The sequence below is a fragment of the Paraburkholderia phymatum genome (assembly GCF_040965635.1).
Taxonomy (GTDB): domain Bacteria; phylum Pseudomonadota; class Gammaproteobacteria; order Burkholderiales; family Burkholderiaceae; genus Paraburkholderia; species Paraburkholderia phymatum_B.
Genome location: NZ_JBFRCH010000016.1, coordinates 1 through 115,343, shown reverse-complemented (window position 1 = coordinate 115,343; position 115,343 = coordinate 1). Strand labels below are relative to the sequence as shown.

Here is a 115,343-nt window from a genome sequence, read left to right as displayed (position 1 = left end):
CGATCACGTGCGGCAAGCGGAAATCGGCTTGCGTGTCGAAGGTGAGGACGGCTTCGTGCTGGTCGGCACGAGTTCGATGAACCAGATCACGCGCGATCCGCTCGATCTCGTCGCGCAGACGATCGGCACGATCCATCAGTACCCCGACGGCGCGATGTTGTTCCTCGGCACGCTGTTCGCGCCCGTCGAAGACCGCGATGCACCCGGCGGCGGCTTCACCCACAAGGAAGGCGACATCGTGCGGATTGCCACGCCGTCGCTTGGCACGCTTGTGAACCGGGTCGGCCGCAGCGACCGTATCGCCCCGTGGCAGTTCGGCGCGCGCGCGCTGATCAACAACCTCGCGCAACGAGGACTGCTCGGCAAGCCGCTCTGAATTCAGCCTTCGCTACCGTTCGCTCGCGATCAAGCAGCGTTCGTCCGGGTCCGGGACGGCATGACGGCCTCGCTCTACAGATTTCACTTTCACGTTTTGATTCGATGATCCTTGGACACCACTACATCGCCGGAGAGCGTCACGCGGCCGGCACCCCGTTGCACAGCGTCGATGCGATCACGGGCGAGCGCTATCCCGTCAGCTTCTACGAGGCAACGCAAGCCGAAGTGACGGCAGCCGCGCAAGCGGCGCAGCAGGCGTTCCACACCTTTCGCACGACGAGCCCGGCCGTACGCGCCGCACTGCTCGAAGCGATCGCCGACGAAATCGACGCATTGGACGCGTCGTTCATCGCCGAGGCGAATCGGGAAACAGCGTTGCCCATCGCCCGTCTCGAAGGGGAGCGCAAGCGCACGAGCAACCAGCTGCGGATGTTCGCCGCCACTGTTCGTCGCGGCGACTTTCTCGACGTTCGCATCGATCGCGCACAGCCGGAGCGCACGCCGCTGCCGCGTCCCGATCTGCGGCAATATCGCGTCGCCTTGGGCCCCGTGGCCGTCTTCGGCGCCAGCAATTTCCCGATCGCCTTTTCCGTCGCGGGCGGCGATACGGCATCGGCGCTCGCGGCCGGTTGTCCCGTCGTCGTCAAGGCGCATCCCGGCCACATGGTGACCTCCGAACTCGTGGCCGACGCGATCGCGCGCGCCGTCGCGAAATCGGGCCTTCCGGCGGGCATCTTCAATATGGTCTACGGCACGGCCGCGACGGGCGCGGCGCTCGTGAAGGCTTCGCAGATCAAGGCCGTGGGCTTCACCGGCTCGCTTGGCGCGGGCCGCGCGCTCTTCGATCTCGCGCAGGCGCGGCCCGAGCCGATCCCCGTCTTCGCGGAGATGTCCAGCGTGAACCCCGTCTTCCTGCTGCCTTCGGCGCTCGCCGAGCGTGGCGCACAGATCGCGCGGGAACTGGCGGCATCCGTCACGTTCGGCTGCGGCCAGCTCTGCACGAATCCCGGCCTGGTGCTGGGCGTGCGCTCGCCGGCGTTCGATACGTTCAAGTCGGCGTTGCGCGACGCGCTCGAACAGGCCACGCCGCAACCAATGCTCGGCGCGGGCATTCGCGAGAACTTCAGGCGCGGTGTGGCGGGTTTGCGTGCGCTGCCGGGCGTCGAAGAACTGCTGGCAGCCGGGCACGATGACCGCGTGGGCGGACATCTGTTCATCGCAGACCGCGATGCATTGCTCGCCGGCGACGCGCTCGAAGAAGAAGTATTCGGTCCTTCGACGATACTGGTCGAGCTCGACGACGAGCGCGGTTTCGTCGCCTTCGCCGACAAGATGCGAGGCCAGCTGACCGCGACGGTGCTCGCGAACGCGACCGATCTCGCGCAGCAAGCCGGCTTGCTCGCGGCGCTGGAGACCAAGGTCGGACGACTGCTGTTCAACGGCTATCCGACGGGCGTCGAAGTGAGCGATGCGATCGTCCATGGCGGGCCTTATCCTGCTACGACGGATGCGCGCGGCACGTCGGTGGGCAGCGCGGCCATCGAGCGCTTCCTGCGCCCCGTGTGTTACCAGAACTATCCCGACGCCAGCCTTCCCCCCGCTTTGCGCGATGCGAATCCGTGGAAGCTGCCACGACTCGTAGACGGCATGGCGACAAGCGGCATCGCGTCCGTCGACACCTGCATGGAGGCCATCTGATGGCGACGACCACGGAACTTGCGGCGGGGGCGCCCGGCGCCTCTGCCGCATCGACGGACCCCGTGATCCGGCTGCATCTGAACGACGATGTCGTGATCGCGCGGCATCAGCTCGTTGCGGGCATGCGTCTCGGCGATGACGTCACGGTACGCGGCCTGATTCCCGCCGGACACAAGGTCGCGGTACGCGCCGTCGAAACGGGCGCGCCCTTGCGACGCTACGGACAGGTCATCGGATTCGCGACGCGCCCCATCGCGTCGGGCGAGCACGTGCACACGCATAACCTCGCGATCGGTTCGTTCGAGCGGGACTATGCGTTCGGCGCCGACATCCGGCCGACCGCGCACGTGCGGCCGACCGCGCAATTTCAGGGCATCGTACGCGGCAATGGCCGCGTGGCGACCCGCAACTACATCGGCATTTTGACGTCGGTGAACTGTTCGGCCACGGCCGCGCGCGCGATCGCCGATCACTTCCGGCACGACATCAACCCGCAGGCGCTAGCCGACTATCCGAACGTGGATGGCGTCGTGGCCCTCACGCATGGGCAAGGCTGTGCGATCGACGCGAACGGCGAAGCGCTCGACGTGCTTCGGCGCACGATCGGCGGCTACGCTCGGCATCCGAACTTTGCGGCGGTGCTGATCGTGGGGCTGGGCTGCGAGACGAACCAGATCGACGGACTGATGCAGGGGCAAGGACTGGAAGGAGGCGCGTCGCTGAAGACGCTGACGATCCAGAGCAGCGGCGGCACAGCGCGCACGGTGGCGGCGGGCATCGAACAGGTCAAGGCGATGCTCGCCGAGGCGAATCAAGTGAGGCGTCAACCCGTTGACGCGAGCCATCTGGTGGTGGGCCTGCAATGCGGCGGCTCCGATGGCTACTCGGGCATCAGCGCGAATCCCGCCTTGGGCGCAGCCGTGGACCGGCTCGTCGCGCACGGCGGCACGGCGATTCTCTCTGAAACGCCGGAGATCTATGGCGCCGAGCATCTGCTGACGCGCCGCGCCGTCTCGCAGACGGTGGGCGAAAAGCTGATCGCCCGCATCCGCTGGTGGGAAGCGTACTGCGCGCGGATGGACGCGAGTCTCGACAACAACCCGTCGGCGGGCAACAAGGCGGGCGGCCTCACGACGATCCTCGAAAAATCCCTCGGCGCGGTGGCCAAGGGCGGTACGACGAACCTCGTCGACGTCTATCGCTATGCCGAGCCGGTCGATGCGCGCGGCCTCGTGTTCATGGATACGCCCGGCTACGATCCCGTCTCCGCCACGGGACAGGTTGCAGGCGGCGCGAACCTGATCTGCTTTACGACGGGACGCGGATCGGCTTATGGATGCGCGCCGTCGCCATCGCTGAAGCTCGGGACCAACACGGCGCTCTGGCAACGGCAGCAGGAAGATATCGATCTCAACTGCGGCGCGGTCATCGACGGCACGCGCACCGTCGACGAGTTGGGCGAGGAGATTTTCCAGCTGATGCTGGCGACCGCTTCCGGCGAGAAGTCGAAAAGCGAACTGCATGGATACGGCCAGAACGAGTTCGTGCCGTGGCAACTGGGTGCCATCACCTGAGTCCCGCCGCCTTGTTTTCGCCGGCGTTCGGGATGCTGTCCGAATGCCAATCGAAACCCGGTTTCTGAAATAGCATGAGGTGAATCGAAAATGTTAAAGGGAATCTCGCCGCTATTGTCGCCGGATCTGCTCTTCATGCTTGCCTCGATGGGGCACGGCGACGAGATCGCGCTGGTCGATGCCAATTTCCCCGCCGCTTCCCACGCGCGTCAGTTGATCCGGTTGCCGTGCTGCACATCGGCGGAACTCGCGAACGAGGTGCTGCGCCTTTTTCCGTTAGACGAGGCAGTGCCTTGCGCCGCCTGGGTCATGACGCCGATCGACCCGTTGCCCGCGCCTCCGCCCGCAACGCTCGACCTTCAGCGCGTGCTGAAGCTCCATGGCGCCCCCGAAGCCGAGGGCCTCGCGCGCAATGAGTTCTACGCGCGGGCGAAAGCCGGCTTTGCCATCGTGCAGACGGGTGAAACGCGGCCCTACGGCAATCTGCTGCTCAAGAAAGGGGTCGTGCCGCCAGTCGCGGGTTAGGCGGGTTGAACCGGGTTGAACCTGTTGTGCGCACACAGAGTCTGCACTCGGTAAATGCGACGCCTTTCTCGCCGGTTCGCCGAGCCAGCCGCAGAACCCACGCCGACAGATGAACTTAACGGGCAGCCTGCCGCGACGCGTCAGGCGTGCCGGATATCACAGGGAGGGCGCGGCATCGGCTCTTCATCGACGAATGCAGTACCGCACTTCACGGCAAACGCGAACGCCGATTGCCGGTTCGCAAAATGCCCGAGATCGCCAAGCGAGGTGATCTCGCCATCCTCCTCGAGAATGGATACGCGCGCGACAAAAGTATTGCCGCTTCTTGCAATCAACGGTTGTATCGCTACACCGTGGTGATAGAAGTGCATAACGTCTCCCGGTTAGGCCGCCAGTCAATGACGAACCAATGAAGGACACATCAATCGAGCCTGTTCATGCAGATGGTCATCGGTTCCCGGCCACTATGGCTTCGCGCCCTGTGATCCGTGATCGATGGTGCGCCTCGCCCTTCGACGCCTGCGCGGCGATGTCGAGGTTGCGTACGACGATACGCCTGTCCCAAAGCCCTTGCGAAATGATTCCGCGGATACGGTGCCGCGTCTACGCAAGCTTAGTGTTTTCGGGTGATGGCCTGAAGGACGGAAACCCCATGGACTGTAAGGCGGGGACGCTGCACTCCGGATGCCAATCTTTCCAGCGCTACCAGTTGCCGCTCCAGAAGCGTATCCAGTTCTTCGCGATTAAAGTCGATCTGTTCGGGCGCGGCCTTGACCAGCATGAGAGTGGCGAATTCGTGAGGGCTCAGCATGTTTGTCTCGCTCCGTATTATCTGGATTAACGTTGCCTGCAAGCATTAATTACCCATTGATGCAAACGCCGTTTGATATTTCAGTAGATTGTTCCAGTCTTTTATAGTCCGGCTTGCGAATCCGGTAGCTCACGCCGGGACCCAAATGTTAAATCGAAATTCGGGACGGTACGGCATGAAAATAATCCATTAGAACCGCATCGACGATAGAACGTGTTTTGTCATACGAAGATCTGGCGCAACCGCCTTCTCCGACGCGGCTTTCAAGTTGACCGACCCGTAAGGCGATGGATCTTCGAGGGCTTGAACGCCCATTCCCGACAGATTAATTAATCCCGCATTCAAAAGGCGCCTATTGCTTTTGGGACGCTTTTTTTTGGCTGAATTAATCCTTTGTTTGCTAGAGCAATCGCGTGACGTTCTCCTAAACTTAGCGATCCGAATTTGCTCTGCATCGAGCCTCGATATATCGGTCTTTTCCAGATCAGTTCTGTCGCATCGCGTCTCTACGAAACGCTCGCTGAGTCAAATCCGCCCCGCGTGCGCGCAAACGGGTGCTGTTGGATCAGGCCAGACAGCGAACCAGGAAGTGTTGGCTGACAGCCGGACATCGGCGCGCCTCGGGTTCGCCGCAAGAGGTTGCGGTCGAGCCCGAACCTCTTGTTTTCCAAGGCTTGCGATGGTTCACGAGCCTTATCAATCCCGTTTGGCACAACCCGTGCATTTGCAGCGATGGGCGCGACAACGACCGGTTCCATGCTTTCGCCGCGGCGTCAGCAATATTGTCTGGATTCCAGCGATGGTCTTGTTCGTTCGAGCCTCTCTGTCTGCGCGCGGCGGGCCTTTGCATCATCCCATCAACGTTGAATAGCGCGCCCCAATGATCCTGATCCGGCTGCATTCGGGCATTCAATTATTAATATAGGACTACCTATGAACACGAAACTCATCGCCACCCTGTTGATTGCATGCTCCGCCTCGTTGGCTGCGCCCGCCTTCGCGAGCGGCTACGGCCCTGCGCCTTACTATCGCCCCGATGCCGGCGCACCTGCATCGCAACGCGGGCAAAGCGCTCAAACGTTGGCCGTGGAAGAAGACCAGGGACGCATGATGGACGAGCGACATAGTGGTGTCGGCGGGAACGAGCCCGTTAGCTACGAGTCGGGTGGCCCGTCCATGGCCGATAATGCCAACCCGATGTATCGCGGCAACTGATCAGACGGTCGCGGGGCGCAGGTCAGCCAGCGCCCCGTCGCACCACACCGCACCACACCGCACCGCGATCGTCACTTCGCGTCCGGGTACGGATCGTCGATGCCTGCGCGAAACGTGACTTCTTTCCCTGCAAGACGCTCGTCGAAACACCGGCCTGCCGTTCATTCAGCACGATGGGTCTCCTTCCCGCGCCTCGACTCCGACTGCGCAGTCCACCGTCGTTTGCAGTTCATCCGGGGTTTGCCGCAAACGAACGAGGAGCATAATCTTCAAATAATGGCGCTCGGCATGGGAAGGGAGTATGCGCTGCGCAAACTGCGGATTCGAAAACCTCACCGGGGCGCAATTCTGCGAAGCGTGCGGGGCCATGCTGTCGCGCACATGTCCGCGCTGCGGCCATGAGGCGAGTCCTTCGGCCAGATTCTGCAACGCATGCGGCGCGCCGCTGACCAATGCATCCGCAGCGCCTGCCCCGCGTCCGCAGTCTGTCTCGTCGCCGTCCCCGGCGCCTATCCATTACACGCCGCACCACCTCGCCGAACGCATCCTGGCCGAACAGGCGGCGATGGATGCGCGGGGCGAAACGGCCGGCGAGCGCAAGACCGTCACCGCGCTGTTCGCGGACATGGCCGGCTCCACCGCGTTGATCCACGACCTGGACCCGGAGGAGGCGCATCGCCTGATCGAGCCCGTCGTCGCACTGATGATGGAGGCCGTTCACTACTATGAAGGCTATGTGGCGAAGTCGCTCGGCGATGGCATCCTCGCGCTGTTCGGCGCGCCGATCGCCCACGAGGACCATCCGCAGCGCGCACTCTTCGCGGCGCTGCGCATGCAGGCAGCGATGCGCCGCCACGCCGACCGTATCCGTCTGGAGAAAGGCATTCCGCTGCAGATCCGCGTCGGCGTCCATACGGGCGAAGTCGTCGTGCGTTCGATCCGCACCGACGACCTGCACACCGATTACGATCCCGTCGGGCATACGATCCACATTGCGTCGCGGATGGAGGGGATCGCCGCCCCCACGTCGATTCTGGTCAGCGAGTCGACTCACAAGCTGGCCGAAGGTTATTTCGAGTTCAAGTCATTGGGGGCCACCCAGCTGAAGGGCATTCGCGCGCCGCTGTCGGTGTACGAAGTCCTCGGCCCCGGCGCGCTGCGCACGCGCCTGCAATTGGCAGCGCATCGCGGACTGGCCCGGTTCGTCGGCCGCGAGGTCGAGATGGAGCACCTGAACAAGGCGCTTGAGATGACCCAGACGGGGCGCGGGCAAGTCGTCGGCGTGGTCGGTGAAGCAGGTGTCGGAAAGTCGCGGCTGTTCCATGAATTCAAGGAGCGTTCGCGACACGGCTGTCTGGTGCTGGAGACGTTCTCGGTATCGCATGGCAAGGCTTTTGCCAATTTGCCGCTGATCGAACTGCTGAAGAACTATTTCCAGATCACCGCGCGGGACGACGAGCGTCGATGTCGCGAGAAGATGATGGGCAAGGCGCTCATACTCCAACGCAGCTTCGAGGATCTCGTGCCTTACCTGCTCTTTCTGCTGGGCATCGGCGAGCCCGGTTCGGCGCTGGAGGAGATGGACGCCAAGATCCGGCGGGACCGGACCTTCGACGCGATCACGCAACTTCTGGCGCGCGAGAGCCAGGACCAGCCGATCGAGCTGCTGTTCGAGGACCTGCAATGGCTGGACAGCGAAACGGAAGCCTTCCTCGCCTACCTGATCGAACGCGTGCCGAAAACGCGCATTCTGCTTCTCGTGAACTATCGGCCCGAGTACCGGCCCGGTTGGCAACACGAGAATCAATACACGCGGCTACGGCTCGAACCGCTTGGTCCCGCCGAAGCACAGGGACTGCTTGCCGCGCTGCTCGGCGATGATCCGGGCCTCGCGCCGCTCAAGCAGCTGATCCTGGAGAAGACGGAAGGCAATCCGTTCTTCATGGAGGAAGTGGTCCAGACGCTCGCGGAGGAAAAATCGCTGCTCGGCGAGCCCGGCCGCTACCGGATCGAGCGGCCCCCCGCGACGCTGCATATTCCGACGACCGTCGAAGGCGTGCTCGCGGGCCGTATCGACCGGCTCCCCGTCGCCGAGAAAGAACTGCTGCAGACGCTCGCTGTGATCGGCAAGGAATTTTCGTACAGCCTGGTGCGGCTCATCTGCGGCGACCAGATCGCGCGAACGGACGACGATCTGCGCCAGCTTCTCTCTCATCTGGAAGCCGCGGAGTTCATTTACGAGCGGCCCGCGTTTCCGGAAGTGGATTATTCGTTCAAGCACGCGCTGACGCAGGAAGTTGCCGGGCACTCGCTGCTCACCGATCGGCGCAGCGCGCTGCACGAGCGAACCGCGCAGGCGATCGAGGCGCTGTTTCCCGCCAGCATCGCCGATTACAGCAGCGAACTGGCGCACCACTACAGCTTGAGCGGAAACCTTCCGAAGGCCGTCGAGTATCTGCATCGCGCCGCGCAACTGGCGCTCCGGCATGCCGCGCATCTCGATGCGATGCATCACCTGGAAGCGGCGCTGACGTTGCTCGAGCGGCTGCCCGACACGCCGGAGCGCAGGCAAAGGGAACTGGCGCTGCGGCTCTCATTGGGGCCGGCGTTGATGTCCGTGCGGGGCTACGGCACGCCGGAGGTTGCTGCGGCCTATACCCGCGCGCTGGCGTTATGCGAGCAGACGGGCGACGCGTCGCAGCGCTTCGCGGCACAACTGGGCCTGCGAATCCATTTCATGACGCACGGAGAGTATGCGAAGGCGCGCGAACTGGGCAAGCAGATGCTCGACGTGGCGCGGCATGCAAAGGACCCCGCTCTGCTCGTCGAGGCGCATGGCGCACTCAGCGCATGCCTGTTCCTTCAGGGGGGCCTCGACGATGCACGCAACTATGCCGAACAGGCGCTCTCGATCTACGATCCGGAGCAGCATCAGGCTCATGCCTTCGCGCACGGCGTGGACCCCGGCATCCGGGCGCTGAACTTCCTCGCGCTGACCTTGTGGCTTCAGGGATACCCCGATCAGGCCCGCAAGCGCTGCCAGGAAGCGCTCGCCCTCGCACATAAGCTCGCCCACGGGCCGAATCTGGCATTCGCCCTCGCCTACGCGGCCGAGTTGCATCAGCTTCGGCGCGAATCGTCGCTGGCCCGCGAGCATGCCGAAGCCGCCATCACGCTCTCGACCGAACAGGGATTGCCGTATTGGCTCGCGTGGGGGACCATTTTCTGCGGCTGGGTGTCGAGCGAGCTGGGAAATATCGACGAGGGGATCGCCCAGATGCGGCGTGGCCTCGCAGCCGATCGGGCTGCCGGTGGCGAAGACCATCGCCCGTATTTTCTGGCGCTCCTTGCCGATAGCTACCGGCGCGCGGGTGACACAGCAAGCGGCCTCGGTGCACTCGAAGAGGCAATGGCGATCGTCGAAAAGTCAGGCGAGCACTGGTACGAGGCGGAACTGTACCGGATCAAGGGCAGCCTGTTGCTCGGGGCCGCGAGTGACGGCGATCGCGCATCGGCGCGCCGCGACGAAGCAGAACACTGTTTTCACAAGGCGTTCGACGTGTCTCGCCGTATGGGCGCGAGATCGCTCGAACTGCGCGCCGCGTCGAGCCTCGCCCGTCTGTGGCAAGACGAGGACAAGGCGGACGACGCGCGCCGGGTGTTGTCCGAGGTGTACGACGGCTTGTCGGAGGGATTCGACACCGCCGATATGCGAGAGGCCAAAGCATTGCTCGATGCACTGGCGTCGGGCACAGGATGACGGGTCTTGATCGGGCCTTGATCGGCCCTCAATCGGCCCTTGACCGGGCCGATAAGCGCCGGCTGTCGAGCGGCGCGTCGGCGTGAGACCGGCTGGCGCGCCGCGCCGGATGCGCAATACGTTCCGCAGCGATCGACGAGACAGAAAATGACGACGAAGAACACAAGAGCTCAAGGCGACGACGTGCATAAGCCGGTCGCGCTGGCGTTGCAGGGCGGCGGGATGCACGGCGCGTATACATGGGGCGTGCTCGACCGGCTGCTAGAGGACGACCGTCTGACGATCGAAGGTGTGAGTGCGACCAGCGCCGGCGCGATGAATGCCACCGTGCTCGCGTACGGGTTGTCGAAAGGCGGCGCGGACGGTGCGCGCCAGGCGCTGCACGACTTCTGGCGCGCCGTCTCGCATTCCGCCGACCGCTATAACCCGCTGCGCTGGATGCCCTGGCTGAAAGGGACGCACAGCTTCGGGCTCGATCATTCGCCGCTCTATGCGTTTGCCGACATGATGCTGCGCGTCTTCTCGCCCTACCAGTTCAATCCAAACAATCTGAATCCGCTGCGCGAGGTGCTCGAAAGCCAGGTCGACTTCGCCGCGTTGCGAAAGCACTGCCCTATTCGTCTCTTCCTGTGCGCGACCAACGTGGAGACCGGGAAGATCCGCCTCTTCACGGGCGACGACGTCTGTGTGGACGCCGTGCTTGCATCCGCGTGCGTGCCGACGCTGTTCCAGGCAATCAACATCGACGGCGAGCACTACTGGGACGGTGGCTACATGGGCAACCCCGCCATCTACCCGCTGATTTACAACTGCGATACGCGCGACATCGTGATCGTCCACATCAATCCGCTCGTTCGCCGGGGCGTGCCGACCTCGGCCGCCGAGATTCTCAATCGAATCAACGAAATCAGCTTCAACTCGTCGCTGATGCGCGAAATGCGAGCGGTCGCATTCGTGACCGAGCTGATCCAGCAAGGCAAGATCGAGCGCGGCGAGATGAAGGAAATGCTGCTCCATTCGATTCGATCCGACGACACGATGTGCACGCTGAGCGTGTCCAGCAAGTACAACGCCGATTGGGATTTCCTGTGCGGGCTGCACGACAAGGGAAGGCACGAGGCGGATATGTGGCTCATGCATCACTACCGGAACATCGGGCAACGATCGAGCATCGACATTCGCAGGGAGTTTCTTTGAACATCGCGACGCGTTCGCCGCCCGACGGCGACATCGCGTTGCGTGCCTCGCCGAAAGAGTGCGTATCGGCACATGACGGGAGTCGAACGGAATGACGCAGACGCGGGCGCGCTTCATCGCATTGTGGTCACGAAGCGGCGGCGCGCGTGCCGGGGACGTTTGCGCCGACCTCGCGCAGCGCTATGCGGAGCCCGCGCGTCATTACCACACGCTGCAGCATGTGCGCCGCTGCTTGCGCGATCTCGACCGGGCGCGCGACGAGATTCCGCATCCCGATGCCGTCGAGCTTGCATTGTGGTGCCACGACGTGATCTACACGCCCGGCGCGCGGGACAACGAGCAACGCAGCACGAACTGGTTCCGGCAGTGGGCGGACGGCCGCATCGCGGCGGGCGAGCGCATCTGCGAGATGATTCTCGCGACGCGGCATACGCGTGTGCCGGACGGACTGGACGAACGTTTCGCATGCGATATCGACCTTGCCGTGCTCGGCGCTTCGCGCAACCGCTTTCGTCGGGACGGAGAACGCCTGCGTGCCGAGCGGCCGGACCTCGACGACCGCGCGTACGACCTGCACGAACGGGACATCCTGGGCGGCCTGCTGGCGCGTCCGCGCATCTATCTCACGGACTTTTTTCACGCTCGCTGCGAAACGCGCGCGCGCCGCAATCTGACGTGGCGGCTGGACCTGCCGACGCCGCGATGAACCGGCAAGCGGCATTGCGGCACATGTACGGTGTTACGCATTCGACACGCAACCCGGTCAGCGATTCTCGTCATGGAGAACCTACGTCAGGCTCGCGCATGCGGCCGATACCACCGGGGAGCCTGGTTCGCCAGGCACCGTGCAAATGCGGGCCGGCGTACCGGAAAGCCGGTACGGCATCTTCAACACCGGCCAGAAGGTGCCATTGGCGTCGCGCGCGACGCTCAGCACATCCGCGAGAAAATCGCCGTCTGCGATGAGTTCGTGCACGCGCGCGATCGGCACAGCGCGTACGCCAGCACCAGCCAGCGCAGCAACGGCGGAGGTTCTTGTCAGCGAACCGCATCGCGCCCGCTTCGCACACTCGACGAGCGCATCCACCGCGAGACGCTCGTCGCTCTCGAGCCATATATGGCCGTCGACGCATGAGACGGCCAATCCCCCAGGCGCGGGATTGCCCGACGCAAACAGCGCGCACCACGCGGCGACGTCCTGCATCGAAATTTCAACGAACGTCCCCGCCTGTCGCGAAGGCCTGGCGAGACTCGCGACGATGGCGAACAGCGCCGCCTGTCCGCCGAGAATGTCCGCGCCCGATGCGCCCAGCTTGACCGGCTCGCCGTTGCTGCGCGTCAGGTCCATCAGACCGCTCATCGCCTGAATCACGGTATCGAAGGCAGGCCTTGCGGGATACGCGGACCGAATGCCGAAGCCGGAGATCGAGCAATAGATCAGACGCGGGTTGATCTCGCCGAGCGCCTCGCGTCCGAAGCCCAGCTTGGCGAGCGCGCCCGGCCGCAGGTTTTCGACGAGCACGTCCGCGCCGGCGAGCAGTGTGCGCAGATACGCGCAATCGGCTTCCTGCTTCAGATCGAGCGAAATGGTCTGCTTGTCCGTATTGTTGAGCGCAAAAAAATAGCTGGTGCCGGCCTGCCCCGGTGTCCACGATCGCGCGACTTCGCCATCGGGCGGCTCGACTTTCACGACTTGCGCGCCGAGTGCCGCCAGATGCTTGCCGACGAGCGGCGCTGTCGTGTACTGCCCGATCTCGACGACCTTGATTCCAGCAAGCGGGCCTGCATGGGGCGCGAGCGCGTAGCTATCGACGGCTGTCTGCGACATGGCATGCGCGTCGTCCGCGAGCGGCGACACGCCGAATACCGACACGTGCCCATACGTCGCGCGATCGATACCATCGGCGTCGATCCGTCGTGCCGCATCGGCGTGGCGCATGCGGAAATTCGGCTCGGCGCAAAGGCCCTTGACCGTCACGATGGGTCCCGCCGCGACGCCGATGCGCTCGCAGAGTGCCGAGCATTCGTCCGTGGTCAGCGTGGCCGTCCACGTTTCGATCAGCGCATCGAGTTCATCGACATTGCACACGCGATCGCGCAACGTGGCAAAGCGAGGCGCGTCGAGTTGCGGCACACCCGCCGCGCTCCTGATCTTTCGCCATTGCTCTTCCGTGCTGGTGCAGATGAGTATCCAGCCGTCGCGCGTCCTGTACGCGTTCCACGGCGCGCATGCGGGATGCCGGTTGCCGACACGGCCTGCCGCTCCCCCAGCAAAGGCCGCCGGCAGAAAGGTCGTGAGCGCGCTTGCCGCGCAGCCGAAGAGCGTGACGTCGATGTTCTGCACGATCCCGCGCAGTTGCTTCACGCGCAGCGCCGCTGCAATCGCCGCGGACGCATAGAGAGCCGCCGAAATCTCCGTGAACGGCACGCCGATCCGTACCGGCTCGCCGTTCGCGAAGCCCGTCGTATCCATCAGGCCGCTGATCGCCTGAACCTGCGCGTCGGACCAGGCCGCGCCCGCACGCGAGCCTTGTGGTCCCATCGCCGTGATGTCGCACACGATGTGCTTGCCCGCAGCCTTCGATTCCGCAATCGCACTTCTCTGCGAGACCGGGCACAGGTCCGACGAAACGACGATCACGTCGTGTGCAAGGTCATCGGGCGATGCTGCTTCGGTAGCGGAGATGCTGGCCCCGGCGCGTGCGAGGAGCGTTGCGCAGAGTCTCACTGCATGGCTCGCGCCCCAGGCCAGAACTCGTACATCATCCAACATGGTTGTCTCCGGGAGTCTCACAGATTGTCGTTGAAGCAACGATACGGCGCGAAGAAGCGACGGACAAACGACATTTCTTTCGCACTCGATTGACTATTGCTGAAGCGAACGCGTGCGCCCGTACCATGCGAATTCCCCAGGTCGCGCCACGCGGCGCGCGTGCTAACATTTTTCGATGCGAACCCTTCCATCACTCAACGCGCTGCGAGCCTTCGAGGTCTGCGGGCGCCTGCTCAGCGTGCAGTTCGCCGCGAACGAACTCAACGTCACGCCCGCTGCCGTCAGCCGGCAGATCAAGCTGCTCGAAGACCAGCTCGGCGTACAACTGTTCGAGCGCGGCCATCGCGCCATTGCGTTGACGCCGATGGGGGAACGCTATCTCGCCGATGTCGCGCGCGGTTTCGAAACCATGCGCACCGCGACGATCAATCTCACGGAAGCGCGCCGCCGCCGCACACTCAAGATTCGCGGCTACACGACGTTCTCGATGAACTGGCTATTGCCGCGCCTGTCGACGTTTCACCGCGAGCACCCCGACATCGAAGTCAGCCTCACGACGTCGCTGCAGCCCGTCGACTTCAATACCGAGGACGTCGATGCAGCAATCCGTCTTTCGCATGCGCCCTCGTCCGATATCGGCTCCGACCGGCTCGTGCCGAACGAACTGGTGCCCGTGTGCAGCCCCGAGTTCCTGCGCGCGCATCCCGACCTGAACGACGCAACGCCGGAAAGTCTGCGCGGCGTGCCGCTGCTGCATTCGATGGCGCGCCGCGAGGACTGGGCCAAATGGCTCGACGCCGCGGGCGTGCGCGGCGTCAATCCGTTGAGCGGGCTCAGCTACGAAAGCTCGATCCTTGCGTATTTCGCGGCAACGCAAGGACATGGCATCGCGATGGCGCAGCGCGTGCTCGTCGCCGATCAGCTGCGCGACGGCACGCTCGTGACGCCCTTTTCGTTCGTGCTCGATGAGGGCGCGTTCACGTATTACCTCGTCTACCCGCGCGAGCATCTGTCGAAACCCGAGCTGGCGGCATTCCGCAACTGGCTGCTGTCGATCGGCGACGCACGAGGCTGACCCGCTTGCGCGCCGTTCAACGCTCCACCCTTTAACGCCCTCTACCGCCCTTTGAATTGAGGCTTGCGCTTCTCGGCGAACGCCTTGCGGCCTTCGACGCGATCTTCCGAATCGCGCATCGCGCCCCATGCCAACTCCGTGAATTCGAGCGCTTGCGTGAGCGGCACGTTGCTGCTCGTCTGCGCCACCTTCTTGATCATCTGCACGGCGAGCGGGCCGTTCGCCGCGATCGTGCCCGCGAGTTCGAGCGCCTTGTCGATCAGCGCTTCGGGCTCGACGACGTCCGATATCAGACCCACCCGCTCCGCGTATAACGCATCGATCTTGCCGCCCGTCAGCAACATCTTCATTGCGATCGCCGAGGGCACCGCTTTTTGCAGTGCCTGAATGCCGCACACGGCCGGGATGCTCGCGACGACGGCTTCCGGCAAGCCGAACACCGCATTGTTCGAGGCGATCCGCAAATCGCACTGCAACGCCAGTTCGAGCCCGCCGCCAAGGCAATAGCCGTTGATCGCCGCGATCATCGGCTTGAACACACGCAGCGAACCCAGTTCCATCAACCGCACATAGATGCCCTCGGCGGCCGCGCGGTCGATCGAGCGGACGAACGACGAACCGAAGTTCGTCGAAGGCGGCAAGGTGTTCTTCAGATCGGCGCCGACGCAAAACGATTTGTGTCCCGCGCCCGTGAGCACGATCACGCGCACATCGTCGTCGTCGCGCGCAGTGCAAAGCGCTGTGCGAAGCGCCTCCAGGCTGTCGAGATCGAGCGCGTTGAGCGCCTCGGGGCGGTCCAGGATCACGACGGCCACATGGTCCGACACGCTGTAGTGAACGGTCATGGCATCCTCCGTCAAACGCTCGGCGACGACAGCGACCGGCCGCCGCATACATAGAGCGTCTGCCCCGTGATGTACGAGGCTTCCCGTTGCGCGAAGAACAGCACTGCTTGCGCGATGTCGTCCGGTGTGCCGATGCGCTGCACGGGCACGGACTTCTTGAGCCGCTCCTGAAGATCGGCATCGAACGTGCGAAAGAGCGGCGTATCGACGATTCCCGGCGCAACCGCGTTCACGGTGATGCCCGCACTGGCCCATTCGAGCGCGAGGCTGCGCGTGAGGCTCACCACGCCACCCTTTGCCGCCGAGTAGTTCGACTGTCCGACGCCGCCCAGCCAGGCGCGCGACGAGATGTTGACGATGCGTCCACAGCGCGCGGGAATCATATGCGCGAGCACCGCGCGGCAGCACAGGAACTGCGACTTCAGATTCACGTCGATGACGGCATCCCAGTCGTCATCGCTCATCTTCGTGATGCGCTTGTCGCGCACGATGCCCGCATTGTTCACCAGCACGTCGATCCGGCCGAAACGCTCGATCACGGCGTCCACCGCCTGGTTCACGGATGCACCATTGGTGACATCGACGGGCAACCCGATCACCTCCGCGCCGGAAGCGGCCAGCGTGCTTGCCGCGTGATCTAGCGCTGCGCGGTCGAGATCGAAAAGCGCAACGCGCCGGCCATCGCGGGCCAGCGCCGCCGCAATGCCAAGGCCTATGCCCTTCGCGCCGCCCGTGACGATGGCGACCTCCGTGGCGTGGTTGTGAGCTGAAGCAGTCATGTGATGTCTCCGTGAATTGGAAAGCCTGTGCATCTCATGCTAGGGCGCTTCACCACGCACGCTCAAACGACATTTTTCGCCGCTTCGATTGACTTTGCGTCAATCGAAAATGCTTCGCTGCGGACGTTCGCGGCCCGCGGCTTCGCTACAAAAAATGTCAATCGAGAGCGCAAAAAATGTCGTTTGCGCGGCACCGTTCGCAAAACTTACGATCGGTTCATGTGCCGGGCCGGATCACCGATCTGCACTGCTAAAGCGCAGAGCCAGGCACTCACTGCATGCGTCGCATAGCCGGCGCGTTCGTCACAAAGAGACACGGAGACAACATGGATACCACTCTTCCGGGCGTTGCCGAGGCAGCGGCGACACCGCTCACGCGTGCCCAGCGCAAGGCCATCGTAGCGGCGACGCTCGGCACGATCGTCGAGTTCACCGACTGGCTCATTTATGCAACCTTCGCGCCCCTCTTCTCCCGACACTTCTTTCCGGCGCACAACGATCGTGTCTCGCTGCTGTCCGCGTTTGCCGTGTTCGCGGTGGGTTTCGTGATGCGGCCGGTCGGCGGCGCGCTGCTCGGCGCATTCGCCGACCGGCGCGGCCGCAAGAACGGTCTCACGTTGTCGGTAGCGCTGATGGCCTGAAGCTCACTCGTGATCGCGCTATGTCCCGGCTACGAATCCATCGGCATGGCGGCGCCACTCGTGCTCGTTGTCGCGCGGCTCATCCAGGGATTCGCGGCGGGCGGCGAGTTCGGCTCCGCATCGACGTTTCTGATCGAATCGTCTGCTCCGTCGCGGCGTGGCTTCGCGGGCTCGTGGCAGCATTTCGCTGTCAACGCGGGCGTGCTCGTCGCCGCGTCGATCGGCTCCCTCCTGACGTCGATGATCGACCCCGTCGGCATGGCGAGCTGGGGCTGGCGAATCGCGTTCGCGATCGCCGGGATGCTGGGATTCGTCGCGCTGTGGGTTCGGCTCGCCGTCGCCGAAACCGACGCATTCAAGAGAACCACGCAAGCTCATCGACGCGAGCGCAATCCCATTCTCGTGATCGTCGGCGAACACCGCCGCGCGGCGCTGCGCGTGATCGGCATAGCGATGGCCGGCAATCTCTGCAACTATCTCTGGCTCGTGCTGTTCCCGACGCTCGCCCACCTGCGCACCGGGCTGCCTCTGCATGAAGCGTTCAGCGCAAGCGTGATTTCGATTGTGGTTTCGCTCGTCGCGATTCCGTTTATCGGCATGTTGTCGGATCGCATCGGCCGCAAGCCCGTATTGCTCGCTTTCGCGGGCGGCTCCGCGCTGTTCGCATGGCCAGCCCTTCACTTTTTGACCCATGACTTCTGGAGCGCGACGGTGATCGCGACGATCGGCATGCTGCTTTCGTCGGGCTTCGCCGCAACCTGCGCTTCCGTGATGGCCGAGCAGTTCCCCGTACAGGTGCGCGCTACGGGCGTGGCGCTGCCTTACGCCGTATCGGCAGCGCTGTTTGGCGGCACGCTGCCCTATATCGTGACCGCGATGTCGAATTCCCGTCTTTCGCAATACCTGTGGGTCTACGTGGCGGTCGTATGCGCGATCGGCTTCGTCGTCTACGCGCGCATGCCGGAGACGCGCGGAAAGACTCTCGATTGAGCGCGACGTGCGGGACACCGTCATCGCAAGACATTCAGATGTTGATCATTGGAGGCAGCAATGCGCAAGGTAGTAATTGGTGGCGTCGGCATGACGCCCTTTGGCAAGTTTCTCGAACGCAATCTCAAGTCGCTCGCTGAGGAAGCGGTGTCGCTCGCACTGAAGGATGCGGGCGTCGCCGTGAATGACGTCGAGCGCGTGTTTTTCGGCAACGCGGCGGCAGGCGTCGTGACGGGACAGGAGATGATTCGCGCTCAATCGTCGTTGCGCAATACGGGGCTCGACGGCAAGCCGATGTATAACGTCGAGAACGCATGCGCGTCCGGCAGTTCGGCGCTGAATCTCGCGTGGCTCTCGGTTGCGTCGGGGCAATGCGAAACGGCGCTCGTCGTCGGCGTCGAGAAACTCACGCACGAGGACAAGGCGGTCTCGTTCGGGGCGTTCGCGAAGGCCGTCGATCTCGAAGAGCCGCTGCCCGAAGGCATGACGACGGGCACAGGTTCGCTCTTTATGGATCTCTATGCCGCAAAAGCGCGCAAATGGATGGATGAGACGGGCGCCGATGCAAGCGACTTCGCTCGCGTGGTCGTCAAGAGCCGCCACGCGGGATCGTTGAACCCGCACGCACAGTTCCGCAACGAAACGAGCGTTGAAGAAGTGCTGGCGAGCCGGATGGTCAGCGACCCGCTGACACTGTTCATGTGCTCGTCGATCGGCGACGGCGGCGCAGCCGTGTTCATCTGCTCGGAGCGCTATGCAGCAACGCGTGACATCCGGCCTGTGTTCATTCGCGCGAGCTCCATCGTATCCGCGAAGGCCGACGGGTCGGGCGAACTCGTCGCGGTCCGCGCGGCGAATGCCGCTTACGAAGAAGCGGGCATCGGTCCATCGGATGTGCATGTCGTCGAATTGCACGATGCGTCCGCGCCCGCTGAACTCATCCATTACGAAAACCTTCGCCTGTGCGCGCCCGGCGATGCGCTAGCGCTGATCCGCTCCGGCGATACGGGTATCGGCGGCCGCGTGTCGGTCAATCCCAGCGGAGGTCTGCTGTCGCGTGGTCATCCCGTAGGCGCGACGGGCGTTGCGCAGATCGTCGAGCTCACACAGCAGTTGCGCGGCACAGCCGGCGCGCGGCAACGCCCCGGCGCGAAGGTGGCGCTTGCCGAAAACAACGGCGGTCAACTGGCCGGCGATTCCGCTGTGGCACTCGTCACGATTCTGTCCACCTGAACGCGAAGGCTCGCACGCACGAGTGAGCCGTAAGCTGGCTCCCGTGCGTTCTTTGCGGTGAGATGCTCGATCTACGGGCGGCTGCCGTCGAGCAGTTCGGCCACATCGCGTTACGTCCGCCCCTGCCGAGTTCATTTCCGTCTTGCACAGATTTCACCGCGATCGATGCATTCGATATGTCATCATCGCTTTGAACCTGGCAAGCACGATCTACTCATGGAACTTGACCGCCACTCTCATCCGAAAGCATCCATCGTCGATGCAGTGATCAAATCGCGTCGCGCCGTCAGATGCTTCAGGCCGGATGCCATCTCACGTCACGTTATCGAACAGATTCTCGATGTCGCACGATCCGCGCCGAGTAACTCGAATACACAGCCCTGGCGGGTCTATGTATTGGCGGGAGAAGACAAGTTGTCGCTTGGCGATGCATTGAGGCGAGCCCAAATCGAAGATCGCCATCCGCCATTGCGGCACTTGCCCGACCCGTTGCCCGAAGCCATGCGAACGAGGCAGGAAGCGTTTGGTGCGACGTATTACGGCGCGCTAGGGATTTCGAAGACGGACATCCAGGAGCGTGCTCGTGCAACGGCAAGGAACTTCGATTTTTTCGGCGCACCCGTCGGTCTGATATTCGCCGCCGATTCTTCTCTCAGCAAGTACAGCTGGCTCGACTGCGGCATCTTTATTCAAACCGTGATGATTGCAGCGGGCGCCGTCGGTTTGAATACGTGTCCGCAGGTCTCATTCGCGCGCTATCAGGACATCGTATCGGCGCACCTGGGATTTCCTGCGGGCTTCGACGTTGTCTGCGGCATGAGTCTTGGGTTCGCGGACGAGAATTCGGCGCTAAATAGTCTCGATATGGCGCGTGAGCCTGTTCAAGGCTTTTCCAGTTTCCTCGGATTCGATTCCTGACCGGTCGAATACGGCAGACCGGCACGGCGGGTCACGGAGTGCCCCGTCGTCAACCGCCGCGATACGTCGAGTCGATGGTATCCGACGTATCGCGGCGTTCTGCACGTCGCGCCAGATCAGAAGGAATGCCGCACGCCCACGATCGCGCCGAGTTGCCCCACGCCCGCCGCGGGCGTCGTGCCACCGCCGCCCGCGCTGACGGAATAGCGAGCGTGCGCGCTATTCCACAGGTACGCGACATTGCCATAGACGGCAGTCCGCTTCGACAGGAAGTAAGTCGCGCGCAAACTCGCCATGGTTGCACGCGCATCCTGCTGCTGGACGATGACGCGATACGCTTCTCCATCGACTGCGAACGTCGGCGTCACATAGTACTGCGCGCCGACGTAGAACAGATTGGAGCGGACGTCGCCTCCGCTTCCGCCCGACTCCACTCGACGGCCCAGCCATCCCCCGCCGATCTTCACGCCCGCCACGTTCACATAGCCGTTCGCCTGAAGGCGCGCATCCTTGTCACCGCTGGATCTAATCGGAAAAGGGGCGGCCCCGTCGAAAAAGTTCGCGGCCGCATTCGTGCCGCCGCGCTGTTCGTCGTAGGCGGTGGCAACGCCGAAATACGTGCCGTCGTACTTGAGCATCGCGCTCCATTCGCGGCACTGGTTCGAATCGCCGGGCACCTGCCCCGCACAGGTGCCTTGCCCCGGCGAATTGCCCGTGCCCGCGCTATCGCGTCCAAAGGACCACGATGCGCCGATCGTCATGCCGTAGAACTTGCCTTTATAGACGACCGTGTTGTCGCTTCGTGCATTCGGCACGAAAGCATCCAGTGACCCGATGCCGTAGATGTCCGGTCCGAGAATATCGGAGTCCGCCATCGCCCAATACGTCATCGTGTACTGGCGTCCGAAAGTCAGTGCGCCCCACGGCCCCTCGAGCCCGACCCACGCCTGTCGTCCAAACAGGCGGCCGCCCTGCCCGGAATCGCCGCCGCGAGGATTGAACCCGCTTTCGAGCACGAAGGTCGCCTTGAGTCCGCCGCCAAGATCTTCCGCGCCTCGCATGCCCCAACGGGAAGGCACTTCGCCCGTGATGCCCGGCATCCGGATGACATGATCCCCGGCCGCATTGGCGTGGGAAACGTACTCGATGCCCGTGTCCATGACGCCATACAGCGTGACACTGCCTTGTGCAAAAGCCGAAGTGCTGAACAACCCCGCTGCCACTGCCGCAATCGTGCCGTGTTTCATGAAGTCTCCTTAGATCGCCATTGGTTAGTTCGGATGCCAAATCTGGTCATTGATACAAGCATCGCGGCGAGCTTAGGGTTGGACAATAAAAGCAACAACGGGGAAAACCTTGAGGCGGCGACGGCATTCAAAGCGGCGAAGAAATTGCGCAAGAATCTTGCTGCTCGGGTTTGCGTGTTGAAGGCGGCAATCTTTTCGACGATCGAATGAGGGAAGAGAAATTCGCTAGAAGCGAGTCAATTTCCGGTTCGAAGATCGGCTGAAAATAGCCGGTGAAATGTATTCAATCCGATATTGAACGAAGCGATAAAACAGGTTTCATTCCCGGCGTGCAAGACCGGCATCCGCGATATGAATCGCGTGCATTCTGCTGTTGAAATGAATTCGCTTCTCTAGCCGGAATCGCTATGGCATCTTGACATTGCCGTAAAAGCGATCAGGACAATTCGATTCAAGGAGAACGTGAATGTCTCAATCCGATGTCACCAGCACCAAAGATCAACTCGTCGCGCGCTGCCTGCCTTTTCTGAAAGAGGTCAAGGACATGACGACAGGTACTGACGTCGAGCAGTGGCTGAACTCGAAATACGGCGTCGACAGCGAACTATACAAGGATCTTTCCAGGCTCATTGCCCAAGGCGTGGAAGAAGGCTGGGCCGCCGACGTCGAAATTGCCGGGCCGGGATATCGGCGCGCGCGGCTCGTTGCGCCCTGCGCGGAGACGTTCTACTTCAGCATCACAGCCGTGCTGATGGACAGTTCCGGCAACACGCAAAAGAATCCCGAAGGCAGCTTCCGTGGTGACTATCACGCTCACCCGTACGGGGAATTCAATCTGGTCGTGCCGCTCGACGAAGGGGCCGCGCTCGCGGGACCGAATGGCTGGTGCCACGGCGGCTGGACGGCGCCCGCGCCGGGCAGCCATCATTTTCCGGAGGCCAAGGGCGGCGCGGTAATTGCGCTCTTCTTCCTGCCGGCGGGTCGCATCGCTTACGACATCGCGCCGCCCATGCATTGAGACGCAATGGCGGCATGCGAACAGGCATCGACAAAGCGAGCCTCGTCGGAGGCTCGCTTTTTAGTGCGCGATTTTCTAGTGCACGAGCGATTCGCCGTCGGGCACTTCGGACGCTACGGTGCTGATGCTCGTCGCCTGTTTGATCAGCAGCGCCACGCACGACACTGCACCTGAGATCGCCACGACAGTGAAGATGCCTGGCAGGCTGACCTGCTGCTTCGACAGTTCAGCGACGAGAAACGAACCCGCAATCCCGCCGAATCGTCCCACCCCCAGCATCCACGCGACACCCGTTCCGCGTCCCGCCGTTGGATAGAACGCTGCCGCGAGAGCGGGCATCGACGCCTGCGCCGTATTCACCAGCACGCCGGCAACGAACACCGCGCATACCAGCAAGCCGATATTGCCGATCGCCTGGCCAATCGCGTACACACTGATCGCACCCAACGCATACGCCGCGGCGACCACACGATTCGGATTGAAGCGATCCATCAGCATCCCGCACAACACCGTGCCGGCGCCGCCTAGCGGAAACAGCGCGGAAACCATCGCGGCGCGCTGCGAACTCATTCCCGCTTCCTTGAGGAGGACGGGCATCCAGTTGACGAGTCCATAGAAGATGACGAGACCCATGAAGTAGCAAAGCCACAGCATCACGGAGCCGACGATGAACGAACGCGAAAGCACGATGCGTATGCCGCCGCTCCCATGCGCGTGCTTCACGCTTTCCTGCAAGATGAACGCCTGCGCGGAACCGGCGCGTGCGCTGATCCGAACCAGTACCTTGCGAATCCGCTGGACGGCGTGCCCTTTGGCCACCATGTAACGGACCGACTCGGGCAACATGAACACGAGCATCACCGTCAGCAGCAAGGGCACCGTTCCGCCGAACAGCAGAACGCTGCGCCAGCCGAACTGCGGAATCATCCATGCCGCGAGAAATCCGCCGAACGCGGCGCCCAATGGAAATCCGCAGAACATCAGATTGACGATGGTCGCGCGTCGGGCGTCCGGGCAGAACTCGCTCATCAACGTGACGGCGTTAGGCATCGCCGCGCCCAGGCCGACGCCTGTGATAAAGCGCAGCGCAGTCAGTTCCGTCAAGTCCCTCGCATACGCCGAACCCAAACACGAAACACCGAATAGCAGCACAGCCGATATCAATACGAGTCGCCGCCCCATTCGGTCCGACAGCGGACCCGAGAGCAGCGCGCCGCAAGCAAGTCCAAAGAGTGCTGCACTCAGCACGGGCGCAAGCGCCGCTTTGCCGATATGCCATTCCGACAGTAACGAAGGCGCGATAAAACCGATTGCCGCCGTATCGAAGCCGTCCATCAGCACGATGACGAAGCACATCGCAAACACCAGCCACTGAAAGCGGGAGAATGGGTGCTCATTGATGAGCGCCTGTACATCGACGGTCCTTGTCTCTTCCATTGCATCCTCATCGAAAGGAGTTGAATTGTCGGCGCGGCCGATGCAAGCCCGGTCCCTGCCCCGCCCGCCTATGTCGAAAGCGATTCGTTCGCGCCGTTCGCAATGAACGCCGCTACGCGCAACAACGCGATTTACAGCGAGCGCCAAGCTTAGGATCGCCAACTCGTCCCAACAACCCGGGCGATTACGAAAGCGCGGCGCACGATGAAATGAGAAATATCGAAGCGTTCTCGCGATGCAACCGCATTGAATAGAAAACGCGCGCATTTCTCGCCGATTCGGCGACGTTCGCGCGTGTCAGCGCACAAGCTGCCGCGCAGTGAATTGTTTGCATATCGATCTTGAACGGACCGAATCAACCGCTGCGGACCTGGCGCGCGACATCGGCAAGTTGATGCCTCAGCCATTGCAGCGCGGGATCGATGTCGTTGCGCTCATGCCAGACGGCGCACACGGTGACGTTGGGGCAATCGTAGGGCGTCGCGCACATCTTCAGTTCGCCATGGCGCGCCAGTTCGCGGCCCAATGACGACGGCACCAATGCGAGCATGTCGCTATGACGAAGCAATGCCGGAATCGCAAGCGAATGCGCGACGGACATGCGCATCCGCGGCGCTCCGACGGCGTTTGCAAAGGCGCGGTTGAACGCTTCGCGATTGAACATTTCAGATTGCCGTGCCAGTCCTCGCTCGACGATAAAGCCGCCCACGGCACCCTCCTCCTCGCCGCCCTGTGAAATCGCAACGAGCGGATACGACAGCAGATCGTCGCGCGTGATCGGCCGGTCCGCGATCGGATGGTCGCGATGAAGCAGAACGACGTCCGTCTGCTCCCAGAGCTTCGTCGAGCGAAAGCGTGACGGGACATCGGCGAATATGCCGACCGCGATATCGATCTTGCCGACATCGATCTGTCCCGCGAGATCGAGCCGTGTCGACGGCCGCACGACCAGGTCCACCAGCGGCGCATCGGCGTGCAGGCGTTGACTGAGCCTTCCCAGCACGAGCGACGTGATGTAGTCGTTCGCGGCCACCACGAACTTGCGCCGCGCCACACTCGCGTCGAACGCATCCACGCCCAGCGCGGCCCTGATTTGCGCAAGCGCCCCGCGCACCTGCACCGCCATGCCGATTGCGCGCACGGTCGGCTCCATGCCCCTTCCCGTGCGCACGAACAGGTCATCGCCGAGCGCGTCGCGCATTCGGGCCAACGCATGGCTGATCGCGGACTGACTGAGGTTCAGACGCTTGCCCGCGAGCGCGAGATTGCGGTCTTCGAATATCGCGTCGAACACGCGCAACAGGTTGAGGTCGATGCGCTCTGCTGACATGATCTAACTCTCGTGACGAACGGCTGCGTATGACGCGGCGTAACGGCGGCAGCTTGCGCCGAATGCTTCGAAGAGCGCGCGTGATAGCGCATCGCTTTCCATCATCGCTTCCGGATGCCACTGCACACCCAGCGCGAAGTCGTGGCCGTTCAAGCGATACGCCTCGATCAGCCCGTCGGGGGCGCGCGCCTCGACGCTCAGCGAAGGCGCGAGCGCCGCCACGCCCTGACGATGCAGCGAATTCACGCGTACGCATTGCCCTCCCGCGAGCGCAGACAACGCACCCTTCGCGACGAGTTCGACGTCGTGCCGGTATCGGTAGCGAATGTGAAGGTCTTCATCGAGGTCTTCGAGATGGTCTGCCGAGTGCCCCGACGCATGGATGTCGGCGAGCAACGTGCCGCCAAAGGCCACGTTCATTTCCTGGAAGCCTCTGCATATCGCGAGAAAAGGCATGCCGCGCGCGGCTGCGCCGCGCATCAGTTCCAGCGCGACGTGATCGCGGTCGGGATCGACGAGCCTGTCGGCATCGACAGGCCCGCCGTAGCGCCTCGCCTCGACATTCGACGCGCCGCCCGGAAACAGCAAACCGCTCACGCCGTCGAGATACCCTTCGATCGAATCGATGTCTTGAGAAGCGGGGATCAGAACGGGGCTCACGCGCGAGCCTGCCATCAACGCGCGGACATAGCTGTGCTTCGCGCTATGCAGATCGTGCTCGCCGACGAAAAAGCGGTCGCACACGACGCCCACCAGCGGCCGGCTCAGATTGGCGTCGTGCATCATGCCGCTCCTTGCGCGATGCGTGGTTCGCCGCTTGCAAGGGTCTTCAGATCGAATTGCGGATCGCCGGCCTGCGTCAGTGAGATCTGCGCGCCGTTTGCGAGCAGCTTGCGAGCCAGCATATGATCCTGCGGCCGGTTGATGCTATCGACTGCGATGAGTGCTTCGCCGCGAAAATAAAAGAGCGAGAATCGATTGTCTTCGACAGAGCCGCGCATGGCGAAGTCCGTGAAGCCTGCGTTCACGCCCGCCATTTGCAGCTTCAGATCGTATTGATCCGACCAGAACCACGGCAGCGCGCGATACGGCTCGGCGCGGCCGACGACGCAAGCGGCTGCCGTTCTGGCCATATCGTTTGCGTTCTGCACCGACTCGATGCGGCACGCCGGCGAACCGGCGGGAGCCCAGTGAGGCACGAACGACACGCAATCGCCTGCGGCCACGATCGCCGGGTCGTTGGTGCACGCATACGCATCCACGACGATGCCGCCCGCGACCTTCAGTCCGCATTCCGCCGCAAGCTCCGTGTTCGGGATCACGCCGATGCCCACGACAACGAGATCGCAAAGCAGACGCGTTCCATCGTCGAGTTCGACGGAAACCACATCGTAGGTGTCGTGCAGCTTGACCACCTTGCGTCCGAAGACGAACGAGACGCCATGCGCGGCGTGCGCGCGCTGCACGAAGTCGGACATCCTCGGCGACGCGACTCGCGCGAGCAGACGCGGCTCCGTCTCGACAACAGTGACTTCCAGCCCGCGCTGACGCAACGACGCCGCCGCCTCGAGCCCGATGTAGCCGCCGCCGATCACGACGGCACGTCGTGCCGTACGCGCGGACCCGGCGAGCCGCCTTGCATCGCGCAGATCGCGAAGATAGTGAACGGCATCGTGCGAAGCGCCCGGGCAATCGAGCTTGCGCACGCGCGCGCCCGTCGCCAGCGCGAGATGATCGTACGCGATGCGCGTGCCGTCGTTCAATTCGACTGCTTTTCTCTCGCGATCAATGCGCGTCGCGCGCGTCGACGGCCTCCATTGAATGTGCTCTTCTTCGAAGAACGCCTGCGAACGCAGCGGAAGACGCTCCTCCGCGAAGCTGCCCGTGAGAAAGCCCTTCGACAGCGGCGGGCGTTGATACGGCGCGTCGGGCTCATCGCCGAGCAGCACGATATCGCCGTCGAATCCGAGTTCCCGCGCAGACGCCGCGAGCTGCACGCCCGCATACGACGCGCCGACGATGGCCAGCGTACGTTTCATGATGTCAACCCTGCTTCGGCGGAATCTGCACGACGAGACCGTGCATCGCGGGCATGACGACAAGCTGGCAACTCAGCCGGCTCTCGGGACGACGTTCGGCGGCCACGCCATCGAGCAATTCCAGCTCGGAGTCGTCGGCCGATGGAATCTCCGCAGTGGACGACGCATCGACATAAACATGGCACGTCGCGCACGACAGGCAACCGCCGCACTCGGCGTCGATGCCACGGACGTTGTTGTGTATCGCGGCTTCCATCACGCTGGTGCCGGCGGGCACATCGATTTCTCTGCGCTCACCGTCGCGCAGGATGTAGGTGACGATAGGCATGACTTCTCTCCTTCGATGGAAACACCATCAGAACGTTTCGAAATACTCCCGGTGTTCCCACTCGGTGACTTCCAGGTTGAAGCGGTCGATCTCCGCTTCCTTGAGCTTGCAGAAGTAGTCGATAAACGCGCTGCCGAAGCCTTCGCGCAGACATTCGTCGGTGCGCAGCGCGGCGATTGCGTCGCCGAGCGTGCGAGGCAGTGCATCGGCTTGCGTTTCGTACGGCGTGTCGGCCGATGGAGGAAGCGCGAGCTTGCGCCGCAGACCGTCGAGTCCCGACAGCACCTGCGAGCCGAAATACAGATACGGATTTGCCGTCGGTTCGCCGATGCGGTTCTCGATGCGCGTCGCCGGGTCGTCCGCGCCACCCAGCACGCGCAGCATCACGCCGCGGTTGTCGCGTCCCCAGTTCGCGCGGTCCGGCGCGTTCGAGTACGGCCGGTAGCGCCGGTAGCCGTTGATAGTCGGCGTCGACAAGGCAGTCGCGCCCTGCGCATGAGCAAGCAGGCCCGCGAGATAGTGCTGGCCGCTTTCCGAAAGCGGCGCGGCGTCGTCGGCGGGCATGAACGCATTCTTTCCGTCGGCCACGCGCACGAGCGATTGATGCAGATGCCACCCGCTTGACACCACATTCGGAATTCGCGGACGACACATGAAAGTCGCGTGATAGCCGTTGCGCTGGCAGATCTGCTTGACGGCGCTGCGGAACAGAATCATGTCGTCGGCGCTGCGAACACCCTTCGTCGGCGCGAACGTAAACTCGAACTGGCTCGGCCCGTATTCGACTTCGAGCGAGCGCACGGGCAACCCGAGCCCTTCGACTCCACGTCGCAGCATCTCCATCACTTCGTCGACGGCGTCGTAGCGCAGTTCCGTCAAATATTGATAGCCGTGCGACAGCAGTTCGATGTCGGGCGGCACGCCGGGTTGTCCCGCGTGCTCGGGCTTCATGTTCGGACTGGCGACCTTGAAGACGTGAAACTCGACTTCGAGTCCGGAGCAGAACTCGAAGCCATGATTGCCGAGTTGCGCCAGCGCGCGACGAAACAGATGCCGCGTGCCGAACGGCACCGGCCTGCCATTGTTGAAGTAGACATCGCACAGTACCCAGCCGGTATGCGGCGCCCATGGCAATACGCGGAAGGTTTCGGGGTCCGCGATCATCATCGTGTCGCAGGCCCCTTGCATTTCGGGCATGTCGAAGCCGCCGCCCATCGTGTACACAGGAAATACGGTGCGATGCGACGTATCTTTGGCAAGCAGTGTGGTAGTGAGCGTGACGCCGCTCTTGAACGCCTTGATCGCTTCATCGACGACGAGCGTCTTGCCACGCAGCAGTCCATGCTGATCGGGAAACGAAAAACGAACGATCTGAACGTCGCGCTTTTTGAGGCGTTCCAGCAACTCGGCGTAGGCAGCATGCTGGTCGCCCGTCCACAAGCCGTGGGTTTCTACAAAGGACATGTCGATTCGCGCGGCGCCCAGGCGCCCGCGCGCTCCATTCTGGTTTGCGGGATGCTGATTCAAGCCTTGGGCGCGGGCCAACGAGCAGCGTTGCGGCGCTTCAGGTCGGACTCCTTCCAGTACTCGTCCCAACCTTGCGCCGGTCCAATGCCGTCGATCGACGCGGGTCCCGTCAGGTGCGCGGCCTCCTGTTCGTCGAGCATCATCAGCGTCTTCTCGCCGGCTTGCGTCTTTTCGATCGCGTCCACCAGCAGACGGCGGTACGCGATGATCCCCTTATCGGTCGTGCCCAGATGCTCGCGCGTGCGGTCCTGAATCGGGCCTTGCGATTCGACGGCCCACTGGTCGTGCACGTTGATGTCAAAACCCATTCCCGTGTAAGTCTGGGTCAACTGCTCCTTCAAATCGAAGCCGTAGTGGTTGCGCTTGTTCTTTCGTGATGTGTAGTCCGGCAGCTCGTACAGTTCCAGACGTTGCGCGCGCATCTGCTCCGTGTTGGTCGGCGCGCCGAAGCTCGTAAAAATCGCGTACCAGTAGCAGTTCTCGTCGTCGATGGGCACGTGCCACTGCGTGATCGTCATCTCAGAGCTCATCGGAATCACGAAGGCCTGCGGGAATACGACGTTGGTCACACGCACATGCGTCTGCGTGTCGTCGAGCGGGCGCTTCGCGATGAGACGCAATCCATAGTCGGCGGGACTCACGAGAATTTCCGGCGATTCGTATTCGCGCAGCACCTTCGTGATCGGCATATCCGAGTCCGCCGACGCGCCGCGAAACTGCTTGCCATAGCTTTCGCTCACGTCTTCGTCTTCAAAGAAGCGATGCAGAAACGACGCGTGCGCGGGATCGATACCGACTTCGAGCGCCTGCAGCCAGTTGCATTCGAACAGGCCCTTGAACGCGAACGTGTATTCGCCCGGTGCAGCGAAGCAGTCGAAGTTCGGGAAGGCGGGCGGCTCGCCGTTGCCGATATAGGCGAACAGGATGCCGCTGCGCTCCACGACCGGGTACGCGCTCTGACGAACCTTCTTGCACAACGTGCTGCCGACGGGCTCGCCGGGTGTCGACAGGCAAGCTCCGTTGACGTCGAAGAGCCAGCCGTGGAATGCGCAGCGCAGACCGCCTGCTTCGAGCCGTCCTGCCGCGAGGTCGGCGCCACGGTGTGGGCAGTCGCGGTCCAGCATGCCGTAGCGGCCCTGTTCGTCCTTGAACACGACGAAGTCTTGTCCCATCAGCCGCACGGCTTTCACGGGACGCGTGGCGGGCAATTCCTCGACCAGCGCAACGGGCTGCCAGTAATTGCGCAGCAACCGGCCGGCTGGCGTGCCTTGGCCGACGCGCGTGATCGTCTCGTTTTGCTGGGAACTCATCATGGCTTGTCTCCGGTTGTGTTGAATGCATCAACCGGTTCTGTGTATGCAAACCGGCTGCTGTTGAGCATGGAGAATAGGCACAAGAATTCAAATGTTCAAGCGATGTATGCAATCAATCTGACATTTAACTCGGTGGAAGGCTCTGATAACGATCTGATATATCGTGTATGTTACTGATTTTCATACACATTCAGTAACTTACCAGGGCTTTCCCTAGCGCGAGATATTGGGGGCAACTTGGCCATCTATCCACTTTCTGCATGCAATAAAAAACATACAAGCAAAGTCACTTAAAACCGACGCGTGACACCGGCTCGCTTGATCTACAATCAGCGACACGTAGAGCGCCCGGCATCGGCCCTGCCGCCACTGGAGAGAAGAAATGGAATCCCAGCAAGAACGCGTATTGGTGTACTTGCGCGACCTGATACTGAAGGGTGAATTTGCGCCAGGCGAACGCTTGGGCGAGGTGGCGCTCGCCGAGCGACTCAAGGCATCGCGCACGCCCGTTCGGCTGGCACTCACGACGCTCGAACAGGAAGGGCTCGTCGAGCCGTCTCCGGCAGGCGGCTACGTCATGCGGCGCATCACGTCCGCGGAAATCGCCGACGCGATCGCGGTGCGTGGACACCTCGAAGGCATGGCTGCGCGTCTGGTTGCAGAACATGGCGTGCCGCGACAGCTATCCAACGCGCTGAGCGAATGCCTGCGCGCGGGCGACCGGCTGCTCGCAAAATCAGAACTCGATCTCGACGACTACGCCGCATATACGGACATGAACAACCGTTTTCACAAGCTGATCGTCGAGGGCTCTGGCAACGCGGCGCTGATTCGTGCAATCGAAATGAACAATCGCCTGCCGTTCGCCGCAGCCAGCGCGATGCTGCCGATGCAGTCTGCCATCGAAGAAGGGCGTCAATGGCTCTTCATGGCCCATCAGCAGCATCACGGCCTCGTGCAGGCGATGGAGCACGGCGAAGGCACGCGCGCACAGGCACTTGCGACCGAACACGTACAGATCGCGCAAAGGAATCTGACTTACGCGCTCGAGCGTCCCGAGGTGTATATGAAGCTCGCCCCGGCATTGCAGCTGGTCGCCGAGGCTGTTCTGTAAGCGGCGCAACCGTCCATCGCCGGATGCGGCCGTTGCGCATCGTGTCGTTTTGCGTGATGACGAATTTCCTTTGCGACGATAGTCAGGATTCGACTTCAGCAGACTTTCGACCTTTCACGACACGCCACTCGTGCGCACGCTCGCCGCCTGATGCAACGCAAGCGGCGCCGCGATGAACGCTGCAAGCAGCAAGCCAATCTCTTCATGCGCCTGCGTGTACCAGCCTGCGACGTGCGTCATGTTCATCGTGCCGACGCATCGTCCGTTGTACGCGACCGGTATGTTGAGAATCGATCCGAGCCCCATGCCCGTCAACACCATGTGATCGTCGAATGCGACGCGGATGCCATCGGGCGTCGTCGCGCGAAATGGCTTCAGGTCGCGCAGCGTGTGCTCGCCCCACACGCTGCCGTGCTTCTTCTTGCGACCGCTCAGCGGATACACGTCGAGCATGTTCGAGTGCAGCCGCTCGACTTCGAATCGCTCGGCATCGAAGCACATGATCGTGAAGAGCCTGAAGCCGATGGCATTCTGCGCAACCTGTTCGACCGCTTCGAAGATTGCCTTCGGCTGCTCGGTCTGACGGATCGCGTGCGCAAGGAGCGAGACATCGGCGATCGAGAGCGCGCGGTGCTGCGTGAAATCATGCTGCATGATGCGGTTCATCCCTCTGCGTTCGCGTGATCAAAACTGTTTGGCGGCCGCGCCGGCACGTCCGCTGGAACCGCCTGCTGTTCCGATGCCGCGACGGATGCCGCATCGCGCGAAAGTGGCGAAGGCGCGGTGCGCGCGCCGAGTTCTTGCGCTTCGATCTCTTCGAGCGAGCGACCACGCGTTTCAATGCCGAACACCAGCACTACGCATGCGCCCGCGACAAGCACCGCCGTCGTCATACCGAAGACGCCGAGAAAACCCGCTGCCGGATACACGAAGCCGACGAGAATCGGCGCGCTCACCGAACCGATGCGGCCGAACGAAGACGAACTGCCCGTGCCCGTCGTGCGCACCGCCGTCGGGAAGATCTCCGGCGTGTACGCATAGACACCCGCGAACGCGCCGTTCATGAAGAACGACAGGCAGATGCCCGCCGCCATGATCTGCGTCGCCGTGTGCGAGAAGGCGAGCGCAATCGCAGCGACGCCGCCGAGCAGCATATAGCTCGCGACCACGCGTTTGCGGCCGATCTTCTCATTGAGCCACGCAGCCGTGAAATACCCCGGAATCTGCGCGCCGTAGATCGCAATCGAGTAGCCGAAGCTCTTCGTGATCGTCAGCCCTTCCTTGACGAGCAGGCTCGGAATCCACGAAAAGAACGAGTAGTACGCGAACGCGACCGAGAACCACATCAGCCAGCTGACCGCCGTCGTTTTCGCGAGCTTGCGCGACCAGATCGCTGCAACGTTGCCCAATGCCCCGCGCGGCTTCGTTGGAACAGCCAGCGGAGTTTCGCTGAGCGAAGGCTCGGCCAGTGCGATGCCTTGCTTTGCGAACCACGCCTCGACCGTCTCGACGATGGAAAGCGCCTCGCGAACACGCCCCTGCGCTTCGAGCCAGCGCGGCGATTCAGGAAGCGTCTTGCGCCACCACAGCAGCATGACCACCGGCAGCGAGGTGATGACGGCCATATAGCGCCATCCATCGGGGAACTTGCCGATCACCGTGTAGCCGAGGATCGACGAAGTCACATAGCCGAACGACATGAACCCGACGAGCGCGCCACAAAACATGCCGCGATAGCGCCGCGGAATGAACTCGGCGAGGAACGGCGCGATGACGACGGCTTCGGCGCCCGAGCCGAAGCCGGCCAGGATGCGCAGCGCAAAGAACGTGTGCCAGTCGTTGACCATGCCGCTTGCGAACGACGCTACGCAATAGATCGAAAGCGCGGACATCATGATGCGGCGCCGGCCGATGATGTCGGCGAGCACGCCCGACAGGAACGCGCCGAAGAAGTACCTCATATACGTGCTGCTCGCGACGAGCCCGCTTTGCACGCTCGACAGATGCCACAGCTTGCTCACCACGGGCAGCAGAAACGCCAGCGACGACGAATCGAGTCCGTCGAACATGTAGCCGAGTCCGCCGATCACGAGCAGCTTGCGGTGAAAGCCCGACAGGGGCAGCCGCTCGAGGCGGGCAGCAATGGATGACATGAGAGCGCTCCAGAAGATCTGCTACGACATGTGAACGTTTAACGGCCGATCGCATACGCCTGCATTTGACGCGGCGTCGCGGCGCCACGCATCAGGCCGTCTCGGATGCCGACGGCGCAAACGCGGCCAAGCGCCCACGGCTCCGCGACCGTCAGATCGTGCCCACGGCGGCGCAACTCGGCGAGCGTCGCCTCGGGGATGCGCGCTTCGGCGGACATCTTTCCAAGCTGCATCGCGCGCGGATAGAAGGAGCCCGGAAAGTGCGCGGTCTGGAACGTCGGCGAATCGACGGCGGCCTGCAGGTTCATGCCGGCGTGCACGTGCTTGAGGAAAAGCTGCAGCGACCACTGGTCCTGCTGGTCGCCGCCGGGCGAACCGAACGCGGCATACGGCTTGCCGTCACGCGTGACGAGCGTCGGCGAAAGCGTCGTGCGAGGCCGGCGGCCAGGACCGAGCGACGACGGCAGTCCCGGTTCGAGCCAGAACATCTGCGCGCGCGTCGTGATGTTGAAACCAAGGCCCGGCACGGCGGGCGATGCCTGTAGCCAGCCGCCCGATGGCGTCGCGGACACCATGTTGCCCCAGCCGTCGACGACATCGAGATGCACTGTATCGCCGCGCAGTTCCGGCAAGGGCGCGAAGGTCGGCTCGCCCTGCCCGAATCCGCCCGGCTGCTCGCGTCCCGCATTCGCGACGATGATCGCGGCGCGCGCGGCGCTGTCGCCGATCGCGCCCGGACGGAACGCGAGCGACGCGCGCTTGCCGTCGACGAGCTTGCGGCGTTCGTCGTTATAGGCTTCGCCAAGCAGAGTCGGCAGCGGCACGTCGGAGAAGTTCGGATCGCCGTAGAACACTTCGCGGTCGGCGAACGCGAGCTTCGCGCATTCGATCACGGTATGGATGAACTCCGGACCCGTCGGGTCCATCGACGCGAGATCGAAGCCCTTCAGCAACGCAAGCTGTTGCAGGAAGACGGGACCCTGGCCCCACGGCCCAGTCTTGTGCACCATCAGCCCTTCGTACTCGAACGACGTCGGGTCCTCGTATGAAGGCTGCCAGCGCGCGAGATCGTCGCCCGTCAAAAGACCGCAATTCCGCTTGCCGGACGTATCGAGCACGGGCGTGCTGCGGAAATACTGATCGACCGCATCCGCGACGAAGCCCTGATAGAACGCATGGCGAGCGGCTTCGCATTGCTCGGCGCGATCCTGTTTCGACGACGCGAGTTTCAGAATGCGCTCGTACGTGGCCGCGATGGCCGGATTCGCGAACAGCGCATTGGGACGCGGTGCTTCGCCGTCCTTCAGCCACTCGGCGGCAGACGTCTTCCATTCCGATTTGAAGAACTCCTGTATCGCGAGAATGGACGCGGACATGCGCGGAATCACCGGATAGCCATTTCTTGCGTAGCCAATCGCGTAGCCCAGCACGTCGGCGAGCGGCAGTTGCCCGTAGTCGCGCAGCAGCGCCATCCAGCCGCCGAACGCGCCGGGTACGACGGCCGGCAGCAGGCCCGTGCCGGGCACGACATCGAGGCCCATCTGCTTCATGCGTTCGATGGACATCGCGGCCGGCGTGACACCTTGACCGCACAACACGCGCACCCGCTCTTCCCGCGATGAATAGAACACGACAGGCAGTTCGCCGCCCGGACCGTTCAGATGCGGCTCGACGATCTGCAGCACGAAGCCGGCGGCAGCCGCGGCATCGAACGCATTGCCTCCTTTCTCGAGAACCGCCATCGCCGACGCGCTGGCAAGCCAATGCGTACTCGCGACCATGCCGAATGTGCCGATCAGTTCCGGGCGCGTGGTGAATCCCATATCGAACTCCTCCTGTTCGAACCAATCGATATTTGGTTCGCCAAAAATGGCTCGCTGCTTTTCTTTCCAGACCAGCGCGTTAGCTTAATGTTTACGTACAAAAATACGGTGTCAAGTTCGGATTCGATTGGCATTGCAAATCCCGCGAACGCTTTCTATACTTCGAACCAATAGATATTGGTTCAGATGACAAAGGGAAACATGCGATGAGCGTAGAAGCATTGAATGCCTTCATCAGCAAGCACGGGTTGCGCGATGGCGACGCGCTGCCGCCCGAACGTCAACTGGCGGAAATGCTCGGCTTGTCGCGACGCGAACTGCGCGCCGCGCTGTCGACGCTTGAAGCGTCGGGGCGTGTGTGGCGCGGGGTAGGACGCGGCACGTATCTGGGCAGCCGCCCGATCAGGTTCGCGCCGACGGTTGCGGGACTCGGCGCGCGCACGAGTCCCGCGGATATCGCCGAGATGCGGCTCGCCATCGAACCGGCCTTTGTCGCGCTGGCCGCGATCAAAGCGTCACCCGAGGACCTCGCCGAACTGGAGAACTGCGCGCGCAAGAACGCCACTGCGCGCGACGACGACGAGTGGCAGAAGTGGGATCACCGTTTCCATCTGCTGGTCGCGCAGGCGACGCGCAATCCCGCCATCATCGCGCTGATGGAAGCGATCAACGGCGTGCGCGCACGGCCGACGTTGCGCGAAAAAACAGTCGACGATCGCAATCGGCAACGCTTCGCGGCAGAGCACAAGGCGATCGTCGATTGCATGCTGGAACGCGATGCGGATGCCGCCTATGCACGCATGCGCGATCATCTCGCCAACGTCGCGGCGAGATTGCACACGCGGTAGGCGTCGACGGAAGTCGGTCGAATAGCAGGCCTGCATCGCTCCTTGATTTCGCTTCACGATGGCCGTGGTAGAGTCGAGCATCTCTTTCTTCATCGCGTCGCCTTATGTCGCCACGCATTGAACCCGGACCCGTCGATTCGACAGTTAGTGAACCGCGCATGAAAAGCGCCGCCGAAGCGCATGGCATGAAGATGCCGATACCGGCAATCGTTCCGGCGCAAACTGCACTGGTGGTCATGCACTATCAGACTGACATCCTGGCGTTGTTTCCATCCGTCGCGCCCACTTTGCTCGCCAATACGCGCAAGCTGTGTGACGCTGCGCGGGCCAAATGCGTCAGCATCTATTTCGCCAAGATCCACTTTAGTCCGGGCTATCCTGAAGTCAGTCCGTTGAACAGGAACGGCCAGGGAATCAAGCAACTTGGTCTTTTCATCGACGACCGGATTGCGCCCGAACTCGGCCAGCAGGCTACTGAACCGCTCATCGTCGCGCATCGTGCCAGCGTGTTCTTCGGGACCGACCTGCAGGTGCGGCTTCGCGCACAAGGTATCGATACACTGCTCATGGTGGGCATTGCGTCGACGGGTGTCGTGCTGTCGTCGGTTGCGTACGCGAGCGATGCGGACTTCCGCCTGTTCACCGTCAAGGATTGCTGCTACGACCCGGACCAGGTCGTGCACGATCATCTTTTTTCGACGGCGTTCGATTCACGCACAACGGTGCTCTCGCTCGCCGATGCCTTGTTGCTGCTCGCATAGCGTTCGCTGGCATTGTTTGCTGGCATTTTGATTGCCTTGGGAGCCGAGCAACCACTTCACTGTGCGACGTGCGGCTTGATCGATGGCGGCTCCAGGCACGATCTCCAATATCTGCTTCACGCTGCATCGTGAAGTCCGCACTGCGTCTATCCGGCTACCCATTTGGGTGGTGTGCATCCCCTCTTCTTCTGTCATTGTGAACCCGTCGTCACAACGGTAACCGCATGGATAGCCGGGCAATCGATGACGCGAGGCACAAGCAAGTCGCATCGCAACCGGCAGGAGACTTGAAATGGAAACCACATCCTCAAGCAGAAATCCTTTGATGGATTTCTCGGACGATCTTGCAGACATTGTCGGGCGAGTCGGGCGAAGTGTCGTGGCGGTACACGGCCGGCATCGCATGCCGTCAAGTGGGGTAATCTGGCGACATGGCGTCGTTGTCACGGCTGCGCATACGATCAGGCGTGAAGACGGAATCGAAGTCACATTGACGGACGGACGTACCGTCGCCGCAGTCCTTGCGGGCCTGGATTCGGGCACCGACCTCGGCGTGCTGAAACTGGACGGCGTGGACCTGGACCCAATCGATTCCGGCGATGCCCGCTCGCTGAAGCCGGGTCATCTTGCGCTCGCCGTCGCGCGTGCGGACGAACTCGGCATCAGCGCTGATTTTGGCGTGATCGGCAGCACAGGTGGCCCCTGGCGCACGTGGAGAGGTGGACAGCTCGATGCGTTCGTACGACTGGACGGCGGTCTGCGCCCAGGATTCTCCGGTGCGGCGCTCGCGGATATGCGCGGGCAGGTCGTGGGCATCTGCACGTCGGCACTGATGCGCGGCGCCGGCATGGTGATTCCCGGGATGACCGTGGAACGCGTGACCGATGAACTGCTGGCTAAAGGGCGCGTCTCGCGCGGCTATCTTGGCGTCGGCACGCAGCAGGTCAACCTGCACGACACGTGGGTCGACAAAATGAGCCTGCCGTTCAGCAGCGGATTGCTGGTCAATTCGCTGGCGCCGGGCGGTCCAGCGGAACAGGCGGGCGTGCTGATAGGCGATGTGCTGATCGAACTGGACGGCAAGCCTTGCCGCGACATGGGCGACGTGCATGCCGCGCTGGGCTCTGCAAGCATTGGACAGCCGTTGCAAATTGCGTTGATCCGAGGCGGCGAACGTCACGCCTGTTCGGTCACAGTGGGCGAACGCCCTCAACGGAATTCATGCAGATGAGGTCCAGGAAGCGGCGAAATGTCGGATGGACAGAGGGTACACATGGCACCCGTGCGGGTCGCGCTGATTGCGGCATCGTCGCAGGTGCGCGCAAGCCTGCAAACGCTTGTCGAAGCGAACCCGGCGCTTGAGTTCGTGAGCAGCGCAGCGGACGCCGAAACGCTCGTCGATTGCCTTGCCGGTTCGGTGCCGGATGTGGTCGTGACCGACATCGAGCCCGAGGCGGGCGACGCGCTCAAGACGTTATTCGAACTCGGACACGCGCCACCGGCGCTCGTCCTGTTGAGCGACGACCCGGACAGCGAATCGATCCTCGATGCACTGCCCGCCGATGCCGTCGCGATCCTGCCGCGCAACGCGATGCCAGCCGAAATTGTCGTGTCCATTGAAGCCGTCGCCGCGGGCCTTTGCGTGCTGTCGCCCGACAGCCTTGCAAAGCTGTTGACCGGACGAAAGGCGCGGCACGCGACGGCATCCGGCGAATCGTTCGAAGCCTTGACGTCACGGGAGATCGAAGTGCTGGCGATGCTCGCCGACGGACTCGGCAACAAGGAGATCGCGCGGCAACTCGACATCTCGGACAACACGGTGAAATTCCACCTCTCCTCCATCTTCGGCAAACTCGGCGCGACCAACCGCACCGAAGCGGTGATGCTCGGAATGCGGCACGGATTCATCATGGTGTAGATAGACACGCAGCCATTGCAGAAGCGGCGACTTCATTGAGTATCTGTAGAAGCCACGGTTCTCAAGAGTCTGCCCCACTCGAAATCGATATGGTCGGGGAACATGGGCACAACCCCCGCACCAGGCGTGAACGTCAATTCACCAAAGTAAATTGCATCATCGAAGGCATATAGGTCGACCCGCACATAGTCGAAACCCTCAGCTAACGTCTCAGCGGCTTGAAGCACCATGGCCAGGTTATCGGGAGGCGGCTCCGGCATGGCACTACGCGCATACCCGCCGACCGATACGTCGAGATGATTCCAGTTCGCGTCATAGATATTGCCACGCGGGTCTTGTCCAAAGCGATCGCTGATGTGCAGGATGAACATCTCGGGTCGTCCCGCTTTTCCACCGAAACAGTGCACCTTATAGTCGGCAGGAATCTTTCCTCTTTTGTCGAGCAAAAGCGTTTCGAAGAACAATCGCGGCTCGATGTCCCTGTAGTGACGCTCGCGAGCGTTTCTATAGAAATTCGTCGACAGCCATCGAGCAGCCAGATGTTGCAGTTCCTCAAAACTGGCCTTCGATTTGTCGTGCACGACTTCTACGAACGAACTTCCGTGATTCGCCTTCATGACAAAGGAATCCGGAAGAGAATCGAAAACGGATGGCGTAAATCCGGCAGGTTCGGAAATCAAAGGAATGAGAAACTGCTCACCAAGCGCTCTGCCTACGTATTCGCGTACGCCAAGCTTGTCCGTCAGAGGAGCGTATCGAGGATCAGGTTTCAGGCTTCTCCTCAGGATCTGTTCGTTGAATGTGCGCGGCCGGATCAGATTTGGAAATCGCCCTACTTCTTTTCGATGCAGAAGTGAAAGGAAAAGCAAGTCTGGCAGTAGAGCTTTTGCTTTCTCTTTTAACCGTGATTTGAAAGGTCGTCGCACAGTACACGTGAAGTCTGCGCATCCGGTGGATGAGCGTCTCCATGAATCGAGCCGCTCTCCCGTGCGCGTTGCGGGCATAGACATGTTTTCTCGAAGCCGATGAGTCCTGGTGTTCCGAATACATATCGAACCTGATGCTGGTTCGACCGAGGTTCCATGCTTGAGACAACCAGCACTGTAGCGAGCTTAGCAGCTATCGCGGCGCTGCAACAATTTCGGCCCGAAGTGGCGTGTTATTGGCCGGAAACGTTGAACATCACCGACCGGAAACGCGCAAGCTTTCGACACGGTCCGTAGTGAGATCTTGCTGGAGTGTGAATAGAGTGTGAATACGGACACACAAGGAATGTTTCAGCGCTTGTGCTTCTTTGCCTCCTGCATGGGACCTGTTTGACCATACTGTTCCTCCATATCTATCCCGGCGTCGAAGCCGGAGAAAAAGGCGAGGAAAGAAAGCGGCGAAGCACGAGAGACGGTTGGAAGTCGACGAGCCCGCTACTAGCTTGCCCGCCCTGGAGTCTGGCCTTGTCTCCTCTTCGGCCCGCGGATCGTCGCCGCAGCGCACGCTGCGCCGAGCAACGCGCATGCTGCGGACGTCAGCGCGACAGCCCGCAATCCCGCATCAATCGCTTCCGCCTGCGCCTCGATGATCCGAGCAGGCACGGCGTGTGCGCCCGCCAGCGTCGACGTATCGGGTTCGAGCAGTTGCCCCGCGCGATGCAGGTCGGGCGGAATGTTCAGCCGTTCGAGGCGCGTCGCGAGCGCCGCGCCATGCGACCACATGAACACGATGCCGAGCACGGCGATCGCCAGCAGGCTCGCGATGCGCGCAACAGCATTGTTGATGCCCGACGCGACGCCCGTGCGCGCGGTGGGAACGGCCGTCATCACGGTCGTCGTCAGCGGGGCGACCGTGATCGTCATGCCGAGACCGAGCACCACGAGCCCGGGGAAAAAGCTCGTCCAGTAGGTTTCGCGATCCGTCTCGAACAGCGCAGGCAGCGCGAGCAGAGTGAAGCCGACAGCCGCGATCAATGGGCCGACCGTCAATAACGCGCGTGGCCCGAGGCGCGTCGCGAGCCCGCCTGTGAAGCGCGACAGACCGCCCATCACGACAGGCAGGGGCAGCAGCGCCGCGCCAGCTTCCGTCGCCGAGTACCCGTGTGCGCGGATCAGCGTGAACGGAAGAAAGAACAGCGCGCCGCCGAGACCGAAATACAGCAGCAACGTGACGAGGTTCGCGCCGCTGAAATCTCGCGAATGAAACACGTCAAGCGGCATCATCGGGTCTTCGCTGCGCGCTTCGATCGCGATGAAAACCGCGCAGACGAGGATTCCGGCAGCGATCGCGCCGATCACGACTTCATCGTTGAAACCATGTGAAGAGGCACGCGTGAGGCCATACGTGAGCGCGCCGAGACCGACGGCCGCCGTGAGCGCGCCTGCCCAGTCAAGACGGCGCGCGGAGCCCTCGTTGCGGCTCTCCGGCACCGACGACAGCGCGAGCGCGATCGTCGCGGCCGCGAGCGGCACGTTGAGATAGAAGATCGCGCGCCAAGAGAACGCATCGACCAGCCAGCCGCCCGCGACGGGACCCACCGCCGACGTGATCGCGCCAACGCCGGCCCATGTGCCGATCGCGCGGCCGCGCTCGCGCTCGTCGAAGACCGTGCCGATGATCGCAAGACTGCTCGGCACTAGCAGCGCCGCGCCGACGCCCTGCACTGCGCGCGCCGCGATCAGCGCGCCGGAACTGGGTGCGAGTCCGCACGCCGCCGATGCCGCTGTGAACAACCCGATGCCCGCCATGAATACCGTGCGCCGCCCAAGCTTGTCGCCCATCGCTCCACCCACCAGCACCAGTGAGCCGAGCAGCAACAGGTACGCATTGACGACCCATTGCATCGCCGCGAGGTTCGCGCCGAGTTCGCTCTGGATGGAGGACAGCGCGACGTTGACGACCGAGCCGTCGATGAAGGCCATGCTGGTGCCGAGAATCGTCGCCGCAAGAGCGAGCCGCTTGCGGCGGCACGGGCGATCACCAGCGCGCTGCGCGAGGATCGCCAGATCGTCGCAAGGGGCGGCCTGAGCGGCGAACGCATGCGGGTCGTCGCGAGTTTTGTGGAGAGGCTGGGCGGCGTGATCGGCCATCGGACGTGTCCACTCGGTGCAGTACTGTCAACCATCTAATGGACAAGCGAAGCGGTCGTCCGTTCAGTGGGCTGACGTTCGTCCACGCGACAAGAATGGGCAAACGAAAATGGTGCGAACATTTTGCCGAAGCCAGATACCGCGATAAAACGCAAGGCTTTGACCATGCGCCGATGGTATCCGCCGCTCCCGGTTTGCCGCGCTAATCGAAAGACGAGATTGCAAATAACCACGCCAATGCTTTTTGCTTTAGAACGTGGATGTCAAGCGAGCTACCGGCCACTGGCCGATTGAACCACCAGCTCTCCTCTTCGAGCTGGCGTAGCCATCACGCTTCATCTATGTCTGGAAAGAGAAAACGATGCGCACCTAACGCCGCACGCGCATTCGCGCGCATATCGAAGCAAAAGCGCGCGTGGAACGAAACAGACATTTCAGAACTGCAACATTTTCGGCGCGAGACTTCACGCCGCGCCGCATCGCGCGCTGGACCTCCCGGGCGCGACGGCACGTGGCTCGTGACGTGCGGCTTCGGACATTCGACGGCTAAGGCAGGTTTCAGTTGTGAAACAAAATCGTCTGCATTTTCCGTCGGCGCGCGATTCATGGGATGTACGCAGCGCGCCGCGCTGCAGCCTGGCACGCATGGCGCGCTACTTGCTGTTAGCCCTTCCCAAGACCAGTAGCTGAAAACGCAGCTATAAGAACGACCATAAACAACCATAAACGGGGTTCATCATGTACAGGGCCGGAGACTTCCCGACAAGGATTCCAGCATCGTCGAGATTGCTGGGACAAGCAGACCATTGCGTGCCTGCCGGCGTGCTGTAGATGCATTCCGCCACTACAGGAACCGCGGCCGGGTCAGCGGGGCAACGCGCTGCCCGAGGGTGGGACGTTCCGCCGACGTCCGGTGTCGAAGACGATCCTTTGCTGGGTTGCCTTCTCGTCCTGGCCCGGCTCTTCGACCGGCCAACACAAGCCGACACGCTCATCGCCGGGTTGCCGTTAAACGGCCATCATCTGACGCCCGACCTCTTTGTTCGCGCCGCTGCTCGTGTGGGAATTTCCGCGAGACTCGCGAGGCGCTCGCTGGAGAGCATCTCCGATCTCGTTCTGCCCGCCGTTCTGCTGCTCAACGACGGGCAGGCATGCGTGCTGGTGCGCAGGAGCGCGGACGGCAGCCTGCGCGTCATACTGCCTGAGACGGGCACGGGCGAACAGGAGATCAGCACAGACGATTTGCGGCAACGCTATGCGGGCCACGTGCTGTTTGCGCGACCCGCTCACCGTTTTGACGAGCGCAGCGACGAGAGCGCCGTGCCTCGCGTTCGACACTGGTTCTGGGGCGTGGTCGCAACGGCCTGGCCGATCTACGCCGAAGTGATGCTCGCATCGCTGCTCGTCAACATGTTCGCGCTGGCGATGCCGCTCTTCACCATGAACGTCTACGACCGGGTGGTGCCGAACCACACGTTCGAAACACTGTGGGCACTGGCGGCGGGCATCATCCTCGTGATCGTGTTCGATCTGCTGATGCGAACGTTGCGCGGTTACTTCATCGACATTGCCGGCAAGAAGATCGACGTGATCCTCTCCGCCAACATGTTCGAGAAGGTGCTGGGCATTCAGATGTCCGCGCGTCCGCCATCCGTCGGCGGGTTTGCTTCGGGCATTCAGGAATTCGAGGCGGTAAGAGAGTTCCTCACCTCCGCGACGGCGGTCGCCGTAATCGATCTTCCGTTTTCGGTCGTGTTCATGCTGGCGATGTTCTGGGTGGGCGGCGCACTCGCCTGGCTGCCGCTTGTCGCGCTGCCGCTCGTGGTCGGCGTCGGTATCGCCGTGCAGGGTCCGCTTGCAAAAGCTGTCGAATCCACCCAGCGCCACGCAGCCCAGCGCCAGTCGCTCCTCATTGAAACGCTGGTGGGCCTCGAGGCGATCAAGATCACGGGCGCCGAAGGGCCGATGCAAGCGAGGTGGGAGCAGTCGATCGGTGAACTCGCGAGGCTCGGCCTGCGCTCGCGCTTTCTTTCCGGATGCGCGGTCAACTTTGCCAGCTTTGCGCAGCAGATCGCCTACCTCGCCGTCGTTCTTTGCGGCGTTTACATGATCGCCGACGGCAAGCTCACGACGGGCGGCCTGATCGCCTGCACGATCTTCACGGGCCGCGCACTGTCTCCGATGGGCCAGGTCGCGACGCTCCTGACCCGCTACCACCAGTCGCGCAGCGCGCTCGCATCGATCGGCCAGTTGATGAACCTGCCAGGCGAGCGCCCCGCCGACCGACGCTTCGTGCATCGTCCGACGATGCGTGGCGACGTCGAATTCAGGAACGTCAGCTTCGCCTACCCTCGCCAAAGCGGCACGGCGCTCGATGGCGTTTCGTTTCGCATTTCCGCCGGAGAGCGCGTGGCCATCATCGGACGCGTCGGTTCCGGCAAGACGACGATCGAAAAACTCATCCTGGGCCTCTATCCGCCGACTTCGGGCAACGTGCTGATCGACGGCGTCGAACATCGTCAATGGGACCCTGCCGCCCTTCGGCGCGGGATCGGACACGTACCGCAGGACGTCATGCTCTTCAGCGGCAGCGTCAAGGACAACATCGTGCTCGGCGCGCCCGGCGCGGACGATGCCGCCGTGCTCCGCGCCGCGCAGATCGCCGGCGTGACGGATTTCGTCAACCGCTTGCCGAACGGCTTCGATCTGCCTGTGGGCGAACGCGGCGAAGCGTTGTCGGGAGGCCAGCGGCAAGCCATCGCCATCGCGCGCGCGGAACTGCTGATGCCGCCCGTGCTGGTGCTCGACGAGCCAAGCAGCGCAATGGACAACCGCTCCGAAGAGATGTTCAAGGCCAGACTCGCTGCCGAACTGGAAAGCCGCACGCTGATCGTCATCACGCATCGCGCCTCGCTGCTCTCGCTGGTCAACCGTGTGATTGTGATGGATCAGGGCCGGGTCATCGCAGATGGCCCCAAGGACCAGGTCCTCGCCGCTCTTGCAGGGAGGAAGCTCCATGTCGCTGCTGGCTGAGTCCAATGCGGATTCGTTACGGCGGGGCCGCATCGCGCTCGCCGCACTGGCCCGCCGGATCATCGCGGCGCTGCGGCCGCGTGCGGACGACACCGCGTTCATGCGGGAGACCAGCGCAGCCGTGATGGAAGGGCCGCGGTACTTCACTCACTGGATACTCTGGTCGACGCTGGCTTTCTTCATTGCCGCGCTGACGTGGGCGGCTCTCGCGCAGATAGACGAAGTCACCGTCGGAGAGGGAAAGGTCATTCCGACCAGCCGCGTGCAGGTGGTGCAGAACCTCGAGGGCGGCATCGTATCGGAGATCATGGTGCACGTCGGACAGACGGTGCAGAAGGACCAGCCGCTGATGCGCATCGACGATACGCGTTTCACCTCGTCGTACAAGGAAGGACAGGCAAAGGACGCCGCACTGATTGCGAGGATCGCGCGCCTCACGGCCGAGGCAAACGACACGCCGTTCGTCGCGTCCGCCCGACTGGAAGCGACGAACCCGGCGCTGCTGCATGAAGAACGATCGCTCTTCGAGTCGCGGCAGCGCGAGTTGCACACGAACCTCGCGGTGCTCAGGCAGCAGGCCGAGCAGCACCGGCAGGAGCTGTCCGAGAAACGCGCGAGAGAGGCACAACTTCAGCACAGCTACAGCCTTGTCGCGAAGGAACTCGAGTTGACGAGCCCGCTCGTGCAGAAGGGCGCGGTATCCGACGTCGAAGTGCTCCGGCTCGAGCGCGAAGCCAACGACATGAAAGGCGATCTCAACGCAACGCGGCTCGCGATGCCGCGCCTCGAAGCCGCCTATAGCGAGGCTCGCCAGAAGATGGATGAGCTGACCGCACACTTTCGCGCCGAAGCAATGAAGGACCTGAACGAGGCGCGCGCCGAACAGGCCGCCTTGAGCGCAGCCAATGTCGCGCTGGAAGACCGCGTTACGCGCACGCTGGTGCGGGCGCCCGTGAAGGGGATGATCAAGCAGATCAAGATCAATACCGTCGGCGGCGTGGTTCAGCCTGGCATGGATCTGCTGGAAATCGTGCCGCTCGACGAGACGCTGCTGATCGAGGCACGCGTGCGCCCGTCGGACATCGCGTTCCTGCATCCGGGGCAGGATGCCATGGTCAAGCTATCCGCGTATGACTTCTCCATCTACGGCGGCTTTCCTGCGACCGTCGAGGACATCAGCGCCGACACGCTGATGCCCGAACATCCTGCCGAGAAACCTGACAGCTACTACCGGGTTCTGGTACGCACGAAGACGAACAAGCCGGACGGCCAGAGCCAGCCGGTGAGGATCGTGCCGGGCATGATCGCGACCGTCGACATCAAGACGGGGCGCAGATCAGTGCTGCACTACCTCCTCAAGCCCGTGACGAAGACCAGGGAAGCGGCGCTGCGCGAGCATTGAGACATGATCAGCCGCTTGCGGCGGGCGTCGGCTTCATCGTCGCCCGAACGTAAGGCGATCCAGTTTGCAAATCAGTAGTTGTCCGCCGCGACAACAGGCACGGCGGGATGCGTTTCAGTTGACACATATCGACAATAACGGGGAGCAACATGGCGACGATCTCGAACGGAACCGCGGTTTCCATCAGCAACACGCCGCAGGCTAACAACGATCTTTTTACATCGGCGCAAACGGGGCTGAGCGACAGCTCGCTCTGCGTTGTCTATCTGAACGTGATGGCAAACGACCAGGGTGGCGCGGCAAAGACGCTCTACTCGCTCGACTCCGGAACGGAAACCACTGTATCGCTCGAGCAGAAAGCTCTGCTCATTCAGGATACGGCGCGAGCCGAAGCCATCAGCGCGGACTACAGCGCACACGGCGCGCACATCTGGATCACGGCGGACGGCAAGGTCGGATACGACGCGAGCCATCTGGATGCGTCGTGGCTCTCGCAGAGTTTCAGTACCACCGGCTGCGCGCAGGACAGCTTCACCTATGCAATCCGGCTCGGCAACGGCACGCTGAGCTGGGCGACCGCGTATGTCGATATCGCACCGCCGCCACCCTCGGTCACGCTTGCGCATGACACGGGGATTTCGAATGCGGACGGCATTTCGTGCGACGGCACGCTGGCTGTCAGCGGAATTGCGCATGGCGCGAACGTCGAATACAGCGTCGATAATGGCGCACACTGGAGCAGCAGCTTCAGCGCAGTCGAGGGGCTGAATACCGTGCAGGTCCGGCAAACGGATGTTGCGGGGAATACTTCGGCTGCATGCTCGTATAGTTTTACGCTCGATACGTCGGCTGGTGCTGCGCCGGGTGTCGCGCTCGCGACCGACTCGGGCAGCAGTGCCACTGACCACATCACCAATACCGGCATGCTCAGCGTCACCGGGGTCGAGAGCGGCGCCACGGTCCAGTATTCGGTTGATGGCGGGCAGACGTGGAGTTCCACCTTCAGCGCCACCGAAGGTCTCAACGACGTCCAGGTCCGCCAGACCGACGTCGCCGGCAATGTCTCCAGCGCGACCAGCTTCAGCTTCACGCTCGACACGTCGGCCGCTGCGCCGGGCGTTGCGCTCGCGACCGACTCGGGCAGCAGTGCCACCGACCACATCACCAATGCCGGCACGCTGAACCTCACCGGGGTCGAGAGCGGCGCCACGGTCCAGTATTCGGTTGATGGCGGGCAGACCTGGAGTTCCGCCTTCAGTGCTACCGAAGGCGTCAACGACGTCCAGGTGCGCCAGACCGACGTCGCGGGCAATGTCTCCAGCGCGACCAGCTTCAGCTTCACGCTCGACACCTCGGCCGCTGCGCCGGGCGTTGCCCTCACAACCGACTCGGGTAGCAGCGCCACCGATCACATCACCAATACCGGCGCGCTCAGCGTCACCGGGGTCGAGGGCGGCGCCACGGTCGAATATTCCACTGATGGCGGCCACACGTGGAGCGGCAGCTTCAGCGCCACCGAAGGCCTCAACAACCTCCAGGTCCGCCAGACCGATGTCGCCGGCAATGTCTCCAGCGCGACCAGCTTCAGCTTCACGCTCGACACCTCGGCCGCTGCGCCGGGCGTTGCCCTCACGACCGACTCGGGTAGCAGCGCCACCGATCACATCACCAATACCGGCGCGCTCAGCGTCACCGGGGTCGAGGGCGGCGCCACGGTCGAATATTCCACTGATGGCGGCCACACGTGGAGCGGCACCTTCAGTGCTACCGAAGGTCTCAACAATGTCCAGGTCCGCCAGACCGATGTCGCCGGCAATGTCTCCAGCGCGACCAGCTTCAGCTTCACGCTCGACACCTCAGCGGCGGCGCCGGGTGTCGCGCTCGCGACCGACTCGGGCAGCAGTGCCACCGACCACATCACCAGTGCCGGCACGCTGAACCTCACCGGGGTCGAGAGCGGCGCCACGGTCGAATATTCCACCGATGGCGGCCACACGTGGAGCGGGAGTTTCAGTGCCACCGAAGGTGTGAACGACGTCCAGGTGCGCCAGACCGATATCGCCGGCAATGTCTCCAGCGCGACGAGCTTCAGCTTCACGCTCGACACGTCGGCCGCCGCGCCCGGCGTTGCGCTCGCGACCGATTCGGGCAGCAGCGCCACCGACCACATCACCAGTACCGGCACGCTGAACCTCACCGGGGTCGAGGGCGGCGCCACGGTCGAATATTCCACCGATGGCGGCCACACGTGGAGCGGCACCTTCAGTGCTACCGAAGGTGTGAACGACGTGCAGGTGCGCCAGACCGATATCGCCGGCAATGTCTCCAGCGCGACGAGCTTCAGCTTCACGCTCGACACGTCGGCGGCGGCGCCGGGTGTCGCGCTCGCGACCGACTCGGGCAGCAGTGCCACCGACCACATCACCAATGCCGGCATGCTCAGCGTCACCGGGGTCGAGAGCGGCGCCACGGTCGAATATTCCACCGATGGCGGGCAGAGCTGGAATTCCACCTTCAGCGCCACCGAAGGCGTCAACGACGTCCAGGTCCGCCAGACCGATGTCGCCGGCAATGTCTCGAGCGCGACGAGCTTCAGCTTCACGCTCGACACGTCGGCCGCCGCGCCCGGCGTTGCGCTCGCGACCGACTCGGGCAGCAGTGCCACTGACCACATCACCAGTACCGGCACGCTGAACCTCACCGGGGTCGAGAGCGGCGCCACGGTCCAGTATTCGGTTGATGGCGGCCACACGTGGAGCGGCAGCTTCAGCGCGAGCGAAGGTCTCAACAATGTCCAGGTCCGCCAGACCGACGTCGCCGGCAATGTCTCCAGCGCCACCAGCTTCAGCTTCACGCTCGACACCTCGGCCGCTGCGCCGGGCGTTGCGCTCGCGACCGACTCGGGCAGCAGCGCCACCGACCACATCACCAATACCGGCACCCTGAACCTCACCAGTGTCGAGAGCGGCGCCACGGTCCAGTATTCGGTTGATGGCGGCCACACGTGGACCGGCAGCTTCAGCGCGAGCGAAGGTCTCAACAATGTCCAGGTCCGCCAGACCGATGTCGCCGGCAATGTCTCCGGCGCGACGAGCTTCAGCTTCACGCTCGACACCTCGGCCGCCGCGCCCGGCGTTGCGCTCGCGACCGATTCGGGCAGCAGTGCTACCGACCACATCACCAATACCGGCACCCTGAACCTCACCAGTGTCGAGAGCGGCGCCACGATCCAGTATTCGGTTGATGGCGGTCACACGTGGACCGGCAGCTTCAGCGCGAGCGAAGGTCTCAACAATGTCCAGGTCCGCCAGACCGATGTCGCCGGCAATGTCTCGAGCGCGACGAGCTTCAGCTTCACACTCGACACCTCGGCCGCCGCGCCGGGCGTTGCGCTCACCACCGACTCGGGCAGCAGCGCCACCGACCACATCACCAGTACCGGCACCCTGAACGTCACCGGGATCGAAAGCGGCGCCACCGTCCAGTATTCGGTTGATGGCGGCCACACGTGGAGCGGCAGCTTCAGCGCCACCGAAGGCCTCAACAACCTCCAGGTCCGCCAGACCGACGTCGCCGGCAATGTCTCGAGCGCGACGAACTTCAGCTTTACGCTCGACACGACGCCGCCGTCCACCCTCTCGTGGCAATACAAGGGAAACACTCTGACCGCCAACACCGATGCGTCCAACGTCTGGAAAGTCACAGTCCACGACAACACGACGGCGGCCGACTACAGCGCAGTGCAGCAATCCGCCGGAACATGGACCCTCTCTCAGCAAGGACTCAATAACCACTCGCTGAGCGTCACCGAGTGGGACCTCGCAGGCAACACGCAATCCTCCACCAGCAAGGCCCCCGCTGGTACAGCCGGCTCCGAAATCAATCTCGCGCTGATGGACCCGTCCAGCCATGCGGCCGATCTGACGGTGACGATCGCGGGCATCCCGTCCGGCTGGCAGCTGAATGCCGGAACCGACCTCGGCAACGGCACGTGGTCCGTCCCGGCAGACGGTCTGAGCGCGCTCACTGTCACTCCACCGGCGTCGTTCACGGGCGCTACCGTCCTCACGGTGACCGAGAACTGGACCAACGCCGACGGCAGCCACGCGACGCTCACAGTCGCCGACAATGTGGAAGCGTATGCCGCCAATGCACCGATCTTCGCCTGGTCCGGCGACGATCACCTGACGGGTTCCGGCGGCAGCGATCTGTTCGTCTTCGCGCAGCCGATCGGCAACGATACGGTGCATGACATGAACGTCGCGGCCGACAAGATCGATCTCGTCGGCTTCACGGGCATCACGAGCTTCACCGACCTGCAAGCCCACATGACCGACGATGCCCACGGCAACGCACTGATCACGCTCGGCGCCAACGAAACCATCACCGTGCTCGGCGTCCATTCCGCCGACCTCACGGCAGGCAACTTCGTCTTCGATCAGACGCCCGTCATGTCGAACGCGGGCGTCATGACACTGAACGATGGCGCGATGCTTCCGCTCGGCGGCACGATCGACAACACGGGGACAATCGCGCTGGCTTCGACGGGCCACGAGACGGACCTCGAAGTCCTCGTCAGGGATGCAACGCTGAAAGGCGGCGGAACCGTCACGCTATCCGACGATAGTCATAACGTGATCTTCGGCGGCACCGCGGATGCGACGCTCATCAACGTCGACAATACGATCTCCGGCGCGGGTCAGATTGGTGCGGGCCAACTCAGCCTCGTCAATGGCGGCACGATCGTCGCGAACGGCACCCATGCGCTGCTGATCGATACTGGAACCAACGCCGTCGTCAACACAGGCACGCTCGAAGCAACAGGCGCCGGAGGCCTCGAAATCAACGGCGCCGTAGCCAACTCGGGCAACCTGTGGGCCAACGGCGGCAATCTGATGGTTCATGGTGACGTCACGGGCAGCGGAAACGCGATCATCAGCGGCGCAGCGACGCTCGAGTTCGGCGAGGCCTCGGCTGTCAACGCGACCTTCGCCGATGGTGCGGCAGGCACGCTCAAGCTCGACCAGGCCGCCGGCTTTACGGGCACCGTGTCGGGATTCGCAGCTGGCGACACCCTCGATCTGGCAGACGTGCTGAACAGCGATCACACGACGCTCAGCTTCGCGGCCAATGCCACGGGAACGGGCGGCACGCTGACCGTCAGCGATGGCGTGCATACGGCAAACATCTCGATGCAAGGCAACCTGTCTGGTGCCGGATTCCATCTGGCGCACGACCAGGGCAGCGGGACGATCGTCACTTATGTCGCCCCTCCGCATATCCAGGAGTATTGAACGCAGGTACACCGCAAGCGAGCCCTTTCGCCGGCCGTCGACCGGCTCGGGCATCGCTTGCGGATGCCTCGATTCTCAACGTCTTGCTCTCGAAATCTGAAGAAGTCGATGTTCCGTTATCGGGCATCCCGTCAACGGTATTTGCGCTTCTTGAAACCGCAATGTGTGTCAAGTAACATGAGTCGCCATGCGGTTCCGGGCGTCGGGGAGATGTCAATTTGTGCTTGTGCACCCCGGAAGGCAAGCCGCCCATGCGTTACAGGAAACGCGCAATGAAGAACAACAAGCTGTTGCCGGCCCTGCTCTTGCTGGCGTCGGGCATCGCGCTCTCGACGTCACATGCGAACGCGCAAACCCTTCAGGAAGCCGTCGAGCTGGCTGTCAGGACCAACCCCGAGGTGCTTGCCACCACGCATAACCGGGAAGCGTCAGATGAAGGGCTGAAAGGTGCGCAGGCCGGATACTGGCCGCGCCTCGACCTCGACGCCGCCATTGGGCGCGAACGGCGAGACGACGCGGAGACCCGTCTGCTCGGCGTGAGTCAAACAACGTTCACACATCGCACGACCAGCGTGACGCTGACTCAAATGTTGTTCGACGGCTTCGGCGTCAAGAGCGAGGTCGCGCGTCAGAAAGCACGCATCGATTCCTCAGCCTATGCTGTCGCCACCACGTCGGAAGACGTGGCGCTGCGCGTCGTGGGCGCGTATCTCGAAGTCTTGCGCCGCCAGGAAACGACGGCCGCCGCCGAGGACAATATCGAAGCGCACCGGCGCATCTATGAGCAGATCAGGCTGCGCAGCGAGCGTGGCGTAGGACGCCGCGCCGATCTTTATCAGGCCGAGACCCGGCTGGCTCTCGCCAGCGACAATTTGCGTTCCGAACAGAGCAGCCTGAAAGATGCCCAGATCGCCTATGTCCGTCTGGTCGGCATGCCGCCCGACGCACTCGTCAAGCCAGTCGCACCGGAAAGCGGGATGCCCCCAAACGTGCAACTGGCCGTCGATGCAGCGCTGGCCTATCATCCGGCGCTCGCGGGTGCTGATGCGGACGTCGAACAGGCGCGCGCCCAACACGATGTCGCAAAATCCGCACTGTGGCCACGACTCGATCTCGAAGTCAGCACGTTGAACGATCGCGAGGGCATTCTCGGGCCGACCAACGACCGCCGCGTCATGCTTCGGCTTCGCTACAACATTTTTCAGGGCGGTGCCGACAAGGCAAGAATCGGCGAGACGCATGCCCAGGTCCGCGAAGCCGAAGAGACTCGCAACCGCACCCGCCGCCAGATCGAGGAAAGCGTGTCGCTCGCGTTCAATGCGTACCTCACGGCACGCGACCGGGTTGTCGTGCTCAAGCAATACGTCGATTCCAGCGCGGCGACCCGCGAGGCGTATTCATTGCAGTTCGGCATCGGACAACGCTCGCTGCTCGACCTGCTCAACGCGGAGAACGAGTACTACAACGCGCGCACCGACTATATCGGCGGTCAATATGCCCAGGCGGCGAGCGCATACCGCGTGTTCGAAGGCATGGGGCAACTGCTCGACACGCTGCATGTCGCGATGCCGCCTGAGGCTGTCGCGTTGCACAGTACGCGAGTGCCGTGACGATCGCGTCACCCGCCTCGATCATCGGCTCACTCTGCGACGCTATCCAGCGCGGCGGCGCGAATGAGCCGTGTCTCCTGTGCCGTGATCAGATGGCCCGATGCCTTTAGATAGGCCGGGAAATCCAGATGCGTATCGCGTGCAAGGCACCGTCGTTCGTAGTCTGCCAGATCGTCATACCCCCACAGGTGGGTGAACTGGTTCTGCGGCCCGACCAGACTTGTCCAAAAGCCGAGCGGATGTCCAAGCGTTTCGAGCAGGATTGGCATGGCGAGCCTGTCAAATACCTCGAGAAACTCGGGCATCTTGCGCAGCTCGATCGTGTAGACCCGGAAATCCACAAGGGGCTTTGCGGGAAACATTGGGTGGGTCCTCATGCGTGCACCTTCTCTTTGCAGGTCATGGCTTTGGTGGCGATGGCGTTACCGGTGACATAGCCGAAAGTCATATTGGGCCCATGGGTGATACCGGCGCCCGGATAGTTGCCGCCCATCACGCTGCGCCGGTCATTGCCGACCGCATAAAGGCCCTCGATCTGGCTGCCGTCGGCGCGCAACACCTCGCCCGTCACGCTAGTCCTGAGGCCGTCGAACGTGCCCAGATCGCCCATCACCACCTTCACCGCATAGAAGGGGCCCGTCGCGATCGGCGCAACGCAAGGATTGGGCTTGTTGTCCGGATCGGCGAGATAACGGTTGAACGATGTGCGACCGCGATGGAACGCCGGGTCCTCTCCGCGCCCGGCGTCGAGGTTGTACGCACAGACCGTCATCTCAAGCGCATCAGGAACAATTCCGCAGTTGCGCGCCAGCTCGCCGATCGTCTCGCCCTTGATGAGGTAGCCTTTACGCAGCAACGGCCCCACCGGCATCGGCGCGGGCTTGGCATAGCCCAGTCCATACTTGCCCAGCGCCACCTTATCGCAGATCAGCCACATCGCCGTCTCCCGCTCACCCTCGCAGGCGCGGATCAGCGCCGCGCCAACATCGTGGTAGGAGTTAGATTCATTGGTGAAGCGCTGACCGCTGCGCAACACGCCGATCACGCCGGGCTTATAGCGGTCGAGCAAATGCGGGAATACGCCTGTGCGACCCTTGCCGAAGGGCACCTTTGAGACAGGCATCCAGGCCGACGCATCGGCAAAGCCGAGCTTCACGGCACCACCCACCTTCTCCGCCATGGTCACCCCGTCGCCCGTATTGCCGACAGGCGTGGGCGAGAGATGCTCACCCCCACGCTTCACATGCGGATAGACCTGCGCGATGCGCTTGAGATCGTGCGGGAAGCCGCCACACGCCAGCACGACGCCGTGCCGGGCGGTGACGCGAAGCTCACCGTCCGCTGCGCTCGCGCGCACACCGACCACCTTGCCGTGCTCGCTCAGCAGTTCCTTCACGGGCGTCGAAGTGAGGATCGGAATGTCGATCGCCAGCGCCGACTTCGCAAGCCTCGCGGCGAGCGCGTTGCCGCTCGTTACGTTGATCCCCCGCCGGTAAAGCGCCAGCTCCTTGATGTGCGTAGCCAGACGCCGGACCACATAGAGGAACGAAACAATGGACTTGGTCGCGCGGAAGAAGTGCTTGAGGTCCGCGTTCGAGGAATTGAACATCATTCCCATGAAGGTGATCGTCTCGAGCGGCGGCTTGAGGCGTTGCATGTCCTTGCCCAGCCCGCGAATGTCATAAGGCGCGGCGAGAATCGAGCGACCGATGTCGACGCCGCCGGGCGCATCCGGATGATAGTCCGGATAAAGCGTGGGAACGAACTTCATCTCGGTCTCGCGCTCGAAGAACTCGACCATTCCCGGCCCGTTCTCGATAAAGCACTGGACCGCGGCGGCATCGTAGTTGTTGCCCGTCTCGCTCATCATGTATTCGCGCACGCGCTCGACGGTGTCAGCCGGGTTCTGCTGCCGGCCATATTTGCTCAGCGGAATCCACAAGACTCCGCCCGACAGCGCGGTGGTACCACCGAACACGGGCTCCTTTTCGAGCACGATGACATCGAGGCCGCGCTTGCGTGCAGTGATCGCGGTAGCGAGGCCCGCAGCACCCGATCCGACCACGACCAGATCGCAAGTGATCTCCTTGGCCATATCTACTCTCCTTGTCGTTATGGTGTGGTGGCGCTCACGCGGCCAGCGTAGCGTTGAAGCCGGGGCGCGGGACCATGTCCATCAGCATGCAATCGAGCCCGCCGTCGACAAGCACCTCCGCGCCGTTGACGTAGGCAGCGAGATCAGAGGCGAGGAACAGGGCCGGGCCGGCGAGGTCCTCCGGCTCGCCGATGCGGCGGCTCGCGGTGGCGGCGGCGCGGCGAGCCTCGAAGCCGGGCTCCTCGTAGAACTTCGCGGACAGTGCGGTGCGGATCATGCCGGGCAGCACGCAGTTGCTGCGCACCCCGCGTGGGCCCCACTCCGCCGCCAACTGCCGCGAAAGCAGCAGCACGCCCGCCTTGCTCGGGCTATAGGAACCGCTATTGGTCTGCGGACTGAGCGCCGCAATCGAGGCAACGTGGACGATACTGCCCTTGCCCGCCGCCAGCATGTCGCGTCCAAAAGCTCGAGCACACAGAAGATAGCCAGTCAGATTCACGGCGATGGCCTGGTTCCAGTCCTCGATCGAGACCGTCTCGAGAGGTCCGGCGCGCAGAAGCCCCGCATTGTTGACGAGCACGCTGGCCGGACCGAGCGCTGAGCGAACCTCGCCGGCAGCTGCCGCAACCGACGCTTCGTCCGACACGTCACAGCCGATCGCCTGCGCCACGGCACCGGCCTTCCGAAGTTCGGCGGCGACAGCTTCAGCGCCTGCAAGATTCCGATCCACGAGCGCCACATGTGCTCCGACATCGGCGAAGGCGCGCGCGATGCCGGCACCAATGCCACTGCCCGCACCCGTGACCACGCAGACCTTGTCGTTCAGGTTCAGCCGGTATGGGGTCGAGGCAGCTGCGCGATTTTCAAGTTCCTGTCCCATGTAGTTAACTCTCCTAAAATTGCTCATGCGATTGCGCTGAAATCTGCATCGCCATTGAACGCCTCAAGCGCCTATGGAACAATGGACAGAGATCACATATAGCAGGACATAACGTGCATCATGGCCAATGACCAACAGCGCAGCCGGACCGTTCTTCATTTCGCGCTCTATGGCGCGGAAGCCGACCAATCCTGGGTCGACATGGTGCATTACGAACGCATTCCCCTGCGTGCCGGCCGCTTCGACTTCGACATCAAGCCGCACGTCCACGATGCGCTGATCCAGGTGCTCTACGTCACCGCCGGGGGCGGCGAGACCTTCATCGACGGCAAGAATTGGGCAGTCGAAGCGCCATGCCTGATCGTCGTGCCAGCGCGCTCGGTCCACGGCTTTCACTTCCGCAGCGACATCGACGGACACGTCATCACCGCCGCGCAGTCCGCGCTGGAATCGCTGGCGATGACGGCCGCACCCGAGCTGCTGGAATTCATCCGCACGCCGACGGTGCTGTCGATCGATCCCGACGTCGAACGCGGCACACCTCTGGAAACCCTGTTTCAGTCGATCGGGCACGAGGCGGAGAGCCACGAGCGCTGGCAGTTCACGGCAGGCGCAGCACTGACGATCACCCTGTTCGTCAAGATCGGGCGCCTCAGCGAGAGCGCCCGGCTTTCAGCCAGTTCGGAGCGGCGGACAATGGCCGCGCGGATCGAGCGGTTCCGCGCCCTGCTCGACCGCCATTGCCGTGAGCGGCGGCCGGTCGCCAGCTATGCCGACGAGATGGGCGTGACCACCGGCCAGCTCTCCCGCATCTGCCGTGCCACTTTCGGCGTCTCGGCAATCGAGGCAATCGATGCACGCTCGATCCACGAGGCCAAGCGGCTGCTCGGCTATTCGACGCTCAGCGTGAAGCAGATCGCCAGTGAACTGGGCTTTCAGGACGAGGCCTATTTCGGCCGTTTCTTCCGCAAGCAGACGGGACTCCGGCCTACCGAATACCGCTCTGCGGCCCATGATCGATCGTTGTTGCCTGAAAAGGGGGGAGCGGGCTGACTCGACCTCGCCCGCTCATCCGGTTTAGGCCGATACCCCACCCAGCTTCACGAACAGGTGCTCAGGCCCGGAGTTGGTCAGATTGTTGCCGCGCACATACTTGATCGGCCTTGCCGGATCGAGCGCGATATCGCCGACCTTGCGGGCCAGGGCCTTCGTCGCGATCAGCGTCTCCAGCTTGGCGAGCGGCGCGCCGAGGCATTTGTGCATGCCGTTGCCGAAACCCAGGTGGCCGCTGGAATCGCGGTCGATGTCGAACGTCTCACCCTCGGCAAACTTGCGGCTGTCGCGGTTCGCCGCCGACAGCAGCAATCGCACCACCGCGCCCTTAGGCAGATCAACGCCCGCGACAGTGGTCGCCTCGGTGGTGATGCGGCTCACGCGCTGGACGGTGCCACGATAGCGCGCGACCTCCTCGACGAAACGCTCGGCATCGGCGGGATTTTCGCGGATACGTCCCAGCAGATCCGGCTGCTCGGCGAACATGCGAAAAGCGTTGGCGACGAGGATAGTCGTCGTGTCGTGCCCGGCGATGAAGACGAAGGCACACAGCTCCTTCGCTTCCTTTTCCGAAAGCAGCCCGTCTTTCCACATGCGCGCGATATGTCCGCCGATCGACTGGCTGTCGGTGAGAGCGAGCCGCTCCAGCGCTTGCTTCAGATAAGCGAAGAAAGCCTTCGCGCTCTGTTCGTCGGTGCCCGTCCCCGGCGCATTGCGGGCGAGGCGGCCAAAGTAGCTAAAGGTCTCGTCCGACCAGAACTTCATCTTCTCCTCATCCTCGTTCGGCACTTCGATCATCGTAGAGATGGTCGAGATGCTGAGCGGGATGGCGAAATCGTTGACGACATCGCCGCCGCCTTTGGCGATCATCGCGTCGAGCAGGTCCTCCGCCCTTCGCGCGATCTGCTCGATAAAGGGATCGAGCGCCAGCGGCAGGAAGGACGGCTGGACGACCTTGCGTAACCGCGAATGATCGGGCGCATCGAACAGCGTCAGGAACGTCAGCGGTGGCGGGCTGACGACCTCGGAGGAAAACAGCTTCGGATTGCGGATCGCCTGGTAGACATCGTCATAACGCGAGAGGAACCACACGTCCGACGTCGCCGACTGGCAACGCAGCACGGGCGCGTGCTCACGCATCCAGCGGTAGTGCTCGTATGGGTCGCCTTGCGAGCCGTCATCGACCACCTTGAATGGCTCCAGCCCCTCGGGCCAGTCCAGTTCGTGCGAATAGGGCGGAAGGGTCTTGGCCGCGAATGGGCAGATCTGCGGCGCGCTTTCCGGCACAGCAGACGGGAGAGAGGGCGGCGCAACGGCCTTGAGTGCCGTCATGGGTGCCGTCTTGCCCATCGCCATACGTTCCAGCGCCCGGCTCATGGTGGCCTTGGAATGGAGCGCATGCAGCGCAATCACATCCCGCGCCGCGTTCAGGTCGCCCAGTTCGAAGGCGGCGACGATGTCCCGATGCTGCTGGACAATATCGCCGACGATCTCGATCTGGTCGGTCAGCGCGCGAGCGATGTAGTCCTGCACGGCCAGTTGCCCGTAGAGCGCGATCAGCTGGGCGTTCCCGGTAGCTTCGATAGAGAACATGTGGAAGGCGTGATTTGCCTCGATGTAGCGCGGAACATCGGTAAAGCGCCGCCCGCACACGAACTGCGCCGTCGCCTCGGCGAGCTGGCGGAAGATGATCAATTGCTCGCTGGATAGCCGGCCCATGGTCAGCTGAGCCGCCCCCAGTTCGAGAGCCATGCGCAGGTCGAAAGCCGCATCGACGTCAACAGGCGCGATGTGCTCCTCGCCGGTCTGGACCACCAGGCCGGTGCCGGCGAACTTCTCATAATAGAAGTTGCGCGGCGTCAGCCCTTCGGACGAGAGAAAATCGCGCACCGCATCAACCATCGGCGGCGGGCCGCAGAGATAGACATCCGCATCGCCATCGTTGAGCTGGGAGGCGACAATGTGATGGGTGACATAGCCCTTGTTGGGATGGGCACTGTCGGGGCTGGAGACGGTGCAGGCATAAGTGAAGTTCGGCAGGCGCTGCGCATAGGTTTCGAGCCGGTCGATGCCGACCAGATCCTCATCGTTGTTCACACCCAGGATCATGTGGATCGGATACGGACTGGCGCCGTCCTCGACGATCTTGTCCAGCATCGAGAGGAACGGCGCGAGGCCCGTGCCACCCGCCAGAAACAGCACTGGCCGCTCAATGGGTCGCAGGTAGAAGCTTCCCATCGGGCCGCGAAACTCGATTGGGTCCCCTACTTTGGCGGTTTCGCAGAGCCAGGTCGACATCACCCCTTGACGCACATTGCGCACAAGGAAGGACACGTGCGGCTCGGACGGCCCCGAGCTGAAGGAGTAGGACCGTGTCTGATCGGTGCCGGGCACCCGGACGTTGACATACTGCCCAGGAAGGAAGCTGAGATCCGCGCGGTTCTCGAGTTCGACCGAGAAGGCAATCGTGGTGTCTGACGCTCGTTGGCAGGCGACGATCCGTCCGCTGTGGGACGACGGGCCGGTACCCGAGACATCGGAGTTCGTGGCGATCTGGATCACGCAGTCGGAACGTGGGCTCATCTGGCAGGTGAGAACCTTGCGGGCGCCCGCCTCCTCGGGGCTAAGCGCGTCTTCCACGCAGTCGCCCAGAACGTACTCGCCGGACTCGCAGACCGCCTTGCAGGTGCCACACACACCATCACGGCAATCGAGTGGAATATTGATCTTGGCGCGAATGGCGGCATCGGTGACGCGCTCGCCCTCCTCGCACTCGATGAAGCGGGTCACTCCGTCCTCAAAACGGAGGGTTATCTGATGGGCCATGGCGGTGTCTCCTCTAGAGCCGCCCGAACACACTGCTCCGCTCGCGATATGCTCGGGCTGGGTGGCGCGCGAAGTAACCGTGTTTCTCGCGAGCGCCGGGTGGGTTTAATGACGCCAATTTAGAGCCTGAGCCGCGTTCCCCTCAATGGACAGAGTCGACGTTAACCCGGACAAAACGTGCATCGTGATGGATGCCGGATGACGGTAGCAATCTGGACCTCACCCGCCGTCCGCATCCAGCAGATACACGTTGACCACAATGAATTCGCCGCGCTTCGGAGCGGGTTGATCGCCACTGCTCTGTTCGCCGCGCGCGCCTGGTGGCCGGGTCGGGCTACGTCACAGCGTGATGCATTTCGAAGGTGCGCGGATCGATGGCGAGACGCCAACGTGAGCCACAACATAGCCAGGGCGGATTCGCCGAACCGGTCTGGCTGCGACTGGCAGAACCGTCGCAGCCGAAAAATCCATCATTCAATGGCAGGCGCCAATTTCGCCTCTTCTGTCTCCAATCCTCGCGGATGCTTCGCGACGGCATAAACACCAAACGCCGAAATCAAGGCGGGAACGGCAAGCAAACTGAACACCGAGCCGAACTGCCAGCCCAACTCCATCAACGCCGCGCCGACCAGCGCACCAGCAACACCACCGATGCGCCCGACACCCAGCATCCAGGCCACACCCGTCGCGCGTCCCTGAGTCGGGTAAAAGCTCGCGGCAAGGGCGGACATCGACGTCACAGCCGAGGTCACCATCGTCCCCGTCAGGAAGATCAGCGTGCCAAGCCACACCCGGTGGCCAACGCCCTGCCCGACGAGCATCACGAGTACAGCCGATACGACATACGTGCAGGCGATTACGCGATTGGCCTTGAAGCGATCCATCAGCCAGCCGACACTCAGATTGCCGAGCACGCCGCCAAGCGGAAACAGCGACGTCATCAGCGCGGCGCTCTCGCCAGAAAAGCCGGTGTCCTTGAAGAGCGTTGGCAGCCAGTTAGTGAGCAGATAGTAGATCAACAGACCCATGAAATACGCGAGCCATAGCATCAGCGTGCCGAAGCGCAAGCGCGACGACAGAACCACGCGCAATGCCGACGAACGGTTGTCCGACGCTACTTCCGCCGTGATGAACCGCGCTTCGGTGAGGCTCGCGTCCCGTGCAATGCGCGAAAGAACGCGGGCGATGCGCGCGTCGCCACGCGTTCTCGTCACCATGAATTGCGCGGACTCCGGCAACAGCAGCATAAGCATCAGCGTCAACCCGATCGGTCCCACGCCGCCTGCTACAAGCACGCTTTGCCAGCCGAAGTGCGGTATCAGCCATGCCGATGCGACTCCGCCAATCACAAGGCCGCACGAAAAACCGCAGAACATTGCATTCACGGCAACGGCACGTATGCGTGCGGGAGCGTATTCGGACATCAACGTCACCGCGTTCGGCATCGCGGCACCGAGACCCAGCCCCGTCATGAAGCGCAATACGGTGAGCGATTCGATCGAACCCGCGTGCGCCGCTGCGAAACTCCACAACCCAAAGAAAAACACCGATAAAACCAGTACCGTCTTGCGTCCCACGCGATCGGCCATCGGCCCTGCGCCCAGTGCGCCAACGCCGAGACCGGCGAGCGCAGCGCTCATCACAGGTCCAAGCGCCGCGCGCGCGATGCCCCAGTCCTGCACCAGTGAAGGTGCGATGAAACCGACTGCGGCAGTGTCAAAGCCATCGGCCGCGACAACCAGGAAGCACAGGACGAGTATCGTCCATTGAAAAGGCGAAAAGCGTTGGCTGTCGATGAAGTGCTGTACATCGACGGTATGTTTCGGGTGATTCATTGTGCGTCTCCTTACCATGTCTCCGTGTCTTTTGTCGTGTGCTGCTGTGCATGTGTGTTCTAACGCAGCGCAGTGAAGCTTCTCAATCGACGCGCCAGATGATCCTGCTCTCCTGCGCGACGATCCGATGCGCGGATGCCTGCGGATAACATAGCTGGGCCACGTGATGCATATTTCTCATTCCAGATCGAGCCAGCCGTTTTTGTTAGTCATCCGAATTTATATGTATTTATCGATCGACCCATGATTGGGCCGCTCGATTCATGGGAAAAAGTATAGCCACGCAGTGCGCGACGGCATTGGACAAACGGCACGCATAGCAGGACAATCCGCACAGGTCAGAAGGAGACCGCATGAGGAAAATCCCTAACTACGATTTATACGGCGAATCCGCGCGGCCGCTCTGGTACGACGCATTCAATTTCGAATGGATTCCTGAGCGCAGCCGTCCGAACGACTGGCGTATCGCCGCGCATCGGCACGACGCGCTGCTGCAGGTTCTGTACATTCGCAGCGGCAGCGGGCATGTCGTGATCGAAAGCGAGAAGCACGCGTTCTCGCCGCCGTGCATCGTGGTACTGCCCGCGCAAACCGTGCATGGCTTTGAGTTTTCGCCCGAAATCGACGGGCTGGTGATCACGGCCGCGCAACGCGCGCTGGAGTCGCTTTCGAAAGCGCTATCGCCCGGGCTGCTGCCCGTGATCCAGCGCCCCGCTGTAATCCCCGTGAAGACGTCAGCGGGCAACGACACGCTGATGCCGCTCTTCGCACTGCTCGAACAGGAATACCGCGGCAACGCGCGCGGTCATATTGCGGCGGGCATGTCGCTGATGATTGCACTTTTCGTGCAAGTAGCAAGGTTGGGCGATGCGGCGGCGATGCCGGCGACGAGCGCTGTCGCCGATCGCCGCAGCGGCCAGATCAGGCGTTTTCGCGAACTGGTCGCCGCGCATTTCCGCGAGCATCGGCCTGTCGAGTTCTATGCCGAGAAACTTGGCATCACGGCCGCGCAATTGAGCCGCATTTGCCGAGACGAACTCGGCCATTCGCCGATGTCGCTCGTCAACGAACATCTGATACGCGAGGCACAGCGCGATCTGGTCTATTCAGGTTTGACGATCAAACAGATCGCGCACGCGCTCGGCTTCGAAGATGCGGCGTATTTCAGCCGCTATTTCCGCAAGCAGACGGGCGCGACGCCCAAAGAATTCCAGGCCGCGGCGCACGCCGATCTGTCATTGAGCTGAACGCACGTACCGCTTATACCGCGACGGCGCCCACATAGTTCTCCGCCATCGAAACCGCCGCGCTGCGTGACGTCGTCACATGTTCGAGTTCCGCGACTTGCAATTGCTGCTCGAATGGCGATGCATCGTCGAGACGGTGCATCATGCGCGTCATCCAGTACGAGAAATGCTCGGCGCGCCAGATACGCTTGAGCGCCGTTTCGCTATAGCTGTCGAGCAGATCCGAGCGGTCTTCCTGATAGAACGCGCGCAGTGCGTCCGATAGAACACGCACGTCGGAGACTGCCAGGTTCAGGCCTTTTGCGCCCGTCGGCGGCACGATGTGCGCGGCGTCGCCGGCAAGGAACAGGCAGCCGTGCTGCATCGTCGTCGATACGAAACTGCGCATGCCGACGATGTTCTTCTGGAAGATCTTGCCTTCCACCACCTTGTGCCCATCGTCCGAATCGACACGTGCGTGCATTTCGGCCCAGATGCGGTCGTCGGACCAGTTGTCGACGGTGTCTTTCGGATCGCATTGAAAGTACATGCGCTGCACGTTCGGCGATCGCGTGCTGACCAGTGCAAAGCCGCGTTCGTGGCGCGCATAGATCAATTCATCCGCCGATGGCGGCGCTTCGGCGAGAATGCCGAACCAGCCGAACGGATACACACGCTGATAATCGCGGCGCAGCGTTTCAGGAATGGCATTGCGCGAAATGCCCTGCGAGCCGTCGCATCCGATGATGAAGTCGCATTGCAGTTCGCGTGCTTCGCCCTGATGCCGATAACGAATGCTCGGCGTGCCGCTTTCGATATCGTGCAGCGATACGTCCGACACTTCGAAATGCAGTGCGGCATGCGCGGCCACGCGCGCCGCAACCAGATCCTTGATGATTTCGTGCTGCGCATAGACGGTAATCGACTTGCCCGTCAGGTCCGTGAGATCGACGCGGCGGCGCTTGCCTTCGAAAGCGAGTTCGAAGCCATGATGCAGCGCGCCTTCCGCTTTCATGCGCTCGCCGACGCCTGTTTCCGTGAGCAGATCCATCGTGCCCTGTTCAAGCACGCCTGCACGTATCGTCGATTCGATCTGCTCGCGGCTGCGCGATTCGAGCACGACCGAGTCGATGCCCTGCAAATGGAGAAGATGAGAAAGAAGCAGTCCAGCAGGACCAGCGCCGACGATGCCGACTTGAGTACGCATGTGTGTGTCTCCTGAATGCGTGTTTGATCTGGATCAAAGTGTGCCGGCCAACCTTTTATCGGGCAACGCAATGACGCGAATAAGCGATATCTAGATTCGCGATAATGGATGGTGAGGGTTTTAATCGTGAGGGTAGCCTCGTCAGACGCGGAATGCGTCAGCTACTGTTGACTCGCGATCTGCCAGCCGTCAATGCGGGTGCGGTTTAGCCGCTTGAAGCGCGAGCAGTTCAAGCGCCGCCTGCAGCGCGAACCGGCGTCTGGGCGGCATATAGTACGGAGCGTCCGGTCCGTGGGAAGTTAACCCGTCAGCCGCCCGCGGTTAGCCATCGTCAAGTGCCACAGCGAGATACAGAAACCCCTCACCGGCCGGGATGTCGGCAGCATCTGCGGTTGTGGTGCAATTCGGATGCGTCTGACTGCCACGAGCAAATGCGTAAGCCGACCGCCAATGACACCGACGGAAATGGGTCTGTGAACTCAGGCGCACGGTATTGCAAGCACCACTCGTCGAGTGCAGATCTCGTTTACTTGCTCAGTTTGCGGTACAACTCGTTGGCGCGGGAAAGATGGGCATGCATGGCGGCGGCGGCAGCATCACCATCGCGCTTCGCGATTGCATCGACGATCCGCTGATGTTCGGACAACGTGAGTTTCTCGGCACCCGGAGCACGAACCATTGGACGATAGTATTCGCCCGCCCAACGAAACAGCGATTCGACGATCGACGGAAAAATCGGATTGCCGCTGATCCTGGCGATCTCGCGGTGAAATGCCATGTCGCGCTCGATGAACTCTTCGAGGTTGACCATCGACGCCCGATGCTGCGCCACGCTCAATTGCAGCCGCGCGACGTCTTCTTCCGTCGCGCGCTCGGCGGCCATGCGCGCGGTGCCCGTTTCGAGGAACAGGCGCGCGTGCTTCAGATGCTCGAGCATCTCGGGGTCCGTGCGCAGCAGATGCATCGCGCCGCTCGCGATCTGGCCGATCAGGCGATCGGCCGTCGGCACGACGACGCGCGCGCGCTCGCCATGCACGATCTCGACGATGCCGGATCGCTCGAGCGTCTGCAGCGCTTCGCGCACGGCAGGCCGCCCGACGCCGTACATTTCCATCAGTTCGCGCTCGGACGGCAACTGCGCGCCGGGCGCGATTTCGCCCGAGCGTATACGCTCCATCAGCCGGTCCACGACTTCCTGGTACAGCTTCCGACGCGGGATGATCTCGCCCATTACATTTTCGCTTCAAGCTCCTGGTGTAATGACAATACCATACACCGATCGATCGTTGCGAGAAGCCGCAAGCTGAACCGGATGCGGCCCGCAGCGCCAGACGTGCCAAATCCGCATCGTTCTTCAGCCTGCCTCGCGTCCCTGCCTCACCGCGCCAAAGAACGATGCACCGCCGATCTGCCCGCCCTTCAACACAATTTCCAACCCATCGCGTTGCGCCGACTTCGACCATGCGCGGCACAGCGGCGCCCCCGGCGAAAGCCCCGCGGCAACACTCAGCGCATCGATGCCGAGCGTGCTCGCGACGTCCCCCGAGCTGTCGCCGCCAGCAACGACCACGCGCCTGAGATGAATCTGATCCAGCAGACGCCGCATGACTTCCGCGAGCGCGCCGCCGACATGGCGCGCGGCATCGTGGCGCGTCAGACCCGCATCGCGTGCGATCGCATCAAAGCCGATCACGTCGGGATCGTCCGGGCCTTCCGCGCTGTGCACGATCGCGCTGACGCCACGGCGTAGCGCATCGGCGGCAGCGGCAACCGCGCGTCCGATCTCCGCGCCGCCTGATTGCGAATCGAGCGCGCGGCGCAAATCGAGCCGCTCGACATGAAAGCCATGCGCGCGCGCCCACGCGATCTGCGAAGCCGTGACGGGCGAACAGCTGCCGCTCACGGCGGCAATCGCATCGACGGGATTCGCGACGGGCAGCGAAGGCGTCGCGGGCAGCCAGCCGCGCGAACGCCAGTATGCAGCCAGCGCGTATTGCAGCCCCGACGACGACGCGCTGAACACGCCCTCGCCGCGCCGCTCCCACACGACTCGCCCCGCTTCGGCGAGCGTTTCCTCGTCGAGCACGTCGATCAGCACGACGGGCTGGTCCTCGGATGCAAGCGCATCGACGCGCGCGAGACCTTCGCCGCCGCGCAATTGCAGCATGTCGATCAGTTCGATCCGGCGCGACGTCTGCCGTGCGAGGTGCACGCGCAGGTCCGCTTCGTCCATTGGCGTGACGGGATGACGCGACATCGTCGGATGACGGTCGAGGCGATAGCCGGTGCCGTTCACGGCCGCGAACAGATTGCCGAACATCTGATAGCGCTTCAGACGCGGCGCGCCGATCACCATTGGCGACCAGCGCGCGCGCATCACGCTCACGCCGATGTCGATGGCCGCGCCGATCGAGCCGACTTCCGGCGACGAATCGAACGTCGAGCAAACCTTGTATTGCAGGATCGGCGCGCCGAACGCCGCGAGACTCGCGAACGCGGACGGCAGCACGTCGCGCATCCAGCCAGGATTGCGTCCGCGCGACGAGCCGGCCAGTCCGATGCAGCGCGCTTGCGGAAAGCGCGCGAGCAGGTCGGGCGCCGGCGTGTCGAGACACAGGACCGTCGGCACGCCGGCCGCCGTCATCGCTTCCATCGCGTCCGTCGATCCCGTGAAGTCGTCGCCGTAGTAGGCGAGCAGCGGCCCCGCCGCGAAATCCGCTTGCGCTGAATCCCTCATACGCGTGCTCATTTCCAGAAACCGAGCGCCGCGCGCAGCGCCGGATTGCGCTCGGCGTGCGTGTCGAGCGGCACGCCTTCGATGGCCGCGACCCACGCTTCGCGCAGCGCTTCCACGCCCGCCGCGACGCCCTGCGGATGGCCAAAAATGCCGCCGCCCGCCGTGTGGATCAGATCGGCGCGACCGAGCGCGGCATAGGTATCGGCCGCCTGCAAACCGGTTTGCCCCGAGCTGAACACGGGCATCGCCGTCATCGGCGCTTCGGGCATCACGGGCGCGAGCACCGCGCGCGCCGCTGCGATCACGCTTTCGTCGGCTTCGCTGAACTTGTTGCGCAAGCCGTTCACGTGCAAATGATCCGCGCCCGCAAGCCGCCAGATCATCTGCCACGGCGCGTAATCCCAACCCAGTTCGGGACTGCGCGACAGATAACCCCAGCCCGCGCGATGCGCGTGAATCGGAAGTTGCGCATGCTTGCGCAATTCGTGCAGACCCACGAGCCCCACCGAATTGAGCACCGCCATCACGCATGTACCGCCGTGCGCGAGCACGAGATCGTGACGTCGGCGCATCTGGTCGAGATCGCCCGTCAGGTTGAACGCGACCATCGCCTTCTTGCCCGTGCGATCGGCGTGCTCGTTGACGACACGCATCACCGCCTTCACGCGTTCGTCGAATGGACAATGCGGACCGTCGGCCTGCAACTCGTCGTCCTTGATGAAGTCGATGCCGCCTTCGACCAGTTCGCGCACCTGCTGCGCGGTCTCTTCCGGCGACAAACCGACGCTCGGCTTGATGATCGTGCCGATCAGCGGACCATGCGCGACGCCGGCGAGCTTGCGCGTACCGTCGATGCCGAACGCCGGACCGGCGTACGCCGTCGCGAACGAAGGCGGCAGCGTCAGGCCGGTGAGCCGCAAGCCCGACACCTGACGCAGCTCGAACAGATTGCCCGCGATCGTCGACATCAGGTTCGGCAGCGAAGCGCCGAAGTTTTCGATAGGCCAGGAAAGTTCGAGCGTGCAGCGCGTGTACACGTCCGACTTCATGCCGCCCGGCAGGCTCGGCGTATCGACGGTGTCGAGAATCTCGAGCCGCTCGACGCGCGCGCCCGAACGCGCCTTTAGTTCGGGCGTCTCGCCGGGCAGCGCGACGAAGGTGCCGCTCGACTGTTCACCGGCGATGACATCGGCGGCCCGGCGCGGATCGTCGCCCGTTTCGAGCCAGTAAGTAGCGTGAATGCGTTCGCTCACGGTGCAGTCCTGTTCAAGGTCAAAAGAAGAGAGCCGTGCATCACGTAATGCGGCGAATGCTTTCCGCGATTTCTTCGCGCTCGAATACGCCCTTCCAGTCGTCGCGCATCAGACGCGGCTTGCCGAACTCGATTGCCTTGTTGCACGCATCGGAGAACGCGCCGGGAATTTCGTTGAAGATCACCGCGCTCAGGATGTTCATGTGGCCGAGCAGGAAATCGCGCGCGGCCTGTTCGGGCACGCCGCGCTTGACGGTTTCGTCCATCGCTTCGCGCATCACATACAGCAGCGTCGCGCAGATCGTCTCGGACAGGCCCGGCTCCAGCAGCGCCATCTGTTCGACGGTCAAACGGTAGGAACGCAGGATTGGCTGATAGATCGTCTTCGCGACGTCTTCGCCGAGATCGAATGCGGACTCTGGGCCTTGCATCAGCGCACTCGTGATCGACTGCTTCGCATACGCGCCGCCGAAGAAATCGCGGCGCGCTTTCGGATCATCGTCGTTGTTGAAGATGATCGGATGGCACGGGTGTGCGACGAAGTACGTCAGGTCAGGGCGGTCGGGCAGATGGCCTGCGAACGGCGCGGCGGCGTCGAGCGTCATCACCATCGTGCCCGCCGGCAGCTTCGGCGCGATTTCGTGGCTGAGCTTGCCGATCAGGGTATCGGGCACGGCGAGGATCACGACCTGCGCGCCGTCGATCGCGGCATCCACGGATACGCAATCGATGTTCAATTCGTCCTTCAGGCGCTTGCGGCCCACGTCGCTCACTTCGACATGCGCGACGCGATAGTCCGACTTCAGCAGGTTGCTCGACAGACGGAAGCCCATCTTTCCGCCGGCACCGATCAGTGCGATTTTCTCTTTCATCGTCCTCTCTCCTTGCAGGGGTACGTCATGTTCATGAATATCGGTTGAGGGTCAGCTCGCGCGCGGGTCGAGCGCGACGGCTGCGTGTTCGTCCTGTGCCCGCGTGCGGCGCTCGCTGCAGAAGGCAAACGCGAGCACCGCGCTCATCAGCATGAAGGCGCCGACGACGAACATCGGCGCGTGATATGAGCCCGTCGCGTCCTTCAGCGCGCCCGTCACATACGGCGCGACGAAGCCGGCGAGATTGCCGACCGTGTTGATGAGCGCAATGCCCGCGGCGGCCGCAGCGCCCGACAGGAAGCGCGCGGGCAGCGCCCAGAAGTTCGGCAGCGCGGAGAAGATCGCGCAGGCTGTGATCGTGATGACGGCGATGCTCGTCGACGGTGATTTCATGTAGAGCGCGAGCGGAATGCTGAGCGCGCCGAGCAAGGCCGGAATGCCGATGTGCCATGCGCGCACGCCATGCTTCGTCGCATTGCGGCTCCACAGGAACAGCACGATCACGGCGGGCAGATAGGGAATCGCCGTAATCAGGCCTTTCTGGAACACGTTGAAGTGCGAGCCAAACTGCGTCTCGAAGCCGCCGATGATGGTCGGCAGAAAGAACGCGAGCGCATACAGGCCGTAGATCAGGCCGAAGTACATCAGCGAGAACATCCAGACGCGACCGCTCGTCAGCGCGGCGCCCGCGTGATGGCGATGCCGCGTGCCGTTCGTTTCGCGCTGATGCTGCTCGGCTTCGAGTTCCGCCGTGAGCCACGCCTGTTCGGCGGACGTGAGCCAGCGTGCCTGTGAGGGCCGGTCGCTCAGATAGAACCACGCGACGATGCCAACGACGATCGCGGGCACGGCGACGCCGAGGAACATCACGCGCCAGCCGGCGAGGCCGAAGAGCCCATGCGCTTCGATCAACAGCGCGGCGAACGGCGCGCCGATCACGATCGTCAGCGGCTGCGCGAGATAGAACAGCGCGAGGATGTGGCTGCGATGGCGCTGCGGCACCCACATGCTCAGAAACAGGATCGCGCCGGGAAAGAAGCCCGCTTCGGCGACGCCCAGCGCAAAGCGCAGTCCATACAGTCCCGGCACGCTGCTCACCCATGTGAAGAGCAGCGCAACGATGCCCCACGTCACCATGATGCGCGCGAGCCATCGGCGCGCGCCGAACTTATGCAGCGCGAGGTTGCTCGGCACTTCGAGAAAGATGTAGCCGATGAAGAACACGCCCGCCGCGAAACCGAACTGCGCGGCGTCGAGCCCGAGATCCTTCGTCATGCCGTTCGGGCCGGCGAATGAGATCGCCGTGCGATCGAGGAAATTGATGAAGAACATCAGCGCGACGAACGGCACGAGGCGCAGCGAAACCTTGCGGATGGTCGAGCGCTCCAGCGCGCTCGGGCGTGCCTTTTGGGCGTGCGTGGCAACTTGCATTGCGTCTCCTTCGATAGGTCTCGCGACTTCGCGCGACTCTGTGTTCTCGCACAGATCACTCATGTTCTGCGCTGGTGTGATGAGTAGACCATCATGCGCGAAAAACAGTCACTGGGTTTACTACCGAGATGGTTTTAGCCCTTCGTCGATGCGATATTTGCTTACGTACGCCCTGACGCCGCCATCAGGCACGCGAACGGGCGAAGCTCGATGCGCTCGCCGTACGCAATGCGCTTTTCCCGACCGTGCAGCGATACTTCGTCGATCACGATGGCGTCCAAGGAACCGCGAATCATGTCGCGCAAATCAAGTCGCACCGCACGCGCCGCGTCGGTCAGATTCGCGATCACCAGGTGAATTTGCCCGTGCGCGTCGCGCGCGGCCACACACGCGATCTCGCGCGGATTCACGCCCGTGCACATGAGTCGCGTTGCGCCGGCCATGCGCGCCAGCGCCTTCGCCACCTCAAACATCGGATAGCGTCGCACGACGTCGCTCACATCGGCGAGGCCGCGCGCGCCCGTGAGCGCGCCGAGCGTCAGCGTGTCGATGCGTGCCCCTGCCAGTGCCGCCGCATAGCCCGCCAGCCACGCGCCCCCGAACAGCGCGCGCTGGCGCGGATCGCAAGCGGCCATCGCGATGCGCTCGCCATGCGGATTGGGCATCACGCGCGAGCCATACGGGTTCTGCCGCATGCCGATCGACACCGGGCCGATCGAATACGGCTGCGCGCCGATCAGCGCGCGGCATGATCGCGTGATGTGAGCAATGGCCTCGAGCGTTTGCATCACGCTGCGATCGTCGGCGGCGTGGACGATCGGACACGTTGCGTGCGTCGTCCAGTCGACGAGTTCGAGCGGCGGGCGCTTACGATTGAGTTCGGTGAAATAGCTGAGCATGCCGCCGCCGATCCGCAAGTGCGCAAACGCGTGGCGCGCTTCACGGTACACCTCGTCGAGCGCGGGACAAGGCGGACTGACACTGCCTGGCGGATTCGACTGCCGATGCACCGAGGGACTGACGACAATGCCCGTCAGTGTCAGTCGCGACGCTTCGATCAGCGACGCAAGCGCATCGAGTTCCACACGCGGCGCGTCGACGCCCGGCAGCGCGCATTCGAGCACGCAGGGTATGCCGCTGTGCCGCTGCAATGCGGCGAAGCGTTCGAGTTCGTGCAAGCCATCGCCCGCCGTCGGATCGAAGCTGAGCGTCAGTTGATGCGGCGATAGTTCGGCCAGCAGCGGCAGGTGATCGAGCGCCATGTCGATCTCGTCTGTCGCGATGGCAATGCCGAGCGCGGGCATCGGTTCATGCGCGCCTTCGATCGTATCGACTGTGACGACGCGGTCTTCGGATTCATGCGGGGCACGCGGCGCAAGCGCCGCGTGTGTCCGCCCTTCGACGCCGAGCGTCACGGTTTGCGTGAACATCGCGCCCGCATCGAGCGTGAAAGGCCACGGCAAAGCCAGCGGCCGCGAATAGGTCTTGAACGATGCATCCGACCAGTTGCGCTGATCTTCCATCTCGAACACGTCCCCGGTGAACGCGCAGCGCACGGTAAGTCCGCACGGCATGTCGTGCTCGATCGAGCGGATATCCTTGAACGGTTGCCATGGATCGATCAGCGCGGGAAACGCCGCGCTTTCGCGCGTGCCGTCGCCGTGTTCGACGCGCACGGGCGCGCCCGCCACGCCGTCGAGCGGATGCAGCACGCAGAAGCCGCAGCGCGCCGTCAGGAAAGCGTCGTGTGCGGTCACGGTCGCGCTGAAAGACAGCGCACGGTCGCTCGCGCAATCCATCGACAACGCGTAGCTCAACGCATGTCCATCCGGATTCACGCATTGCGCGCGATAAGCGATGCGAAACCCGCTCTCCGTCTCATCGATCTCGACGGCGCTCAACACCGGACGGCACGTCCCCCAATCCTTGTCGCGCACCAGAAACGCCACCGCGCGAATCACCTCGACATCGCGATAGCGAATGTCGTGCAGCGCGCCGTCGATCAGCAGCGCGGACCACGGCCCCGCTTTCATACGCCGCGCTTGCGCAACAGACTGGCTCGTGCCGTAATAAAGCTTTGCGAGATCCTCATTCATCGCACAGCCCGCCGGCGCTCGAAGTCGCGCAAATCCACGCTGCGCCCTTCGCGCGCGGAAAGATACGTTGCTTCGACGAGCGCGAGCGTGCGCAGATTGTCGCGACCGCTCGTCGCCGGTTCGCACCCGCTGCGCAAGCACTCGATCCAGTGCGACTGGATATTGAGCACGCTGCCCTGAATCGCTTCCCAGGGCGCACTCGCCCACGACAATGCAGGCGGCGTCGCATCGCGCACCTCGGTGCCCGCAGTCGTGTGAATCTGCAACTGGTAATCCGCCATCAGCCGCAACGTGCCCGCCGAGCCGTCCACTTCGATGAGCGTCTGCGGAAACATTTCATGCGGCAAAAGCGTCGCGTAGCTGCAATCGACGATGCTGTTCGCGCCGCTTTCATGGCACAGCATGATCGTCGCGACGTCTTCGCCCTTGATTGCAGGATTCACGCGCGAGGTGCTGGCCGTCACGTGCGTCGCGTCGCCGAACAGAAAGCGCGCGATATCGAGAATATGAATGCCGAGGTCTTCGACGATGAAGCGCTCGCCTTCGGCCAGATACGGCTGCCCACTGAATACATCGAATGCCGAGCGAAACGACACGCGGCCCCAGAACGGCTTGCCGATCTCGCCCGCCTGCAACGCCGCGCCGACGGCCTGAATCGCGCTCTGCCAGCGGAAGTTCTCGTGCACCATCAGCGGCACGTTTGCGTCGTCGCAGGCCGACACCATCGCGCACGCATCGTCGAGCGTGCGCGCGAACGGCTTCTGGCAAATCGTCGCGACGCCCGCCGCCGCAGCCATTTCCACCAGCGCGCGATGGCTCGCGACCGTCGTCGCGATATCGACGAAATCGAGCCGCTCTTCGCGCAGCATCGCGGCGGCATCGGTGTAAAGACGCTCGATGCCGAATTCGCGGCCGGCGGCATGCAGGCGCGATTCGTCGGCGTCGCACAGCGCGACGAGGTTTGCGCCCGGAATGTCGCGCCATGCATGCAGATGATTACGCGCGAAGAACCCGCAGCCGATCAACGCGCCTTTGAGGGTATCGCGATCGTGAAGCGTCGATGCGCTCATCGTCATGCTCCCGTCGCGGCCTGCTTCTGCAGCGCGAAACGCTGCTGCACGCGGCGCTGGATCTGGTCGACGACCACGGCCGCGACGATAACGACGCCCTTGATGACCGTCTGCCAGAACGCACTGACGCCCATCATCACGAGCCCATCGGACAGAATGCCGATCACGAAGGCACCGATGATCGTGCCGCCGATCTTGCCGCGCCCGCCCGACATCGACGTGCCGCCAAGCACGGCCGCCGCAATCGCGTTGAGTTCGAATGTCTCGCCGCTCATCGGATGCGATGCGACCAGTTCCGACGAAATGATCAGCCCGACAATCGCCGCGCACAGCCCCGAGAACATATAGACGAACATCTTCACGCGGTTCACGCGCACGCCGGACAGTTGCGCCGCGCGCTCGTTGCTGCCGATCGCGTAGATCTGCCGCCCGAGCGGCGTGCGTCCCGCGATATACGCGGCGATCACGCCGACCACGACGAGCAGCCAGATCGTCAATGGAATGCCGAGTATCGTCGCGCTGCCGAGAATCGGGAAACCCGTCGTGCCGTAATCGGGATTGCCCGTGAGGTTCGGAAACGTCTCGCCGCCCGATGACAGCAACGCCGCACCGCGCGCGATATACAGCGTGCCGAGTGTTGCGATGAACGGCGCGACATTCAGACGTGTGATCAGCAGCCCGTTGATCGCGCCGACTGCGACGCCCGTCAGCAGCGCGACGACGATCGTTTCGGGCACGCTCAGATACAACGTGTATTCGTCGCCGATCGGAATGCCATGCAGGATCAGCCCGCCCGCCACCATGCCCGACAGCCCGACAATCGAGCCGACGGAAAGATCGATGCCGCCCGCGACGATCACGAACGTCATGCCGATCGCGAGAAACGCGTTCAGCGCGACGTGCCGCGACATGATCAGCAGGTTTTCGATGCTCAGAAAGTTGTGCGCCGCGAACGAGAAAAAGATCCCAACGGCAAACAGCGCGATGAACGTGCGCAGCTTGAGCAGCAGCAGAAGCGGTGCTTCGCCGATGCTCGCGCCCGGTGCCTCGCCCTTGATAGCCATCGTCATGAATAGTCTCCAGTGTATTGCTGGATCAGCTTTGATTCGTGCCGCGTCAGGCTGCGGCGCGTTGTTCGGGTGCAGCCGTGCGATGTCCAACGGCAGAGGCCGCGACAAGCGCATCCTGCGTCGCTTCTGAGGCGTCGAACTCGGCCGTCACGCGCCCGTTCGACATCACCAGAATGCGGTCGGACAGCGCCATCACTTCTTCGAGATCGGACGTCACGAACAGAATGCCGAGCCCCTTCACGGCGAGATCGCGCATCACCTTGAAGATGTCGGCCTTCGCGCCGACGTCGATGCCGCGACTCGGTTCGTCCATCAACAGCACCTTCGGCGTCGTCATCAGCGCGCGCGCGATGATCACCTTCTGCTGATTGCCGCCCGACAGCGAACTGACGGGCAGCCGCCAGTCAGCGACCTTGATCGCGAGATCGCGGATGTATTGCGTGATCGAACGCTGCTCGCGCTGCGTGCTGATATGAAATGCGCGCGCGAAATCGGTGAGGCTGGAGATCGTCATGTTGTCGCCGATGGAGAGAATCGGCAGCAGCGCATCGGCCTTGCGGTCTTCGGGAATCAGCGCGAGACCTTCCGCGACGCGGCGCGCAATCGGCTTGCCGGCGAGCGGCTTGCCGTCGAGCACGATATCGCCCGTCGCATGCGGATGGCAGCCGAGAATGCACTCGAACAGCTCGGAGCGCCCCGCGCCCATCAGCCCGTAAATGCCGACGATTTCGCCCGCATGAAGCGACAGCGACACGTGATCGACGAGCAGTCCGCTGCCCTTGCGCGGCAGCGACACGTCGCGCACCGTCAGCACTTCGGCGCCGCGCTCGTGACCGATGGGGCGCGAGAAATCCTTCGTGTCGCGGCCGACCATCTGACGCACGATCCACGGCACGTCCACCTGCGCCATCGGCTGGTTGCCGGTGATGCGTCCGTCGCGCAGCACGGTGATGTAATCGCCGATACGGATCAGCTCTTCGAGCCGGTGCGAGATATAGACAATCGCGACGCCATGTGACTTCAGGTCCGCGATCACCTGAAACAGCACTTCGACCTCTGCCGCGCTCAACGCCGACGTGGGCTCGTCGAGAATCAGCACGCGCGCATCGTGAGCGAGTGCCTTCGCAATTTCGACGAGTTGCTGCTGGCCGATACGCAAATCTTCGACGAGCGTATCGGGGCTCACGTCCAGTTCGAGACGCTTGAGCAGTTCGCGCACCTTGCGCCGCTGCGCGTGGGCATCGATGTCGATACCCGCGCGCGTGATCTCGTGCGCGATGAACACGTTCTCGGCGATCGTCAGGTTCGGGAACAGATTCAGCTCCTGAAACACGATGCCGATGCCCTGTCGCAACGCATCCGCGCTGCTCGTCAATTCGATCGGCTTGCCGTCGAGCAGCAGCCGCCCGGTGCTCGGCTGTTCCGCGCCGGCGATGATCTTCATCAGCGTCGACTTGCCCGCGCCGTTCTCTCCGACCAGCACATTGACGGCCGCGCGCCGCACCGCGAAGTTGACCTTTTTCAGCGCGACCGTACCGGGATAAACCTTCGTCACGCCTTCGACGTGCAGGATCACGTCGTCGCCTTCCACTGCGCTCGCCTTGCTCATGACTGGCCTCCCAGCGCGACGGCGAGCGGCACGATTTCGGGCTGATCGGCTGACGAATCGTACGAGAACGCACCCGTCACCGTGACGGGCTTGCCCTTGAGCGCATCGCGCGGCAGCGGCTTCATCACATGCGTGGCCGCGTAGCTGTTCAGCGCGGTGCCGAACTGCGCGTATTCGATCTGATTGCGAAAGCTCGTGAACGAGATGAAATCGAGCGTGTCGCGCAATGTCGTGCCGAGCACGGTCGGACCGATATCGACGATCACATCGGCCTTGCCGTCGCCGTCGATATCGATGCCTACGGTGCCCTGGCTCGATTGCGTGTCGACGTCGACGATAGTGCCGTGCAGCTTCGTCGGGAAATTCCACGGCGCGCCGTCGTCCTTGCCGCGATAGCCGTATTTCTTGCCCGCCGCGTCCGGGTCCGCCTTGATCGCATCGCGTAGCGTCGCGTAGTCGGTCGCGCGCTTCTCGACGTCGGGCACGATCTTCGTGCTCCACATCGACGCGACCATCGCGTTCGGATCGTAGCCCGCCGACGCATACGCATCGCGTGGATTCTTCGACGCCTGCGCGTCGTGTTTGACCAGCTTGCAGCCTTGCAACGCCCCGCTCGCGGCAATGACGACGATCGCCGCGTACATGCAACTTCTCATGGATGACCTCACGGTACGCCGGATGAGAAAAACTGAAGTCTGCTGACGATTGCGGATTCAACCGGTGATGCGAACCGGGATAAAGCACGGGGATGCGCGCGGCATCCCCATCAGGCGAAGCGATGAATCAGCGCAGCGCGAACATGTCGAGCTTGCCGGCGTTCGCCTTCGTGATCAGCGAGCAGTTGATCAGCTGCTTTTCGGGTTTGCCCGTCGAACCCGTCTTCATGTACTTGTCCGCCTGGTCGACGGCTTCCGTCGCGGCCTGCGCGGCGGGTTGCAGCACGGTCGCGCGAATGTCGTTGCGCATGATCGCATCGCGCACGTCGTTGCTGCCGTCGAAGCCGACGACGATAACGTCGGAGCGCTTCGCCGCCTTCAGCGCGGCGGATGCGCCCATCGCCATCGTGTCGTTGCCCGCAATCACGCCCTTGATGTCGGGATGGCTCTGCAGGATCGTTTCCATCACGCGATACGCTTCCGTCTGACTCCAGTTCGCCGATTGCCGCTCGACCATCTTCATGCCCGAGAACTGGTCGATCACGTCGTGATAGCCCTTCGAGCGGATGCCGGCATTGATGTCCGCCTCACGTCCGACGAGTTCCACATAGTTGCCCTTCTCGCCCAGCGCCTTGACGAACGCGCGCCCGCCGAGTTGCGCGCCCTGATAGTTGTTCGACACGATCTGCGACACGGCGATGCCCGTCGCGTTGATTTCACGATCGATCAGAAACGATGGAATGCCCGCGGCTTTCGCTTTTTTGACGGCGGCAATCGACGCTTCCGAACCGGCGTTGTCGAGAATGATCGCCTTCGCGCCACGCGCGATCGCGGTATCGACGAGATTGGACTGCTTGTTCGCGTCGTCGTCGTGAACGAGGACGATCGTGTCGTAACCGAGCGCCTTCGCGCGCGCGTTCGCGGTATCGGCTTCGGCCTTGAAGAACGGATTGTCATGCGAGGGGGTAATGATGGCGATCAGGTTCGCCGCCTGCGCGGCGCCGCTTGTGCCGACGACCGCCAAGGTGGTCAACGCGAGCGCGAGCCACCGCTTCGATGCTTTCATCGTTTTGTCTCCAGTCTGGTTAAACGCCTGTGCACTGCCTAAAACCAGTCGACGGTCTCTTTGCCGCTAACTTCTACTCATCACATGTGCCGTCATGAGGTCATCATACCAGCTATCGTTCAGTCGACAAGGAGAATCACGTCAGGGTTTTCGCCTACGTTCACCTATCACCCCCATTGAACGTAGGGCCTTGCGAGCATATCGAGAAAATACGATATAAGATTCGTCCCATAGCGATGCAGATGCCGACTTCCCGGCGAGAGACTCTGCCCGCCGTTTGTCGTCTCGTTTGCCATACGATTCATGAGCACGAAGCCTAACCCGAAGACCATCGATATCGACGCAATCCACAAGGCGCTGGCGAACCCGGCGCGCCGCGCGATTCTTGCGAAGCTGCGCGAACCGGAGAAGTACTTTCCGGACCAGGAGCTTTCGTACGAACACGGCGTTTGCGCAGGCCAGTTCGACGCGTGCTGCGCGTTGTCGCAGTCGACCACGTCGGCGCACCTCGCCGCGTTGCAGCGCGCCGGGCTGATCACGTCGAAGCGCGTGGGCCAATGGGTTTTCTTCAAGCGCAACGAAGCCGTCATTGCGGCGTTTCTCGCGCACATGAACGCGGATCTCTGACGGGCGCTCATGCGTGTTCGCGCATCTTCGCTTATCTCCGATGCAGTTTTGACACATACACACGGGCCTGTTGCCCGCAAGGATTGGACGTTATGCCGACTCTTTTCGACCCGCTGCAGATTGGCGATCTAACACTGAAGAACCGCATCGTGATGGCGCCGCTCACGCGCCAGCGCGCCGGCAAGGTGCGCGTTCCGAATGCGCTGATGGCGAAGTACTATGCCGAGCGCGCGAACGCCGGACTGATCCTCTCCGAGGCGACGTCCGTGACGCCGCAAGGCCTCGGATACGCAGACACGCCCGGCATCTGGTCGGACGCACAGGTGGAAGGCTGGAAGCTCGTGACGGACGCCGTCCACAAAGCGGGCGGCAAGATCTTCCTGCAGCTGTGGCACGTGGGCCGCGTGTCGGACCCGATCTTCCTCGATGGCGAACTGCCCGTCGCGCCGAGCGCGATCGCACCGCAAGGACACGTGAGCCTCGTGCGTCCGCAGCGTCCATTCGTGACGCCGCGTGCGCTCGACATCTCGGAGATTCCTGGCATCGTCGCCGCGTATCGCAAGGGCGCGGAGAATGCGAAGAAGGCGGGCTTCGACGGCGTCGAAGTGCACGGCGCGAACGGCTATCTGCTCGACCAGTTCCTGCAGGACAGCACCAACAAGCGCACCGATGCATACGGCGGCCCGATTGAAAACCGCGCGCGCCTGCTACTCGAAGTGACGGACGCGTGCATCGACGTATGGGGCGCGGATCGTGTCGGCGTGCACCTCGCGCCGCGCGGCGACGCGCACACGATGGGCGACTCCGATCCGGCCGCGACGTTCGGCTATGTCGCGCGCGAACTCGGCAAGCGCAAGATCGCGTTTATCGCCGCACGTGAAGCGGTCAGCGACGATCGACTCGGCCCGCAACTGAAGAAGGCATTCGGCGGCGTCTATATCGCGAACGAAAGCTTCACGAAGGACAGCGCGCAGAAGTTGCTGGACGCGGGCGACGCGGATGCCGTCGCGTGGGGCAAGCTGTACATCGCTAATCCCGATCTCGTGCGCCGCTTCGAACTGGACGCGCCGCTCAACGAGCCGGTCCCCGCGACGTTCTACGCGGAAGGCGAAACGGGCTACACCGACTATCCGGCATTGGAAGCAGTGAACTGATGCTTCAGTTGCACGCGCAAGCGCAATAGCGGGTAGCAGCGAAAACGCGGCCGGAACAGTTCCGGCCGCGTTTTTTCATCTCGGGCGCTCTGCTACTGGCAGCATCAGTCGACGGGCTTCACAGCGCGACGCATGAACACGCGCTTCGTTTCATCGACGCCACGCGCAATCCGCAGCGCGCGAATACGCTTCAACGCCGCATCGAGCTCGTGGTCTTCCAGTACGCTGAAACCGAGCCGCCCATAGTACGGCGCATTCCAGGGCACATCGCGGAACGTCGAAAGCACAAGGTGCGTCGCACCCCGCTCGCGTGCGCGTGCGTCGACGCGATCGAGCAAGCCCGCGCCGATGCGTCGCCCCGCATGCTCCGGCAGCACGTCGAGTGCTTCGACGTAAATGCACGCGCGCAGCATCGCGAACATCACGAAGCCGACGCATGCGCCGTCGCACTCCGCGACGATCACCTCGGCGGCGCGCACCTTCTTCAGCACGAACGGCGCATCCATCGGGCGCGCAGCCGCAATGCCCGTCAGGCCGACGCTCACGAAACGCTGCGCGGCCTCGTACTCGACGAAGCGAATCGACGCGACATCGTCGGGCACGGCGGGGCGGTAACGGACAGCGGACGCTTGCATCGGGCTATGGGGTTGCATACGACTGTTGCAGGTGAACGGTTGCGTACGAACGGACATATTGACATCACCGGCCCTCGCAAAACAACACGCCCGTCTCGCCGATATAATGCCCAGCACGACAGCACGCTTGTCAGGAGTCGCTCGATGGCACTTTCAGGTCTTCTCGTCTTTGCGCTCGCGCTGATCGTCGCGGCGGGCTCTCCCGGCCCGAGCATCGCGGCGCTCGTCGCGCGCGTGCTCACCAACGGCTTGCGCGACGTGCTGCCCTTTCTCGCCGCGATGTGGCTCGGCGAAGCGCTATGGCTCACCTGCGCGGTGGCCGGGCTTGCCGTCGTCGCGCGTACTTTCGCGCTCGTCTTCATCGTGCTGAAGTTCGCGGGCGTCGCCTATCTGCTGTTCCTTGCGTGGAAGATGTGGCTCGCGCCCACCGACGTCCACGAAAGCACGCTGCCGAGCGGCCAGTCGCCGTGGCGCATGTTCGTCGCGGGCATGATGGTCACGCTCGGCAACCCCAAAATCATGGTGTTCTACCTCGCGCTCCTGCCGACCATCATCGACCTGTCGCGCGTCGGCACGCTCGCCTGGCTCGAACTCACGCTGACGATGCTCGCCGTGCTGATGACCGTCGACTTCGTCTGGGCGCTGCTCGCCGTCAAGGCGCGCACGCTGCTGACGAGCCGCCGCGCCGTGAAGGTCGCGAACCGCGCCAGCGCGACGATGATGGCGGGCGCAGCGGCCGCGATCGCGACGCGCTGATTTTCTTTCTTCCGCACAGAGCCTGCGCATGCGCGCCCACATGTTCAAGCAAACGGGCCGCGACGCGCTGCTCGCACTCGGCCGCGAGCTCAAGGCCTGGAAACCCTCGGCCGAGCGCGCACTGTTCGGCATCGAGGCGATGATCTCAGTCGTGCTGTCGGTGGCACTCGCACATCTGCTGGATCTGCCGAACACGTGGTGGGCCGCGATCAGCGGATTCGCCGTCATGCAGACGCGCTTCTCCGCGTCGGCCGAACGCGCGCTGCATCGCGTGCTCGGCACGATACTCGGCGCCCTGCTCGCCGTGCTCGCCGGGCCCGTCATCGGCGATCGTCCGTGGCTCTTCGTTCCCGTGCTGGGCGTGATCGGCGGCGTGTGCGTGTATCGCGCGAACGGCTCGTCGGCGTCGTATGCGTGGGTGCTCGGCGGCGTCACGTCCGTGATGGTCCTGTATCAGGCGCACGAACTGCTCAGCTTCGGCGCGACGACGTCTTTCGCGTTGCTGCGCGTCGCCGAAGTGTGCGTCGGCACTTTCGCGTGCCTCGTCGTGTCGGGCGCGTTTCATCTCGGCATCCGCTGGTACGAGCGACGCCGCCCCACATCCAATGTCGTGGCGGCGGCCGCCGCATCCGCCGACGCGGAGCGCCCCACGTTCGAAACGCTGCGCCACGCGCGCATCGTGCTCGCCGTGCAGGCGGGTATCACCGTATCGATCGTCGCCGCGCTCACCTATGCGCTCGCGCTGCCGGGCTTCGCGCAGGCGCTCGTGACGGCCATTGCGGTGCTGATCCTGCCGCCCTCTTCGCTCGTCGTGCGCTCGCAAAAGCCCATCGCCGACAAGATGGTGCAACGCGTGGTCGGCTGCCTGATCGCGGGCGCTGTCGGCATTGCGTTGCTGCCGCTGATGCACGGCCAGATCGTGCCGTGCCTGATCGCGCTGGCGGCTGGCGTGTGGGCGGGCTGTCACGTGCAGACGGGCAAAGAGGGCGCAAGCTACATCGGCCGGCAATTCACGATCGCGTTCATCATGGTCTTCGTGCAGGATCGCGCGTGGTCCGCCGATCCGCATCCCGCGCTGCTGCGGCTATCGGGCATCCTGATCGGCATCGCGATCCTCACTTGCGTGATGCTCGCCGCCAGCCGCTTCTCTTTTCTGCCGCAGTCAGAAGAGGCCACGCCCTGAGCGCGACGCTTTATGCGTTCACCGCTCGCATTCACGACTAGCATTCACGGCTCGCCGAACAGCGCCTCGCAAAGCTCTAGCCCTTCGGCCGTCAGCGCCGCAGAGCCGCGCCCTTCCTCGTCCATCTGCGCGTCCACGACGCCCGCCGACTGCAACTGCGTCAGATAGCGCCGCAGCGCGCTCACTGGCAGATCGGCACGCTTGCTGAGCTTCGCGAGCGACCATGATTTGCCGGACGATTCGCGCGCCGCTTCCCGCAGCAGCATCAGCAGCTGCTCGACCATGGGATCGAGTTCGCCGTCCTCGTCGGTGTCGTCGCAGTGCTTGTCGTGTGCCGGGTCATTCGGGTTCAAATCGAATCTCCTCTGGTCCATCTGTGGTCCATTATTCACTGATCCATTACTCATTGCCGCAAGCTCGCGGCCGCCAGCTTGCCGATCGTCGCCAGCGCGCGTTCGATTTCCGGCGACCATGCGTAACTGTAATTCAAACGGATGCAATGACTGTACCCGTTGGTCGTCGAGAACATATAGCCCGGACCGACCGTGATGCCGTGCTCCAGCGCTAGCTTGTACAGCTGCATCGAATCGACGCCGCGCGGCAGCTCGACCCACAGCACGTAGCCGCCCATCGGATGCGACACGCGCGTGCCTTCGGGAAAGAAGCGCGTGACCATCGCCGTCATCAGCCGCGCGCGCTGCGCAAAGCCCTTGCGCAGCCTGCGCAGATGATGCTCGTAGCCATCCTGTTTCAGATATTCGGCGATCGCGAGCTGCGGAATCGACGGCGTCGTCAGCGTATTGAGGAACTTGAGCTTCTCGACCTGCTCGCGATAACGCCCCGGCAGCGCCCAGCCGATGCGGTACGCGGACGTCAGCGTCTTCGAAAACGACGCGCAATGCAGCACGAGCCCTTTGCGGTCATAGTTCTTCAGCGCGCCGGGATGCACGTCGCCGAAATACAGTTCGTGATAGACGTCGTTCTCGATCATGGGCACATCGTGCCGCGCGAGCAGCTTGACGAGTTCGCGCTTTTTCTCGTCGGGCATCTGGAAGCCGAGCGGATTCTGGAAGTTCGGCATCACCATGCACGCGGCGATGCGGCGCTTGTCGAGTATCTGCGCGAGCGCGCCGAGATCGATGCCCTCGCGCGGATGCGTCGCCACTTCGATCGCGCGCATGCCCATGCGCTCGATCGCGTGCAGCATCGCGTAGAACGTCGGCGACTCGACGGCCACCGTGTCGCCCGGCTTCGCGACCGCTTGCAGACACAGATTGATCGCCTCGGTTGCGCCGACCGTGACGACGATCTCGTTCGGATCGACGGCGATGCCGTTCTCCAGATAACGCCGCGCGATCTGGCGGATCAGGTCGGGATTGCCCGGCGGCAACTCGTCGGTGACGCCCCATTGCGTCTTGCGCCGGCCGACCGCGTGCGCGTAGCGGTTGATCTTCTGGAACGGAAACAGCGCGGGATCGGGATATGGCGAACCGAGCGGCACGGCCTCGTCGCTGCCGATCGAGCGCAGCGTCGACAGCACGAGCCGGCTCACGTCGACCTGCGCGGACACGGCAATCGGCTTCGACATGTCCAGTTCCTGCACGGGCGCGGCGTCGTTCGCGCCGAGCCGCACGAAATAGCCGGACTGCGGGCGGCTCTGGATGATGCCCTTGCTCTCCAGCAGCAGGTACGCGCGCAGCACAGTCGTGATCGAAATCTGCCGATGCTGGCTGGTCTGCCGCACGGAGGGCACGCGTTCGCCCGGACGGAACACGCCGCGCCTCACCTGCCCTTCGATCTCCTTCGCCAGTTCTTCGTAGAGCTTCAACGGATGCCTTTGACGTGAGCGCGGCCGCCGTGCGTCGAACGCATGACGGGCACGCGCGATGAATGAACCGCGCAAGACGAGCGGCACAAAACGCGCAAATCACATGAACCGCGTGAACCGCGTGAACCGCTATTGTGCGCGCCGACCGCCTTATGAGCACAGTTCACTGAGATTTATCATTTTCGCCGATAACAGTCGAAACTGTACTCTTTTTCTTTCGCGCATTGTGTACACGCCGGCTACCTGTGATCCCCACTACGCTTTCATCAACATCTAGCACCACCGGACGCATCATGGACAAGACCACCAAGCCGGCCCGCATCGAACCGTACACAGGACCCGCCGCCGGATGGGGCGCGCTGAAGTATGTGGCGATCAACCTGATCAAGGAAAAGGTCGCGGGCGGCAACTACAGGACGCTGTTCAGGCAGAACCAGCCGGACGGCTTCGACTGCCCGGGCTGCGCGTGGCCGGACCGGCAGCATGCGTCGACCTTCGAGTTCTGCGAGAACGGCGTGAAGGCCGTCGCGGCGGAAGCGACCACCAGGCGCGTGACGCCCGAATTCTTCGCGCAGCACACGGTCGACGAGCTGATGAAGCAGGACGACTACACGCTCGAACAGCACGGCCGGCTTACTGACCCGATGGTGTTCGATCCGTCGACGGACAAGTACAGGCCGATTTCATGGGACGACGCGTTTCAACGGATCGCGAAGCATCTGAAGGGACTCGACAGCCCTCATCAGGCCGCGTTCTATACGTCGGGGCGCGCGAGCAACGAGGCCGCGTTCCTGTACCAGCTGTTCGTACGCATGTACGGCACGAACAATTTCCCCGACTGCTCGAACATGTGCCACGAGGCGACGAGCCGCGGCCTGCCCACGACCGTCGGCATCGGCAAGGGCACAGTGACGCTCGATGACTTCGAGCACGCCGATACGATCCTGATCTTCGGCCAGAACCCCGCGACGAACCACCCGCGCATGCTCGGCGAACTGCGCGAATGCGCGAAGCGCGGCGCGACCATCGTTTCGATCAATCCGTTGCGCGAACGCGGGCTTGAACGCTTCGCGAGCCCACAGCACGTCGCGGACATGCTGTCGCCAGCGGGCGTGAAGATCGCGTCGACGTTCGTCCAGCCGAAGATCGGCGGCGACTTCGCGCTGCTCAAGGGCGTTGCAAAGCGCGTGCTCGAACTGGACGATGCCGCGATCGAACAGAACGCGGAGCGCGTGCTCGACGTCGCGTTCATCGAAGAGCACACGGCAAACTTCGAAGCGTTCGCCGCCGATCTGCGCGAAGAAAGCTGGGACGCGCTCGTCGAAGAATCGGGCGTCGCGCGCGAAGACATCGAAGACCTCGCGCGCATCTACGCGAGCGGCAAGCGCGTGATCTCGACGTGGGGCATGGGCCTCACGCAGCACAAGAACTCGGTGGCGACGGTCCACATGCTGTCGAACCTGATGATGATGCGCGGCAATATCGGCCGCCTCGGCGCGGGCCTGTGCCCTGTGCGCGGCCATTCGAACGTGCAGGGCAACCGCACGGTCGGCATCGAGGATAAGCCGACGCAGGAATTTCTCGACCGCCTCGGCACGGTGTTCAATTTCGAGCCGCCGCGTATGCACGGCTACGATGTCGTCGAAACGATCGAAGCGATGCTCGAAGGCCACGTGAAGGTGTTCATCGGACTGGGCGGCAACTTCTCGATTGCGACGCCCGACACGCCGCGCACATGGGAAGCGTTGCGCGCGTGCGATCTGACCGTGCACATCACGACGAAGCTCAACCGCAGCCATCTCGTGCACGGCAAGGACGCACTGATCCTGCCTACGCTCGGGCGCACCGAAATCGACCTGCAAAACGGCGTCGCGCAAGGCGTGACCGTCGAGGACTCGATGAGCATGGTGCATGTCTCGTACGGCATGAACAAGCCTGCTTCGGAGAACCTGATGTCGGAGACGCGCATCGTCGCGCAAATCGCGCACGCGACGCTCGGCAGCAGGAAGGTCGACTGGCTCGCCTATGCGAACGACTATGCGAAGATTCGTGACGCGATCGAATGGTCGATCGACGGCTTCTACGACTACAACAAGCGCATCGCGAAGCCGGGCGGTTTTCATCTGCGCGTCGCTTCACGCGAGCGCGACTGGAAGACGGATACGGGCAAGGCGAATTTCGTCGTGCATCAGATTGAACGCGACACGCCGATCACGCGCGCGCGCAAGCTGCATGGCGAACGCGCGATGACGCTGATGACGACGCGCTCGCACGACCAGTACAACACGACGATCTACGCGCTCGACGATCGCTATCGGGGCGTCTACAACCAGCGCCGCGTCGTGTTCGCGAACGCCGCCGATATCGCGATGCTCGGCTTCAGACCCGGCGACTGGGTCGACATGGAAACGGTCTGGGATGACGGCATCGAGCGCCGCGCAGAGCGCTTCCTGCTCGTCGAGTACGACATTCCGCGCGGCTGTCTCGGTGCTTACTACCCGGAGACGAATCCGCTCGTGCCGTTGTCGAGCGTCGGCGATGTGTGCAACACGCCGACGTCGAAGTCGATCCCCGTGTTGCTGCATCCGTCCGCTGCGCCTGCTGCAGGCGCGTGACGAAACTGCGCAACAGGGCAGGCCGGTTACTCAACGCCGAGCGCTCAACCAGTTGGCGGATCACGGTTTCCACCGTCACGCTGCCCTTCAGCGACGACGCGGGCGCCTCGAATTCGATCCAGCCTTCGTTGAAGCCGTCGAGCATCTGCATGCGAGGCAGCGGGTTTTGCATTCCTTGCGCGCGAAAGAGCGCTTCCCATTCGCCGCGCGGCACGATCTGCGTGCGCACCGGCCTGTCGAGCGCGCTCGCGAAGGCGGCCGCGATTTCATCCGGCGTCACGCGGCGCGGGCCTTCGAGTTCCACGACGCGCGCGCCCGTCCACGTGTCCTGAAACAGATGCGCGGCGACGCGGCCGATGTCGTCGGTGGCGACCATCGGCACGGGCTTGTCGAGCGGTTGCAGAAACGCGGGGATCATGCCCGACGTGCGCGCCGGCTCGACATCCCATGCGCAATTTTCGAAGAACCAGGCAGCGCGCAGAAACACCACGGGCACAGGCAGCGTGCGGAATTCCTGCTCCATGATGCCGAGCTGATTCAGCAGATTCGGCTGCGCGGCTTGCGCGCCGATTGTCGACAGCACGACGACGCGCGATGGCTTCGCAGCGTTCAGCGCCGCCCGCAACGCCGCGATATTGCGGCGCGACTCCGCGAAATCCGGCGACGGATCGAACACGGGCGGCAGCAGCACGAACACGCCCTCGGCGCCTTCGAACGCGCGGCGCAGCGCCGCTTCGTCATCCATCGCGGCGAGCGCCACTTCGCAGCCGCGCGCGGCCCACGGCGCGCCCTTCTCCGCGCTGCGCACCACCGCGCGCACCGGCTTGCGCTGCGCGAGCAGCGTGTGCGCGACCACGCCGCCGACCTGACCCGTAATACCCGTAATAGCGAACATCAGCACACTCCCGTTCAATTGAAAATGCTTGCGACGGGATGCATTGTGGTCGCCGGTAGCGCTTTACACGATGACATGAATATCATTTGACTCATGACACAATGGCATCGTGAGCAACGTCACGCGTGACACGAAAGAGAGGAGCGCACGATGTCCTTCGACGAACGTATTCTCAACGGCATGGGCGTGCTGACGGCGATCGTCGACAGCGGGTCTTTCGCGGGCGCGGGCGAACGGCTCGACATGTCGCAGTCGGGCGTGAGCCGCTCGGTTGCGCGGCTCGAAGCGCGGCTCGGCATACGTCTGTTCGATCGCACGACGCGCACGGTCACGCTGACCGACGAAGGCCGGCGTTTCTACGAGCAGATCGTGCCGCTGCTGGGCGGGCTCGAAGAAGCAGCGGCCTCGGCGGCGGGCGGCGCGACGGCCGTGCGCGGACGGCTGCGCGTGAACGTCGATCCGTTCTTCTCGAAGATCGTGCTGAGCCCGCAAGTGGGCCGGTTCGTCGAACGCTATCCGGAACTCAATCTCGATCTGATCACGCGCGACCAGTTGGGCGACATGATCGCCGACGGCTTCGATCTCGCCGTGCGTTTCGGCGAGCCGCGTCCGTCGACGCTCGTCGCCCGCAAGCTGCTCGAAACGCGCATCGTGACGGCCGCGTCGCCCGGCTATGTGAAGAAGTATGGGCGTCCGCTCAAGCCAACCGATCTGGAGCGCGAGCCGCACAACTGCATCCACTATCGCGACCCGGAAACGGGACGTCCGTTCGTATGGGAATTTCATCGGCCGCGCAAGAAAATCGTCATCGCGGCGCGCGGCCGACTGGTGGTCAACGATGTATCGACGATGCACGGCGCGTGCCTCGCGGGACACGGCATCGCGCAGATCATGGCGCTCGGCACGCAGCCGCTGTTCGACAGCGGCCGTCTCGTCGACCTCTTTCCCGATTGGCCCGACGAGCGCTTTCCTCTCTACGCGCTTTATCCGTCGCGGCGTCATCCGTCGGCGAAAGTGCGCGCGTTCCTCGACTTCATCGTGAAGATCACGGGCTCTGCGCTCGCCGATACGCCGTGGTACTGAAGCGTCGGCGAGCGCCGGCTCATTTGCCGTTCTTCGCCCGCGCCTGCTCGGCGATCGCCTTGTAGTCGTAAGTCGGGTAGAACTCGGTGTGATAGCCGCCCCACGCGGTTTCCTCGATCGCGCGGTTCACTTCGCGCAGCCGGTTGGCGGGCACGCGCAGCGTGACGACCTGGCCGACGCCCATCATCACGTACCACGACACGACCTCGATGCCCGGCGGCGGAAACGCCTTGTAGAAACCCTGATCGGCAAGCTCCTGGTTGATCTTCGGCAGCGGCTTCGACTGATCGTGCTTGAGGAAGATCGTCAGCAGGAACGTGCCGTCGGCGGCGGGCGCCGGCGGCGGCATCGCGCCGGCGTTCGCCTGCGCGGCGGCAGGCAACGGAGCCATCGCGGCAAGCACTGTCATCAACGTGACTCCTGCAATCCATTTGCGAACGGCGTGCATCGGTTTCCTCCCTGGTTTAGATGGAAAACGGAACGGCAGATTTAGCGTCGTCGCATTGATCATGCCATCGCGATCCGCGTGCACGCATGACCGCGCGCTCCTGGTGAACGGGCGGACGTCCGCGGCATTAAGGGTTAAACATATGTTGCAATTGATTTTGTTGTGGCAACATCTGTGAACAACCGTTCCGGACCCGCCGAACCGTGCGGTTCGCCCGTCCAAAACCGACCGATCCAGATTAAACAGGGGACTTGCAATGAAACGACTGAACTCGCTCGCGCTGGCCTTGTGCGTCGCGGCGACGTGCCTCACTTCCGCAGCGAATGCCACGGCGCAGGAATCGCAGCCCACGCTCACCAAGATCGAGTCCGCCAATCTGATCGCCATCGGCCATCGCGAGACGTCGGTGCCGTTCTCGTATGTCGATTCGAACAATCAGGTGATCGGCTTTTCGCAAGACCTGTGCAACAAGATCATCGACGCGGTGAAAGCCAAGACGCACAAGCCCAACCTTCAGGTGCGCTTCATTCCCGTGACCTCGCAGAACCGCATTTCGCTGGTGCAGAACGGCACCGTCGATCTCGAATGCGGCGTGACGACGAACCTGACGTCGCGGCAGAATCAGGTCGCGTTCGGCGACACGTTCTTCGTTGCGACCACGCGCTTGCTCACGCGCAAGGACTCGGGCATCAAGGACTTCCCCGATCTCGCCGGCAAGACGGTCGTGACGAACCAGGGCACGACGTCCGAGCGCATTCTGCGCAAGATGAACGAGGACAAGAAGATGAACATGCAGATCATCAGCGCGAAGGACTACGGCGAAGGCCGCATGACGCTCGAGACGGGTCGCGCCGTCGCGTACATGATGGACGACGTGCTGCTCGCAGGCACGCGCACGCTGACGGCGAAGCCCGCGGACTGGGTGATCGTCGGCACGCCGCAATCGTCCGAAGCATACGGCTTCATGCTGCGCAAGGGCGACCCGGAATTCCTCAAGGTGGTCGACGAGACGCTCGCGCACGTGATGAAGAGCGGCGAGATCAACGCGATGTACGACAAGTGGTTCATGAAGCCCGTGCCGCCGAAGAACATGAACTTCGATTTCCCGATGAGCGACAACCTGCGCACGCTCTACAAGAATCCGAACGACAAGGCTTTCGAATAACGCCTGTCTCCAAGGCTCGCTAAAGACTCACTGAAGGCGCGTCGGAGGCCTTTCCAGCCGCCCTTGCAGGCGGCTTTCAGGCCGATCCGGCGCGCCGCTTGCGTAGAGCCGATTGCATGCTGCCGGAGTAGAATTGAACGAATCGAAACTCGTGACGATCTGCTCCGGAACTGCAATGACATCGCCCCCGCCCAACGAGGAACACAAGCGCTGGAAACCGTCGCCCATGCTGCTGAACGTCCTCACCGCGCTGATCGGCATCGGAACACTGTGCGCCGGAATCGCCTGGCTCGTGTATAGCTGGTTCGTCGATCTCGAAGTGCCCTACTTCGCCATTCCGCTCGTGTTGTGCGTGCCCGTCATCGTGGCCGTCACGTTCAGGAATATGTTCGACTGAAGGGGTTCGGTTCGCGCGAACCCCTGGCTGATTACGCCGCCTTCGCGGACGCCAATCCCTCATCGAGCTCGCCGCCGAGCGCATCAACAATCCCTTCCAGCAACTTCGCGAGCTCCCCTGTCATCAACATGACATCGGAATCGAACTGCTCGTCGTCGTTGAGCGCGGTCGGATCGGCGGCTTCCTTGATCACGTCGAGGGGCGTCACGCGCTTGATCGTCAGCGACGGTGTCAACACAAACGACACGCGGTCGTTCCATGTCATCGCAAGCCGCATGCACTGCTTGCCCGCTTCGATATGGCGGCGCATGTCGTCCGCTTCGAGCGCGTGGCCGACGTAGCGCACCGTCGCGTTGCCTTCGGCGGGCGAGCGCAGTTCCGTATCCTGATCCAGCGTGAAATTGACGGGGCCCTCGCCTGCCAGCAGCCAGTCCGTCATCGCGGAAACGGGCGCCTGCGCGACGCGCACGCTGCCGATCGGCAAGCGGTCGACTGACTTGACCAGCAGCCCGAGCACATCGTCGCCGAGCGCCTGCGACGCTGCATCGATCACGAGCCAGCCGTTGACGGTGTCGATCCACACGCGCGTGTCGCGCTGGATGCTGAACGCGCGCGGCAGCAGCTCGTCGGTGACTTGCTCCTTCAGATCGCGCATCTGCTTGCGGCCGGGCTTGAAGCCCTGCTGCTCCTCGAGTTCCAGTGCGCGCGCCTTCGTCACCTGCGTCACCACCGATGCCGGCAGCAGTTTCTTTTCCGCGCGGAACGTGAGCAGCATCTGCTTGTTGATCGCGTAGACGAGCGAGCCGTCGTTGCGCGCCGACGCCCAGCCCTGGCGCTGCACCTCGACGCTATTGGCAGGCTGGAACGCATGCGGCGCGAGCCATTTTTCCATTTGCTCGACGCTCACATTCCACGGAGCGGGAAGACGGTGAAGCTGCAGATTCTTGAACCACATGGCGAGAACGGGCAAAAGCGCGTCATTCTATATGACGGCGGGTTTCCCCGTTGGGGTTTGCCCGGATCACGTTGCGAGAGCGTTTTCGAATCGGCCTTTTGAACTTGTACTCAATTATTTAAGAAATTTGCCGTTAGCCCGTCGTGGGAACATTCCTTTAGCAACGGATCGACATGCAGAGCACTTACAACCTGGGTCTGGTCGCCGTGTCGCTCGCTGTCGCAACGCTTGCGTCGTACACGGCACTCGATCTCGCCGGACGCATCTCGACGATGACCCGCGCGCACCTGCGCCACCTGTGGCTCGCGGGCGGCGCGGCCGCAATGGGCACGGGCATCTGGTCGATGCACTTCATCGCGATGCTCGCGTTTTCACTGCCGATTCCGCTCGGCTACGACTTCGCGATCACGGGCTATTCGCTCGGCATCGCAATCGTCGTGTCTTATTTCGCGCTTTATCAGGTGGCGCGCCCCGCCCTGTCCGTCAAGCGGCTCGTGACGGGCGGCGTGCTGATGGGCTTCGGCATTGCGGGCATGCACTACACCGGCATGGCCGCGATGCAGATGCAGCCGGGCATTCACTATCGCCCGTCGCTGTTCGCCGCGTCCATCGCGGTCGCGATCGTGGTTTCCATCGCGGCATTGTGGATCGCGCATTCGTTGCGCGACGCGCGCCAGCATCGCGTGCTGGCCAAGCGCATCGGCGCAGCGGGCGTCATGGGCCTCGCGATCACGGGCATGCACTACACGGCCATGGCCGCCGCCGACTTTCTGCCCGGCTCGATCTGCGGCGCGGCGCACGGCGTCAACGCGCAGTGGCTCGCGACCACGATCATGCTGTTCACGTTCGCGATTCTGATCGTCGCGCTGATCCTGTCGCGCTTCGATGCGCGCACCACGTTCCTCGCGGGTTCCGTGTCTTCGCTGAACAGCCAGATCGTGCGCCTCGCCACCTATGACACGCTCACCGACCTGCCGAACCGCCGCACGCTGAGCGAGCGCATCGAGCGCGCGATCGTCGTGTCGAAGTTCACGGGGCGCAGATTCGCGATCCTGTTCATGGATATCGACGGCTTCAAGACGATCAACGATTCGCTCGGCCACGCGTACGGCGACGAAGTGTTGAAAGCGTTCGCTCACAACCTGCTGCAATGCGTGCGCGGCGTCGATACCGTATCGCGGCTCGGCGGCGACGAGTTCGTCGTGCTCGCCGAAAACCTCCGCACGCCGCAGGACGCGGCGAAGATGGCCGATACCGTGCTCGATCGGATGCGCAAGGGCATCGACACGGCCGACCAGACGCTGCAGATCATGCCGAGCATCGGCATTGCGCTCTATCCGCAGGATGGCGATTCCGTCGACGAGTTGCTGAAGCACGCCGACGCCGCGATGTACGAAGCGAAGCGCGGCGGGCGCAGCGCGTATCGTTTCTTCGAAGCGCACATGAACGAAGCAGCAATGCGCACGCTGAAGATTCAGAGCGCGCTGCACGAAGCGCTCGACAGGGGCTATTTCTCGCTGCACTTCCAGCCGAAGTTTCGCGGCGACAGCGGCGACGTGGCAGGCGCGGAAGCGCTCATTCGTCTGAATCACCCGGAGCTTGGCGCGCTCGCCCCGTTGGACTTCATCCCGATCGCCGAACGCTCGGGGCAGATCGTGCAGATCGGCTATTGGGTGCTGCGCGAGACGTGCCGCCACATACGCGGCTGGGAAGCGTCAGGCCTGCCGTCGACGAAGGTTGCGATCAATCTGTCGCCCCGGCAGATGGCGCAGCCGGATCTCATCGAGAAGATGCTGGACATCGTGCACAGCGAAAACATCGATTGCAGCCAGATCATGTTCGAGATCACCGAATCGGTCGCGATGCAGGACGCGGCGAGGACGACCGACATGATCCGCGAATTCCAGAACAGCGGCTTCGAAATTTCAATCGACGATTTCGGCACCGGCTATTCGAGCCTCGCCTATTTGCAGCGCTTCCGCGTGAAGCAGCTGAAGATCGACCGTTTCTTCACGAACGGGCTCGACGCACACGGCCATGAAGGCAGCGCGATCGTGCAGGCGATCATTGCGCTCGCGCACTCGCTGGAAATGGACGTGGTCGCGGAAGGCGTCGAAACGGCGTCGCAACTCGACAAGCTCAAGGACCTGCATTGCGACGAGATGCAGGGCTTTCTGCTCGGCAAGCCGCTCACGGCCGACGCATTCAGCGATCTGCTTCAGCACCGCATGACGGCTGCCTGATTCGCGCTTGCGTGTGGCTTGCCGCTTTGGGCCGCGAGCGAAATGCCGCAAGCCTTTGCAGAAAATCTTATTGATCGGCGGCTTGCGGTTCGTGGCCCGCTTGCGGCGCATGCGTCGTCGCGTGATCGACGTACGGGCTCGTTACTGCAGGCGTCACTTCGCGGCGAGTCAGTTTGCCGTCGACGGACGCGCCGACATCCATCCGCAGTTGCTGGTAGTGGATGTTGCCCGTGATATGCGCGTTCTCCTGCAACTCGACGAAGTGATCGGCGATCACGTCGCCCGTAATCGTGCCGTTGATGATCACGTCGTAGCCGTACACGTTGCCCGTGATCGAGCCGCGATTGCTCAGCACCAGCAGCGTCTCGCATCCCGCCTTGCCCGCGACGTTGCCTTTCACATGACCGTCCATGCGCAGGCCTTCGCTGAACTCGAGGTCGCCCGTGATGTACACGTCGTGCGCGATCAAGGTGGCCAGTTTGTTCTGGGTGACGCCGGGTGACTTCTTCTTGCTGAACATGATCGATATCGGATTGAGGTTGAGAACGCGCCGGGCCGCGGCGCGCAGCGCGCCGCACTAACGGCGCGAATGACTCTGGCCTTGCAGGAACAGCACCTGAGCCTTGAGCCGGCCGACTTCGACAGCGAGTGCGTCGGCCGACTTCTGCACCGCCGCGCGCGATGCCGCTTCCTGTTTCAGCGCAAGTTGCGCGCGCGTCAGCGCATCCTGCATGTCGTCGCGCGAAGCCGGCGTCGTCGGCGTCGCGCATGACGCGTGCGTCGCCGCGATGTGCATGTCGTACCCGCGCACCGCCGCTCCGCCCGCCGCGACGCACGCGATACATGCGATGCAGGCAAGCGTCCGCGTCGCGATTTGGGCGGCCCGCGAGCGCACGGGCTGCAGCACGTATGCGCGCTGCGTGATGCCGCGCCCGCGCGGCCTGCGCAATGGAAGCAATGAGCCGATACGATCAGCCATGAGACGGCTCCATGAAAAGCGCGAGATAGTCGGCGGGATCGACGGGCGCGCCGTTGACCAGCACCTCGAAGTGCAGATGCGGTCCCGTCGAACGGCCCGTCGAGCCGACGTCGGCGATATGCTGGCGCGGCAGCACGAGATCGCCTTCCTGAACGACGAGGCGCGATGCGTGTCCATAGCGCGTGATCAGGCCGTTGCCATGATCGATTTCGATTGCGTTGCCGTAGCCGCCCTCAGGTCCCGCGTGGATCACGCGGCCGCCCGCCGCGGAGAGAATCGGCGTGCCTGCCATCGCGACGAGATCGACACCCGGATGAAAGCTGAGGTGACGCGTGAACGGATCGACGCGATTGCCGAACGGCGAGCCGAAGTGCGCGCCGTCGACGGGCAGGCGGCCCGGGAACGACTCCCAGTTCGCGACGTGCATCGTCGTTTCCTGCTCCAGCGCGGCGAGCGTCGCGACGAGACAGCCGATCTGCTGATGAATCGCGACGGCATCGCGCGTCCGTTCAGACGTCAGCTCGTCGCAGCGGCGCGGCGGCAGCGACGGACCGCCTTCGCCCGTCATCACGGCGGCGTCGCTGGCCTTGTCGTTCTTTGTTTCGCCGGGTTCGCCGGGGGACGCGGGATTGTCGTCGCTGCCCTCGCCCGCTTTTGCGCGGACTTCGCTGGCAGTGCCCCGGCCCATGGCGTCACGGCCGCTGACCGCTCCGCCCGTCTTCCCCGCGCCCTTCATGGCCCGCGCGCGGTCCGCCTTCTTGCCGGCGCCGTCGACGATCACATCGTCGCCGAGCAGATCGCTTGCGGAAAGCGCCGGCGACGCGAAGACGGGACGCGGCAAGGTCTTGATCGTCTTCAGCCGCGTTTCGAAATCGTGCAGCGTCGCGACCTGCGATGCGAGCCGCATCAGACGCGGCTGCATCTGTTCGATTGCCGCATTCAGCTTGCCGAGTTCCGCGATCGTGTAGTCGCGCCGGACGCGGCTGTCGCCCGACTGCGCGGCGGCATCGCTCTGCGGCCACACGCGGCCGATCATCACGCCCGCCGTCAACGCCAGCGCGGAACTGCCGCATGCGACAAGCACCGCGATCGCGAACGCCGTGCGCCGCGTGACGAAACGCACCGCGCCGTTCGCCAGGTCACGCCCCGTGCCCCAGATGAACGACATCAGAACGCGCCCCTCGTCGCGCTCTCGTCCCGACGCGGCGCGCGCAAGCGACGCGATTCATGAACAATCGGCGGACACACGATGAATTGCACAGCGGGTGGCACGGTGAAGCGATGAATCAGCATACGCAGGATGACGAATCGATCTGAGTGTGACGAAAGGCGGGTGGCGCGAATTATCACGCCGCCCGCCAAACGCACATCTCAAATTGGACGGCATCGGATTCGTCGCAGTCCGACGCCAGGCCCGCGATTCGCGCGATGCGCAGCGTCAAGGCAAGCGAATTGCAATCCGGCGAGCGTCACATGCCCGTCATCGTACGATCATGTTCGCCAATCGCTCGCGCAAGGCTTCGCTCGCACGCGTCATCGGCGCGCGCAGCTCGTTTTCGATCAGGCCCAGCGCGGCGAGCGCCGCCTTCACGGGCGCGGGATTCGGCTCGGACGTCAGCAGGCGGATCAGCGGCACGAGCGCGTGAAAGAGCGCGCGGCCTTCGTCGATGCACCCCGCCTTCAGCGCGCGGTCGAGCGCGACGAAGCGCTCCGGCCATACATGCGCGGACGCCGCGATCGCGCCGCTGCCGCCCATGCAGAGCGTGTCGAAGATGCGGATGTCGTCGCCGGCGAGCACCTGCAGGCGGCCGTCGAGTATCAGCGTGTGCGTCGTGTCGAGCGAGCCCCCGCAATCCTTGACGGCCCGAATGCGCGGATGCGCGGCGAGCGAGAGCAGCGTATCCGGCTCGATGCGCACGCCGGTTCGCGCGGGAATGTCGTAGAGCACGACGGGATGCTCGCTGGCGTCGGCGAGCATCTCGAAGTGCGCGGCGATGCCCGCTTGCGACGGCCGCACATAGTACGGCGCGGAGATCAGCAGCCCCGCGAGCGGCAGTGCGTTCAGGCGCAACACGCGCTCGCGCATGCTGCGCGCATTGTTGCCCGACACGCCGACGATCACGGGCAAGGTGCCACGCGCCGCATCGAGCGTGGCTGCGAGCACGGCTTCCTGCTCGTGCGCGTCGAGCGACGACGGCTCGCCCGTCGTGCCGAGCGCCACGATGCCTGCGACGCCCACTTCCGCGTAAAGCTTCAAGAGCCGGCGCAGCGCGTTTTCATCGACTGAGCCGTCAGCGGCAAACGGCGTGACAAGGGGAATCCAGATACCCGAAAAATTGGACATGACTTTTCTCGAACGCGACCGTATGGAACCGTTCAGCGGCGAGGAAGCAGTATGGGAGCGGGAGTTTGAGGACCGGGCTGATAGGACTGTTCCGTCGCACATCTGACGGAACAGCAGCTCCGGTCAGATGAGCGGCTGTTTTTTGGCTTTGGAAGCGGCGCATGCCTGCGCAGCGGCGACGCGCGCGAACACAGCGAGCGAAAGCGCGCTGGTTTCGAGACGATCGCGAAGGATTGAGGCCGTTTCCATGGACGGCAGTGTAACCGCAAAGCGGCGCGGTTTGCTGCCGGCTGTGCATTCGGCGTGCCGGGGCATCACACGCGCGGCGAATCGATACACGAATTTGCTTGACTTCCTCGCGCAGCGAACTAATATACGCACCGCGTATATCAACCAATCCCCTGACCAAAAGAGGCAGCCCATGAGCGTCCCGCAACAAGCCTTTCTCCGTGACGCGATGCGGCGTCTGAATCTCACGCGCGACGGCTTCGCGACGCGCATTGGCGTGTCGAAGCGCGCGCTCGACACGTGGCTCCTGCCCGACGATTCGCAGGAATCGCGGGCGATGCCGGAAATCGTCGAACGTTTCGTGTCAGAGATCGTCGTCAACGGGGCGCCGGCGGAAAAATATACGCAAAGCGTAGATTCGCAGTCGCTCGGCAGCCAGATTCTGTTCGAAGGCAAGCCGCAGCTGCTTTCCGTCGATCAGTTCTCGCGCGACGCCGTCGAGGCGCTGTTCCGCGTCGCGGACATCATGCAGCCTATCGCGCGCCGCCGGAAAATCTCGCGCGTGCTCGAAGGCGCGGTGCTCGGCAACCTGTTCTTCGAGGCCAGCACGCGTACCCGCGTGAGCTTCGGCGCGGCGTTCTGCCGCCTCGGCGGCTCGGTGTGCGATACGACGGGTTTCACGTTCTCGTCGATGGCCAAGGGCGAATCGATCTACGACACGAGCCGCGTGATGGCCGGTTACGTCGACGCGCTCGTGATCCGCCATCCGGAACAGGGCTCCGTGGCCGAATTCGCGCGCGCGACCAACATTCCCGTGATCAACGGCGGCGACGGCCCCGGCGAGCACCCGAGCCAGGCGCTGCTCGACCTGTACACGATCCAGCGCGAGTTCTCGCGTCTGGGCAAGATCGTCGACGGCGCGCATATCGCATTGGTCGGCGACCTGAAGTACGGGCGCACCGTGCATTCGCTCGTCAAGCTGCTCGCGCTGTATCGCGGCATCAAGTTCACGCTGATCTCGCCGCCGATGCTCGAAATGCCCACGTACATCGTCGAGCAGATTTCGCGCAACGGCCACGTGGTCGAGCAGACGCACGACCTCGCGAACGGTCTGCGCGGCGCGGACGTCGTCTACGCGACGCGCATCCAGAAGGAGCGCTTCGCCGACGAATCGTTTGAAGGCTACACGCCCGACTTCCAGATCAATCAGGCGCTCGTCGATACCGTGTGCGGCCCCGACACGCTGATCATGCATCCGCTGCCGCGCGACAGCCGCCCCGGCGCGAACGATCTGAGCACGGACCTGAACCACGATTCCCGCCTCGCGATCTTCCGCCAGACGGACAACGGCATTCCCGTGCGGATGGCAATTTTCGCGGTGCTGCTCGGCGTCGAGAAGCTAGTCCAGCATTCGATGCGCGATGCCGCGTGGCGTCCGCCTGCCTATCTCGGCCCGGACGATGCCGTGTTTCATGGCATCGACTGAGCGAACGCCCGGTCCGAAGAAAAACGCGCCTCGAAGTTTGAAGGCGCGTTTTGTTTTTATGGCTGTACTCGCGGCGAATCAAGGGCCGATGCCATTTCGCGTTCGTCGAAGCATTGCGCTTTCGTCGAAACCGCCGTCTCGTGCCAGCAGTTTTTTGTTTTTCGAAAAACGTTCTATGGTTAAACGTGCGTCGGCTTTTACACGCACGGGGCTCACCGGCCGATGACGATTCTTCAGGGCTTCTGTCACCTCGAACGCCACCGACTGTGAAGCGTGACATACGCCTCCACGAAGCCCCGCAGAGAGCGCCACGAATAACGCTTGCGCAACCGGGTCGTTTGCAACAGCGGGCAAATCGCCGACAGCGGGTATTGACACGCGCGCCGCCGCTTCGCCTGTTGTCAAAGTCAAGCCAAAGCCCGAGCAAGTCCTCAAACGCGATTCGGCAGTCAAGGAGAGTGAGTCATGAAGATCGTTGTCATCGGCGGAACCGGCCTGATCGGCTCGAAGACCGTCCCCATTCTGCGCGAGAGCGGCCACGAGGTCATCGCGGCATCGCCAAGAAGCGGCATCAACGCGATCACCGGCGAGGGGCTCGAGGAGGCGATGAGGGGCGCACAGGTCGTGATCGACCTCGCCAATTCGCCGTCGTTCGAAGACAAGGCTGTGCTCGAATTCTTCGAGACCTCCAGCCGCAACCTTCTCGCCGCCGAATCGGCAGCGGGCGTCAGGAATCACGTCGCGCTTTCGATCGTCGGAATCGAACGGTCGCCCGACAATGGCTATTTCCGCGCAAAGGTCGCGCAGGAGAAACTGATCGTGACCTCGGGCGTCCCGTACACCATCATCCGCTCGACGCAGTTCTTCGAATTCCTGGGCGGCATCGCCGATTCGAGCGTGGACGGAAACGTCGTCAAGCTTTCGTCCGGCCTCTTCCAGCCCATCGCGTCGGACGACGTGGCCGCCAGCGTCGCCGATGTGGCGCTCGAACCGCCGCGCAACGGCATCGTCGAGATCGCGGGCCCCGAGCGCGCGCCGTTCGACGAATTCATCGCCCGCTATCTGAAAGCTGTCGGCGATCCGCGTGAAGTCGTGAGAGATCCCAATGCACGATACTTCGGCGGCCTCGTCGAAGAGCATTCGCTCGTGCCGTTGGGCGAAGCGCGCCTCGGCCGCGTCGGCTTCGACGAATGGCTGCGCCGCTCAAAGGCAGCGAGCTGATCCGCAGCAACGGCGACGGCGGGATGACACGCACATGACATCCCGCCCGGCAGCGAACGATCAATGCGAACGATTCAATTCGAGGCCCGATGATAGGTCGCGACATAGCGCGCTTGCGCGATCACCTTTCCATGCATCTGATAGGCGACGAGCGCGGGACTCGACGACGTCTTCACGTCGATTTGGGGAACGGTGAGCGCCGATGCCGTGACGACATAACGATGCGTCTCGCCTTGAGGCGGGCAAGGTCCACCGTATTTCGACTCGCCGAAATCCGTCAGCGTTTCGATGGCGCCCGTCGGCAACGCGTTGGGATTGCCCGAAGCGCCCTTCTCGATCGACGACTCCGATGCCGGTATGTTGACGACTTCCCAATGTGTCCAGCCGAGTCCGCCCGTCGGTGCATCGGGATCATGGACCGTCACGACGATGCTCTTCGTTCCGGACGGAACGTTCGACCATGAAATGTGCGGCGAAACGTTGCCGCCATGACAGCCGAATCCGCCATACACCTGTTCGTTCCCCAAGCGCCCATGGTTCAGGTCGTCGACTTTGACCGTGAACGGCCCGGCAATCGCCATCGCCGGCATGATCGTCAGAAGCACTGAAGAGCAAAGAGTCGTTCGCAGAAGGACGTTCAATCGCATGGTGCGCTCCGTTGAAGAATAAGGGTGAGCTTGCGATCGAACGATAGCGATCAACTGAACATCGCGGAAGCGAGACTCGCGAATCATCGCGTTGTCTTGCGCGCAACGTCCCGATACGATACCGGCCATATTCAAACTCGCCTTCGCGCGAACTCATATCAGGCTTCGACAATGAATAACAATGCGCGGCCCCTGGTTGGCGTCGGGGTCGTCATCGTTCGTGACGGGCTCGTTCTTCTAGGGAAGCGGGCCGGCTCGCATGGCGCCGGCACCTGGGCGCCGCCGGGCGGAAATCTCGAGTTTGGCGAGAGCATCGAGTCTTGCGCGCGGCGTGAGGTTCTGGAGGAAACAGGTCTCACATTGAACGAGGTCTATCGGGCGCCCTACACCAACGACGTGATGCCCGATGTTCACAGGCACTATGTCACCTGCTTTGTCGAGGCTTCCGTCTCGATTGACGCGCAGCCGCGGCTCATGGAGCCGGACAAGTGTTCCGTATGGACGTGGGTTCGCTGGACGGAGCTGCCGGAACCGCTCTTTGAACCGATGAAGAGCCTCGTGCGGACGGGATTCGTACCGGCTGTCGCGAGCACGACCGAAAACCGTACGGATCGATCGGGCGATCGCGGCCCGCAATGACCGTCTTGATCCCCTCTGATCATGCAGTGCCAATGAAGCGCGCCCGCGCATCGCATCGGCATGTCCGTTGCTTTATCAAAGACAGGCGCGCCTGACTTTCATTGCACGCCGTTGGATCAGAGACATCGCGGCTAGGAGACGGCCATGAAAGACGATACGTATTCGTTGCGCGCACAGATCGAGAAATGGTTCGGCTCCGCGCAGCCGCTCTCGATTCGCGTCTCGCGCGCACTGGGCGACCTGCGCATGATGTCGGGCTGCAAATGTGTCAGCGTATCGCAGACGTCCGGTCCGTATGCGATCGTCTTCTTTCGGCATGGCGACAAATCGTGGCGCGTCTATCCGCCCACGGCAACGCGCCCGACATTGAATGCCGTTTCGCGCGTTGCGTGAGCGGCCACGACATCGTCAAAAGTCAGAAGAAGATGAGCCTTACGCCCCGCGCCGGCGCACATCGCTCACCGCCGCAAGCAGATCGTATCGGCGCAGCTTCTCGTACAGCGTGCTTTTCGCAATGCCCAGTTGCGCGGCCGCTTGCGTGAGATTGCCGCGATGCCGCGCCAACGCCTGGCGGATATATTCGGCCTCGGCCATCTTCAGCGATTCGCCCGTTGCCGCAACCGCTTCGTGCAACTCCCGTTGCGCAAGCTGCGCGTCAGACGGACGGGCGGCGCCCACCTCGGCGGGCAGCTTGTCCGCTGTGATCGCGGGACCATCGGCGAGCAGCAGCGCGCCTTCGATCGCATTGCGCAACTCGCGCACGTTGCCGGGCCACGCGTAGTTCAGCAGGCACGCGTACGCTTCGTCGTCGAACGACCTGGGCGGCAAGCCGTAGCACTCGCACAGGTGCCGCAACCAGTATGAGATCAGCGCGGGCAGATCTTCTCTGCGCTCGCGCAGGCTCGGTATCGACACCGTCGTCACCGCAATCCGGTAGAACAGGTCCATGCGGAACGTGCCCTTCGCGATCGCGTCCTTGAGATCGCGGTGCGTCGCGGCGACGAGCCGGAAGTTCACCTTGCGCGGCGTGTTCTCGCCGAGCCGGTAAATCTCGTTCTCTTCAAGCACGCGCAGCAAATGCGGCTGAATGTCGAGCGGCATCTCGCCGATCTCGTCGAGAAACAGCGTGCCGCCATCGGCGGCCTCGATCTTGCCCGCCGCGCCCGACTTGCGCGCGCCCGTGAAGGCGCCCTCCGCGTAACCGAACAGCTCGCTCGCCAGCAGGTCTCTCGACAGCCCGCCGCAGTTGAGCGCGACGAACGGCCCTTCTGCGCGTTCGCTTGCGTGATGGATGCCCTGCGCGAACAGCTCCTTGCCGACGCCCGTATCGCCGAACAGCAGCACGGGCACCTTCGACGGCGCGAGCTGGCGCGCCTTGTCGACGGCCGCGCGCAACGTACTGCTGTCGCCGACGATGCGCCCGAACGCACTCGACGCATCGCGCGGCCTGTCCCGCCCGCGCACGGACGTCGCGGACGTGATTGCGCCGCGCACGTGTGCCGTCCCCGGTATCACGACCATGAACCCCAGCACGACGGCCCCTTCGCGCAGCGTCTCGACGTGCGCGTAGCGCAACCACGCGGGCGCGTTTGCCGTCACGGGATGATGGGCGTTCGGATCGATTCCGCGCAGCACGAAGCCCGCATCGAGTTGCACGTCGAAACCGAGACGGCGCAACGCGGGCACGACCTGAGCGTTGGCCTTGACGAGCCGCCCTTCGTCGTCGACGACGAGAATCGCATCCGACGCATGCGAAGCGAAGCCCGACGTGCAGCGATCCAGCAGACGCAGACGCCGCTCCATCGCGTCCTTCGCGAGACGGCTTTCGATGCGCCCCGCGAGCGACACGGCGAGCGCGAGGCTGTAGCGGCTATACGTATCGGCGAGACCCGACACGTCGATTACGCCGAGCACATGGCCGTCGATGGGATCGCGTATCACCGTCGCCGAACAGGTCCAGCGTTTGATCCCCGCGCAAAAGTGCTCGGCGCCGTGAATCTGCACCGCCTGCTTCAGCGCCAGTGCAGTGCCGATAGCATTGGTGCCGCAGTTGAGTTCCGTCCAGTTGCAGCCGGGTATCAGCCCGACTTCGCGCGCGGGCTCGACGATGCGCATCTCGCCTTCCTGCTGAAGGATCGTTCCATCGGGATTGGCGAGCAGCATCACGGTGCCCGTCTGCGACAGCAGTTCCCGTGTTTGCTGCATCAGCGGCACGCTCGCGTTGAGAAGCCGCACATTCGTTTCGCGCCACTGCATCAACTGGTCTTCGCCGACGGGCGGCGGCGCGTGATTCGCGGCGGGATCGACGCGGCTCACGAGGCAGCGTTGCCACGAATGATCGACGACGCTGCGCACGTCGGTGGAATGCCATTCGTCTCCGCCGACCAGATGCTCCCACGCGGCCATGATGCTGGCATCGTGCTGCGGACTGGAAAACCAGTCCATCGGCGTTCCTGTCTGTTGCATGCGTGTCTCCTGACGGCCCGCGAGAATGCGAGCCGCGAGGCCGTGCAATCGGCCTTTTCATCGATTGTGAGGTTGCCCGGATATCGTCGAGCGAGCCTTCGCTCTGCATATCCTACTCCGATAGTGGCCGCCTCCGGGCGCGGCGGCCAAGTCTGAAAAGCAATGGCCGCGCCAGCCGGTCCACGCATGCAAGCGACGGGCATGCCGTTGCGGCGCACGCCCGCAGTGCGCATTTGCGGCGGCCGAAAACAAACCGGCCGTCCGAAAATCGAACGGCCGGAAATCGAACGCCCTGCTTCAGGCCCTGCTTCAAATACGGAAGCAGCCGCTTCGACGCGTCAAACAGCAGACTAATCGACCCGCTCGGGCACAGGCAGCTTGACCCATTCCGAGTAGAACGCGTCGATGTCGGGCTCGAAGTCGTGGATCACGGGATACCACGGCGTCGGGGCTTCGACATCGTGCATCGCGCCGCACGTGGGGCAGTAGTACTCGCGATACACCTGCCACTGCGTGTCGGGCGACATCAGGCGCGGATAAACCTCGTCCATCGCCTCTTCCGACTCGCGCACGAAGATGTTCGCGTGCAGCTTCCAGTTCTCGCGGTAGTCGCAGAACACGTGGCCGCAGTCGCACTGCGTGACCCACTTCTTCGTCGCGGACTGCTGCACGATGTACAGATGCGGTCCGAGCGGCAGTACGATGCGGTCTTTCCAGCCGAGCTTCTGTTGCAACGAATCGACGTACATCTGGAAGCGCTCGCTGTCCTTGGGCATCGACAGCATGCGCAGCGTCGTGTCCCAGTCGAGCTTGCCGTCGACCATATTCCTGATCTGTTCCTTGGTGTAAGTAGACATCTCCAGCCTCTCTGATGGTTACGGTTGGATCGCGTGGCTCATTCGTCGACGAGCACGACAGTGCTGACATCCGGCATCTTCGACAGGTCCATGCGGAATCTGGAGCCATAGGTCGGCACATCCAGTTCGTCTTCGGTCAGCGTCCACGAATCGGGCAGCTCCCAGAACGCGCGGAAGTGCTGTTCGAACTTCTTCGACAAACCGAAGCTCGTCGCGAACATGTGCCGCACCTGCGTCGACGCGTGCTTGAGCAGAATCCGCTCGCGTTCGCCCTTCATCCATTCCTGCGTGGGCTGCGAACGCGCGAGGCGCTGGTTGCGGATCTCGATGCGCAGCAGCGCCGTCTGCTTCGCATCGACCTTCCATACGCCGTGCGTGTCCTTCGTCGCGACCGCGCCGTACACCTTCTGCGCGTATTCCGGCAGCAGCAGCACGTTGTTCAGGTCGCGCTCGATCGCTTCGATCTCGCGGTCGAGCGGATCGCCGAAGCCGGGACCGCCGCGCAGATAGTTCAGGTACAGGTCGTAGTTGCTGTAGCAATCCTCCGTGGTCATGCATTGCTGGTCGCGCTTGATGACGGCGCCCGCATTCAGGTGGTTCTCGTAGTCGGGGAACTCGGGGTTCATATCGCCGCCGAGCGGCAGGCTCTCGTTCAATGCGATGCGTTCCTTGAGGCCCGTGCGGTGCGCCTCGAAGCGGTAGCCGGTGGCGGGCGGATAGCCGCCCATCAGCCCCCAGTCACTGTTCATGTAGCCGTTGCCCATGAAGAACATGGTCCAGTCCTGCGCCTTCCAGACCATCCGCAGCGTTTCGAAGCCGCAGCCGCCGCGATACTTGCCGTAGCCGCCCGAGTTCGCCTTCACGTTGCGGCCCAGGTACAGCAACGGCTCGGCCATTTCCCAGATCTCGATGTCGCCCATGTCGCCTTCGGGATTCCAGATCGCGGCGGCATGATTGAGGCCGTCCTTGATCGCGCATGCGCCCGTGCCGCACGACGACGCCTCGAAGCTGTTGACGGCATGGATGTCGCCATCCTGATTGATGCCGCCGCCCTGCAGCCAGTTCGACGTATTCGCGTTGCCCGCATTCACTTCCTCGAGATAGCCGCGGCTGAAGTACGCCTGCGACAGGCCGCGCCACATCGCGCTCCAGCCCGACACCAGGAAGTGCCATGCGTATGCGTGTCCCGTGCGGCGATCGTCGGGGTTCATCCATGCGCCCTTGGGCAGATGGAATTCCGTGCCGTAATACGCGCCGTCGTTGATGCGCTGCGTGGGCACCAGCGTCTGCGTCATCATCACCCAGATGCCGCTCGTGAACGCGACCTGATGCGCGTTGTACGAGTGCCAGCCCCAACGGCTCGCGCCGTCGAAGTCGAGCCGCCACGAGCCGTCCTTGCGGATTTCCATTTCCACGGGCGAGTGCATGATCGAGTCGAGCTTCGCGAAGGCCGACGACGTCTGCACATCGGGATGGTTGTACGGCACATCGACGAACGCGACCTTGCGATACTTGCCGGGCAGCGTCATCGCCTTGATGCGGGTCTGCAGGCCGCGTCGTCCTTCCTCGATCACCTCGTAGGCGAACTTCTCGTACGCGTCGAGCCCCTCGTCTTCGATCACCTCTTCGATCAGGCCTCGAATCATATGGCAGCCGGCAATGCGCGTGCGCTCGTCGAGAATCCAGTACTTCGGCGTGCGCACCGAGCGCTGGCTTTCGTGCAGCCAGTCGCGCAGCGGCGTGTCGTTCACGGCCGTCTTGCGGCAAGTGATCATGTAGCCGTCGCCGAAACGCTGCACCTGTCCCGTCGACATCGAGCCCGGCGTCACGGCGCCCGTATCGATCACGTGCGTCACGCCGCCCACCCAGCCGACCAGCTTGCCGTGCGCGAAGATCGGCACGATCGTCGCGATATCGCACGGGTGCACGTTGCCGATCGAGCAGTCGTTGTTCGTGAACATATCGCCGGGGTTGATGCCGGGATTGGCTTCCCAGTTGTTCTCGATCATGTACTTGATCGCCGCGCCCATCGTGCCGACGTGGATGATGATCCCCGTCGACGTCAGCACGCAGTCGCCCGCTGCGTTGTAGAGCGTGAAGCACAGTTCGCCTTCCTGCTCGACGATCGGGCTCGCGGCGATCTTCTTCGCGGTTTCGCGCGCGTGAACGAGGCCGCCGCGCAACTTCGAAAACATCTTCTCGTAGCGGATGGGGTCGCTCTCGCGCAATTCGAGCCGTTCGAGACCGTTGTAGTGGCCCGTCTGTTCGGTGCGCGAGAGGATCGCATCGCGGAACTGCTTGAGCGTCTGGCCGTTCTTCAGCAGATCGGCAAAGCCGATTTCCTTGCTGGACATCATGTTCATCGCATGTCTCCTTGTGTCGTCGTTACTTGACTTCCCTGAGATGGAAGAGGCGGTGCTTGTCGAGCGTGGTCGCGAATCCCTTCGGCACCACGAACGTCGTCGCATCGGACTCGATGATCGCGGGCCCCGCGATCTCGTTGCCGGGCTTGAGCGACTCCATCTTCCACAGCGCGGCGTCGTGCCATTGCTTGTGCCGGTAGAGCCGCCGCGTGCCGATGCGCGCTTCCTCAGGCGGCGTGCGGCCGCCTTCCAGGTCCTCGGGCAGCACGGGCTTTTGCGTGACCACCATGCCGCGCATGATCGCGCCCGTGACCGAGAAGCCCAGCTCCGGAGAACGCGCCGCGCTCGCATACACACGGCCATAGGTGTCTTCGAACGCGTCGACGATGCGGTCCCAGTCCTGCGCGGTCGATGCGCCCGCAATCGGCGATTCGATTTCGAGGTCGTTGAGCTGACCCATGTACTGCATGCGGAAACCTGGGCGCAAGATCACGTCCTTTTCGTCGAAGCCGTTGATGCGGAATTCCTCGATCACCTTAGCGGCCAGTTCGCCCCACGCCTTCTGGATCGTCTGCGCGGCTTCGGCCTTGTCGGCGTCGGACGCGAGCTGAGGCAGCGCGAGATCGACGCTCTTGTCGTAGCGGTATTCGAAGTCCGCGCACGCGCAGCCGAACGCCGAGAAGCCGGCGGCCCACGCAGGCACCACGACGTCCTTGAAGCCGAGACCTTCCGTGTAGCCATACGTATGCACGGGACCTGCGCCGCCGTACGAGAAGCACACGAACTCGGTCGGGTTGTAGCCCTTCGCGCTGACATTCGAGCGCAGGTACTCGCGCAACTGAAGGTCGAGCAGTTCGATGACGCCCGCCGCGGCATCTTCGACGGAAAGCCCCAGCGGATCGGCGATCTGCGCCTTGATGTGCTCGCGCGCGCGGTTCACGTCGAGCTTGATCTGCCCGCCGAGGAAGTTGTCCGGGTTCAGATAGCCGAGCACCACGTGACAGTCCGATACCGATACCGTCGTGAGTCCGCTGTCGGGCCAGCAGGTGCCGACGCGATAGCCGGCGCTGTCCGGCCCGAGCTTGATCGCGCCGCTATACGGGTCCAGCCGCACGAAGCTGCCAGCGCCCGCACCGACCGAATCCATCGTGACGAGCGGCAGCGACAGGACGAGGCGCGCCATGTCCGGGTCGGACGCGATCGCGAAGTTGCCTTTCGTGATCAGCGCCATGTCGAACGACGTGCCGCCGATATCCGAGCACGCGATGTTGTCGTAGCCGAGCGCCTCGCCGAGCAGCTTCGAGCCGATCACACCGCCGATGGGCCCCGACACGATGGTCCGCGCAAGCTCTTTCGCTTTCCAGCTAATCGTGCCGCCGTGCGTGGCCATCACGCGCAGGTCGAACTTCGCGCCGTGCTTGCGGAAGCGGTCGCTGACCTTCTTGAGCGTCTGTCGCGACGGCTCGGCCGCGTACGCTTCGAGCACCGTCGTGTTCATCCGGTGGCTTTCCTTGCGCTGCGGATAGTAGTCGACGGATGCGAACACGGGGATGTCCGCGCGCAACGCCTTCAGCTCGTCGCGCACGATGTCGCGCGCCTGCTGCTCGCTCGTGCCGTTCTTGTGCGATTGCAACAGGCAGATCACGATGGCCTTCGCGCCGGATTCGACGAGCTCGCGCGTCGCCTGCCGCACCTCGCCCTCGCGCAGCGGAATGACGATTTCGCCCTGCACGTCGGTGCGCTCGGTGATGCCGCGCGTGCGCGACAGCGGCACGAGCGGTTCGTCATAGCGGTGCGTGTTCAGGTGAATCCGCTCCTCGAGCGCGTAGCCGAGGTAGCTCTGGATCGCGCGGCCCATCGAGTGAACGTGCTCGAAGCCCTTGTTCACCAGCAGCCCGACCTCGAGGCCCTTGCGCTGCACGACGCGGTTGAGCATCGCCGTGCCCGAGTACACGCACGTGACTAGCTCGGGATAGACCTGATCGACGTCGCGCTTCCAGTGAGCGAGCGCATCCTGCGACGAATTGAAGATTGCGAGCGACTCGTCCTCGGGATTGCTTTGTGCCTTGCCGACCACGAACCGTCCGTCGTCGCGCACGAAGAAGGTATCGGTCATCGTGCCGCCCGCATCGATGCCCAACACCTGGACTTGCGAATGCCCTTCCATGTCTTTGTCTCCTGTAGTCGAAGTAGTGCGGACCGGATGCGGCCGCGAGGCCGGGTGCGCCGCATCGTGGACGACGGTCCGCGCCCAACATCGCAATGGCTATGCCATTCGCGCGGCGAACACGCGCGCAAGTCCGCGCAGCAAGGCTGGCGGCGAAACAGGGAGATCGTCGATATGCGTCGAATGGCGGCTCGCAACGCGGCGAACGACCAGCTTTCGATCAGCGTCGGCGTTCGAATGCCGGACGGTGGGATTGGCTTTCTGAATTGCGGCGACCTCGATGGCTTCGAACGAGTCCGCCGACAAAAGCAAATAGATGGGCATGCAAGCAATTCAACCGGCGATCGATGAAGCACAGATCATCGAGGCGCAATCGCCATGAACGTGCCACGTTCGCGCCATCTCCACGCCATGTCGGCGACACGCGTGATGTACATCGGTGAAGATTCGCTTTCAACCCTGCAAGAAAGACGCCGCCCCCATTTACATTGCTCTGCGTTAAGTGCAACGTGAAGCCGTGACGCGCGATGCAAACCGCTTTTGCAGCCACTTCTTTTGATCGCGGAATAGCGCGTCTCAGGTCATCGTTTGTGAGAGGAACGGGCCGCCGTCGCGCGTCGCTTCGTGTTCCGTGCGCTCGCGGCATCGAAATTGCTCATTGAAAAGGCTTTGCCTGCATCGAAAGCCATCGAGGCTTCGCTGCGGCGCACGCCTGCATCGACCTTCGCGTCGGCTTTTGCGCCGACTTTATTTGGAGCAAGCAGAACATCATGTCCAGACACAATGACTGTCCGGGTTCGTGCTCGCATCACGACGCGCACGCGCCCCATAGTGACGACCACGACGCTTCGCCTTCCAGCTCGTCACGCCGCCGCTTCCTGCAATCGGCGGCGGCCGCCGCCGCAGTCGGCTCGGCGCCTTACACTCAAGCGCAGACGCAAACGCCACCCGCCGCCGAGCCCGTTGCGCGTGCAACGGTGCCGCCGCGCGCGGTGACGCTCAACATCAACGGACGCGACTACACGATGCAACTCGAGCCGCGCGTGACGCTGCTCGACGCGCTGCGCGAATACGCGGGGCTCATGGGCACGAAGAAAGGCTGCGACCGCGGACAATGCGGCGCATGCACGGTGCTCGCGGACGGGCGCCGCATCAATTCCTGCCTCACGCTCGCCGTGATGCACGAAGGCGAAGCGATCACGACGGTCGAAGGGCTCGCGAGCAACGGCAAGTTGAGCCTCGTGCAACGCGCGTTCATCGAACAGGACGCGTTCCAGTGCGGCTACTGCACGCCGGGGCAGATCTGCTCGGCGACCGCGATGCTGTCGGAGTTCGACGCCGGCGGCGCGAGCACGGTCACCGCCGACGTACGTCGCCGCCCGCCTCAACTGACGGACGAAGAGATCCGCGAGCGCATGAGCGGCAACATCTGCCGCTGCGGCGCGTATGTGAACATCGTCGCGGCCGTGCAGTCCGCGCATCGCGGCACGGTCGGCAGCGGCACGGGCGATACGTACACCACGTTCGTCATCAAGACGGGCGAAGTCGCGTAAAGGAGGCCACGATGGATGCGATCTCCTACGAACGCGCCGCCGATATCGCGGGCGCCGTGCGCGCCGCGCAGCAGCCGGGCACGATGTTCATCGGCGGCGGCACCAATCTGCTCGACCTGATGAAGGGCGGCGTGACGCGTCCCGTGAAGCTCGTCGACATCACGCGCATACAAGGCCTCGATACGGTATCGACACTGCCTGACGGCGGCCTGCGCATCGGCTCGCTCGTGCGCAACAGCGACGCCGCGAATCATGCGCTGGTGCGCGAGCGTTATCCATTGCTATCGCAAGCGCTGCTCGCGGGCGCATCGGCGCAATTGCGCAATATGGCGACCGTCGGCGGCAACCTGATGCAGCGCACGCGCTGCCCATACTTCTACGACACCGCCTTCACCGCCTGCAACAAGCGCGATCCGGGCAGCGGCTGCGCGGCGATCAACGGCCACAACCGCATGCACGCGATTCTCGGCGCAAGCGCGCAATGTATCGCCGTGAACCCGTCGGATATGAGCGTCGCGCTCGCGGCGCTCGATGCGAATGTGCGCGTGAGCGGCCCGCAAGGCGAGCGCGTGATTCCGTTCAGCGAATTTCACCGGCTGCCCGGCGAGCGTCCCGACGTCGACACAACGCTGCGTCCCGGCGAGCTGATCACGGCCGTCGACCTGCCGCCTTCCGTCTATAGCGTGCACGCGCATTACCTGAAGGTGCGCGACCGCGCGAGCTACGCGTTCGCGCTCGTGTCCGTCGCCGCTGCGCTGCAGATGGACGGCCACACGGTGCGCAGCGCGCGCATCGCATTGGGCGGCGTCGCGCACAAGCCGTGGCGCGCGAGCGCCGCCGAGCAGATGATCACAGGCCACCCGCTCTCGGATGCGACGCTCCGGCACGCGGCAGCCGCCGCGATGAGCGAAGCGAGGCCGCAGCGCGACAACGCGTTCAAGGTACGGCTCGCGCAGAACGCGATCGTGCGCGCGGTGAATCAGGCAGCAGGACGCGTGGGAGGTTTCGCATGAGTACGATGGTTGGTCATCCACTGGACCGCACCGATGGTCTGCTGAAAGTCACAGGCGAAGCGCGCTACGCGGCCGAGTTTCCCGAAGCGCGTCTTGCGCATGGCGTGCTCGTCACGAGCACGATCCCGCGCGGCACCATTCAATCGATCGATACGGGGCGCGCGTCATCGCTGCCCGGCGTGCTGCTCGTGATGACGTATCAGAATGCGCCGCGTCTGCCGAACGGCGGACGCCCCGCGCTCGCGCCGCCTGCGGGACGCCATCTGTCACTGCTGCAGGACAACCAGGTTCACTACAGCAACGAGCCGGTCGCGGTCGTCGTCGCGGATACGCTCGAACATGCGACGGATGCCGCGCGCCAGTTGCATGTCACGTATGCCGCGCAGCCGGCGACGCTCGATTTCTCGCAGGCGAAGCCGAACGGCCATGCGCCGGACAAGCCGCAGGGCCGTCAGACGGACACCTCGCGCGGCAACTACGACGCGGGGCTCGCGGCGGGCGTGGTGCGCGTCGACGCTGTTTACACGACGCCGATGGAGCATCACAACCCGATGGAGCCGCACGCGACGATGGCCGTGTGGGACGGCCCGCAACTGACGCTCTACGATTCGACGCAAGGCGTCACGGGCACGAAGACGGCCGTTGCGAAGACGCTCGGCATGTCGCCCGACGACGTGCGCGTGATCTCGCCGTTCGTCGGCGGCGGATTCGGCTGCAAGGGCTCCACGTGGTCGCACGTGGTGCTGTGCGCGATGGCCGCGAAGCAGACGGGGCGCCCCGTGCGGCTCGCGCTGGAGCGGCCGCAGATGTTCGGCCCTGTCGGCGGAAGGCCGTACACCGAGCAGCGCATGGTGATCGCCGCGAAGCACGACGGCACGCTGACCGCGATGCGGCACGACAGCTTTTCGAACACGTCGATGATCGAAGACTGGACGGAGACCTGCTGCATGGTCTCGCGGATGATGTACGCGGTGCCGAACCAGGTGACGACGCACCGGCTCGTGCCGTTGAACGTCGGCACGCCGACCTTCATGCGCGCGCCGGGCGAGACGACGGGTTCGTGGGCGCTCGAAACGGCAATGGACGAACTGTCGTACGAGCTGAAGATGGACCCCATCGCACTGCGTCTGAAGAACTATGCGGAGGTCGATCCGCAGGAAAACAAGCCGTGGTCGAGCAAGGTCTTGCGCGAGTGCTACAGCATCGGCGCGCAGCGTTTCGGCTGGTCGCGGCGCAAGCCGCAGCCGCGCTCGATGCGCGACGGCAACACGCTGATCGGCCTCGGCATGGGGACGGCGACTTATCCCGCGAACCGCAGCGAAGCATCGGCGCTCGCGCGCATTCTGCCCGACGGCACGGCGACGGTCGTCTCCGGCACGCAGGACATCGGCACGGGCACGTACACGGTGATGACGCAGGTGGCGTCCGACGCGCTCGGCATCGCACCGGAGAATATCCACTTCGGCCTCGGCGATTCGTCGCTGCCGAAGGCGCCTGTGTCGGGCGGCTCGCAGTCGGTCGCGAGCGTGTCGCCGGCTGTGCGCGACGCGTGCGAGCAGGCGCGCGCGAAGCTCGTTTCGATGGCGCTCGCGGATCGCGGCTCGCCGCTTTACGGCCTGCCCGCGAGCGACGTGACGGTGCAAGGCGGCTGGGCGATGAGCAAGTCCGACCAGACGAAGCGCGACCCCATCGCAGCCATACTCGCGCGCGCGGGCGGCCAGCCGATCGAAGCGACCTCCGACACGAAGCCCGGCGACGAGAAGCAGCGCTACTCGTTTCATTCGTGGGGTGCGATTTTCGCGGAAGTGCACGTCGACGCGGACCTCGGCACGATTCGCGTGGCAAAGATCACGGCCGTCTACAACGTCGGGCGGATGCTGAACGTAAAGACGGCGCGCAGCCAGCTGATGGGCGGGCTGGTGTGGGGCATCGGCGCGGCGCTCGAAGAGCAGACGATGCTCGATGCGCAGTACGGCCGCTTCATCAATGCGAATCTCGCCGAATACCATGTGCCCGTGAATGCGGATGTCGGCGCGCTCGATGTGGTCGTGCTCGACGAGCCCGATCCGCATATCAACTCGCTCGGCTCGCGCGGGATCGGCGAGATTGGGATTACTGGCGTCGTGGCTGCTATCGGCAATGCCGTGTATCACGCGACGGGCGTGCGGGTGCGGGATTTGCCGATTACGTTGGATAAGGTAATGCGCGTGTAGCGGCACGCGTTGTTTTTGGTTTTTTTTGGCGTGCCGCCGGCATCCGCCTGTTTTGGTTTTTATGGCTTGTTGCTGGCATCCGCGTATGCGCCTCGCGGCGCGGGCATTGCCCCTGTGCGGGGCGGCACTCGCTTTTGTTTTGGTGTTTTTGCCGTTGCGCTGGCATCCGCGTATGCGCCTCGCGGCGCAGGCGTTGCCCCTGTGCGGGGCGGCATTCGCTTTTGTTTTGGTGTTTTTGCCGTTGCGCTGGCATCCGCGTTAGCGCCTCGCGGCGCGGGCGTTGCCGCAGTGCGGGGCGGCACTTGCTTTTGTTTTGGTGTTTTTGCCGTTGCGCTGGCATCCGCGTTAGCGCCTCGCGGCGCGGGCGTTGCCGCTGTGCGGGGCGGCACTTGCTTTTGTTTTGGTGTTTTTGCCGTTGCGCTGGCATCCGCGATGCGCCTCGCGGCGCGGGCGTTGCCCCTGTGCGGGGCGGCACCTACTCTTCTTTGCCGCGGCAAAGAAGAGTAGGCAGAAGAAAG

93 protein-coding genes and 1 pseudogene (1 of these 94 running past the window's edge) are annotated in these 115,343 nt (G+C 63.3%); 43 read left to right on the top strand and 51 right to left on the bottom strand.

Features of this window, described 5'->3' with window-relative positions; all coding sequences use genetic code 11:
- From AB4Y32_RS24615 to AB4Y32_RS24600, 4 genes are all read left to right on the top strand, one after another.
- Positions 1-376: the final stretch of a fumarylacetoacetate hydrolase family protein gene (locus tag AB4Y32_RS24615; protein WP_368723845.1), read on the top strand. It extends 827 nt beyond the left edge of the window; only the last 376 of its 1,203 coding nucleotides appear in the window; the start codon falls outside the window, past its left edge; it ends in the stop codon at positions 374-376.
- Between the two features lie 104 nt (positions 377-480).
- Entirely contained in the window at positions 481-2,076 is a 1,596-nt protein-coding gene (locus AB4Y32_RS24610) for an aldehyde dehydrogenase (NADP(+)) (RefSeq protein WP_368723844.1), read from the top strand.
- Entirely contained in the window at positions 2,076-3,650 is a 1,575-nt protein-coding gene (locus AB4Y32_RS24605) for a UxaA family hydrolase (RefSeq protein ID WP_368723843.1), read from the top strand. Before AB4Y32_RS24610 ends, AB4Y32_RS24605 begins: the two co-directional genes overlap by 1 nt.
- A gap of 90 nt (positions 3,651-3,740) precedes the next feature.
- On the top strand, positions 3,741-4,175 hold the full coding sequence (locus AB4Y32_RS24600; RefSeq protein WP_368723842.1) for an RbsD/FucU family protein: 435 nt from the start codon (positions 3,741-3,743) through the stop codon (positions 4,173-4,175).
- A gap of 140 nt (positions 4,176-4,315) precedes the next feature.
- On the opposite strand, the gene AB4Y32_RS24595 is transcribed toward AB4Y32_RS24600, so the two are convergent.
- Together AB4Y32_RS24595 and AB4Y32_RS24590 are read right to left on the bottom strand one after the other, a co-directional pair.
- Positions 4,316-4,546 carry a hypothetical protein gene (locus AB4Y32_RS24595; protein ID WP_087736116.1) on the bottom strand — a complete coding sequence of 77 codons (231 nt, stop codon included), beginning with the start codon at positions 4,544-4,546 and terminating at the stop codon, positions 4,316-4,318.
- Positions 4,547-4,788: 242 nt separating this feature from the next.
- The gene (locus AB4Y32_RS24590) at positions 4,789-4,986 is read right to left on the bottom strand and encodes a hypothetical protein (RefSeq protein ID WP_368723841.1); all 198 of its coding nucleotides are present in this window, start codon (positions 4,984-4,986) and stop codon (positions 4,789-4,791) included.
- Between the two features lie 933 nt (positions 4,987-5,919).
- Here AB4Y32_RS24590 and AB4Y32_RS24585 point away from each other — a divergent pair.
- The 4 genes from AB4Y32_RS24585 to AB4Y32_RS24570 all read left to right on the top strand — a co-directional run bounded on the left by AB4Y32_RS24585 (position 5,920) and on the right by AB4Y32_RS24570 (position 11,864).
- Positions 5,920-6,201, top strand: coding sequence for a hypothetical protein (locus AB4Y32_RS24585; protein WP_368723840.1), 282 nt, complete (start codon positions 5,920-5,922; stop codon positions 6,199-6,201).
- 301 nt (positions 6,202-6,502) lie between these two features.
- Positions 6,503-9,961, top strand: coding sequence for an adenylate/guanylate cyclase domain-containing protein (locus AB4Y32_RS24580; RefSeq protein WP_368723839.1), 3,459 nt, complete (start codon positions 6,503-6,505; stop codon positions 9,959-9,961).
- 147 nt (positions 9,962-10,108) lie between these two features.
- The gene (locus AB4Y32_RS24575; protein WP_368723838.1) at positions 10,109-11,158 is read left to right on the top strand and encodes a patatin-like phospholipase family protein; all 1,050 of its coding nucleotides are present in this window, start codon (positions 10,109-10,111) and stop codon (positions 11,156-11,158) included.
- A gap of 91 nt (positions 11,159-11,249) precedes the next feature.
- Complete coding sequence (locus AB4Y32_RS24570; protein ID WP_368723837.1) at positions 11,250-11,864, top strand: hypothetical protein; 615 nt, start codon at positions 11,250-11,252, stop codon at positions 11,862-11,864.
- Positions 11,865-11,945: 81 nt separating this feature from the next.
- Here AB4Y32_RS24570 and AB4Y32_RS24565 read toward each other — a convergent pair whose 3' ends face one another.
- Positions 11,946-13,931, bottom strand: coding sequence for a CaiB/BaiF CoA-transferase family protein (locus AB4Y32_RS24565; protein ID WP_368723836.1), 1,986 nt, complete (start codon positions 13,929-13,931; stop codon positions 11,946-11,948).
- Between the two features lie 175 nt (positions 13,932-14,106).
- Here AB4Y32_RS24565 and gcvA point away from each other — a divergent pair, with 175 nt between their 5' ends.
- Positions 14,107-15,006, top strand: coding sequence for a transcriptional regulator GcvA (gene gcvA / locus AB4Y32_RS24560; protein WP_368723835.1), 900 nt, complete (start codon positions 14,107-14,109; stop codon positions 15,004-15,006).
- A gap of 41 nt (positions 15,007-15,047) precedes the next feature.
- Here the strand turns inward: gcvA and AB4Y32_RS24555 are convergent, their stop codons facing one another.
- On the bottom strand, positions 15,048-15,851 hold the full coding sequence (locus AB4Y32_RS24555) for an enoyl-CoA hydratase/isomerase family protein (RefSeq protein WP_368723834.1): 804 nt from the start codon (positions 15,849-15,851) through the stop codon (positions 15,048-15,050).
- 11 nt (positions 15,852-15,862) lie between these two features.
- Positions 15,863-16,630 carry an SDR family oxidoreductase gene (locus tag AB4Y32_RS24550; RefSeq protein ID WP_368723833.1) on the bottom strand — a complete coding sequence of 256 codons (768 nt, stop codon included), beginning with the start codon at positions 16,628-16,630 and terminating at the stop codon, positions 15,863-15,865.
- A gap of 326 nt (positions 16,631-16,956) precedes the next feature.
- On the opposite strand from AB4Y32_RS24550, the gene AB4Y32_RS24545 reads away from it, so the two are divergent.
- The 4 genes from AB4Y32_RS24545 (at position 16,957) to AB4Y32_RS24530 (ending at position 20,412) form a co-directional block, all read left to right on the top strand.
- Positions 16,957-17,271 (top strand): hypothetical protein, encoded by a 315-nt coding sequence (locus tag AB4Y32_RS24545; protein WP_368723832.1) that lies wholly within the window; start codon positions 16,957-16,959, stop codon positions 17,269-17,271.
- 9 nt (positions 17,272-17,280) lie between these two features.
- Positions 17,281-18,261, top strand: a complete 981-nt coding sequence (locus AB4Y32_RS24540) for an MFS transporter (protein WP_368723831.1) — start codon at positions 17,281-17,283, stop codon at positions 18,259-18,261.
- 60 nt (positions 18,262-18,321) lie between these two features.
- A complete protein-coding gene (locus tag AB4Y32_RS24535; RefSeq protein ID WP_368723830.1) occupies positions 18,322-19,494 on the top strand; it encodes a thiolase family protein in 1,173 nt (390 codons plus the stop codon).
- 216 nt (positions 19,495-19,710) lie between these two features.
- Positions 19,711-20,412: a nitroreductase gene (locus AB4Y32_RS24530; RefSeq protein ID WP_368723829.1), complete on the top strand. Its 702-nt coding sequence runs from the start codon at positions 19,711-19,713 to the stop codon at positions 20,410-20,412.
- A gap of 116 nt (positions 20,413-20,528) precedes the next feature.
- Here the strand turns inward: AB4Y32_RS24530 and AB4Y32_RS24525 are convergent, their stop codons facing one another.
- Entirely contained in the window at positions 20,529-21,659 is a 1,131-nt protein-coding gene (locus AB4Y32_RS24525; RefSeq protein ID WP_368723828.1) for a porin, read from the bottom strand.
- Positions 21,660-21,692: 33 nt separating this feature from the next.
- Between AB4Y32_RS24525 and AB4Y32_RS24520 the strand changes: the two genes are divergently transcribed.
- The gene (locus AB4Y32_RS24520; RefSeq protein WP_368723827.1) at positions 21,693-21,869 is read left to right on the top strand and encodes a hypothetical protein; all 177 of its coding nucleotides are present in this window, start codon (positions 21,693-21,695) and stop codon (positions 21,867-21,869) included.
- A gap of 256 nt (positions 21,870-22,125) precedes the next feature.
- Positions 22,126-22,677: a 4-hydroxylaminobenzoate lyase gene (locus AB4Y32_RS24515; protein WP_368723826.1), complete on the top strand. Its 552-nt coding sequence runs from the start codon at positions 22,126-22,128 to the stop codon at positions 22,675-22,677.
- Between the two features lie 75 nt (positions 22,678-22,752).
- Here the strand turns inward: AB4Y32_RS24515 and AB4Y32_RS24510 are convergent, their stop codons facing one another.
- From AB4Y32_RS24510 to AB4Y32_RS24480, 7 genes are all read right to left on the bottom strand, one after another.
- Positions 22,753-24,114 carry an MFS transporter gene (locus AB4Y32_RS24510; protein ID WP_368723825.1) on the bottom strand — a complete coding sequence of 454 codons (1,362 nt, stop codon included), beginning with the start codon at positions 24,112-24,114 and terminating at the stop codon, positions 22,753-22,755.
- A 355-nt stretch (positions 24,115-24,469) separates the two neighbouring features.
- A complete protein-coding gene (locus tag AB4Y32_RS24505; RefSeq protein ID WP_368723824.1) occupies positions 24,470-25,444 on the bottom strand; it encodes a LysR substrate-binding domain-containing protein in 975 nt (324 codons plus the stop codon).
- A 3-nt stretch (positions 25,445-25,447) separates the two neighbouring features.
- Positions 25,448-26,230 carry a gamma-glutamyl-gamma-aminobutyrate hydrolase family protein gene (locus AB4Y32_RS24500; protein WP_368723823.1) on the bottom strand — a complete coding sequence of 261 codons (783 nt, stop codon included), beginning with the start codon at positions 26,228-26,230 and terminating at the stop codon, positions 25,448-25,450.
- Positions 26,227-27,483 (bottom strand): NAD(P)/FAD-dependent oxidoreductase, encoded by a 1,257-nt coding sequence (locus tag AB4Y32_RS24495; protein WP_368723822.1) that lies wholly within the window; start codon positions 27,481-27,483, stop codon positions 26,227-26,229. The genes AB4Y32_RS24500 and AB4Y32_RS24495 overlap by 4 nt, the downstream gene beginning before the upstream one ends.
- A gap of 4 nt (positions 27,484-27,487) precedes the next feature.
- Positions 27,488-27,811 (bottom strand): 2Fe-2S iron-sulfur cluster-binding protein, encoded by a 324-nt coding sequence (locus tag AB4Y32_RS24490; RefSeq protein ID WP_368723821.1) that lies wholly within the window; start codon positions 27,809-27,811, stop codon positions 27,488-27,490.
- Positions 27,812-27,838: 27 nt separating this feature from the next.
- Positions 27,839-29,275, bottom strand: coding sequence for a glutamine synthetase family protein (locus AB4Y32_RS24485; protein ID WP_368723820.1), 1,437 nt, complete (start codon positions 29,273-29,275; stop codon positions 27,839-27,841).
- A gap of 59 nt (positions 29,276-29,334) precedes the next feature.
- Positions 29,335-30,651, bottom strand: coding sequence for a Rieske 2Fe-2S domain-containing protein (locus AB4Y32_RS24480; protein ID WP_368723819.1), 1,317 nt, complete (start codon positions 30,649-30,651; stop codon positions 29,335-29,337).
- A gap of 382 nt (positions 30,652-31,033) precedes the next feature.
- On the opposite strand from AB4Y32_RS24480, the gene AB4Y32_RS24475 reads away from it, so the two are divergent.
- A complete protein-coding gene (locus tag AB4Y32_RS24475; RefSeq protein WP_368723818.1) occupies positions 31,034-31,765 on the top strand; it encodes a GntR family transcriptional regulator in 732 nt (243 codons plus the stop codon).
- A gap of 114 nt (positions 31,766-31,879) precedes the next feature.
- On the opposite strand, the gene AB4Y32_RS24470 is transcribed toward AB4Y32_RS24475, so the two are convergent.
- Genes AB4Y32_RS24470 through AB4Y32_RS24460 form a run of 3 tightly spaced genes read right to left on the bottom strand, consistent with a single transcriptional unit; the run spans position 31,880 to position 35,741 of the window.
- Positions 31,880-32,419 (bottom strand): GAF domain-containing protein, encoded by a 540-nt coding sequence (locus AB4Y32_RS24470; RefSeq protein ID WP_368723817.1) that lies wholly within the window; start codon positions 32,417-32,419, stop codon positions 31,880-31,882.
- Between the two features lie 8 nt (positions 32,420-32,427).
- On the bottom strand, positions 32,428-33,918 hold the full coding sequence (locus tag AB4Y32_RS24465; RefSeq protein WP_368723816.1) for an MFS transporter: 1,491 nt from the start codon (positions 33,916-33,918) through the stop codon (positions 32,428-32,430).
- 38 nt (positions 33,919-33,956) lie between these two features.
- Positions 33,957-35,741: a gamma-glutamyltransferase family protein gene (locus tag AB4Y32_RS24460; protein ID WP_368723815.1), complete on the bottom strand. Its 1,785-nt coding sequence runs from the start codon at positions 35,739-35,741 to the stop codon at positions 33,957-33,959.
- Positions 35,742-35,947: 206 nt separating this feature from the next.
- On the opposite strand from AB4Y32_RS24460, the gene AB4Y32_RS24455 reads away from it, so the two are divergent.
- The 4 genes from AB4Y32_RS24455 to AB4Y32_RS24440 all read left to right on the top strand — a co-directional run bounded on the left by AB4Y32_RS24455 (position 35,948) and on the right by AB4Y32_RS24440 (position 39,268).
- On the top strand, positions 35,948-36,589 hold the full coding sequence (locus AB4Y32_RS24455) for a FadR/GntR family transcriptional regulator (protein ID WP_368723814.1): 642 nt from the start codon (positions 35,948-35,950) through the stop codon (positions 36,587-36,589).
- 158 nt (positions 36,590-36,747) lie between these two features.
- The gene (locus tag AB4Y32_RS24450) at positions 36,748-37,350 is read left to right on the top strand and encodes an isochorismatase family cysteine hydrolase (RefSeq protein WP_368723813.1); all 603 of its coding nucleotides are present in this window, start codon (positions 36,748-36,750) and stop codon (positions 37,348-37,350) included.
- 325 nt (positions 37,351-37,675) lie between these two features.
- Positions 37,676-38,581 carry a S1C family serine protease gene (locus AB4Y32_RS24445; protein ID WP_368723880.1) on the top strand — a complete coding sequence of 302 codons (906 nt, stop codon included), beginning with the start codon at positions 37,676-37,678 and terminating at the stop codon, positions 38,579-38,581.
- A gap of 18 nt (positions 38,582-38,599) precedes the next feature.
- Positions 38,600-39,268, top strand: a complete 669-nt coding sequence (locus AB4Y32_RS24440; RefSeq protein WP_368723812.1) for a response regulator transcription factor — start codon at positions 38,600-38,602, stop codon at positions 39,266-39,268.
- A 32-nt stretch (positions 39,269-39,300) separates the two neighbouring features.
- On the opposite strand, the gene AB4Y32_RS24435 is transcribed toward AB4Y32_RS24440, so the two are convergent.
- Positions 39,301-40,278, bottom strand: coding sequence for an ATP-grasp fold amidoligase family protein (locus AB4Y32_RS24435; RefSeq protein WP_368723811.1), 978 nt, complete (start codon positions 40,276-40,278; stop codon positions 39,301-39,303).
- 414 nt (positions 40,279-40,692) lie between these two features.
- Positions 40,693-42,345 (bottom strand): MFS transporter, encoded by a 1,653-nt coding sequence (locus AB4Y32_RS24430; protein ID WP_368723810.1) that lies wholly within the window; start codon positions 42,343-42,345, stop codon positions 40,693-40,695.
- An 831-nt stretch (positions 42,346-43,176) separates the two neighbouring features.
- Between AB4Y32_RS24430 and AB4Y32_RS24425 the strand changes: the two genes are divergently transcribed.
- The 4 genes from AB4Y32_RS24425 (at position 43,177) to AB4Y32_RS24410 (ending at position 53,684) form a co-directional block, all read left to right on the top strand.
- A complete protein-coding gene (locus AB4Y32_RS24425) occupies positions 43,177-45,378 on the top strand; it encodes a type I secretion system permease/ATPase (RefSeq protein ID WP_368723809.1) in 2,202 nt (733 codons plus the stop codon).
- Positions 45,362-46,780 (top strand): HlyD family type I secretion periplasmic adaptor subunit, encoded by a 1,419-nt coding sequence (locus AB4Y32_RS24420; RefSeq protein WP_368723808.1) that lies wholly within the window; start codon positions 45,362-45,364, stop codon positions 46,778-46,780. The genes AB4Y32_RS24425 and AB4Y32_RS24420 overlap by 17 nt, the downstream gene beginning before the upstream one ends.
- 149 nt (positions 46,781-46,929) lie before the next feature.
- A complete protein-coding gene (locus AB4Y32_RS24415; RefSeq protein WP_368723807.1) occupies positions 46,930-52,074 on the top strand; it encodes a beta strand repeat-containing protein in 5,145 nt (1,714 codons plus the stop codon).
- A gap of 272 nt (positions 52,075-52,346) precedes the next feature.
- Positions 52,347-53,684: a TolC family outer membrane protein gene (locus AB4Y32_RS24410; RefSeq protein ID WP_368723806.1), complete on the top strand. Its 1,338-nt coding sequence runs from the start codon at positions 52,347-52,349 to the stop codon at positions 53,682-53,684.
- 29 nt (positions 53,685-53,713) lie between these two features.
- Here the strand turns inward: AB4Y32_RS24410 and AB4Y32_RS24405 are convergent, their stop codons facing one another.
- Genes AB4Y32_RS24405 through AB4Y32_RS24395 form a run of 3 tightly spaced genes read right to left on the bottom strand, consistent with a single transcriptional unit; the run spans position 53,714 to position 56,659 of the window.
- On the bottom strand, positions 53,714-54,046 hold the full coding sequence (locus AB4Y32_RS24405) for an NIPSNAP family protein (protein WP_439899836.1): 333 nt from the start codon (positions 54,044-54,046) through the stop codon (positions 53,714-53,716).
- A gap of 11 nt (positions 54,047-54,057) precedes the next feature.
- Positions 54,058-55,779 carry an FAD-dependent oxidoreductase gene (locus tag AB4Y32_RS24400; RefSeq protein WP_368723804.1) on the bottom strand — a complete coding sequence of 574 codons (1,722 nt, stop codon included), beginning with the start codon at positions 55,777-55,779 and terminating at the stop codon, positions 54,058-54,060.
- A gap of 34 nt (positions 55,780-55,813) precedes the next feature.
- Positions 55,814-56,659: an SDR family NAD(P)-dependent oxidoreductase gene (locus AB4Y32_RS24395; protein WP_368723803.1), complete on the bottom strand. Its 846-nt coding sequence runs from the start codon at positions 56,657-56,659 to the stop codon at positions 55,814-55,816.
- A 120-nt stretch (positions 56,660-56,779) separates the two neighbouring features.
- Here AB4Y32_RS24395 and AB4Y32_RS24390 point away from each other — a divergent pair, with 120 nt between their 5' ends.
- Positions 56,780-57,712: a helix-turn-helix domain-containing protein gene (locus AB4Y32_RS24390; RefSeq protein ID WP_368723802.1), complete on the top strand. Its 933-nt coding sequence runs from the start codon at positions 56,780-56,782 to the stop codon at positions 57,710-57,712.
- A gap of 24 nt (positions 57,713-57,736) precedes the next feature.
- Here the strand turns inward: AB4Y32_RS24390 and benC are convergent, their stop codons facing one another.
- Together benC and AB4Y32_RS24380 are read right to left on the bottom strand one after the other, a co-directional pair.
- Positions 57,737-60,538, bottom strand: a complete 2,802-nt coding sequence (benC, locus tag AB4Y32_RS24385) for a benzoate 1,2-dioxygenase electron transfer component BenC (protein ID WP_368723801.1) — start codon at positions 60,536-60,538, stop codon at positions 57,737-57,739.
- 470 nt (positions 60,539-61,008) lie between these two features.
- Positions 61,009-62,373, bottom strand: a complete 1,365-nt coding sequence (locus AB4Y32_RS24380; RefSeq protein ID WP_368723800.1) for an MFS transporter — start codon at positions 62,371-62,373, stop codon at positions 61,009-61,011.
- A 353-nt stretch (positions 62,374-62,726) separates the two neighbouring features.
- Between AB4Y32_RS24380 and AB4Y32_RS24375 the strand changes: the two genes are divergently transcribed.
- Positions 62,727-63,620 carry a helix-turn-helix domain-containing protein gene (locus AB4Y32_RS24375; protein ID WP_368723799.1) on the top strand — a complete coding sequence of 298 codons (894 nt, stop codon included), beginning with the start codon at positions 62,727-62,729 and terminating at the stop codon, positions 63,618-63,620.
- Between the two features lie 13 nt (positions 63,621-63,633).
- On the opposite strand, the gene AB4Y32_RS24370 is transcribed toward AB4Y32_RS24375, so the two are convergent.
- From AB4Y32_RS24370 to AB4Y32_RS24315, 12 genes are all read right to left on the bottom strand, one after another.
- Complete coding sequence (locus tag AB4Y32_RS24370; protein ID WP_368723798.1) at positions 63,634-64,806, bottom strand: 4-hydroxybenzoate 3-monooxygenase; 1,173 nt, start codon at positions 64,804-64,806, stop codon at positions 63,634-63,636.
- 526 nt (positions 64,807-65,332) lie between these two features.
- Positions 65,333-66,037: a transcriptional regulator NanR gene (locus tag AB4Y32_RS24365; protein ID WP_087739982.1), complete on the bottom strand. Its 705-nt coding sequence runs from the start codon at positions 66,035-66,037 to the stop codon at positions 65,333-65,335.
- 123 nt (positions 66,038-66,160) lie between these two features.
- Positions 66,161-67,543: a 3-oxo-isoapionate kinase OiaK gene (gene oiaK / locus AB4Y32_RS24360; RefSeq protein WP_368723797.1), complete on the bottom strand. Its 1,383-nt coding sequence runs from the start codon at positions 67,541-67,543 to the stop codon at positions 66,161-66,163.
- An 8-nt stretch (positions 67,544-67,551) separates the two neighbouring features.
- Positions 67,552-68,796 (bottom strand): ribulose-bisphosphate carboxylase large subunit family protein, encoded by a 1,245-nt coding sequence (locus AB4Y32_RS24355; RefSeq protein WP_368723796.1) that lies wholly within the window; start codon positions 68,794-68,796, stop codon positions 67,552-67,554.
- A gap of 40 nt (positions 68,797-68,836) precedes the next feature.
- Positions 68,837-69,667, bottom strand: coding sequence for a phosphogluconate dehydrogenase C-terminal domain-containing protein (locus tag AB4Y32_RS24350; RefSeq protein ID WP_368723795.1), 831 nt, complete (start codon positions 69,665-69,667; stop codon positions 68,837-68,839).
- Between the two features lie 51 nt (positions 69,668-69,718).
- A complete protein-coding gene (locus AB4Y32_RS24345) occupies positions 69,719-71,098 on the bottom strand; it encodes an MFS transporter (protein WP_368723794.1) in 1,380 nt (459 codons plus the stop codon).
- A 161-nt stretch (positions 71,099-71,259) separates the two neighbouring features.
- Positions 71,260-73,194 (bottom strand): D-apionate lactonase, encoded by a 1,935-nt coding sequence (gene apnL / locus AB4Y32_RS24340; protein WP_368723793.1) that lies wholly within the window; start codon positions 73,192-73,194, stop codon positions 71,260-71,262.
- Positions 73,191-74,264, bottom strand: a complete 1,074-nt coding sequence (locus AB4Y32_RS24335) for a Gfo/Idh/MocA family protein (protein WP_368723792.1) — start codon at positions 74,262-74,264, stop codon at positions 73,191-73,193. The genes apnL and AB4Y32_RS24335 overlap by 4 nt, the downstream gene beginning before the upstream one ends.
- A gap of 2 nt (positions 74,265-74,266) precedes the next feature.
- Positions 74,267-75,334, bottom strand: coding sequence for an ABC transporter permease (locus AB4Y32_RS24330; RefSeq protein ID WP_368723791.1), 1,068 nt, complete (start codon positions 75,332-75,334; stop codon positions 74,267-74,269).
- Positions 75,335-75,380: 46 nt separating this feature from the next.
- A complete protein-coding gene (locus tag AB4Y32_RS24325; protein ID WP_368723790.1) occupies positions 75,381-76,943 on the bottom strand; it encodes a sugar ABC transporter ATP-binding protein in 1,563 nt (520 codons plus the stop codon).
- Positions 76,940-77,587, bottom strand: a complete 648-nt coding sequence (locus AB4Y32_RS24320; RefSeq protein ID WP_368723789.1) for a DUF2291 family protein — start codon at positions 77,585-77,587, stop codon at positions 76,940-76,942. The genes AB4Y32_RS24325 and AB4Y32_RS24320 overlap by 4 nt, the downstream gene beginning before the upstream one ends.
- Before the next feature lie 139 nt (positions 77,588-77,726).
- Positions 77,727-78,665: a D-ribose ABC transporter substrate-binding protein gene (locus tag AB4Y32_RS24315; protein WP_368723788.1), complete on the bottom strand. Its 939-nt coding sequence runs from the start codon at positions 78,663-78,665 to the stop codon at positions 77,727-77,729.
- 303 nt (positions 78,666-78,968) lie between these two features.
- Between AB4Y32_RS24315 and AB4Y32_RS24310 the strand changes: the two genes are divergently transcribed.
- Both AB4Y32_RS24310 and AB4Y32_RS24305 read left to right on the top strand, forming a co-directional pair.
- A complete protein-coding gene (locus AB4Y32_RS24310; protein ID WP_368723787.1) occupies positions 78,969-79,292 on the top strand; it encodes an ArsR/SmtB family transcription factor in 324 nt (107 codons plus the stop codon).
- A gap of 92 nt (positions 79,293-79,384) precedes the next feature.
- Complete coding sequence (locus AB4Y32_RS24305; RefSeq protein ID WP_368723786.1) at positions 79,385-80,446, top strand: alkene reductase; 1,062 nt, start codon at positions 79,385-79,387, stop codon at positions 80,444-80,446.
- Positions 80,447-80,550: 104 nt separating this feature from the next.
- On the opposite strand, the gene AB4Y32_RS24300 is transcribed toward AB4Y32_RS24305, so the two are convergent.
- Positions 80,551-81,081 (bottom strand): GNAT family N-acetyltransferase, encoded by a 531-nt coding sequence (locus tag AB4Y32_RS24300; RefSeq protein ID WP_368723785.1) that lies wholly within the window; start codon positions 81,079-81,081, stop codon positions 80,551-80,553.
- Positions 81,082-81,225: 144 nt separating this feature from the next.
- Here AB4Y32_RS24300 and AB4Y32_RS24295 point away from each other — a divergent pair, with 144 nt between their 5' ends.
- Together AB4Y32_RS24295 and AB4Y32_RS24290 are read left to right on the top strand one after the other, a co-directional pair.
- Positions 81,226-81,837 carry a LysE family translocator gene (locus tag AB4Y32_RS24295; protein ID WP_368723784.1) on the top strand — a complete coding sequence of 204 codons (612 nt, stop codon included), beginning with the start codon at positions 81,226-81,228 and terminating at the stop codon, positions 81,835-81,837.
- A 40-nt stretch (positions 81,838-81,877) separates the two neighbouring features.
- Positions 81,878-83,020, top strand: coding sequence for an FUSC family protein (locus AB4Y32_RS24290; RefSeq protein ID WP_368723783.1), 1,143 nt, complete (start codon positions 81,878-81,880; stop codon positions 83,018-83,020).
- A 44-nt stretch (positions 83,021-83,064) separates the two neighbouring features.
- On the opposite strand, the gene AB4Y32_RS24285 is transcribed toward AB4Y32_RS24290, so the two are convergent.
- Both AB4Y32_RS24285 and AB4Y32_RS24280 read right to left on the bottom strand, forming a co-directional pair.
- The gene (locus AB4Y32_RS24285; protein ID WP_368723782.1) at positions 83,065-83,373 is read right to left on the bottom strand and encodes a helix-turn-helix domain-containing protein; all 309 of its coding nucleotides are present in this window, start codon (positions 83,371-83,373) and stop codon (positions 83,065-83,067) included.
- 50 nt (positions 83,374-83,423) lie between these two features.
- On the bottom strand, positions 83,424-84,848 hold the full coding sequence (locus AB4Y32_RS24280; RefSeq protein WP_368723781.1) for a PLP-dependent aminotransferase family protein: 1,425 nt from the start codon (positions 84,846-84,848) through the stop codon (positions 83,424-83,426).
- Positions 84,849-85,141: 293 nt separating this feature from the next.
- On the opposite strand from AB4Y32_RS24280, the gene AB4Y32_RS24275 reads away from it, so the two are divergent.
- Entirely contained in the window at positions 85,142-87,463 is a 2,322-nt protein-coding gene (locus tag AB4Y32_RS24275) for an FdhF/YdeP family oxidoreductase (RefSeq protein ID WP_368723780.1), read from the top strand.
- A 40-nt stretch (positions 87,464-87,503) separates the two neighbouring features.
- On the opposite strand, the pseudogene AB4Y32_RS24270 reads toward AB4Y32_RS24275, so the two are convergent.
- Positions 87,504-88,358: pseudogene (locus AB4Y32_RS24270) on the bottom strand (NmrA family NAD(P)-binding protein); the annotation flags it as partial.
- 150 nt (positions 88,359-88,508) lie between these two features.
- Here AB4Y32_RS24270 and AB4Y32_RS24265 point away from each other — a divergent pair.
- The gene (locus AB4Y32_RS24265; RefSeq protein WP_368723779.1) at positions 88,509-89,441 is read left to right on the top strand and encodes a LysR family transcriptional regulator; all 933 of its coding nucleotides are present in this window, start codon (positions 88,509-88,511) and stop codon (positions 89,439-89,441) included.
- A 19-nt stretch (positions 89,442-89,460) separates the two neighbouring features.
- Here the strand turns inward: AB4Y32_RS24265 and AB4Y32_RS24260 are convergent, their stop codons facing one another.
- Positions 89,461-89,889, bottom strand: a complete 429-nt coding sequence (locus tag AB4Y32_RS24260; RefSeq protein WP_368723778.1) for a hypothetical protein — start codon at positions 89,887-89,889, stop codon at positions 89,461-89,463.
- Positions 89,890-90,145: 256 nt separating this feature from the next.
- Between AB4Y32_RS24260 and AB4Y32_RS24255 the strand changes: the two genes are divergently transcribed.
- Entirely contained in the window at positions 90,146-91,054 is a 909-nt protein-coding gene (locus AB4Y32_RS24255) for a glutamate/aspartate ABC transporter substrate-binding protein (RefSeq protein ID WP_368723777.1), read from the top strand.
- Between the two features lie 175 nt (positions 91,055-91,229).
- Positions 91,230-91,451, top strand: coding sequence for a hypothetical protein (locus AB4Y32_RS24250; RefSeq protein ID WP_368723776.1), 222 nt, complete (start codon positions 91,230-91,232; stop codon positions 91,449-91,451).
- A 31-nt stretch (positions 91,452-91,482) separates the two neighbouring features.
- Here the strand turns inward: AB4Y32_RS24250 and AB4Y32_RS24245 are convergent, their stop codons facing one another.
- Positions 91,483-92,406, bottom strand: a complete 924-nt coding sequence (locus tag AB4Y32_RS24245; protein WP_368723775.1) for a recombination-associated protein RdgC — start codon at positions 92,404-92,406, stop codon at positions 91,483-91,485.
- Positions 92,407-92,579: 173 nt separating this feature from the next.
- On the opposite strand from AB4Y32_RS24245, the gene AB4Y32_RS24240 reads away from it, so the two are divergent.
- A complete protein-coding gene (locus AB4Y32_RS24240) occupies positions 92,580-94,649 on the top strand; it encodes a putative bifunctional diguanylate cyclase/phosphodiesterase (RefSeq protein ID WP_368723774.1) in 2,070 nt (689 codons plus the stop codon).
- Positions 94,650-94,716: 67 nt separating this feature from the next.
- Here the strand turns inward: AB4Y32_RS24240 and AB4Y32_RS24235 are convergent, their stop codons facing one another.
- The 4 genes from AB4Y32_RS24235 to dapA all read right to left on the bottom strand — a co-directional run bounded on the left by AB4Y32_RS24235 (position 94,717) and on the right by dapA (position 97,972).
- Positions 94,717-95,169, bottom strand: coding sequence for a polymer-forming cytoskeletal protein (locus AB4Y32_RS24235; RefSeq protein WP_368723773.1), 453 nt, complete (start codon positions 95,167-95,169; stop codon positions 94,717-94,719).
- Positions 95,170-95,226: 57 nt separating this feature from the next.
- Positions 95,227-95,628 (bottom strand): hypothetical protein, encoded by a 402-nt coding sequence (locus AB4Y32_RS24230; RefSeq protein ID WP_368723772.1) that lies wholly within the window; start codon positions 95,626-95,628, stop codon positions 95,227-95,229.
- On the bottom strand, positions 95,621-96,796 hold the full coding sequence (locus AB4Y32_RS24225; RefSeq protein ID WP_368723771.1) for a M23 family metallopeptidase: 1,176 nt from the start codon (positions 96,794-96,796) through the stop codon (positions 95,621-95,623). Before AB4Y32_RS24225 ends, AB4Y32_RS24230 begins: the two co-directional genes overlap by 8 nt.
- Positions 96,797-97,108: 312 nt before the next feature.
- Entirely contained in the window at positions 97,109-97,972 is an 864-nt protein-coding gene (gene dapA / locus AB4Y32_RS24220) for a 4-hydroxy-tetrahydrodipicolinate synthase (protein ID WP_368723770.1), read from the bottom strand.
- Positions 97,973-98,393: 421 nt separating this feature from the next.
- Here dapA and AB4Y32_RS24215 point away from each other — a divergent pair, with 421 nt between their 5' ends.
- On the top strand, positions 98,394-99,686 hold the full coding sequence (locus tag AB4Y32_RS24215) for an aspartate carbamoyltransferase (RefSeq protein WP_368723769.1): 1,293 nt from the start codon (positions 98,394-98,396) through the stop codon (positions 99,684-99,686).
- Between the two features lie 78 nt (positions 99,687-99,764).
- Here AB4Y32_RS24215 and AB4Y32_RS24210 read toward each other — a convergent pair whose 3' ends face one another.
- Entirely contained in the window at positions 99,765-100,097 is a 333-nt protein-coding gene (locus AB4Y32_RS24210) for a hypothetical protein (protein WP_368723768.1), read from the bottom strand.
- Between the two features lie 54 nt (positions 100,098-100,151).
- Here AB4Y32_RS24210 and AB4Y32_RS24205 point away from each other — a divergent pair, with 54 nt between their 5' ends.
- Positions 100,152-100,907, top strand: coding sequence for an SDR family oxidoreductase (locus tag AB4Y32_RS24205; protein WP_368723767.1), 756 nt, complete (start codon positions 100,152-100,154; stop codon positions 100,905-100,907).
- 74 nt (positions 100,908-100,981) lie between these two features.
- Here the strand turns inward: AB4Y32_RS24205 and AB4Y32_RS24200 are convergent, their stop codons facing one another.
- Positions 100,982-101,554: a YbhB/YbcL family Raf kinase inhibitor-like protein gene (locus AB4Y32_RS24200; RefSeq protein WP_368723766.1), complete on the bottom strand. Its 573-nt coding sequence runs from the start codon at positions 101,552-101,554 to the stop codon at positions 100,982-100,984.
- A 171-nt stretch (positions 101,555-101,725) separates the two neighbouring features.
- Between AB4Y32_RS24200 and AB4Y32_RS24195 the strand changes: the two genes are divergently transcribed.
- Together AB4Y32_RS24195 and AB4Y32_RS24190 are read left to right on the top strand one after the other, a co-directional pair.
- Positions 101,726-102,193, top strand: coding sequence for an NUDIX hydrolase (locus AB4Y32_RS24195; protein ID WP_368723765.1), 468 nt, complete (start codon positions 101,726-101,728; stop codon positions 102,191-102,193).
- A gap of 144 nt (positions 102,194-102,337) precedes the next feature.
- Positions 102,338-102,586, top strand: coding sequence for a hypothetical protein (locus tag AB4Y32_RS24190; protein ID WP_087737394.1), 249 nt, complete (start codon positions 102,338-102,340; stop codon positions 102,584-102,586).
- A gap of 39 nt (positions 102,587-102,625) precedes the next feature.
- Here AB4Y32_RS24190 and AB4Y32_RS24185 read toward each other — a convergent pair whose 3' ends face one another.
- The 4 genes from AB4Y32_RS24185 to AB4Y32_RS24170 all read right to left on the bottom strand — a co-directional run bounded on the left by AB4Y32_RS24185 (position 102,626) and on the right by AB4Y32_RS24170 (position 110,046).
- Entirely contained in the window at positions 102,626-104,659 is a 2,034-nt protein-coding gene (locus tag AB4Y32_RS24185) for a sigma-54-dependent Fis family transcriptional regulator (protein ID WP_368723764.1), read from the bottom strand.
- Between the two features lie 350 nt (positions 104,660-105,009).
- A complete protein-coding gene (locus AB4Y32_RS24180; protein ID WP_087737362.1) occupies positions 105,010-105,516 on the bottom strand; it encodes an acetone carboxylase subunit gamma in 507 nt (168 codons plus the stop codon).
- Between the two features lie 38 nt (positions 105,517-105,554).
- Positions 105,555-107,879 (bottom strand): hydantoinase B/oxoprolinase family protein, encoded by a 2,325-nt coding sequence (locus AB4Y32_RS24175; protein ID WP_368723763.1) that lies wholly within the window; start codon positions 107,877-107,879, stop codon positions 105,555-105,557.
- Positions 107,880-107,901: 22 nt separating this feature from the next.
- Positions 107,902-110,046, bottom strand: a complete 2,145-nt coding sequence (locus AB4Y32_RS24170) for a hydantoinase/oxoprolinase family protein (protein ID WP_368723762.1) — start codon at positions 110,044-110,046, stop codon at positions 107,902-107,904.
- On the opposite strand from AB4Y32_RS24170, the gene AB4Y32_RS24165 reads away from it, so the two are divergent.
- From AB4Y32_RS24165 to AB4Y32_RS24150, 4 genes are all read left to right on the top strand, one after another.
- On the top strand, positions 110,035-110,397 hold the full coding sequence (locus AB4Y32_RS24165; protein ID WP_368723761.1) for a hypothetical protein: 363 nt from the start codon (positions 110,035-110,037) through the stop codon (positions 110,395-110,397). The two genes, AB4Y32_RS24170 and AB4Y32_RS24165, sit on opposite strands and share 12 nt — an antisense overlap.
- Before the next feature lie 419 nt (positions 110,398-110,816).
- Positions 110,817-111,599, top strand: a complete 783-nt coding sequence (locus tag AB4Y32_RS24160; RefSeq protein ID WP_368723760.1) for a (2Fe-2S)-binding protein — start codon at positions 110,817-110,819, stop codon at positions 111,597-111,599.
- An 11-nt stretch (positions 111,600-111,610) separates the two neighbouring features.
- Positions 111,611-112,612, top strand: coding sequence for a xanthine dehydrogenase family protein subunit M (locus AB4Y32_RS24155; RefSeq protein ID WP_368723759.1), 1,002 nt, complete (start codon positions 111,611-111,613; stop codon positions 112,610-112,612).
- On the top strand, positions 112,609-114,825 hold the full coding sequence (locus tag AB4Y32_RS24150) for a xanthine dehydrogenase family protein molybdopterin-binding subunit (protein WP_368723758.1): 2,217 nt from the start codon (positions 112,609-112,611) through the stop codon (positions 114,823-114,825). Before AB4Y32_RS24155 ends, AB4Y32_RS24150 begins: the two co-directional genes overlap by 4 nt.
- Positions 114,826-115,343: the final 518 nt, after the last annotated feature.

What these genes read in the sequence shown, in the direction of transcription:
- AB4Y32_RS24475 (WP_368723818.1), top strand. Translation starts at nt 31,034, where the DNA reads ATGGAATCCCAGCAAGAACGCGTATTGGTGTACTTGCGCGACCTGATA.
- AB4Y32_RS24570 (WP_368723837.1), top strand. Translation starts at nt 11,250, where the DNA reads ATGACGCAGACGCGGGCGCGCTTCATCGCATTGTGGTCACGAAGCGGC.
- AB4Y32_RS24515 (WP_368723826.1), top strand. Translation starts at nt 22,126, where the DNA reads ATGTCTCAATCCGATGTCACCAGCACCAAAGATCAACTCGTCGCGCGC.
- AB4Y32_RS24230 (WP_368723772.1), bottom strand. Translation starts at nt 95,628, where the DNA reads ATGGCTGATCGTATCGGCTCATTGCTTCCATTGCGCAGGCCGCGCGGG.
- AB4Y32_RS24240 (WP_368723774.1), top strand. Translation starts at nt 92,580, where the DNA reads ATGCAGAGCACTTACAACCTGGGTCTGGTCGCCGTGTCGCTCGCTGTC.
- AB4Y32_RS24215 (WP_368723769.1), top strand. Translation starts at nt 98,394, where the DNA reads ATGAGCGTCCCGCAACAAGCCTTTCTCCGTGACGCGATGCGGCGTCTG.
- AB4Y32_RS24365 (WP_087739982.1), bottom strand. Translation starts at nt 66,037, where the DNA reads ATGGGCGAGATCATCCCGCGTCGGAAGCTGTACCAGGAAGTCGTGGAC.
- AB4Y32_RS24480 (WP_368723819.1), bottom strand. Translation starts at nt 30,651, where the DNA reads ATGATGAGTTCCCAGCAAAACGAGACGATCACGCGCGTCGGCCAAGGC.
- AB4Y32_RS24510 (WP_368723825.1), bottom strand. Translation starts at nt 24,114, where the DNA reads ATGGAAGAGACAAGGACCGTCGATGTACAGGCGCTCATCAATGAGCAC.
- AB4Y32_RS24235 (WP_368723773.1), bottom strand. Translation starts at nt 95,169, where the DNA reads ATGTTCAGCAAGAAGAAGTCACCCGGCGTCACCCAGAACAAACTGGCC.
- AB4Y32_RS24600 (WP_368723842.1), top strand. Translation starts at nt 3,741, where the DNA reads ATGTTAAAGGGAATCTCGCCGCTATTGTCGCCGGATCTGCTCTTCATG.
- oiaK (WP_368723797.1), bottom strand. Translation starts at nt 67,543, where the DNA reads ATGAGGGATTCAGCGCAAGCGGATTTCGCGGCGGGGCCGCTGCTCGCC.
- dapA (WP_368723770.1), bottom strand. Translation starts at nt 97,972, where the DNA reads ATGTCCAATTTTTCGGGTATCTGGATTCCCCTTGTCACGCCGTTTGCC.
- AB4Y32_RS24490 (WP_368723821.1), bottom strand. Translation starts at nt 27,811, where the DNA reads ATGCCTATCGTCACCTACATCCTGCGCGACGGTGAGCGCAGAGAAATC.
- AB4Y32_RS24295 (WP_368723784.1), top strand. Translation starts at nt 81,226, where the DNA reads ATGGCACTTTCAGGTCTTCTCGTCTTTGCGCTCGCGCTGATCGTCGCG.
- AB4Y32_RS24545 (WP_368723832.1), top strand. Translation starts at nt 16,957, where the DNA reads ATGGATACCACTCTTCCGGGCGTTGCCGAGGCAGCGGCGACACCGCTC.
- AB4Y32_RS24455 (WP_368723814.1), top strand. Translation starts at nt 35,948, where the DNA reads ATGAGCGTAGAAGCATTGAATGCCTTCATCAGCAAGCACGGGTTGCGC.
- AB4Y32_RS24310 (WP_368723787.1), top strand. Translation starts at nt 78,969, where the DNA reads ATGAGCACGAAGCCTAACCCGAAGACCATCGATATCGACGCAATCCAC.
- AB4Y32_RS24290 (WP_368723783.1), top strand. Translation starts at nt 81,878, where the DNA reads ATGTTCAAGCAAACGGGCCGCGACGCGCTGCTCGCACTCGGCCGCGAG.
- AB4Y32_RS24305 (WP_368723786.1), top strand. Translation starts at nt 79,385, where the DNA reads ATGCCGACTCTTTTCGACCCGCTGCAGATTGGCGATCTAACACTGAAG.
- AB4Y32_RS24160 (WP_368723760.1), top strand. Translation starts at nt 110,817, where the DNA reads ATGTCCAGACACAATGACTGTCCGGGTTCGTGCTCGCATCACGACGCG.
- AB4Y32_RS24370 (WP_368723798.1), bottom strand. Translation starts at nt 64,806, where the DNA reads ATGCGTACTCAAGTCGGCATCGTCGGCGCTGGTCCTGCTGGACTGCTT.
- AB4Y32_RS24485 (WP_368723820.1), bottom strand. Translation starts at nt 29,275, where the DNA reads ATGTCCTTTGTAGAAACCCACGGCTTGTGGACGGGCGACCAGCATGCT.
- apnL (WP_368723793.1), bottom strand. Translation starts at nt 73,194, where the DNA reads ATGAATGAGGATCTCGCAAAGCTTTATTACGGCACGAGCCAGTCTGTT.
- AB4Y32_RS24260 (WP_368723778.1), bottom strand. Translation starts at nt 89,889, where the DNA reads ATGCACGCCGTTCGCAAATGGATTGCAGGAGTCACGTTGATGACAGTG.
- AB4Y32_RS24500 (WP_368723823.1), bottom strand. Translation starts at nt 26,230, where the DNA reads ATGATGCACGACGCCAATCTGAGCCGGCCGCTGGTGGGCGTCGTGTGC.
- AB4Y32_RS24345 (WP_368723794.1), bottom strand. Translation starts at nt 71,098, where the DNA reads ATGCAAGTTGCCACGCACGCCCAAAAGGCACGCCCGAGCGCGCTGGAG.
- AB4Y32_RS24525 (WP_368723828.1), bottom strand. Translation starts at nt 21,659, where the DNA reads ATGAAACACGGCACGATTGCGGCAGTGGCAGCGGGGTTGTTCAGCACT.
- AB4Y32_RS24555 (WP_368723834.1), bottom strand. Translation starts at nt 15,851, where the DNA reads ATGACCGTTCACTACAGCGTGTCGGACCATGTGGCCGTCGTGATCCTG.
- AB4Y32_RS24225 (WP_368723771.1), bottom strand. Translation starts at nt 96,796, where the DNA reads ATGTCGTTCATCTGGGGCACGGGGCGTGACCTGGCGAACGGCGCGGTG.
- AB4Y32_RS24155 (WP_368723759.1), top strand. Translation starts at nt 111,611, where the DNA reads ATGGATGCGATCTCCTACGAACGCGCCGCCGATATCGCGGGCGCCGTG.
- AB4Y32_RS24565 (WP_368723836.1), bottom strand. Translation starts at nt 13,931, where the DNA reads ATGTTGGATGATGTACGAGTTCTGGCCTGGGGCGCGAGCCATGCAGTG.
- gcvA (WP_368723835.1), top strand. Translation starts at nt 14,107, where the DNA reads ATGCGAACCCTTCCATCACTCAACGCGCTGCGAGCCTTCGAGGTCTGC.
- AB4Y32_RS24415 (WP_368723807.1), top strand. Translation starts at nt 46,930, where the DNA reads ATGGCGACGATCTCGAACGGAACCGCGGTTTCCATCAGCAACACGCCG.
- benC (WP_368723801.1), bottom strand. Translation starts at nt 60,538, where the DNA reads ATGGCCCATCAGATAACCCTCCGTTTTGAGGACGGAGTGACCCGCTTC.
- AB4Y32_RS24195 (WP_368723765.1), top strand. Translation starts at nt 101,726, where the DNA reads ATGAATAACAATGCGCGGCCCCTGGTTGGCGTCGGGGTCGTCATCGTT.
- AB4Y32_RS24245 (WP_368723775.1), bottom strand. Translation starts at nt 92,406, where the DNA reads ATGTGGTTCAAGAATCTGCAGCTTCACCGTCTTCCCGCTCCGTGGAAT.
- AB4Y32_RS24250 (WP_368723776.1), top strand. Translation starts at nt 91,230, where the DNA reads ATGACATCGCCCCCGCCCAACGAGGAACACAAGCGCTGGAAACCGTCG.
- AB4Y32_RS24400 (WP_368723804.1), bottom strand. Translation starts at nt 55,779, where the DNA reads ATGGCCAAGGAGATCACTTGCGATCTGGTCGTGGTCGGATCGGGTGCT.
- AB4Y32_RS24610 (WP_368723844.1), top strand. Translation starts at nt 481, where the DNA reads ATGATCCTTGGACACCACTACATCGCCGGAGAGCGTCACGCGGCCGGC.
- AB4Y32_RS24605 (WP_368723843.1), top strand. Translation starts at nt 2,076, where the DNA reads ATGGCGACGACCACGGAACTTGCGGCGGGGGCGCCCGGCGCCTCTGCC.
- AB4Y32_RS24325 (WP_368723790.1), bottom strand. Translation starts at nt 76,943, where the DNA reads ATGAGCAAGGCGAGCGCAGTGGAAGGCGACGACGTGATCCTGCACGTC.
- AB4Y32_RS24425 (WP_368723809.1), top strand. Translation starts at nt 43,177, where the DNA reads ATGCATTCCGCCACTACAGGAACCGCGGCCGGGTCAGCGGGGCAACGC.
- AB4Y32_RS24275 (WP_368723780.1), top strand. Translation starts at nt 85,142, where the DNA reads ATGGACAAGACCACCAAGCCGGCCCGCATCGAACCGTACACAGGACCC.
- AB4Y32_RS24445 (WP_368723880.1), top strand. Translation starts at nt 37,676, where the DNA reads ATGGATTTCTCGGACGATCTTGCAGACATTGTCGGGCGAGTCGGGCGA.
- AB4Y32_RS24185 (WP_368723764.1), bottom strand. Translation starts at nt 104,659, where the DNA reads ATGCAACAGACAGGAACGCCGATGGACTGGTTTTCCAGTCCGCAGCAC.
- AB4Y32_RS24530 (WP_368723829.1), top strand. Translation starts at nt 19,711, where the DNA reads ATGGAACTTGACCGCCACTCTCATCCGAAAGCATCCATCGTCGATGCA.
- AB4Y32_RS24460 (WP_368723815.1), bottom strand. Translation starts at nt 35,741, where the DNA reads ATGGGATTCACCACGCGCCCGGAACTGATCGGCACATTCGGCATGGTC.
- AB4Y32_RS24435 (WP_368723811.1), bottom strand. Translation starts at nt 40,278, where the DNA reads ATGTCTATGCCCGCAACGCGCACGGGAGAGCGGCTCGATTCATGGAGA.
- AB4Y32_RS24590 (WP_368723841.1), bottom strand. Translation starts at nt 4,986, where the DNA reads ATGCTGAGCCCTCACGAATTCGCCACTCTCATGCTGGTCAAGGCCGCG.
- AB4Y32_RS24465 (WP_368723816.1), bottom strand. Translation starts at nt 33,918, where the DNA reads ATGTCATCCATTGCTGCCCGCCTCGAGCGGCTGCCCCTGTCGGGCTTT.
- AB4Y32_RS24595 (WP_087736116.1), bottom strand. Translation starts at nt 4,546, where the DNA reads ATGCACTTCTATCACCACGGTGTAGCGATACAACCGTTGATTGCAAGA.
- AB4Y32_RS24150 (WP_368723758.1), top strand. Translation starts at nt 112,609, where the DNA reads ATGAGTACGATGGTTGGTCATCCACTGGACCGCACCGATGGTCTGCTG.
- AB4Y32_RS24165 (WP_368723761.1), top strand. Translation starts at nt 110,035, where the DNA reads ATGCCCTTCCATGTCTTTGTCTCCTGTAGTCGAAGTAGTGCGGACCGG.
- AB4Y32_RS24450 (WP_368723813.1), top strand. Translation starts at nt 36,748, where the DNA reads ATGAAAAGCGCCGCCGAAGCGCATGGCATGAAGATGCCGATACCGGCA.
- AB4Y32_RS24200 (WP_368723766.1), bottom strand. Translation starts at nt 101,554, where the DNA reads ATGCGATTGAACGTCCTTCTGCGAACGACTCTTTGCTCTTCAGTGCTT.
- AB4Y32_RS24470 (WP_368723817.1), bottom strand. Translation starts at nt 32,419, where the DNA reads ATGCAGCATGATTTCACGCAGCACCGCGCGCTCTCGATCGCCGATGTC.
- AB4Y32_RS24495 (WP_368723822.1), bottom strand. Translation starts at nt 27,483, where the DNA reads ATGAAACGTACGCTGGCCATCGTCGGCGCGTCGTATGCGGGCGTGCAG.
- AB4Y32_RS24265 (WP_368723779.1), top strand. Translation starts at nt 88,509, where the DNA reads ATGTCCTTCGACGAACGTATTCTCAACGGCATGGGCGTGCTGACGGCG.
- AB4Y32_RS24300 (WP_368723785.1), bottom strand. Translation starts at nt 81,081, where the DNA reads ATGCAAGCGTCCGCTGTCCGTTACCGCCCCGCCGTGCCCGACGATGTC.
- AB4Y32_RS24180 (WP_087737362.1), bottom strand. Translation starts at nt 105,516, where the DNA reads ATGTCTACTTACACCAAGGAACAGATCAGGAATATGGTCGACGGCAAG.
- AB4Y32_RS24350 (WP_368723795.1), bottom strand. Translation starts at nt 69,667, where the DNA reads ATGAAAGAGAAAATCGCACTGATCGGTGCCGGCGGAAAGATGGGCTTC.
- AB4Y32_RS24440 (WP_368723812.1), top strand. Translation starts at nt 38,600, where the DNA reads ATGTCGGATGGACAGAGGGTACACATGGCACCCGTGCGGGTCGCGCTG.
- AB4Y32_RS24535 (WP_368723830.1), top strand. Translation starts at nt 18,322, where the DNA reads ATGCGCAAGGTAGTAATTGGTGGCGTCGGCATGACGCCCTTTGGCAAG.
- AB4Y32_RS24255 (WP_368723777.1), top strand. Translation starts at nt 90,146, where the DNA reads ATGAAACGACTGAACTCGCTCGCGCTGGCCTTGTGCGTCGCGGCGACG.
- AB4Y32_RS24420 (WP_368723808.1), top strand. Translation starts at nt 45,362, where the DNA reads ATGTCGCTGCTGGCTGAGTCCAATGCGGATTCGTTACGGCGGGGCCGC.
- AB4Y32_RS24405 (WP_439899836.1), bottom strand. Translation starts at nt 54,046, where the DNA reads ATGTTTCCCGCAAAGCCCCTTGTGGATTTCCGGGTCTACACGATCGAG.
- AB4Y32_RS24175 (WP_368723763.1), bottom strand. Translation starts at nt 107,879, where the DNA reads ATGAACATGATGTCCAGCAAGGAAATCGGCTTTGCCGATCTGCTGAAG.
- AB4Y32_RS24430 (WP_368723810.1), bottom strand. Translation starts at nt 42,345, where the DNA reads ATGGCCGATCACGCCGCCCAGCCTCTCCACAAAACTCGCGACGACCCG.
- AB4Y32_RS24170 (WP_368723762.1), bottom strand. Translation starts at nt 110,046, where the DNA reads ATGGAAGGGCATTCGCAAGTCCAGGTGTTGGGCATCGATGCGGGCGGC.
- AB4Y32_RS24375 (WP_368723799.1), top strand. Translation starts at nt 62,727, where the DNA reads ATGAGGAAAATCCCTAACTACGATTTATACGGCGAATCCGCGCGGCCG.
- AB4Y32_RS24190 (WP_087737394.1), top strand. Translation starts at nt 102,338, where the DNA reads ATGAAAGACGATACGTATTCGTTGCGCGCACAGATCGAGAAATGGTTC.
- AB4Y32_RS24575 (WP_368723838.1), top strand. Translation starts at nt 10,109, where the DNA reads ATGACGACGAAGAACACAAGAGCTCAAGGCGACGACGTGCATAAGCCG.
- AB4Y32_RS24585 (WP_368723840.1), top strand. Translation starts at nt 5,920, where the DNA reads ATGAACACGAAACTCATCGCCACCCTGTTGATTGCATGCTCCGCCTCG.
- AB4Y32_RS24320 (WP_368723789.1), bottom strand. Translation starts at nt 77,587, where the DNA reads ATGTACGCGGCGATCGTCGTCATTGCCGCGAGCGGGGCGTTGCAAGGC.
- AB4Y32_RS24380 (WP_368723800.1), bottom strand. Translation starts at nt 62,373, where the DNA reads ATGAATCACCCGAAACATACCGTCGATGTACAGCACTTCATCGACAGC.
- AB4Y32_RS24335 (WP_368723792.1), bottom strand. Translation starts at nt 74,264, where the DNA reads ATGAGCGCATCGACGCTTCACGATCGCGATACCCTCAAAGGCGCGTTG.
- AB4Y32_RS24580 (WP_368723839.1), top strand. Translation starts at nt 6,503, where the DNA reads ATGCGCTGCGCAAACTGCGGATTCGAAAACCTCACCGGGGCGCAATTC.
- AB4Y32_RS24395 (WP_368723803.1), bottom strand. Translation starts at nt 56,659, where the DNA reads ATGGGACAGGAACTTGAAAATCGCGCAGCTGCCTCGACCCCATACCGG.
- AB4Y32_RS24315 (WP_368723788.1), bottom strand. Translation starts at nt 78,665, where the DNA reads ATGAAAGCATCGAAGCGGTGGCTCGCGCTCGCGTTGACCACCTTGGCG.
- AB4Y32_RS24410 (WP_368723806.1), top strand. Translation starts at nt 52,347, where the DNA reads ATGAAGAACAACAAGCTGTTGCCGGCCCTGCTCTTGCTGGCGTCGGGC.
- AB4Y32_RS24520 (WP_368723827.1), top strand. Translation starts at nt 21,693, where the DNA reads ATGCCAAATCTGGTCATTGATACAAGCATCGCGGCGAGCTTAGGGTTG.
- AB4Y32_RS24550 (WP_368723833.1), bottom strand. Translation starts at nt 16,630, where the DNA reads ATGACTGCTTCAGCTCACAACCACGCCACGGAGGTCGCCATCGTCACG.
- AB4Y32_RS24330 (WP_368723791.1), bottom strand. Translation starts at nt 75,334, where the DNA reads ATGACGATGGCTATCAAGGGCGAGGCACCGGGCGCGAGCATCGGCGAA.
- AB4Y32_RS24505 (WP_368723824.1), bottom strand. Translation starts at nt 25,444, where the DNA reads ATGTCAGCAGAGCGCATCGACCTCAACCTGTTGCGCGTGTTCGACGCG.
- AB4Y32_RS24390 (WP_368723802.1), top strand. Translation starts at nt 56,780, where the DNA reads ATGGCCAATGACCAACAGCGCAGCCGGACCGTTCTTCATTTCGCGCTC.
- AB4Y32_RS24205 (WP_368723767.1), top strand. Translation starts at nt 100,152, where the DNA reads ATGAAGATCGTTGTCATCGGCGGAACCGGCCTGATCGGCTCGAAGACC.